Source organism: Pseudomonas sp. McL0111, assembly GCF_052567255.1.
Window position 1 is genome coordinate 3,833,249 of sequence record NZ_CP199585.1, and the last position, 115,343, is coordinate 3,948,591.

Here is a 115,343-nt window from a genome sequence, read left to right on the forward strand (position 1 = left end):
CATTCCATTTCGGCGCCCACCTCACGTTATGCCTGGCTATTTTCGCCGAAGTCCTCTGTCCGCTACTGATCGTCGGCGGGGTGCTGGCGCGATTGGCGTGCTTGCCTATTCTGTTTGTGCTGCTGGTGGCGCTATTGGTCGTGCATCCGCAATGGACGGTGGCCGAAGGGCAGTTCGGCTGGCTGCTGTTGATCCTCTTTACCAGCATCCTCATCGCCGGGCCGGGACGGCTGGCGCTCAATGTCCGTCTACCCGGAGTGTTGCGTTATGTCTGAAGCCCAAACCTTAAAAGCGCCGGGGTTCGATGAGATCGTCACGCTGATCGTCAAACACCAGGTCAAGGCCGGTTTTGAAAAAGACTATGAAGCCTGGCTGCGCAACATTGTCAGCGTAGCGGGGCAGCGTGAAGGGCATCTGGGCGTGGACGTGGTGCGCGGCAAGCGTGGCGGGCTCGACACCTACACCTGCGTGCTGCGCTTTTGCTCCACCGACGCCATGCAGCAATGGCTGGAGTCGCCCGAGCGCCAAGCCCTGGTCGACAAGGCCACGCCGATGCTCGCTGACGGCGACCAGACCGAGGTCGCCCCGGTCAACGAATTCTGGTTCGCGCCACTGGCCGATGCAGCCAAGCCGCCGCCGCGCTGGAAGCAAGCAGTCATCACGCTGCTGGTGATTCTGCCGCACACCTTGCTGGTGCCGCTGATCTGGGGGCCGCTGCTGAAACTGCATCCACTGCTTTCCAACTACGTGGTCGCCACGTTCCTGATCACCCTGACCATCGTTGTATCGGTGGTGTACGTGTTCATGCCCCGCGTGACGCGCTTGTTCGCGCCGTGGCTGGAGGCCGGTCAGGCCCATGAACACGTCGAACCCAAACAAACACCGTCACGCTGAACCCCATTCACTTATGTCGAAGGAACTGCGATGAACGCCGATCTGATTCTGTTCAATGGCCAATTTCATACCGTAGACCGCAGCAAACCGCTGGCCAGTGCGGTCGCGATCAAGGACGGCCGCTTCGTGGTCGTCGGCAACGATACCCAGGCGATGGCGCTGCGCGACTCGTCCACGCAAGTGGTCGACATGAAGGGCCGCTGCGTCATCCCCGGCCTCAACGACTCGCACTTGCACCTGATTCGTGGTGGTTTGAACTACAACCTCGAACTGCGCTGGGAAGGCGTGCCGTCGCTGGCCGATGCGCTGCGCATGCTCAAGGAACAGGCCGACCGTACACCGACCCCGCAATGGGTGCGCGTGGTCGGTGGCTGGAACGAATTCCAGTTCGCTGAAAAGCGTATGCCGACCCTCGAAGAACTCAATCAGGCCGCGCCGGACACCCCGGTATTCGTCCTGCATTTGTACGATCGCGCGCTGCTCAACCGCGCCGCATTGCGCGTGGCCGGTTACACCCGTGACACGCCGAACCCGCCGGGTGGCGAGATTGTCCGTGATGCCAATGGCAACCCGACCGGCATGCTGGTCGCACGGCCGAACGCGATGATCCTCTACTCGACGCTGGCCAAAGGGCCGAAGCTGCCGCTGGAATATCAGGTCAACTCGACGCGCCAATTCATGCGTGAACTCAACCGCCTCGGCCTGACCAGCGCCATCGATGCCGGCGGTGGTTTCCAGAACTACCCGGACGATTATCAGGTGATCGAACAGTTGGCCAAGGATGAGCAACTGACCATCCGCATCGCCTACAACCTGTTCACACAGAAGCCGAAAGAAGAACTCAGCGACTTCCAGAACTGGACTGGCAGCGTCAAATTGCACCAGGGCGATGACTACCTGCGGCACAACGGCGCCGGGGAGATGCTGGTGTTCTCCGCCGCCGACTTCGAAGACTTCCTCGAACCGCGCCCGGACCTGCCGCAAACCATGGAGCAGGAACTGGAGCCGGTGGTTCGTCACCTGGTCGAGCAGCGCTGGCCGTTCCGTTTGCACGCGACTTACAACGAATCGATCAGCCGCATGCTCGACGTGTTCGAGAAGGTCAATCGCGATATTCCGTTCAACGGTTTGCCGTGGTTCTTCGACCATGCCGAAACCATCACCCCGCAGAACATCGAGCGGGTGAAAGCGCTGGGCGGCGGTATCGCGATTCAGGATCGCATGGCGTTCCAGGGTGAGTATTTCGTCGACCGCTACGGCAAGCAGGCTGCTGAAGCCACGCCGCCAATCAAACGCATGCTTGCCGAAGGAGTGCCGGTTGGCGCCGGCACCGATGCGACGCGGGTTTCCAGCTACAACCCGTGGACCTCGCTGTACTGGATGGTCAGCGGCCGCACCGTCGGTGGTCTGGCCTTGTACGAAGAAGGTCTGCCGCGCACCACCGCTCTGGAATTGTTCACCCACGGCAGTGCCTGGTTCTCGTCCGAGCAAGGCAAGAAAGGCCAGATCAAGGTCGGGCAACTGGCGGATCTGGCAGCGCTGAGCGCGGATTTCTTCCACGTCGAGGAAGAAGCGATCAAGTGGATCGAGTCGGTCCTGACCGTGGTCGGCGGCAAGATTGTCTACGCCGCCGACGACTTCGAAAAACTCGGCCCGGCCAGCGTGCCGGTGCTGCCGGACTGGTCGCCGGTGGTGAAAGTCCCGGGCCACTGGCGGCCGAACTCGCCATTGCAAGCGCAAGTGCATCAGTGCAGCGGCCCATGCGCAGTGCACACCCACAGCCATGAAAAGGCGCGGATGTCGAACGCACCGGTCAGCGACTTCGCCGGTTTCTGGGGCGCGTTCGGCTGTTCCTGCTTCGCCTTCTGATCAATACCAAAAAGCGCCGGCCACTTGGTACGGCGCTACGTGCAACATCCACCCAAGGAGTTTCCCATGAGCAACGTTCCTTACAAGCGTCTGAACAAAGATGACGCGGTTGTACTGCTGGTCGATCACCAGACCGGCCTGATCTCGCTGGTGCAGGACTTCTCGCCGAACGAGTTCAAGAACAACGTGCTGGCGCTGGGCGACATCGCCAAGTTCTTCAAACTCCCGACCATCCTCACCACCAGTTTCGACGCCGGCCCGAACGGCCCGATCGTGCCAGAACTGCGCGAGCAATTCCCGGACGCTCCATTCATTCAGCGTCCAGGCCAGATCAACGCCTGGGACAACGAAGACTTCGTCAAAGCGATCAAGGCGACTGGGCGCAAGCAACTGATCATCGCTGGCGTGGTGACTGACGTATGCGTGGCGTTCCCGACCCTGTCGGCGCTGGCTGAAGGTTTTGAAGTGTTTGTGGTGACTGACTCGTCGGGTACTTTCAACGAGACCGTGCAAAAAGCAGCGTGGGCGCGCATGTCGGCGGCTGGTGCGCAACTGATGAACTGGTTCTCGGTGGCTTGCGAGCTGCAAGGTGACTGGCGCAACGATATGGAAGGCTTGGCGAATCTGCTGTCGAACCGTCTGCCGAACTATCGCAACCTGATCGGTAGCTACACCAAGTTCACTGCCAAGTAAGAAGATCAAAAGATCGCAGCGTTCCGCAGCTCCTACAGGGAAAATGCATTCCAACTGTAGGAGCTGCGGAACGCTGCGATCTTTCGCTTTTAACGCTTCTGCAACCACCCGAGAAACCCACCTTTCCTGATTGGCGCGGGCACCGCCATCAACGCCAGCCGACTGTTCTGCTGCCGCACTGCCTGCAACTTGTTCAACGCCTGCCCGACCTCGCTGCGCTGTTCCATGCACTGGCGGGTCAGGGTCTTGTCGAGGCGATAGATGATGCTCGACGTCAACGCCGTAAACGTCGCCTGCGATGGCGTGTCGGCAAGAATGCTCTGTTCGCCCATGACCTCGCTCGGCCCCATGCGTCCGGCCTCGGTCTGGTTGTTGCCATCGGGCACGGTTGCGCTGACCACGCCGGTCGCGATCACAAACAGGCTGTCCGGCACCTCGTCGAGATTCAACACCACCTGTCCCGCCGTGTACTGCTGCGCGACCATCGATTCGGCAAGGCGATCGCGTTCTTCATGGCTCAGCGAACGGAAGATTTTCACCTCATCAAGCAACGCCCGGGCGCGGGTCGACGGCTGGATCGTACCGTCCGGGTGCCGCGAAATGCCAGCCGCTTCGAGATGACGGTGGGCGAGGTCGAACAGTTGATTGCGCACTTCGCTTTTCTTGCCCAGTTCGGCAATAAAACCACTGGCAACGTACTCGGACATTTCTTCGCCAGCCTCTTTCAACACGGCTTTCGGCGGCGGGTTCAACAGCAGACTGCTGCTGCCTTGCAGCGTGCGGTCGAGCGCATCCAGCACCCGGCGCGGACGAATGTGGTTCGGCACCTTGATGCTGATCGACACGCCGTGCAGGTTGTTCGGGCGGCTGAGGTTGACGATTTTCGCCTTGGCCGCCACCGAGTTCGGCACCACGGCGAGCGTGCCGTTACTGGTCAGCAAGTGCGTGGCGCGCCAGTCGATGTCGAGCACTTTGCCTTCGACGCCGTCGATCACCACAAAATCGTCCACCTGATACGGCTTGGTGGTGTTGAGCACGATGCCGGAAAACACGTCGCTCAAAGTGCTTTGCAGTGCCAGACCGACGACGATGGCTACCACCCCGGACGTCGCCAGCAAGCCTTTTACAGGCAACTCCAGCACGTAACCGGCGGCGGCAACGATGGCCACCAGAAACACCAGCGCACCGATCACGTCCTGCAACAAGCGACCGCTGTGACCGATGCGGCGCATCAGGATCAGCCCGATCACTTCGGTGAGCACGCGGGCGGCGTACAGCCACCAGACAATCCCCAGCGCCGTCGCGCTCAGTTGCATCACTTGATCATCGGCAAACAGCGGCGCCTGCATCGGGCTGACGCCGGCGTTGATGATCAGCGTACTGAACGCCAGAAACAGCACCAACCGCACCCCGACCCGCAGCGCACGGTGACTGAACGGCGCGAAATGCCAGAGCGCAGCGTCGAGCAACAGCAGGGCCGCGCTCCAGGACAATGGGTGGTTGAGAAGGAACATGGCGGACTCCGGATGCAGGTGAACTTGTGTGGAACAGGTTTTTTTTGTGGAGCGGGGGCTTTTGTGGCGAGGGGATTTATCCCCGTTGGACTGCGCAGCAGGCCCTTTTCCGGGGTCGCTACGCAACCCAACGGGGATAAATCCCCTCACCACAAAAACGGCATTGCCACACTTGGCTGTGTGGCAATGCTTGGGGACTCAGTTCAGATGAGTCTTCAACTCAGCCGCCGCCTGGCGCACCGCAGCCTTCACCTCAGGAATCTGACTCAGCGGATTCAACAGCCCAAAGTCATGAATCATCCCGTTGTAACGCACCGCCGTCACCGGCACCCCGGCCGCATCCAGGTGGCGTGCATAGCCTTCACCTTCGTCACGCAGCACGTCGAATTCGGCGGTCTGCACCAATGCGGCAGGCAAGCCTTTGAGCTGTTGGGTGCTGGCGTTGAGCGGCGAAGCGTGGATCTGCGCGCGCTCGGTCGGGTTGGTGGTGTAGCTGTCCCAGAACCACTGCATCATGCCTTTGGTGAGGAAATGGCCCTCGGCAAACTGCTGGTACGAACCATCGTCAAACTGTGCGTTGGTGACCGGCCACATCAGCAACTGGAAGCGCAGGGCCGGGGTTTTCTGTTCCTTGGCCATCAGCGCCACGACCGCTGCCATGTTGCCGCCGACGCTATTACCTGCCACCGCCAGACGCTTGCCGTCAACACCGATCTGCTTGCCGTTTTCCGCTACCCACTTCGTCGCGGCGTAAGCCTGATTGATCGCGGTCGGGTACTGCGCTTCCGGCGAAGGCGTGTAATCGACGTACACCGCAACCGCGCCAGAGCCCACCACCAGATCACGAATCAGACGCTGGTGCGTCGGGAAATCGCCCAGCACCCAACCGCCCCCGTGGAAGAACATGAACACCGGCAACTCGCCTTTGACCTTGGCCGGACGCACCACTTTCAGGTTGATGGTCTGGCCATCGACCTCGATCACCTTGTCGCTGACTTCAATCCCGGACAGATCAACTTTCACCGAAGCCTGCGCGCCGGTCAGCACCGCACGGGCGTCTTTCGGGCTGAGTTGTTCAAGCGGTTTGCCACCGCCAGCGGCGAGGGCTTCGAGGAAGGCCTGGGTGTTGTGTTCGACACCCGGGCTGCCAGCGGCGAATGCATTGCCGATGGACAGGGCGAGGAGGGAAGCGGTCAGGGTTTGTTTGATGTTCATGCTCAATTCCTTTTTCGATCAGTTTTTTGTGTGGGCTTGTTTTCAAACCGTGAGCACAGATTAATGAGCTGTCGAAAAGTGAAAAAGCGGCTATAAAGCGTTTAACTGTCCACCAGAGAGTGACAATGAACCCGTTCGAAGACATGCGTATTTTTTGTCAGGTCATGGACTCCGGCAGCTTCACCGCTGCCGCCGATCAATTGGGCCTGTCCAAGCAGTTCGTCAGCCGCCGTTTGATGCAACTGGAAGAGCGTCTCGGCGTGCGATTGCTCAATCGCTCGACGCGCCGCCTCGACGTGACGCCGCTGGGCCAGAGCTATTACGAGTCGGCGCTGCGTCTACTGAGCGAAGTCGAGCACGTCGAACAAAGCATCGCCGGCCAGACTGCCGAACCACGCGGGACCATTCGCGTGAGTGCGCCGTTGTCGTTCGCGCTGGCGCATCTGGGCTGTCTGCTGCCGTTGTTCTTGCAGCGCTATCGCGAGGTCACCGTCGAAGTCGATCTCAGCGACCGGCCAGTGGATCTGCTCGGCGAAGGTTATGACCTGGCGCTGCGTATCGGCGTGCTGGAAGATTCGACGCTGATCGCCCGGCGCATTGCATCCATCGAACGGGTGTACTGCGCCAGCCCCGCGTATCTGGCCGAACGTGGCACGCCGCAGAAACCGGAAGATTTGCTCAGCCATGACTGCTTGCCTTACGGCCATGGCCGTTCGGTGCAATGGCGCTTCAATGCGGGGCAGGGCAAGCCGCTGCTGGTGAATGTCAGCGGGCGCATGCGGGTCAACAACGGCGAATTGCTGCGCGATGCTGCGGTGGCGGGGATGGGGATTACTTATCTGCCGACGTTCATCGTCGGCGCAGCGCTGAAGGACGGACGACTGCTGCCGGTGCTCGAAGACTTCCGCCCGGAGCCCCTGACGTTGTCGGCGGTGTACCCGCAACATCGGCAGGCATCACGACCGGTGCAGGCGTTGATTGAGTTCCTGCGCGAACGCCTCAACCAGACCGATATCAGCCTCTGACAGGTGCGTGTTTCAATTCAGGATGTTTAAAACCTGTTTGGGAAATGCGGAACCTTCCCACAGTGTTTTCAGGTTGTCCGTCGGACGTGCAGTCTCTAGCCTGTGCTCGTCGCTGCCAAATCAGCGATCGGGCATGGAAACCCGAGTAACAACAGAGCGCACAAGCGCAATTCATAACGTATCCTGCGCACCTTCATGGTGTGCACTCTGTTATGGCGGCTGTGCGTGGGAGACCTTCGGGTCTGCCGGGTTGCTCTGTCCCGGGTTTCCAGCCTGCGTACAGCTGCCACCTATTCGCTTGGAAACCGAATGGGCCAGCTTTAACCGTCATACAGGGTAAATATTCATGAAAAAGCCAACCCCGAATCCCCCCGAAACCGTTGCCGAAACAGAAGGCGATCCAACGTCCCCATACGCTTCTGTCGATAGCAAAAGACTCCATGATGCCGCCGAGCGCGCGCTCGATTTCTACCTCAATCCCGCGGCCGGAATCATGGCCAGACCCTACACCCCCAACGGGATGTTCTTCGCCAATCCCAAGGCCGACACCGAGTCACTGCTGGCCAACGCCTACGAATCCTTGGCCTCTGCCACCGTCATGCTCGGCGACTTTGCCGCGCTGCTCGAAGCCACGCACCGCAAGACCCTGCTGGGTATCGCGCAAGTAGTCATGCTTGGCGAACTGGCCGTGAATCAGGCACTGGATAACGTCGACATTCCTGCCTGATCAACACTGCCCCTGTGGCGAGGGAGCAAGCTCCCTCGCCACAATGTTCTGTGCCTTCACTTACAAGTTCACAACATTCAGAATCCACGCGCTGATCTAGACTCGGGGCCGCTCAATCACGAGCAGTACCCGGAGTGCGCCATGGAAGTGCCCAACAATAAAAACGCCATCGAGAGCAATCGTCAGGCGTGGAATGACTCAGCTCGCCACCACCAGGATTCGCCCGATTGGCAGGCCTTGTTGAATGAAGTCACGCAGGCGGATTTTTCCTGCCTCGACGACACGTTGCATGGACTGCTGGAACAGGTCGGCATCGACGGCAAAGACGTCGTGCAACTGGGCTGCAATAACGGTCGCGAGAGTCTGTCACTGTTCAGCCTCGGTGCGCGGACGGTGGTCGGTGTCGATCAGTCCACCGGTTTCCTCGAACAGGCTCGCGAGCTGAACAACCGTTCGCCGCACAATGCCGAGTTCATCGAGACCGATATCCATCACCTGCCGGCCTCGTTGCAGAACCGCTTCGACGTCGCGCTGATCACCATCGGCGTGCTGAACTGGATGCCCGACATCGGCGAATTCTTCCGCCACGTCGCCTCGACCCTCAAACCGGGTGGGCGGCTGGTGATCTACGAAACCCATCCGTTTCTGGAAATGTTCGATCCCGAGGCCGAAGACCCGTATCGCCTCGACAGCTCATACTTCCGCGAAACGCCATTCGTGCAGGAAGAACCGATTGTCTATGTCGGTAAAGTCGAACAGCAGGCAGCGAAATCCTATTGGTTCGTGCACACCCTCGGCGCGATTTTCAACGGCGCGATTGAAGCAGGGCTGAACATCGCCCACTTCAAGGAATACCCGCATTCGAATCGCGAAGAACTGTACGACCAGTACCTCAACCAATCAGCACAACTACCGATGTGTTTCACCTTGGTCGCAAACAAAAACTAAACCACAGGCCCCGTGTCGTACATCTAACCAGTGTGGGAGTGAGCCTGCTCGCGATGATGTCGCCACGGATCCACTTATGTTAAGCATCGGGAACCACTGAGATTTCCTTTTTTCCGAGCGTTTTGCAGACCTGCGCTACGTACCGGATCGCCCGAAGCAACTCCTTCTCATCACCCTCGGTCACCACTTGGCCTAGATACTCTCGAATAGCCACGAAGTCGACGAGCAACGAAGTCATCTCAAAGTCAGTCAGAGTTTGGGTCATACATTTTCACCTCATGGTTGTGCGTGAATTTAATCAATCACACAGCCGGGCGCAGTCAGCTGAAGCCTTGAGTACAGAAGGGCATTTCTCTTGGTTGTGTGGGCAAAGTCATACAAAGCAGTTCAATGCGGGCGGAACGGCAACTGGCCCCATCGCTGTCAAGCCAGGCTCCCACAGGATTTTGTGTCGTACACAAGTGCTGTGTACACCGAAGATCCTGTGAGAGCCTGGCTTGCCAGCGATGGCGGCTTCAGCGCCGCCACACTCACCACTCCCACAGGGTTTTGTGTCGTACACAAATGCTGTGTACACCGAAGATCCTGTGGGAGCCTGGCTTGCCAGCGATGGCGGCTTCAGCGCCGCCGCAAATGCTGGGAATGTATCAAGCCTGCGCCGCCGCACTCACCACTGGCCGTCCCGGTTTGCGCAGTGGTTCCAGGCGTGAGCCGCTGTAGCGGGTTTCGCGGTAGAAGCGCCAGCGGCCGAACAGGCCGTAGACGTGGGTGACGCGGCCCTGTTCGTGGTAGCCCATGCGGATGTGCAGTTTCAGTGCGGGGATGTTGTGGGTTTCGCAGACGTCCACCACTTTGTCGCAGCCCTGTGCGGCCATGGCTTCCCAGAGTGCGACTTGCACGTCCACCGACAGGCTTGTGCCGAAATACGGCCGGGCCATTTCGCCGCCGAATTCGAAAAACTCGCCGGGTTTGACCGGGAACCAGCAGCCGTAATAGTGACGGTCATGGTAGTCGCGAATACTGCCCCAGATGAACGCCACCGCGTGGCCATCGGCGTCCAGGTACATGTGCCCGGTATGACCTTCGGCGGCGAGTTCGGCCATGGTCTCGACCCGGTCACCGAAGTGTTTGCCGAACGCGCTGGCGTTGTCCGGGGTGATGTCGACTCTGCGCAAACCGTCATAGGGGCGCAGCTTGTGCGGCGGCACCGGGCTGACCAGATCGCGCTCCATCCACAGCAGTTCCCAGTGGAAGAACACGTAGCGTTTCCATAGCGTGCCGAAGGTGCGACCGAGACCTTTTTGACGGATGCGTTCTTGTAGTTTTTCGATGACGCTCATGTTGCCCTCCGTGGCCGGGGCCCGGTGTTGTGGATGATGCTTTGATGGGTATAGATCAAGCCCGCAAGTACATTTCTAAGTGCCAGCTTCGAAAGTATTGCAAGTTATGTAAGTCAATCGAGTGCTGCGGCACCGCGTAGAAAATCCTTGTTCAAGTCGGCATAGGAAACCCGTGGAACGCCCGCCAACCGCTGCTCTAGCACGCGGCTCAGGGACTCTCCCGGTTCGAGATAGGCATCACCGAAATCAGCCCCAAGCTGATTCGGATGAGCGACAACTTCCAGCACGCCGTCGGTCGGCGCGACGTCGTTGCGCAGGTCTACCGGGGTGCACACGTAATCTGCCGTGGCGCCGGCCAGACCTTGCAGGCGCCGATTGAGCAAACCCTTGAACAAGCGCTTGGGCAAACTGAGGTTTTGTCCGAGGTTGCGCGCCAATCGAATCGGTACGCCTTGATGCGCCGCGAAGCGTGCCACGATCTCGCCAATCGGCCAGATGTTGTGTACGTGTTGGTGCGAATCGAAGTGACTCGGGCGCACGCCATGATCGACACAGCGTTGCCACTGCGCCTGCAATTCTTCCTGCACCGCGTCGCGATCCTCACGGCTGAGCCACAGGCTGTGGCGGGCCAGACTGAGGTCGAACACACCGTGGCTGTCGCAGAAGGTCCTCCGCCCCAGAATTGCCTGACTCAGCGGTTTGCCGTAGGTCAGATTGAAGTGCAGGCCGATCCGCCCTTCGAGCATTGGATGGCGGGCCATGGCGCAGGCAGCCACGAACTCTGGCATGTTGGCCATGATCGTCGCGGAGCTGATCAGCCCGGCCTGAAACGCTGAAAAGATCACCGCGTTTTCGCTTGGGCTGAGGCCGAAATCGTCAGCGTTGACTATGACTTGCCGAGGCATGTTCGCCCTCCGTGGGAATCGCGACAGGTTTGACCGGGGTGGCTGGCGCGGCCGTAGTCGCACGCTGCGCACGCCATTGCAGCACCCTCGGTTTGAGCCGATGCCAGAGGCGCAAGCCCAACCCCAATATCAGGCCACTGGGGCGCCAGGAATAGAAACTCCAGCGCCAGTGTTCCAGTTGTCCGGTCATGCGTTCGTGCAGTTGATGGCTGGAGTTTTCCAGACTCACCCGCGAGGCATCGATCCAGTGCCAGTTCTCTTCGAGCCCCCAGCGAATCCACTCATCCAGCAGCACGCGACCGCTGCCCAGATCGGCGTATTGCGGCAGGAACGCGAGGTTGTAATCGTAGAGTCGACCCTGTTCCAGCAAGCCGAGTCGATAGCTGATGCAACGTCCGTTCAGTTCCAGCGTCACCACCCGCACCAGCCCTTGGGCGGCGAGGGCGGTGAAAGCATTTTCGATGCATTGCCGGCTGCGTCCGGAGGCAAAAATGCCGACGCCTTCGTCGCCTTTCCAGCTCACTGCTTCGACTTCGCTGATGGCCTGCAACAGCGGGCCCATGCTCATTGCATCAGGGACAATCCGCCGTACCTGTGCGCCACACGCGGCAATCCGTTTGCGTGCCCGGCGCAGTTTGTAGCGCGGGTCGCCGCCGACTTCCTGATGATCCGTCTCGCTGATCAGATGCACCGGCACTCGACAGCTCAAGCGCCGTTCGCCTGTGGAACTGTGGGTCATCCATCCGGTGAGGAGGCTTTCTTCACCGGCAGGCTCGGACAATTCGTTGAGTTGCAGCAACGCATGAGGCAGGCGCCGACGGGTCTGCACCAAAGCTTCGCGCATGTCTTCAACTGACAACAGCGACAACAACGCCAGACGATCCGCCAGCGGATAACCCAAATGATGCAGCACCCGAAACGACAAGCCGCCAAAGCGCTCGCGCCCCGCCACCAGCGGCAGACACAGGCGCAATTCATCCGCCTCCCAACCGAGCAGGATGTGCAGACGCTTATCGCTGCCAAGGGTCAGTTCTGCCGCACGCAACCAGCCGAGGCTGTTGAACGGCGTGTGATCTGGCACCCGCAAGCGCAGCGTTTCATACGCCGCAGCCGGGAAGTCGGCGGCGCACAGCGAAGTGCGCCATTCGAATCGTGCAGTCATAGGCTCAGGTCGCCACAGCTGTGACAGGTGGACGGGAAGGTTTGCGCAACGCATCCAGACGCGAGCCGCTGTAGCGGGTTTCGCGGTAGAAGCGCCAGCGGTCGAACAGCGTGTAGACGTTCATGATCCGCCCTTGCTCGGTGTAACCCATGCGCAAGTGCAGCTTGAGTGCCGGGATGTTGTGGAACTCGCAGACGTCCACCACTTTGTCGCAGCCCTGATCGGCCATGGCTTTCCACAGTTCCAGTTGCAGATCCACCGACAGTTCCGAGCCCCAATAGGCGCGGGTCAGTTCGCCACCGAATTCGAAAAACTCACCGGATTTCACCGGGAACATGCAGCCGTAGTAATGCCGGTCGAAATAGTCGCGGGCGCTGCCCCAGATGAAGGCCACGGCGTCACCCTGATCGTCCAGATGCATGTGTCCGGTATAACCCTCGTTGGCCAGTTCAGCCATGGTGCCGACGCGGTCGCCGAAGTAGCGGGCGAAGGCGCTGGCGTTGTCGGCGGAGATCTTCACCACCCGCAGCGGCGGATAGGGTTTGAGGTTGTGTGGCGGCACCGGGCTGACCAGATCGCGCTCCATCCACAGCAGTTCCTGATGGGAAAACACGTAGTGCTTCCACACTTTACTGACGGTCGCCCGCAGGCCTTTTTGCCGGATGTTTTCACTGAGTTTGCTGAAAATACTCATCTCGTTGACTCCTGAACCTTGGCCAGGTGAACACCAAAGATTGTGTGTTTGCCAGGCCATTTCTCTAATCGGAATAAGGGTTCATGACGCGATCCAGCTCAGGGCGAACAGGGTTTCCCCTGGCAAATCAAAGCTGACGCGACCGTCGCGGCAGGCAAATGGCGCGTCGCGGCTGCGGTTGTCGGCGCCGAAGTAGCGCAATGCGCCGTTGTTCAGCGGGCACTTGGCGCCGCTCAAATCGACACGCTGCATGCGCGTGCCTTTATTCACCCCGAGCAGGCCATGCTGCTTGTCGTCGGCCATCGCCAGCACATCGACTTCAAACGCATCGTTCTCCAGCCACAGCACCTGATGCAGCCAGTGCTGCGCGATGAACTGTTGCGCCAGACCGACCGGTTTCAGCTCGAAACGATCATCCCCCAGCACCCGCAACATGCCTTTGGGATACTGCGGCTCGTCGGCGGCCTGAAACCAGCTGAGCATGCTCAGCAAGCCATCCTGCGAGGCGTTGATCACCACCGAGGCCCACCACAGCGAGGCGTAATGGGTTTCCTGATCGTAGGGGCTCAGGCTTGAGCCGCTGGACATATTGGTCTGATCCAGCAGCAGCGCTTTGCGCGGTTGACCCTTGGCGTCGAGGCCGACCAGTTCGGCGGCGCGGCGCACGCTGTCGCGATAAACCCGAGTGGCGAGCAGGTCGCGGATCATCCATTCGTGCCAGGCCAAGGCATCGATCTGAGTGCCGGATTCGGCCAGCAGACGCCGCGCCCAGTCGATGCCGCGCTTGTCCGCCGCGTTGTCGGCAAACGGTCCGTTGACCAGTCGCGAGCTGGCGGGCATGGCGATGCGCACGCCAGCCTTGGCATTCGCCGGATCGCTGCGCACTTGCCGCGCCATGCTGGTGAAAATCGCCTGATACTGCGCGTAGCTCGAATAGTTGAGATTCGGCTCGTCGGCAAAACCGATGTAGTGCGTGCCTTTGCCGCCCAGTGCGCGGGTGCCGGCGAGCCACGCATCGAGGCCGCTGCTGCTTTGCGCATCGGCGCGCAAATCGGCCTGGCGCTGACTGCCAGCGAGCAAGGTGATGTCCTGCTTGATGCCGAAACGATCTTGATAAACCTTGCGGAACGCGTCTTCGAAATGTGGGTTTCTCGCCATCACATCGACAAAGCTGTAGTAACTCGCCGCCGTCGGTTTCAACGCATCGAGCGCAGCATGGCTGGCCGGTGGCGGCAGCACGTAGGGCAGGGCGATGCCCAGATCCGGCGTGCGCCCGAGCACTTTGTCGTGCAGGGTCAAACGGATCTGTCCGGCATCTTCACGCAGAGGCCGGAGCTGCTGTGGGTTCTGTGCGAACAGATTGGCCGTGCCGTCGAGCCAGAACGCCGCTTTGCCGTTGCCTTGCAGACACAGGCGCCAGACTTGCTCGCGCTCGCTGACCGGTAATGCGACTTGATCGAACTGCCAGTAGGCGCGGTAGGGTTTGAGTGCCAGCGTCAACGCTTGCCCGTCACCCACGCGTTGCGCCTGCAAAGCGCTGACACCGCCGTGGAATTTGCCGGCAAGTACTGCGTGTTCCCCCGGCGCGACTTTGAAGTACAACTCGTCGCCGTTGTGGGTTTGCGCACTGAAATGCACCTTGGCCGGGGCGAACAGCGCTACGGTGTTTTCGTCGTGCTCGACGCGATAATTGCGAAAGCTGTAGCCGGGGATTTCCAGTCGATAACTGGCCGCATTCGGCGCGAGAGGCCAACTCTGACTGCCACGGATTTCACTGGCCTTTATGAAGCGGTCACCCTGCAATTTGCCTTGGCCGTCGATCAGGTACAGATGCTCTTCATTGGCATCGGCCTGCCACGCTGGAGTCCAGCGCACGGTCACGGTGTCGGGGCCACTGGCTTGCAGATACAGACTGCCGTCACGAATCTCGCCCCAGCGCATCGACGCCGCCGTCGCGTCCAGCGACAGGCCGAGGCCGATTAGCAGGAACAGGCCTTTCATGCAGCCTTCCGGCGTTGCAGCATCAACCACATCGGCGCGAAGTCGCTGGGCAGAATGATCAGGGTTTGCCAGAACGGTACGTGGCTCAGGCGGCAATAAAGCACCAGCATGGCGATGGTGACTGCGAGATAGGCAATCGACGACGCCGCCGCTGCGCCGACGATGCCGTAGGCCGGGATCATCACCAGATTCAGCGCCAGATTGAGCAGGGCGCCAAGACCCATCAGCAGCGACACCGCTCCGGGGCGATTCTTGCCCAGCAAGTCCAGACGCAGAATGCTTGCGTAGCACAAGCCCAGCAGCCCCGGCAGCAACGCGAGCAGCGCCGGATAGGCCGGTTGATAAGCCACGCCGAACAAGGTGACGATCAGCCAGTTACCGATCAGCGCCATGCTCAGACAGGCGCCGAGCATCACCGTGGCGGTCAGGCGCAGCGCCAGTGGCGTGACCTTGTCCATGCCTTCGTCCTGTTGCAGCAGGCGTTTCATCAACGGCGTGGTCACCGCTTCCGGGACGATCAGCAACAGTTCGGCGGCAGCGCTGGCCATCGCGTAATGACCGAGCGCGGTGCTGCCGAGCAGGGCACCGATGAACAGGTAATCCGAGCGCAGAATCACTTGTTGAAACAGCAAGTCCGGATGGCTGCGGGCGCTGTAGCGCAGCAGCTCTTTCTGTCCGGCACGATCCCATTGCAGGTGCAACGGTTGTGCGCGCTTGAGCCAGACCCAACCGGCCAGCACCACCAGGCTGATTCCGGCCAGCCAACTGATCAGCGCCGCTTCGAGGGCGGCGCTTTTCCACATCCAGAACAACGCCAGAAACAGCAGCAGCGGCGCCAGCGATTCGACCAGACGCAAGGCATTGAATGCGACCACGCCGCCCGAGGCGTTGTGTAAGGTCAGCAAGCCACTTTTCAGCACGGTCAGCGGCACCGCCAGCAGCAACAGCCAGGCGAGCAAACCGAGTTGCACGGTGACGTCCAGTTCACTGCCGAACTCGCGCACCAGCGCCACCACCAGCAAGGTCAACAACGCCGCCAGCAAACAACCAAACACCAGCACCTGACTGAGCAGCAAACCCATCGGCCGCTGCTTGGCCGCCTGATAACCGACCGCCGAATTCAACCCGCCGCTGGTGGCGGCGCTGATCAAGTCCGGCAGGGTACTGAGTAACGCAAACAGCCCACGTTCGCTCGGCCCGAGAATGCGCGCCAGCAGCACGTTGCGCAGCAAACGCAGGGCGATCATCGCCAGTTTGGTGCCCATGCTCAGCGCCAGGTGTTTCAGGTAACTGCTGCGACTCATGGCCGCGCGCCGCGAAAAATCCGCCACGACAGCAGTTCCGGATTGCGCGCCGTGCGCTGGCTGACACCGAAGCGCGGCAGGTTCAGCGGATCGCCTTCACCGCGATAAATCCCGGTGCCGGTGCCCAGCGCAAACGGGTAGTCATGCTCGGCGATCTGCTTGCGCACGCGTTCGTCGTTGTCACCGTTGGGATAGCAATACACCGGCAGCGGCCGGTTGCAGCCGTTGTACAGCGCATCGCGGCTGCGGCTGATTTCTTCGTGCAGGCGCACGTCATCAAGCCCCGTGAGAATCGCGTGACTGGCGCCATGCGGGCCGAACCGCACCAGCCCGGACGATTCCAGCGAGCGCACCTGATGCCAGTCCAGCGCTTGCGGTTGCGACTCCGGCGGGCATTCGTCGGTCAGGCGGTCGAGCATCGCCGGTTCAAGCTCTTTCAACGATTGCAGGTAATGCAGCAGCGACAGGCTGCGCCGATCGGTATCGATATCGTCGAGCAGCACCGGCAGTGGATGACCGATGGCGTGCAGGCATTCGATCAAATGCATCCGCGCTTTTTCGCCGTGGCTGCCCCACAGGGTTTCGCCGAGGCTTTCCCACCAGAAGCGCTGGCGACTGCCAATGAAATCGGTAGAAAGGAAAATGCTCGCCGGCACCTGATGTTTTTGCAGCAGCGGGAAGGCGTTTTCCGCGTTATCGCGCCAGCCGTCATCGAAGGTCAACGCGACCTGAGGACGTTCGCTGCGCAGCGAGTTCGGCTGGAGGATTTCCATCAGCGGCACGCAATCGAAATGCCGGCGCAACCACACCAGCAAATGCTCGAAAGCCTTGGGCCCGACGCACAGTTCATTGCGATGCGGCAGGTCGGCAGCGCGGTCATTGGCCAGCACCCGGTGCAGCATCAGAATCACCCCGGCGCCTTGCAATTGATTTCGGCCTACGGGCGAGTTGAGGTAAAGCCAGCCACTGGTGCGTTTTATCAGTTGTTTGATCGCCATGGCATGTGTCCTCTCAACGGTTCTGTTCAGGATTCCACTGGGCATATCGATGACCGCGCAGAAACTGCCACAGGCCGACACTCATCCCGGCAAGGGTGACCAGCAGAAATGCAGCGAAGCGGAACGGTTTGGGCAAGCGGTGTTGCGAATCCAGCAGCCCGACAATTGCCACGGCGTAACCGAACAATTGCGCGATCAGACTGAGTCGATAGAAACCATGCTCGTTCCACAGCCAGAAGTTGCTCAGCAGCAACGGCAGCAGCAGGATCGGCGCCAGACGCCGGATCAGCTTGTGGCTGATCAGCGCCAGCGAATACAGGCCATGTTTCAGCGGGTTGAGCAGCTCGCTGCGCTGGGCGAGGCTTTGCAGACCACCGACGGTGACGCGCTGGCGGCGACGGAACTGTTTGTCGGCCTCATCGACGCCGTGGTCGATGACTTGCGCCTCGGGCACATAGACGATGCGTTTGTGAGCTATCGGCGCACAGGTGCTGAGAAAGAAGTCGTCGTTGACCTCTGCCGGCACGTTCTGGAACAACTCGCGGCGCAGGGCGAGCAAGGCGCCGTCAGCGGAGACCATGCAGCCGGTGCGATTCTCCACCCGGCGCAGCCAGCCTTCGTAATGCCGATACAGACTGTCGCCGACGCTCAAGCCACCGCCAGTCACCGGGATCACCATGTGCCCGGCACACGCGCCGACCTGCGGGTCGCTCAGCGGCGCGAGCAGGTAACCGAGGGTGTCGCGCGACCATTGGTTGTCGGCGTCGGTGAACACCAGAATGTCGCCAGTGCTCAGCGCTGTCCCGGCATTCAATGTCGCGGCTTTGCCCTGGCGCGGCAGGTCGAGCACGGTGATGCGCGGGTCGATGACTTTGTGCGCGCAAGCCACGGTGTCGTCAGTCGAACCGTCGCTGGCGAGGATGATCTGCAAGGTGGCGGCCTGATAATCCTGGGCCAGCAGCGTGCGCAGCTTGTGCTCGATGTGCCGCGCCTCGTTGTGCGCGGCGATCACGATGCTGATGTTCAGCGGCGGTGCCGGCGTGTGCCGCCAGGCCGGGAACAGCGGCGCCAGCAATGTCAGCAGCAGCGGGTAGCCAAGATAGGCGTACACCGGCAGCAACAGGCAGGTCCAGAAAATGAATTCAGCCACGGGCAGGCCTCCTGGCGTTCCAATGACACAGACTGAGAATGAACGCGGCCCCGGCCAGGTGCAGGCGTATCCAGTGCAGGCCCCACAGTTGCAGGGTCAGGGCGAGATTATGGTGACGCGAACTCTGACGCACGCTGAGCACCAGCGCCGGGATCAGGGTCAGTGACACCATAATCGCCGCGTGATGCGGGAAACCGTTGAGCAGTGCGGAAATCGCCATCAGGTCCAGCAGCCATGCCGCCAGCGACAACATCGGAAAGCGCAGCAGGCGCAGGCTGAAACCGTGGGTACGGAGCAATTGCAGATGGCTGCCCTGACGCCACATTTCCTTGCCCATCCACTCGCGCCAGTTCATTTCGTAGCCCCAGTGCAGGGCGACGTTGTTATTGATCGACAGCAAGCGCGCACCTTGTTCATGCAGGCGCAGGGTGAACTCTTTGTCCTCGCCGGTACGCAGGGTTTCGTTGAAACCACCGACTTTGTCGAACCAGGTGCGGCGCATCAGCAGATTGGCGCTTGGCAACCAGTCCACTGCGTGTGAGGTCTGCGAGGACACACGCAACGTGCGGCGCTGCCAGGCGCTGGCGAACCACGGCGCTTCGGCCGGGGTGTGCAAGTCCAGCGCGAACACATCGGCCTTGCCACTGGCCTCCAGATCGAACAGCGGTTGCAGCCAGTCTTCCGGCATTTCGACATCGGCATCGATGAACGCCAGCCAGTCACCACTCGCCAGCAGACTGCCGCGATTGCGCAGGGCACCGATCAGCAATCCCGGCAACACCAGCACTTGCGCACCGAACTGCCGGGCGATGTACGGGCCATCGTCGGTCGAGCCATTGTCGACCACGATCAGTTCGCACTCGACGTTGGCGGCGTACGCGGCTTTTTGCGCAGCCAGCAAGGTACGGCCAATGTGCCGGGCTTCGTTGTACATCGGGATGACAATGCTGATGCGGCTCATGCTCTGACCTCCAGCTTCGGCGCTTGCTCAGCCTTCAGACGCAGGACGCTGGTCAGCGCGAGCATGATCCACACGTATTTCTGGTTCGGTGCGCTGAGGAACATCAGGAACAGCGTCAGCGACAGGAAGCTCACGCCGAGGTGGGTCATCAGGTCGGCCTGATGCCAGTCGCGGCGCTGCATCCACTCGCGGCGGGCGCGGATCAGGTTGTACAGGCCCAGCGTCAGCATGCCGACAAACATCAGGCCGGCCGGAATCCCCAGTTCGCTGAAGATTTCCAGATAGGTGTTGTGGGCGCGGCGGTACAGGTCACCGATCTTGCGGTTGGCGGAAAACGCCTTGGCGTAACCGGTGGTCGCGTAGTGCAGCGGGAAGGTGCCGGGGCCGGAACCGAGCAACGGGTTCTCGCGGATCATCTGGCTGCCGACCACGATGTACGAGGCGCGGCGACCGAGAGATTCGTCATCGTGGCCCTTGGCGCCGGCGCTCAATACGCTCAACGACTGGATACGGGCGATGTAACCGGCGGGCATCGCGTAGATCGCCAGCGGGATGACGATGGCAGCGCCGAGCATGGCGAAACCCAGATGCCGTGGCCGAATGTGCGCAAGCTGCGTCCGATAATGCCAGCAACCGATCAACAGACTCAGCGCCAGCACCACCAGCCCGGAGCGCGATTCGGTTTTGGTCATGCCGCCGAGCAGCAGCAGGCAGCAACCGCCCCAGAACAACCGGTGCAACAGGTTCGGGCTGCGAATCACCAGCAACAGGCCCATCGGCACGGCAAAAGCGATCAGCAGGGCGAAGGCGTTAGGGTCTTCGAGCAGGCCGGCGGCGCGCCCCTGATCCTGGAATTTGGTCGAGAACATCGCCATGGCGCAGGTGGCGCTGACGCTCAGGGTCACCAGCCGGGTGAATAGATCGAGGTTGAGATCGCGGCCGATCAACAGCGTGATGACGAACAGGATCAGGCCGACGCTGAGTTCACGCAAATGCCCCAGCGACATGCCCATGTCATCGGTGTTGAGCAGGCTGAGAAAGTACAGGGTCATGAAGACGATCAGATAACGCCAGATATTGCTGCGCAGACGCTCGGACGGAATCTGATGCAGCGCCAGTTGTAGCATCAGGATGACTGCCAGCGAGGCGCCGAGCAGCTTGCTGCCCGACAGCGAACTGTCTTTGAAAAACCCCTCGAACGGCACCAGCGCAGCGATCCCGAGCAGGCCCCAGGTCGGTTTGCGGTAAAGCACTGCGACACCCACCAGCCCGAGCACCGCGCCCGGCGCCAGATACGGATAAGGGCTGGCCAGCAAACCGACGCAGACCAGAGCGAGCAGACTGACGATCGAGAGCGGGAAAATCATGCGCGTGCCTCCCGTGCCGTGCGGATGTACAGCTGCGACCAGCGTTCGGCCAGGGCCTTGAGGTCGTAGCGATCCAGTTGCGTGCGTTTTGCGTTGTCGCGCAGTTGCCGGGCCAGGTTCGGCTCGGTCAGCAGAGTCGTCAGTTGGCGGGCGAGGGCGGCGCTGTCTGCCGGAGTCGCGAGCAGACCGCTTTGCCGGTGTTGCAGCACATCGGGAATCCCGCCGACACCAAACGCCACGACCGGCACGCCGGCCTGCATTGCTTCCAGCAGAATCATCGGTGTGCCTTCGGTGCGCGAGCTGATCACCAGCGCATCCAGTTGCCGCCACCAGGGCTGCATGTCGGTCTGATAACCCGGCAGACGAATCCGTTGTTGCAGACCTGCGGCGTTGATCCGCGCCTGCAATGCCTCGTGTTCAGGGCCATCGCCGAGCATCACCGCATCCAGTTGCGGGTGCTGATGACACAGCGGGATCAGTGCATCGAGAAACAGATCCGGGCCTTTTTCGCTGCTTAGGCGTCCGACGTAACCGGCGAGCCAGCGTTGCCGGTCAAGGTCAGGAATCATCGCTGCGGCAGCCGGTAAACCGTTGGGAATCACTTGCAGCTTTTCCGCCCGCACACTGGCCTGACGGTGCAGCACGGCGATGCTCTCGGCCACGCACACCACTCGATCCACTGAAGCGGTGCGGCACAGTTGCAGGCTGAGCCAGGTGTAGAACTTCTGCTTGCGGCTGCGCGGGGTGAACCCGTGTTGGGTGATGACCAGCGGCAGGCGCAACAACGTCGCGCCAACCCAGCCGAACAGCAGCCCTTTGAAATTGTGGGTGTTGATCAGCGGATGCTCGCTGCGGCGTTGACGCAAGTGCCGCAGCAAGCCCCCCAGACCTGCACAACCGTGAGCGTCCACCCCGGCGTCGCGAAAGCGCGCGATCAGTTCGGCTGGCGCGTCGAGAAACAGCACCTGATGCTGCCCCGGCGTCGCCAGACAATGATCCAGCAACATCCGCTCGGCCCCATAGAAACCGCCGCTGCTGAGCAAATGAATGATCGGCAGCGCGGCGTTCGGGGAGGACGCGGTGTTCAATTGCGCACCCAGTGCACGAAGCTCGGCACGGTCCAGTTTTTGTGCGGATTACCCGGTTGCGCGTTCTGATCGTTGATCACCAGCAATACCGGCAGGCCCAGTTCATGGGTGATTTGCGCCGGATGTTTGAAGCGGTGATCGAAGAACTCACGCACGTAGACAAAGGCAATCGCCAACAACAGACCGGTGAACAACCCGAACGGAATGATCAACATTGGTTTGGGGAACGCCGGCTCGGTTGGTTCGAACGGCGGGCTGAGCACCCGGGCGTTCGACAGGTCGTCGTTCAGCGCGCCAGTGGTGCTGCTTTCGGCGAAACGCTGGGCGTAGGTCGAGAACGCTGCATGCATCGCATCGATCTCGGTGTCCATCTGCCGCAGCTTGCTTTGAGTTTGCTGCAAGGTGTGGATGCGGTTTTTGAAGTCGGTGATGCGTGCGGTTTTCTGATCGATCACCTGTTGCACCACGGCCAGGTCGTTGGTGCGTTCCTGAATGCGGTTGGCTACCACTTTGAGGAATTGCTGGCGGGTGCGGGAGATTTGCTCGCGGGTCAGCAGCATCGGTTCACTGCCAGGCTGGAACACCGCCAGATCGTTCATGTAGCGGCTGACCTGAGTGGTCAGTTGCTCACCGAGCTGTTTGATCTCCCGATCTTCGAACGCCACGTTGTCGACGGTGGTGGTGAAGGTGTAGGGGAAGGTGTAGTCGTTGAGCTTGTTACTGCTCGCGGCAGCGAGACTGGTTTTCAGGTATTCGAGCCAGCGCTGGCTCTGCAACAGGCGATCCTGATACAGGTTCAGTGCTTGTTCTTCGGTGTTGATCGCGTTCAGGCGGAAGGTGATTTCCTCCTTCGGATCGGACGACGCGACACTTTCCAGCAGCGCCTGGCGGTTGCCTTCCAGACCATCGAGGCGCACCTGATACAGGTGTTTTTTCGATTCGTAGAACGACTGCGGCAGGTCGATCGATTGCAGCGCCTGACGGCTGAACAGATAGTTCTGCAGCAGGGCGGCGACAAACGTCGTGCCTTGATGCGGGTCGGGGAAGCTGTAGACGATCGAGATCACGTTGGAGCCCGGCAAGGTCTCGATTTTCAGGCTGTCGATGGCCTGTTGGGTCAAGGCGTCGAGCGCGGTGTCACGCACCGGATCGGTTTGCAGCCCCAAGGCGTTACGCACTGGATTGATCACGTATTGGCGCAGCGGCGAAGTGACGTAGCGCTTGAACGGATCGCCGACCAGTCGGGCGAACATTCCGGCAGGCGGGCTGTACTCGCCCTTGTCGCGCAGTTCGCTGATGGTCTGGCGGATCAGTGCTGGCGAACGGAGGATATTGCTCTCGGTTTCCATGTCCGCCAGTGACGGCGGAATGAACGTGGCGTTGTCCACCGTGAGTGACGTGGTGGCGTCACCCTGGGAGAGTTTTTTCGACTGCACGATCACCTGCGCGGTGATATCGAAGCTCTGCTTCAGCACCAATGGCAGCAACAGCGCGATGACTGCAAAGATCAGGAAGACACGCTTCACCAGTTGCTTGTTGGCGAAGAAGATCCTGAAGAACTCATGCAGGTAGTTTTCCTTTGGGTTCATGGTCGGTCACCTGAGAGTTAATTGTTGTTGCTGCCTTTGTTGTCGACGCGGTAGCCGAAGCTGAACCCCACGCCCTGGAACAGCACCACGTCGGCCAGTTGCCGGGCGAGTTCGCCGGCGCTGGCCAGTTTGGTTTTCGGTACGAAAAGCATGTCGTCCGGTTGCAGGTAAGCGATTTGCGACGCGTCACCGGCCAGGGCTTTTTCGACGTCGTAGTGCACGGCCTGCACCTGATTGCCGTTGCGGCGCATGATCACCACCGAATCCAGGCGCGCCTTGACGTTGGTGCCACGGGCCAGGGTCAGCGCCTCAAGTACCGAGACCGGGCGGCGGATCGGGTAGGAGCCCGGCTGACCGACTTCGCCCAGCACATAGATTTCGTTGCCGGCGGTGGACTTGAGCAGCACGTCGACGCTCATCCGCCCCGGCAGTGCCGCGTATTTGCTGTTGAGGAAGGTTTCGAGTTGATTGACGGTCATGCCTTGCAGCGGCACGGCGCCGATTTCCGGAAAGCTCGCATAGCCGTCGGTGCCGACCGTAATCTCGCGGCTCATGCCGGTGGCCGGGTGGTTCAGCGCACTTTTCAGGTTCTGTTCATTGGTCAGCGGGCTGATGATTTGCACCGTCAGCTGATTGCGGTTGGGCTGGAACAGCTGTTTGCGCTGATAGGCACGCTGGATTTCGTCGCGTGCCTCGTCACTGGTCAGCCCGGCGATTTTCACCGAGGTGTTGGCGCCCGGCAGATTGATGGTGCCGTCCGGCAGCACCAATTGATTACCGTTGAGCTGGCTGGCAGCGGTGAAGTTCAGGCCGATCTGGTCACCCGACTGCACGCGATAAGCATCCGAACCGCTGGTGCTGATGTGGAAGATCACGTCCAGCACATCCTGCGGGCGCAGGGTCTGCTCGATCTTCGGCATGTCGGTGGCTTGAGCGTTGGCCGGGGCGGCGGTGAGGATATTCACCGGCATCGTCTGGGTTTCGGAATTGCTGGAGCAACCTGCAAGCGGCAGCATCAGCAGAACCAGTATCTTGGCGTTCATGGCGTCGTCCCTCGCGTTTGCTTACAGGTTTTTGTAGAGCCATTTCGGCATGTAGTACTTGCGCCGGTTGAACACGCTGCCGACCACTTTTGCCCCGGCCTGAGTCAGCCGTTGCACGGCGGCCTGGGCGACTTCCCAGCGGGTGTCTTCGGCGCGAACCACAAACACCACGCCATCGACCTGAGTGCTCAGAACCAAGGTGTCGGCGGCGGAATACACCGCATCGCCGTCGATCACCACGAAGCGGTACTGGCTGCCCAACTGGTCGAGCAACGGGCTCAGGCGCTCGGCGGTCAGGTGTTCGGTGGTGCGAATCGGCCGGCCGTTGGGCAGTACGTGGAAGGGCAGGCTCGACACCTGCACCACGCAGTCCTGTAACAGCGGCGGGCTGTCCGGGTTGAACAGCAAATCACGCAGGCCGCGCTCTTTGCTCAGGTTCAACTGTTGGGTGAGGTTGTTCGCCGACTGGCTGGCGTCCACCAGCAGCACTTGGCCGCTGCTCATTTGCGCCAGTTGGCTGGCCAGCGCCAGAGCGCTGGTGGTGGTGCCGGCGCCAGGGTTGGCGGCGGTCAGAAACAGAATCCGCAGATCCAGATCCAGCACGGTCGAGGTCAGGTTCGACTCGCTGGGGCTAGCGATGCTCAGACTTTTGTTGGTTGAACCGTCCATTAGCTTGCTCCGTGGCCGCTGAATACTTTGAAAGGGGTTTTCAACAGGATCTTCAGATCAAGCAAAAGGCTTTGCTCGGCGATGTAGCTGAGGTCCAACTCAACGCGCTGGTCGAAGTCGATATTGCTGCGCCCGGATATCTGCCAGAGGCCGGTCATGCCGGGGTAGATGCTCAGACGTGCAAGGTGGTTGTCCTTGTAGCGATAGGCGTTGAACGAGGTCGGACGCGGGCCGACCAGGCGCATGTCGCCGGTCACTACGTTGAACAGATTGGGCAATTCATCGAGGCTGGTACGCCGCAGAAAACCACCGATACCGGTGATGCGCGGGTCTTTGTCGATCTTGAAATCGATGGCGTCGGCCCCGTGCTTGTTGAGGTGACGCAGCGACTCCTTGAGTTCTTCGGCGTTGCTGACCATGGTGCGGAACTTGAACATGCCGAACTTGCGACCGCGATAGCCGGTGCGTTTCTGCACGAACATCACCGGGCCCTGGCTGGTGAACTTGATCGCCAGTGCCAAGCCCAGCAACAGCGGCGAAAACACCAGCAGAATCAGCAATGCACCGATGCAGGCTACGACTCGGTTGGTGCGCGACAGTGTCCATGGTCGACCACCGTCGCGACCGGTGAACCAGCCACGACCCTGACGATGGATCGCTGCGTCCAGACGCATGCGCTGTTCCGGGTCCATGCGCTTGTCGCGCTGCAAGTGTTGGATCGGTACACCTTTCTCATGTCCAGTCATGGAGTCCTCCGCTGATAGTCAGCCGCGAGCGGCGCGTGGGCGATAGGCAGTGGGGTAGTAATCGCGGAACCAGGCGATGAAGCGCCCGAGTCCCTCGTCCAGTTCGATTCGCGGTTCGAATCCGGTGGCCTGGGCCAGATCGTCGGTCTCGGCACAGGTGTTGAGCACATCGCCCGGTTGCATCGGCAGCAGCTCGACAATGGCTTTCTGACCGAGGTGTTTTTCCATCAGCGCCAGATAGCTTTTCAGCGCCACCGGATGGTGACCGCCAATGTTGAACAGGCACCACGGGGCCATGCTGGTGCCGGCGTCGGGATGCTCGCGATCCCATTCCGGGTGCGCGTGTGGCGGATGGTTTGTGAGGCGGGCGATGCTCTCGACGATGTCGTCGATGTAGGTGAAATCACGCTGGTGTTCGCCATAGTTGAACAGCTTCAACGGCGTGCCATCGGTGATCGCCCGGGCAAACTGGATCGGCGACATGTCCGGCCGGCCCCACGGCCCGTACACGGTAAAAAAACGCAGACCGGTGCTGGGAATGCCGAACAGATGGCTGTAGCTGTGGGCCATCAGCTCGTTGGCTTTTTTGGTTGCGGCGTACAGCGACAGCGGATGGTTGACCCCGTCATGTACCGAGTACGGTATGTGCTGGTTGGCGCCGTACACCGAACTCGACGAGGCGTAGATCAAGTGCTCGACCGGGTGATGCCGGCAGCTTTCAAGAATGTTCAGGAAACCGCTGAGATTACTGTCCAGATAGGCCCGAGGATTTTCCAGCGAATAACGCACCCCGGCCTGCGCCGCGAGGTGGATCACCACTTGTGGTTGTTCGCGGACAAACAGTGCATCGATGGCCGGCGCGTCGGCCAGATCGATGTTGGCGAGGTGAAAGTCACCGACCTGATCACGCACCCAGTCCACACGATCACGTTTGAGCTGCGGGTCGTAGTAGGCGTTGAAATTATCCAGACCGACCACCGTGTGTCCCTCACGCATCAGCCGCAACACGCAATGTGCGCCAATGAATCCGGCCGCGCCGGTGACCAGGATTTTCATGGCCGCAACCCTTCAGGAGCAATGTGGCGCAGCCCGATACCGGTGTAATGCAGGCCGGCGGCAGCCACGTGTTCAGGGTTGTAGAGGTTGCGACCGTCGACGATCACCTTCGAGCGCAGCTTGCTCGCCAGCAACTCGAAATCGACCACGCGGAAATTTTTCCACTCGGTGCAGATCACCAGTGCGTCGGCGTCTTCCAGCGTGTCATCGCGGGTTGCGCACAGGTGCAGATCGTTGCGGTAGCCATAAATACGCCGGCATTCGGACATCGCTTCCGGGTCGTAAGCCTGGACGCTGGCGCCTTCGGCCCACAGCGCATCCATCAGGTAACGGCTTGGGGCTTCGCGCATGTCGTCGGTGTTGGGTTTGAACGCCAGACCCCACACGGCAATCGATTTGCCGGCCAGACCCTTGGGGAATTGCGCTTTGAGTTTGCTGAACAGAATGTGCCGTTGCGTGTCGTTGACCTCAGTGACGCTGCGCAGCAGTTTCAGCGGCATGCCGTTGTGTTCGGCGGTGTGCAGCAGGGCACGCAGATCCTTGGGGAAGCACGAACCACCAAAGCCGCAACCGGGATAGATAAAGTGATAACCGATGCGCGGATCGGAGCCGATGCCTTTACGCACCGCTTCGATGTCGGCACCGAGCAATTCGGTGAGGTTGGCCAGTTCATTCATGAAGCTGATGCGCGTGGCGAGCATCGCGTTCGCGGCGTACTTGGTCAGTTCGGCGCTGCGGTTGTCCATGAACATCAGCTTTTCATGGTTGCGGCAGAACGGCGCGTAGAGCTCGCTCATCTGCTCGCGGGCCTCGTCGTCAAGGGTGCCGACGATAATTCGGTCCGGACGCATGCAGTCGGCGAGGGCGCTGCCCTCCTTGAGAAACTCGGGGTTGGAGACCATCCGCACCTTCAGCGCGCTTTTGCCACGCCGTTGCAGTTCTTCATTGGCGGTGGCGGCGACTTGATCGGCGGTGCCGACCGGTACGGTGGACTTGATGATCAGCGTGCGATCGGCCTCCATGTGCGAGGCGATTTGCCGCGCCACATTCAGCACATGGCTGAGGTCAGCGGAGCCGTCCTCATCGGCCGGTGTGCCCACGGCGATGAAAATCAGCTCGGCGTGCTCAACGGCATCGCTGGCCTGGGTGCTGAACAACAAGCGACCGGCCTTGATGTTTTCTTCCAAAGTGGCGGACAAACCGGGTTCGCTGATTGGCGGTACAGCTTGTTGTAGTTGTTTAATCTTGTTCGAATCAATATCGACACACAAAACGCGATGTCCGACATCGGCAAGTGCCGCTGCTTGTATCAGGCCAACATAGCCCGTACCAAATACGCTCACGTCCATATTGGCGTGCCTCGTAAGACGGTGAAAAAGAATTAAAATCGAACTGTCAAAAGGGGTATAGCGCAGGGTGAGAAAAGCGTGTCAGCAAAATGACATGTTGCACCTGTATAACACCTCGAATTTTTCGGGCGATTGGCCATCAAGTGCTTGCTACGTCTCGATTTGTCCCGTGCTTGACGCTTTTTTCACATTTAGAAGAATGCGATAGACGGTCACAGGCCGCGAAATTAAAGGCTTGTAGCGGCTGGAGTGTGTCAGATTTGAGTCAACGTTTTTTTGACGCTTTCGATAAAAACCAGCCATTTCTTGCGCTTTGATGGCCGGGTGCTAGTGTCAGATTTTCACCGACAAATGATTGACCAAAAGCCGTTTCGAGCGACCGGAATTGCCATGTTTCGATATTCGAAAGAACTGCTTCTAGTTATTTACCTGCTGCTTTATTCCGAATATTACGTAGATCGGTTAAATGCTATCGGCATGGGCCCGGCTGTACTTCTTTTTGGCGCGATGTTTTTGGCGCTGACGATAGCGTTATATCTAACGGCCTATATCCGCCAGACACTCATTCGGCATTTATTCGCATTGGCGATGTTTGTTTCGGCGGTGTTTTTCGATGTATATACCCGGGTTACTGCCGATTACCTGAGTTACAGCAGCTTTGTTTCGCTGGTGTACTCCGGTGGCTTTATTCAGGAAGCCGCGTATCAGTACCGCGATGCGATCATTCATGGAGCGCTCACGGGCCTGTTGCTGTTGTTCGGCATCGGTCTGAAACCGCGTCATGCGCTTGTTGTGCCGAATGCGTTACGTGTGGCGGCGCCGCTGTGTGGCGTGTTGTTACTCAGCGCGGTGTTGTTTCTGCGGGCGGGTGAGGGCGCGCGCGGCTTGCCGATCATGTATACGCCGCTGGCCTATCTGAACCTGTTTGCCTATGAAGCGCTGCACAACACCGTCGGCCCGCGTGAGCCGGTGACGCTGGCGCGCAACGGGCAAGCGGTCGGCCATGACATCGTGCTGATCATCGATGAAAGCATTTCCGGCAATTACCTGGACATCAACGCGCCGTTCGGTGTGCACAGCAATCTCAAAGAGGCGCACCCCGGCGTCGATATTTTCAATTACGGCTATGCCGCCTCCGTCGCCAATTGCAGCGCCGACACCAACGTCACCCTGCGCTACGGCGGCACCCGCACTGACTACATGCGCATCAACAGCACGCTACCGTCGATCTGGCAGTACGCGAAACAGGCTGGGTTGCGCACGGTGTATATCGACGCGCAGCGCACCGGCGGCAATCTGCAGAACCTGATGACCGATACCGAGAAGAAGGACATCGACGAGTTCGTCCAGTTTGATCAGACCAGCGTCCGTGACCGCGACATGGCGGCAGCGGCGAAGCTGATCGAGTTGCTCAACGACGACAAACCGGAGCTGGTGGTGATCAACAAGGTCGGCGCGCATTTTCCAGTACACGACAAATACCCCGATGCCTTCATGGCCTACCGTCCGACCCTGCCACGCGGGCAGTTCACAGAGGTCGCGGATACCGGCAAGCGCGACGGTTTCAACGGGCAGCCGGATGACTGGGTGCTGTATCGCAATGCCTACAAGAACACCGTGCTATGGAATGTCGGCGAGTTCTTTGCGCGGGTGTTTGCCCAGGCCAATCTGAACAATGCGCTGCTGATCTACACCTCCGACCATGGCCAGGACCTGCATGAACGCGGTAATCCCGGGCTCAATACGCATTGTGGCGGTGATCCGGTGGAAGAGGAGGGGTTGGTGCCGCTGGTGGTGATTTCCGGCAGTGAGCTGAAAACCCTCGACTGGCAGGCGCAACTGGCGACCAACAAGAACCGCTCCAGCCACTACAACATCTTCCCGACGCTGTTGCAGTTGATGGGCTATGACCTGACGGGGATCGAGGCGGTGTATGGCAAACCGTTGACGGTGCCGACGGCTGACGACTTCACCTTCAACTACCGCTTCAATGCGCGGCTGGGGGCCAAGCCGGAGTGGAAGCATATTGATTTGAATACCATCGTTACGCCGGGTGAGGCGGGGTCCAATGTGGCGGTGGGGGAGTGAGGTTTGTAGTGGGCTCACTGGCCTTATCGCTTGCAGGCAAGCTCCCACAGGGATTGGCGTCGTACCCGCTTCAACTGTAGGAGCTTGCCTGCAAGCGATGAGGCCCGCTCAATCACCGCAACTTCTAAACCTTGATCCACCGAGCCCGATAAACCCCCGGCGCACACCCCAGCCACCGCAGACACGCCCGGTTGAAACTCTGCACATCGCTATAACCCAGCCGATCAGAAATCTGCACCAATTCCAGCTCCGCCGCCTGCAGCAAATCCTCCGCACGATAGCGCCGATACTCATCCAGCAACTCTGAAAAACTCCAGCCCAGCGCTTTAAGCCGCCGCGCTGCCGTGCGTTCCACCAGATGTCGATCAGCGCAAAACTGCTTCCAGTCGGCACTCGCCAGATCCTCGATCAAGTAATCGCTGAGTTGCTCCAGCAGCGTCGATTCGCAGTGGCTGCGGGTCTGTTCCAGCAACTCGACCAAGGTCTGTTCCAGCCCCTGATTGCCCGGAGTCAGTGGCGCAGTGAACAACTGCGGATCAAGTTGAATCGCCGGGTACTCCTGCGAGCCATGCACCGGCGCCCGAAAGGCCTTTTCATGTTCTTCACTGCTCGGCGAAACCAGCGTCACCGCCAATACCGGATCACGCTCAAGACCACTGGCGAGCAACTTGCGTCGCAGCATGCTGCACAGGCTGACGAGGATGTAATCGGCAATCGGCGCGCACGCTTGCAAGCTGCCGGCGTCGAGCAGACGCAGTTCGATTGCATCGCCGTCACGCACGATCTGCGCCCGGTAATGGCCGTTGAAAAACGGGAAAAAACGCACGAAGTAATCGCAGGCGCTTTCCAGCGAAACAGCCACGTCGAACAGATAGGTCAAGCCATTGGTGGCGGTGGAAACGAAGCGCCGGCCCGCTGCCAGACCGATCAACGGGTCGTCGGTCTGTTCTAGCGCAAACGCCCAGAAGCGCCGCGACAGCACCAGCGGAATGCGCATGAACGGCGTGCGCAAGTCGAACAGGCTGCGGTGGAATTGCGCTTCGATGGCTTCGCGGCTGATACCTCGGGCGAGCAGTTCTTCGATGGCCGGCAGCAGGGTCGGCGCGTAAAAGGCGTTGGCGGGTAGCTGATCGCTTTTTGTCATTTGGGGCTCACCGCTTGTTCCGGGACACTGGTTAGGCTGGCCGACGTTAAGCGATTTGCCGGAGCAAGACCATGCTTGATTTACGCCAGCTCGACCTGAACCTGTTGCTTGCCTTCGATGCGATCTACCAGCAACGCAGCGTCACCCGTGCCGCGCAGGTGATGAGCCTGTCGCAACCGGCGATGAGCAATGCATTGCGGCGGCTGCGCGATTTGTGCGGCGATCCGCTGTTTATCAAGAGCCGGCTCGGAGTGACGCCGACGCTGGTGGCGCATCGGCTGGCCGACTATGTGCGCAACGCGCTGGAGTCGTTGCGTGAGGGTTTGCGCATGATCCCGGCAGCGCGGCAGAGCAATCCGTTGTTGCGCATCAGTTGTCTGGATTGCCTGCAACCGGTGCTGCTCGACGCACTGCTGGAGTCGCCGCATGCCGACTGGCAGGTGCGCTACTTTCAGCCACGTCGGCGCGACGCCTTGCAGGATCTGGCCAGCGGCAAACTCGACATCCTCATCGACATCGATCAGCCCTTGGCCGGACTCAATGGTTTGCACAAACGCAGTCTGCCGGCGGATCACTATGTGTTCGCCTATGGCGAAGCTTTGCAGGAACCACCGCGTACGTTGCAGGCGTATTTGCAGCAGCCGCAGATTCAGGTGTCGAGCCGGCGTGACGGCTTGAGTCCGGTGGATCTGCATCTGGGCTTGAAAGGCTTGCGCCGGACGATTGCGGTGAGCACGCAAAGCACGCTGGCGGCCAAAGTGATTGCCGACCGCCAGCCGTTTGGTCTGAGCCTGCCGAGCCGGGTCGCCAGTGCGCTGGGTATGCGCCAGGCACCGTTGCCATTGGAAGACGCGGTGGAACTGAAACTGGCGCTGTACATCGAGGCCCGCTATCGCTTCGAACGCAGTCGCGAAGAGGCGATGCACTGCCTGCTGCGCGCCCTTGGTGACCCACAAATTCCAGCCGCTACACCCGCGCAGTGGGAGCGAACTGCTTCGCGATAGCGGTGTGTCAGCCGTTGCGATTTCGGATCCACCGACGCTTTCGCGAGCAAGCTCGCTCCCACAGGGAGTGTGGTGCGTTGACTTTTCGGATCGAGCGCAAAACCCGTGGGAGCGAGCTTGCTCGCGAAGAGGCCGGCACAGAGGTTATGTGCTGGCCAACAGGCGTTGGTCGACTTTGCGGATCGCATCGACCATCGCCAATGCCGCCGGGGTCATGGAGTAGCCGGCGCGGCTGACGATGCCGTAATGCAGTTGCAGGCCGGGATCGTTGCGCGGGACGTCGACGAAGTCGAGCAGGCGGATCAGTCCCAGGTCGACCAGTTCGGTCACGGCTTCCAGCGTGGCGATTCCCACAGCATCGGAGTTCATCACCACGCGGCGGATCGCGTCGAATTGTGCGCATTCGACGCTGGGGTTGAAGTCCGGTTCGCCCTGCACATCGGCGAGGATCTTGCGGATCATCGGCGGAATCCGTGTGCCGACCACGGCGTAATCGAGCAGGGCGCGCAACGGCATATCCTCACGTCCGGCCAGCGGATGATCGATACGGCAGAAAAACCGTCCCTGACGCGGGCGCAGCAGTTGCACCTGATATTGCGGATCACCCGTGAAGTAGCGCGCATCGGCCACCAGAAATTCAATCTGCTGCTCACGCAACCACAGCGCCAGTTGTTCCCAGTCACCAAGGTGGAAGCGCGTACGAATCGCCGGATGTGCCTGAATAAACTCGGCCAGCGCTTCCGGCACCAGCAGTTGCGCCGGATACGGTCCGCTGCCGAATTGCAGTTCGCCACCGGTCAAACCGTTGTACTGCGTGAGTTCGTTATGCAGCGCCTGACTGCCGGCGAGCAGGCGTCGGGCATGTTGCAGCACCAGTTCGCCCTGGCCGGTCAGACGAAATTCGCGGCTGCTGCGTTCGACCAGCGCGCAATCCAGGTCACGCTCCAGCGTCTGGATGCTGCGGCTGAACGCCGGTTGGCTGAGATTGATCGCTTCGGCAGCGCGGCCAAAGCTGCGGTAATCGGCGAGGGCCACTAAGTGGCGAAGCTGTCGCAAATCCATCATGCGTCTCCTGCATTCTGCGGATACTTTTAATGCATTTGATCGATATCACGCCGACTGGCATAAGTACACGCCTGTCTTTCAGTAGTCGCCGCCATGTCCACCCCCACATTCGCCTCCAGCGCTTTCACCCGGACGATTCTCAGCCACGCCGAGCAATCCGGTTTGTGCCCGCAAAACCTGCTCTTGTTGGCCGGCATCAACCCGACGGCGCTGATCGATCAGGATCGGCAGATCCCTGCGCATCAGGTCGAACAATTGTGGCGTGAATGCGAACAGGCCGGCGCTGCGCCAACCTTCGGCTGTGAGCTGGTGAACAGTCTGGCGACCACTTGTCTGCAAGGGCTGAACATTTTGCTGGATTCGGCACCGAGCCTGCGCGCGAGCCTCGAATGCTTCGTCAACTTTGTACCGAGGGTGACCAATTACGTGGTCGCCGAGCTTGAGGAAGTCGGAGAGGTCGCGCACTTGCACCTGCGTCCGGTGCAAGGCCAGCCGCATCATTTCGGCCTCGACGCCGGGACGATTACGCTGGTGCGTAACATCGCCCGACGGCTTGGCAAGACGCCGGCGGAAGTCTTCGCCAGCGTCAGTTTATGTCCGCCGCAAGCCGCTGGAGACTGGCTGCGTAGCGTCGGCATTCACGTCGAAGAGGGCGCACATCCACGTCTGACACTGCATCGCTCTAGCCTCGATGAGGCGTTGCTTGGTGCCAATCCGTTTCTGCACCAGAGCATGTTGCGCCATTGGCAGACGGAGGTTTCGCCGGCCAATCGCAGCGACAGTCTGGAGTTGGCGCGGCACTGGCTGACCGCTGGCGATCAGCCGATCGAACGCATCGCCGAGCGCCTCGGTTATCGCCAGCCGAGCAACTTCATTCGCGCGTTCCGCAAGCAGTTCGGTATCACTCCGAAGCAGTTCAGGCTCAATCCGCTGTAAGTACGCTGATGATTGTTTTTTGTCGGTCATCGCTTGTGTGTGCCGGTCGCAGGTTGGGCACCGTGTCAGTGCTGAGCAAACCTGACCGGAGCCCAATAATGATAAAAAAAAGCTCGGTCGCGCCCACAGTCCTCAAGAGACTGAACCGGCGTGGCCACACCCGTACGCAACCCCTGACTCTGGCGATTCTCGCCGCACTGTCGAGCCCCGGCTATGCCACCAGTTTCGACCTCAACGAAGACTGGAGCCTGTCGACCAAAACCACCCTGACGCTGGGCAGCAGTTGGTCGACGCAAAACCCCGACAAAAGCCTGATGACCCGCGCCAACGCCTTGCAAGCCCAGGGCGTGCACGCCAACGGCAGCAGCGTCAGCGCCGATGACAACCGGCTGAATTTCGAGAAGGGCGATCCGATCTCGCAGAACTTCAAGGGCCTCACTGATTTTAGTCTCGACGGCCAGGGGCAGGGCGCGTTCATGCGCTTCAAATACTGGTACGACGCCGCCTATGAAGACGGCAACGGACGCTTCAAGAAATTCGACGATTCGGGCTGGGATGACCTGTCGAAATTCAAGGGCTTCAAGATGCTCGACGCCTATGTCTGGAAGGACTTCCAGATCGACGATCATCCGCTCAACGTCAAGGTCGGCAATCAGGTGTTGTCGTGGGGCGAGTCGCTGTTGATCCAGAACGGCATCAACGTGATCAACCCGCTGGACATCTCCGCGTTCAACCGTCCTGGTGTGGAGATCAAGGAAGGGCAGTTGCCGGTGGAAATGGTCTCGTTCAGCTTCGGGATTTCCGACACGCTGAACCTTGAAGGTTTCTATCAGTACAACTGGCGCCCGAGCGTGCTCGATGGTTGCGGCACCTTTTTCGCCAGCAGTGACGCGATCCAGAAAGGTTGCGGGCCGTTGTACCTCAGCCAAGTGCAGACCGATCAGCAGATGCAGGCTGCCGGACTGTATGCGTCGCCAAGGGGCAACGAGTCGCCGTCGGATAACGGCCAGTTCGGTTTCGCCCTGCGCAACATGATCCCGGCCCTCAACGATGCCGAGGCGGCGATCTACTACATCAACTATCACTCGCGGCTGCCGTATTTCACCCTCGACGCGAGGAATGCCTCACTGCCCGGGACCTTTCCCGGTGGCATTCAGGCGCCGACTTACGCGGCGGCGTTTCCGGAAAACATCCACCTCTACGGGATCAGCCTCAACGGCGTCGAGCCTATCAGTGGGATCTCGCTGGCGGGCGAGTTGAGCTATCGGCCGAACATGCCGCTGGCGATTAACGCGCCGGACATCAACGTCGCGGTGATATCCGGGGCGGGCGGCAGTTCGTGGGTCGATCTGCCACCGGGCTTCAACACCAATGGCGGCAGTCGCTATGACGGCTGGGTGCGCAAAGGTGTGTGGCAGATGACCGGGTCGGCGACTCAGGCGTTCGACAACATCCTCGGCGCCACCCGTTTGAGTCTGTTTGGCGAGGCCGGCGTGGTGCACATCGACGACCTTGGCGACGAGCGTCTCGGCCGCAACGCCGCGTTCGGTCGCAGTGCGCCAAGCAATGGCACGGCGTGCAACACCGTCGCCTCCGGGGTCACCAATCAGTACTGCACCGACAAGGGTTTCGCCACCGACTGGTCGTGGGGGTATCGCCTGCGCGCCAGCCTCGAATACAGCGACGTGCTGCCGGGGATCAACCTGATTCCGGCAGTCAACTGGCGGCACGACGTGTCGGGTTATTCCTACGATCCGCAAGGCCCGTTCCAGGAAGGCCAGCAAGCCCTCGGCCTGAGCCTGACCGGCGTCTACATGAACGATTACAGCGTGGAACTGGCTTACAACGCGTTCTTCGGTTCCAACGATTACAGCACTCTCGACGACCGCGATTTTGCGTCCGTCAGCTTCAAGGCAGACTTCTAAGGAGAACCATCATGCGTATGCAATTGTGTGTGCTCGCGCTGGCTTGCAGCGTCGGCCTGGCTCAGGCTAAAGGTAACGATCCGGCGCCGCTGGGCAAGACCCTGACGCCGATGGGCTCGGAAATGGCGGCCAACGCCGATGGCAGCATTCCGACGTGGAGCGGCGGACTGACGAGCAGCGCCGGCACAGTCGACAGCAAGGGCAGTTACAGCGATCCGTATGCGGCGGAGAAGCCGCTGTTCACCGTCACCGCGAAGAACGTCGAGCAGTATCAGAAGTTTCTCAGCCCCGGGCAAATCGCTTTGTTCAAGCGTTATCCGGACAGCTACAAGATGAACATTTATCCGACGCACCGCAGCGCCAATCTGCCCAAGGACGTGCTCGAACAGAGCCGCGCAAACGTCGCCAAGACCACGATGGCGGACGGCGGCAACGGTATGCACGACTACGTGCGGGGGATTCCGTTTCCACTGCCTACCGAAGGTCTTGAGGTGATGTGGAACCACATGACCCGCTATCGCGGCGGCAGTTACGAGCGCATCAGCAGTTCGGCGCTGGTGCGGGAAAACGGTGCGACCAGCTATGTGCGCAACCAGTCGCTGATCAACTTCGCCGACACCGTGTCGGGCCTCGAACCGAACGCCAATACGTTGTTCCTGTTCAAGAGCCGGGTGCTGGAGCCGGCACGCTTGTCCGGCGAAGCGGTGCTGGTGCATGAACCAATCGATCAGGTGGCCGAACCGCGTTCCGCCTGGCAGTACCTGCCGGGGCAACGCCGAGTGCGGCGTGCGCCGATGATCGCCTATGACAACAGTGCGCGTTACAGCAACGGTCTGATCACCGCCGACAACATCGACGGCTACAACGGTGCGCCGGATCGCTTCGACTGGAAACTGATCGGCAAGCAGGAGCTGTTCATTCCCTACAACAGCTACAAGATCGGCAGCCATGCGCTGAAGTACGACGAGGTGATCAAGCCGAACCATATCAATCAGGATCTGGCGCGCTATGAGAAGCACCGGGTGTGGGTGGTCGAAGCCACGCTCAAGCCCAGCGCCCGGCACATCTACGCCAAGCGCCGGTTCTATGTGGACGAGGACAGCTGGCAGATCGCTCAGTCGGACCAGTACGACAGCCGTGGCGAACTGTGGCGCAGCGGCGAGTTGCACGCGATTCAGCAATACGATCATGGCTTCACCTACAACGTGCTGGAAACCTCGTACGACCTGATCGCCGGACGTTATTACGCCGGTGGCCTGGCCAACGAAGAAACCCAGCCGATGCGCGTCGGATTCGCGGCGAAGACCGACGACTACACCCCGTCGGACCTGCGCCGCTGGGCCAAATAACGCGGTTTTGAGTATCACTGCAGAACCCTGTGGGAGCGGGCTTGCCCGCGAAGGCGGCGTGTCAGGCGACAAGGATGCTGGATGTACCGGCCCCTTCGCGGGCAAGCCCGCTCCCACAGGTTTTGTGGTGGATGCAAAGTCTTTTATTGCAGGAGAACTGCCATGCACCACTGGATTTCCGCTGCACTTTACCCGCCGTCGGACCTGCGCCGCTGGGCCAAATAACGCGGTTTTGAGCATCACTGCAGAACCCTGTGGGAGCGGGCTTGCCCGCGAAGGCGGCGTGTCAGGCGACAAGGATGCTGGATGTACCGGCCCCTTCGCGGGCAAGCCCGCTCCCACAGGGTTCTGTGGTGGATGCAAAGTTTTTTATTGCAGGAGAACTGCCATGCACCACTGGATTTCCGCTGCACTTTACCCGCCGTCGGACCTGCGCCGCTGGGCCAAATAACGCAGCTTTGAGCATCACTGCAGAACCCTGTGGGAGCGGGCAAGCCCGCTCCCACAGGGTTCTGTGGTGGATGCAAAGTTTTTTATTGCAGGAGAACTGCCATGCGCCACTGGATTTCCGCTGCACTTTACCCGCCGTCGGACCTGCGCCGTTGGGCCAAATAACGCAGTTTTGAGCATCACTGCAGAACCCTGTGGGAGCGGGCTTGCCCGCGAACGCGGCGTGTCAGGCGACAAGGATGCTGGATGTGCCGGCCCCTTCGCGGGCAAGCCCGCTCCCACAGGTTCTGTGGTGGATACAGTTTTTTATTGCAGGAGAACTGCCATGCGCCACTGGATTTCCGCTATTGCTCTCGGCGTCAGCCTGGGCACCGTACACGCCGCCGACCTCGACCCGACCCAGGCCAAAGCCCTGGCGCAAGAGGCCTATGTTTTTGCCTATGCCACTGTTGAACACGACAAAGTGCTGACTGCCATCGCCGCGAAACTGCCGTTCAACCGGCTCTATAGCGAACCGCGGCTGCTCGGCCCGCAAGACAACAAAGTGGTCTCGCCAAACAACGACACCTTCTATTCCCGCGCCTTGCTCGATTTGCGCGCCGAGCCGGTGGTGCTCGACGTGCCCACCGTCGATGAACGCTATTACAGCTTCCAGTTGGTCGACCTGCGCACCGACAACCTCGACTATATTGGCACCCGCGCCACCGGCAATCAGGCCGGGCGTTACCTGATCGCCGGGCCGGACTGGAAGGGCGAGGTACCGTCCGGGTTCAACGGTGTGATCCGCTCGCCAAGTCGTCTGGTGTTTCTGCTCGGCCGTACCGAAGTCAAAGGTGAGAGCGATCAGAAAGAAGCTGCGCGAGTCTTGATGGGCTACGCCTTGCAACCGCTGTCACGAGTAATCAACAGTCCGGCACCGGTCGCACTGCCAGCGTTGCAGCTGCCGGCCTATCTGGATACCAAACAAGGTTCGGCGCAGGCGCTGTTCAGCACCTTCAATGCCTTGGCGCCGTTGCATCAGTGGACGGCCAGCGAACAGGCGAAGCTCGCCCGATTCGCTGCCATCGGCGTCCAGCCCGGCGCACCATTCGCACCTGCCGAACCTTTGCGTGAGGCGGTTGCGGCGGGTGCCGAGGCCGGGCGCGAACAGGTGCGTGCTGCGTCCAGTCATTTGTCGGTAGAACAGGGGGGCTGGTTCAAGTCTCCGGGTAATCTCGGTAAATACGGCGACGATGACCTAACCCGTGCCGCCGCAGCCTGGCGCTATATCTACGTCAACGATCCGGCCGAAGCGGTGTATCCGTTGGCCCTGCACGATGTCGAAGGGCAAGTGCTCGATGGCCGCCAGGCTTATCGCCTGCATTTCCCGGCCGGGCAGTTGCCACCGGTCAACGCGTTCTGGTCGCTGACGCTATACGACAGCAAGACCCAGTTGCTGGCGAGCAATCCGATCCAGCGCTATGCCCTGGGTGATCGCAGTGCCAACCTGAGTTACGACGCCGACGGTGGTTTGACCCTGCTGTTGCAACCGGACGCCCCGTCCCAGGCGCAACAAGGCAACTGGCTGCCGACGCCGCAAGGTTCGTTCAATCTGCTGCTGCGCATGTACATGCCGAAAGCGGCGGCTCTGGATGGCAGTTATTCGATGCCGACTATTGCGAGAATCGAGCCATGAACCTGACGTTCAGTCGCCGCCGGGTGTTAGGCGGCATGGGAGTAGTGGGCGGCAGTCTGGTGTTTCCGCGCTGGTTGCTGGCGGGCGATGCCGATGAGTTTCAGGCCATTGCGCAGGAGGCGTGGATCTACGCCTACCCGATGCTCATGCACTACCAGACCATGGAAAAGCAGGTACTCAATCCCGCCGCGCCGGAGTACGTCGGCGGCTTCAATCGCTTCCGGCATTACAGCCGGCTCTACACCCCGGCCAACCGCGAAATCGTCACGCCTAACAACGACACGCCGTACTCCTGGGCATGGCTGGACCTGCGCAGCGAACCGCAGGTTTTGAGCGTTCCGGCGGTGGATACTGATCGGTATTACGTGCATCAACTGGTCGATCAGTACACGCACAATTTCGGCTATGTCGGCGTGCTCAGTACCGGGCGCGAGGCCGGTGATTACCTGATCGCCGGTCCGCACTGGCAGGGCAGCGTGCCGAGCGGCATCAAAGCGGTGCTGCGCAGTGAAACCGAGATCGTCATGATCCTCGGCCGTACCGGTTTGAAAGGCCCGGATGACATGCCGGCAGTACGGGCATTGCAGGCGCAATACCGTTTGCAGGGTTTGCATGAATACACCGCCAGTGCCGCGCCAGCAGCTGCGCCAGCGATTGCCTGGCCGATGTGGGACAGCAAGACCGGTTTGGGGCCTGCGTTCATTAGTGTGCTCAATCAGATACTCGCGTTGTGCCCGACGCAACCAGCAGAGCAGGCGTTGCGCGAGCGGTTTGCGCGGATCGGCATCGTGCCGGGACAGGCGTTTGATGTTGCGGCGCTGACGACTGAACAGCGTCAGTCTCTGATCGCCGGGATTCAACAGGCGCAGGCGCAACTGCAAGCAGCAGTGGGCCAGACCAAGACTACTCTCGGCTTGTTCGGCAATCGTCAAGCGATGCATGGCAACTACCTCAATCGTGCGGTTGCTGCACTCATGGGGATCTATGGCAACAGTGTCGAGGAGGCGTTTTACACCGGCGCGCGTCTCGACAATCAGGGCCAGCCTTTGCAAGGCGGTCGAAGCTACCGTCTGCGTTTTGCACCGGGGCAATTACCGCCGGCCAGTGAGTTCTGGTCGCTGACGCTGTATGACTTGCCGGACCGGCAGTTGGTGGCAAATTCGATTGATCGGTATCGCTTGAGCAGCCGCGATCAGTTGCACTTGGATGCTGATGGCGGGCTTATCTTGTTGATGCAGTCGATGGCGCCCGAAGGCGAGCAAAGCAACTGGCTGCCGACGCCACAGGGCGGAGTGTTTACCGTGATTCTGCGGCTGTACGGGCCGGGGCGTGAGGTGGTTGAGCAGCGCTGGGAAATGCCGCGGGTTGAAGTGATTGCTTGAGGTAAATTGATGACCGGGACATCCATCCCCTCACCCGAATCCTCACCCGGATAAAGAGCGGACAGACTGGAGAATGCTCAGGCAATACGCCGACGTGAAAGTGATGCTGTGAATCCATAATCGACTCGGTATTTCAGGTCGATGGATAACGTCGGATCAGATACCTCGGTCGGCTCCCGCTACGGGCGAGAGAGGGCCGGGGTGAGTGCCGTCATCAAAACCAAAGCTTGTTGTTGCATTTGGTGGTCGCGTAAGTCTTGATGTCAGGCGCAGCCAGCACCGGCTGCGGCGCGGGCAGCGGGAAGCTGTTCGGCGACGATCATGAAATGGAGTCACCATGGCCAATCACTATCGCGAACTTCTAACCACCCCCGGTGCCACGGGGTTAGCACTCGCGAGCTCTATTGCCCGACTGCCGCAGGCAATGATCGGCATTGGCATCATTACCATGCTGGTGCAGAAAACCGGTGTTTATTGGCTGGCCGGCGCAGTCGCCGGTACGTTTACCCTGGCCAATGCGTTAATCGGCCCGCACATATCGAAACTCGTCGATCAGCGCGGCCAGAGTCGAGTGCTGCCTGTCGTGACCGCTTTCAGCATTGTCATGTTGCTGGCGCTGATTATCGCCGTCTACCTGGAGGCTCCCGCCGCATGGCTTTTCGTTCTTGCTGCATTGGCGGGGACAATGCCGAGCATGCCCTCGATGATCAGAGCGCGCTGGACGCAGCTTTTCCGTGGCAAGCCGCAATTGCACACGGCGTTCTCTCTGGACACCGTTCTGACCGAACTCGCCTACATTGTCGGTCCGCCACTGGCCATCGGTTTGAGCGTCAGTTTTTTCGCCGAGGCCGGGCCTCTGGTAGCCGTCGCATTGCTGGCGGTCGGGGTGACGGCGTTTCTTCTACAACGCCAGACAGAGCCGAAAGTACACGTTGGCAACAAAACCGGCACATCTTCCACCTTGCTGATCCCCGGCGTTCGCACCATCGTGTTCGCGCTGCTGGCGATGGGCGTGATTGGCGGATCAATCGATGTCGCCGTGGTTGCCTTCGCCAGCGCAGAAGGCTGGCCGGCGTCCGCCAGTTTTATCCTCGCAGCCTATGCGTTCGGCTCCATGGTCGCGGGTCTGACATTCGGCGCACTGAGGGTTTCGTTACCAATAGAAAAGCAGTTCTTTATCGGCATATTGGTGACGGCAGTCACAGCCGTATTGCCGATTTTTTCACCGGACATCTACATCCTTTCCGGGCTGCTGTTTATTGCAGGCATGTCATTTGCGCCAACGATGGTGGTGGTGATGAATCTCGGTACGATCATTCTGCCACCGTCGAGAATCACCGAAGGACTGACGTGGATGACCACGGGCATCAGCATTGGCGTAGCGCTCGGCGGCATGCTCGCTGGCCTGATCATCGATGCATACGGCGCCCGAGCGGGTTTTGCGGTCGGGATTTTTGCGGGGCTGGTGATGGTGATTGTTGTGCTGTTCGGGCTGCGCGCATTGGGGGTCGCCTCAAACACAAGTGTTTATCAGGTTTAGCTCAACAGCCCGGTACTGACCGCCACAATCAGGAAAATCCCCAGCACGGCGCGGTAGATGACAAACGGCCAGGTGGAGAACTTCTCCAGAAAACGCATCAGGCCCCAGATGGCGAAGAACGCCGAGATGCTGGCGATCACCAGACCGAAAATCAGATGCGCCCAGGCTTGCGCCGGCAGTTGCGCATGGAACAACACCCACAGCTCTTTCAGCCCGGCCAGTGCGATAGCCGGCAGCCCCAACAGGAAAGAAAAACGCGCTGCTTCTTCACGTTTGAAATTGAGGAACAGCGCTGCCGTCAGCGTTGAACCGGAGCGCGAAACCCCGGGAATCAGTGCGCCGATCTGCGCAATGCCGACGATCAGCGCATCACGCAGACGCATTTCGCCGACGGTGCGGCGATGGCGGCAACTCAGCTCGGCGGCGGCCAGCAAAACCGCCATCACCACGCAGGAAATCCCGATCACCATCAGGCCGCGCAACGGTGAGTTGCAGGCGTTGAGCGTTGAAGATAAGGCTAAACCGGCGATACCAATCGGGATGGTCGCCAATACGATCGCCACCGCCAATATGAACCACTGATTGTTGAAGTCACGTTGGCGCACCGCATCGATACTGCCGCCGACAACCTGCCTGACGTCGCGCCAAAAGTAGCTGATCACCGCCGCCAGTGCAGCCAACTGCATCGCCGCGGAAAACGCCGAGCCGGGATCTGGCCAGCCAAGCAGGGCGGGGACGATGCGCATATGCGCCGTGGAGGAAACCGGGAGCAACTCGGTAATGCCTTGAATGATGCCGAGGATGCCGATTTGCAGGTAATCCAGAGAGGCAAAACCGATATCAAGGCCGGTCGAACAGATGTTGGTCAAAGCGCTTATACCGTGAGAATGAAGAGGCGGGAGTTGTGGGGCAACGAAGTGCGGTGAAAACGTGAAACATTTCGTCACATTCTAGTCGGTTCGGTCAATGGGGACGTCAGAGGTTTTTGCGGTGCCTGGACTGGCGCCTTCGCGAGCAAGCTCGCTCCCACAGTATCTGTGTCGCACACAAGAGCTATGCAACCACTGAACCTGTGGGAGCGAGCTTGCTCGCGAATTGACTGCGCAGCAGTCAACTTTCCGATTGCCGCAAGCGCTTATAAAGGGTGTTACGACTAACCCCCAACCGCCGCGCCAGATGCGAAATATTCCCCCCGGCCAACTGCAACTCCCGGTTCAACGCCTCACCATCATTCAGATCAACCGCCAACGGCTCAGCCGTCTCAACCGGTTCCATTTCCAGATCGACAAAAAAATCATCCGGCAAATGCTCCGGCCGTACCGGTTGTTCCTCAGCCATCGCCAGCGCCACCTGCATCACGCTGCTGACCTGCCGCAAGTTCCCCGGCCAAGGATGGCGGTCGAACAATTCCAGCACCTCGCGACTCAACCCGGCCCATTGCGCAGGCTCGCGATGCTGTTCCCACAGCCGCTTGAACAACGCCTCTTTATCCGTTCGTTCCCGCAGTGGGGGCAACTCCAGGGTCAACCCGCCAATGCGGTAGTACAGATCCTCACGAAACCGCCCCAGTTGTACCTGCTCCCTTAAAGAACGGTTGGTAGCGGAGATAATCCGCAGATCCACCGCAAACAATTCGCTGCTGCCCACCGGTTGCACACAACGCTCCTGCAATACCCGCAACAACCGCGCCTGAGTCGGCAGCGGCATGTCGCCGATTTCGTCGAGGAACAGCGTGCCTTTGTCCGCCTTGCGGATCAGGCCGATGCTGCCTTTCTGGTTGGCGCCGGTAAATGCGCCTTTCTCGTAGCCGAACAGTTCTGATTCAACCAGTTCGGCGGGGATCGCCGCGCAGTTGACGGCGATGAACGCCTGTTTGCTGCGCGAACTGGCCTGATGCAGTGCTTTGACGAAGACTTCCTTGCCGACCCCGGTTTCGCCGTGGATCAGCAGTGGAATGTCTTTTTCCAATAGGCGCTCGGCCTGACGCACGGCTTTTTCCACGCGACTGTCGCCGAAGTGCAGGGTGTTAAGGCTGATGGCGCTCGAAGTTGCAATCTTCGGCGGTTCAACGACTTTGCTTTCGTCGATAAACATCCTGGGCTGAATCGGTGCCTGTTTAGGCCGCTTCAACACGCATTGAAAACGGTTGCGCCCTGAAGTCTGCAAGGCAAACGGCAATCCGTCGGGTTGATTGAGCAGTTCCAGTAGCGACACTTGGAACAGGCTCTCAACGCTGACACGCGACAACCGCACACCTAGTAGATTGTCAGCGCGGCGATTGGCCGACAGCACCTGACCGCTCTCATCGAAGATCAACAACCCGGCCCATTGACTGTCGAGGTTGCTCAACCCGGTGTTGAACGTCAGTTGAAAATGCTGGCCATGAAACAGATTGAGGATCAGCCGGTTTTCCACGGTCTGGCTCATCATCTTGACCATGCCCAGCGTGTGCGACGGCGGCAGATAGCTGTCGCTGGACACATCAAGCACCGCGATCACTTTGCGCTCGGCGTCGAAGATCGGCGCAGCGGAACCGGTCATGAAGCGGTTGGCTTTGAGGAAGTGTTCATCGTGCTCGATGTGTACCGCTTGCTCGCAGGCCAGCGCAGTGCCGATGGCATTGGTGCCGCTGCAGCGCTCCATCCAGCTTGCGCCAGCACTGAACCCCCGGGCCAGACTCGGATCGATAAAGCGCTGGGTGCCCCACGAAGTCAGCACTTGGCCTTGATTGTCGGCCAGCATGATCAGGCAATTGGAGTTGCTGAGGATGTTTTCGTAGTAGGGCAGCACTTCCTGATGCGTGGTCTGCACCAGCGAATGATGGCTGTTGAGCAAGTGCGCGATGCTTGAGGCCGGCAACTGATCGAACGCCGGAGCGCTTTGATGATTGAGTCCAAACGCCCGACAACGTGACCAGGAACTCTGCACGAGGGCGTCATGGGAAAGCGGCGGGGCAGGTGCGGCCATGGCAGTGGGCCTCTGATGCAGCGATTTTTATTGTTGTTATGAACCCAAATCCTGAACACAACACAGATCGACTGTGGGAGCGAGCTTGCTCGCGAAAGCGGAGTACCCGTCACCGAATCGGCTGAATGGCACACCGCATTCGCGAGCAAGCTCGCTCTCACAGAATCTCCGGTGTTCACCGAAATGAGTCGATAGAGTGTTGTTCACTATTGTTCATTGTCAATCGTCGAACTGTTCAAATGTGTTCAGCAATGAACGCCTGTTACCCGCCGTTTCGGCGATTTTCAACACAAATCAACCACTTGCCATTTCTGGCACGAATGTCGCTCCAGTGCACAGGTCGCTTGACTCCAATAATAAAAAGGCCGAGCCATGTCACTCACCCTGGAGCACGTCAGTCGTACCGTCGAGGGCCAGACCTGGATCGACGATGCGAGCCTGAAATTCGAAGCCGGATCTTTCAACGTTTTGCTCGGCCGCACGCTGTCCGGCAAGACCAGCCTCATGCGTTTAATGGCCGGTCTGGACAAGCCCGACACTGGCCGCATCCTGATGAACGGCGTTGATGTCACCCAGCGCCCGGTGCGTCTGCGCAACGTGTCGATGGTCTATCAGCAGTTCATCAATTACCCGACCATGACCGTGTTCGAGAACATCGCCTCGCCGCTGCGTCAGGCGGGTGTGTCGAAAGACATCATTCACAGCAAAGTGCTGGAAACCGCGAAGATGCTGCGCATCGAGAAGTTCTTGCAGCGTCATCCGCTGGAGCTTTCCGGTGGTCAGCAGCAACGCACCGCCATGGCCCGGGCGCTGGTCAAGGATGCCGAACTGATTCTGTTCGACGAGCCGCTGGTCAACCTCGACTACAAGCTACGCGAAGAGCTGCGCCAGGAAATGCGCGAACTGTTCAAGGCGCGCCACACCATCGCGATTTATGCCACCACCGAACCCAACGAAGCGCTGGCGCTGGGCGGCACCACAACCATTCTTCACGAAGGCCGGGTGATCCAGAGCGGCGTTTCGACTTCGGTTTACCACCAGCCACAAAGCGTGCTGGCGGCGGAATTGTTCTCCGAGCCGCCGATCAACCTGATGCCCGGACGTATCGCCGGCAACGAAGTCAGCTTCGCCAATTTTGTGCACTTCCCGTTGAACGTCGATCTGCGTCCGGTGGGCGAGGGCGAGTTCCGTTTCGGTGTGCGTCCCAGTCATATCTCGCTGGTGCCGAGCAACGATGATGATCTGGAACTGGCGGTAACCGTTGAAGTGGCCGAGATCAGCGGTTCGGAAACCTTCCTGCATGTGCGCAACGAGCATTTCCTGCTGGTGCTGCACCTGCCCGGAGTTCACGAGTACGACGTCGATGCGCCGATCCGCATCTACATCCCGACCCACAAATTATTCGTTTTCGATGCGCAGGGCCGACTGGTGCAAGCACCGGGCCGGCGTGTCGCGAGGGTTGCCTGATGGCCGAAATCCGCTTGCAGCACCTCGCCCACAGCTACAGCAAAACCCCGAGCGGGCCTGATGATTATGCGATCCGCGAGATGGATCACATCTGGGAACAGGGCGGTGCTTACGCGTTGCTCGGGCCTTCGGGTTGCGGCAAATCGACTTTGCTTAACATCATTTCCGGGCTGCTCAGCCCCTCGCAAGGCCATGTGCTGTTCGATGGCAAAGCGGTCAACGACCTGACGCCGGAGAAGCGCAACATCGCCCAGGTTTTCCAGTTTCCGGTGGTCTACGACACGATGACCGTGTTCGACAACCTCGCGTTCCCCCTGCGCAATCAGGGCATGGCCGAGGCGAAAGTCCACAGCAAGGTTCAGGAAATCGCCGAAGTCCTCGACCTGCAAAGCCTGCTGAGCAAGAAGGCGCGCAACCTCACCGCCGACGAAAAACAGAAAGTCTCGATGGGCCGTGGCCTGGTGCGCGACGACGTCTCGGCGATCCTCTTCGACGAGCCGCTGACGGTGATCGACCCGCACCTGAAGTGGAAACTGCGGCGCAAGCTCAAACAGATCCACGAGCAGTTCAACATCACCATGGTCTACGTCACCCACGATCAACTGGAAGCCTCGACCTTCGCCGACAAGATCGCGGTGATGTACGGCGGGCAGATCGTGCAGTTCGGCACGCCACGGGAATTGTTCGAGCGACCGAGCCACACCTTTGTCGGCTATTTCATCGGCAGCCCGGGGATGAATCTGATTGAGGTGCAGTTGCAACCCGGTGGCGTCGGTTTCGCTTCGACGCACCTGCCGTTGTCCGACGCCTTGCAGCGCCATATCGAACACGGTCAGTGGAAAAATCTGAAGGTCGGCATCCGTCCGGAGTTCATTCATGTCTGGGACGAGCCGTTTGATGACGCGATGCAGGCACGGGTCGTACACGTCGAAGACCTCGGCACCTACAAGATCATGACCCTCGACCTCGACGGCGCGCCGTTGAAAGTGCGGCTCGCCGAAGATAAACCGGTGCCGCAGGGCACGGCGTACATCAGTTTTCCGGCGCAATGGCTGATGGTCTACGCCGATGAGTTTCTACTCGAAGCCAGCGAAGAGGTGCAGCCATGAACAAGGTGCAGAACAACAAGGCCTGGTGGCTGGTGTTGCCGGTGTTTCTGCTGGTGGCGTTCAGTGCGGTGATCCCGATGATGACCGTGGTCAATTACTCGGTGCAGGACATCTTCGACCAGTCCAGCCGCTACTTCGTCGGCGCCGACTGGTACAAGCAGGTGCTGCTCGACCCGCGTCTGCATGACTCGTTGTTGCGGCAGTTCATCTACTCGGCTTGCGTGTTGCTGATCGAGATTCCGCTGGGTATCGCCGTCGCCCTGACCATGCCGACCAAGGGCCGCTGGTCGTCGGTGGTGTTGATCATTCTGGCGATTCCATTGCTGATCCCGTGGAACGTGGTCGGCACGATCTGGCAGATTTTTGGCCGCGCCGACATTGGTTTGCTCGGGTCGAGCCTTAATGCGATGGGCATCAGTTACAACTACGCGGCCAACACCATGGACGCCTGGGTCACGGTGCTGGTGATGGACGTCTGGCACTGGACTTCGCTGGTGGCGCTGCTGTGTTTCTCCGGGTTGCGCGCCATTCCTGACGTGTATTACCAGGCGGCGCGGATTGACCGGGCCTCGGCGTGGGCGGTGTTCCGCCACATTCAATTGCCCAAACTGAAAAGCGTGCTGCTGATCGCGGTGATGCTGCGCTTCATGGACAGTTTCATGATTTACACCGAGCCGTTCGTGCTCACCGGTGGCGGGCCGGGCAACGCCACGACCTTCCTCAGTCAGACGTTGACCCAGATGGCTGTAGGCCAATTCGACCTCGGTCCGGCAGCGGCGTTTTCGCTGGTGTACTTCCTGATCATCCTGTTGGTGTCCTGGCTGTTCTACACCGCCATGACTCACTCCGACGCCAACCGCTGAGGCCCGGCCATGAGCAAAAGAAAGCTTATCCCGTTGCTGATCTACATCCTGTTCTTGCTGGTGCCGATTTACTGGCTGCTGAACATGTCCTTCAAGAGCAACACCGAAATCCTCGGCGGCCTGACACTTTTCCCACAGGACTTCACGCTGGCGAACTACAAGGTGATCTTCACCGATCCGAGTTGGTACAACGGTTACATCAACTCGCTGTGGTACGTCAGCCTGAACACGGTGATTTCCCTGAGCGTGGCGTTGCCAGCAGCGTATGCGTTCTCGCGTTACCGCTTTCTCGGTGACAAGCACCTGTTCTTCTGGCTGCTGACCAACCGCATGGCGCCACCGGCAGTGTTTTTGCTGCCGTTCTTCCAGTTGTATTCGTCGATTGGTCTGTTCGATACGCACATTGCGGTGGCGTTGGCGCATTGCCTGTTCAACGTGCCGCTGGCGGTGTGGATTCTGGAGGGTTTCATGTCCGGCGTGCCCAAGGAAATCGACGAAACCGCCTACATCGATGGTTACAGCTTTCCCAAGTTCTTCGTGAAGATCTTCATCCCGCTGATCGGTTCCGGCATCGGCGTCACGGCGTTTTTCTGCTTCATGTTTTCCTGGGTCGAACTGCTGCTCGCGCGCACGTTGACCTCGGTCAACGCCAAGCCGATTGCCGCCGTAATGACCCGCACGGTCTCGGCTTCCGGTATCGATTGGGGTGTGCTGGCAGCAGCGGGGGTGTTGACCATTCTGCCGGGCATGCTGGTGATCTGGTTTGTTCGCAACCACGTGGCCAAGGGCTTTGCCCTCGGTCGGGTCTGAGGAACTGATGATGGAATGGATGAGCTGGACCACACCCACCGCGATTTTCTTCATCGTCATCGGCCTGCTGCTGGTGGGCATGACCACTTGGGAACTGCGTTCGCCGAGCATCCTGCGGCGAGGTTTTCTGCCGATTGCCACCACCCGTGGCGATCGCTTGTTTATCGGTCTTCTCGGCAGCGCCTACCTGCATTTGCTGGTAATCGGCGCCACCGACTGGAGCATCTGGGTCGCGTCCGCGATTTCCCTGGTGTGGCTGTTGGCTGTGATGCGTTGGGGCTAGTCGAATCGCTCGGCAAAACTGCTCCGAAATCTTAAACAGGAGGTCTCTATGTTCGATAACAACAATAAGCTGCGACATAGCATTTCTTTGGCAGCCATGCTCGCACTCAGCGGTTTGAGCGCGTCTGCCTGGGCCGATGCCTACGAAGATGCCGCAAAAAAATGGATCGGCAGTGAGTTCAAGCCATCGACCCTGACGGCTGAACAGCAGCTCGAAGAATTGAAGTGGTTCATCAAGGCCGCCGAGCCGTTTCGGGGGATGGAAATCAAGGTCGTTTCGGAAACCCTGACCACTCACGAATACGAGTCCAAGGTGCTGGCCAAGGCCTTCACCGAAATCACCGGGATCAAGCTCACCCACGACTTGCTGCAGGAAGGCGACGTGGTGGAAAAAATGCAGACGGTGATGCAGTCGGACAAGAATATTTATGACGGCTGGGTCAACGACTCGGACCTGATCGGCACGCACTTCCGGTACGGCAAGACTGAATCGATCACCGACCTGATGGCCAACGAAGGCAAGAACTTCACTTCGCCGACCCTCGACATCAAGGATTTCATCGGCATCTCGTTCACCACCGCGCCGGACGGCAAGATTTATCAGTTGCCCGATCAGCAATTCGCCAACCTTTACTGGTTCCGCGCCGACTGGTTCGAGCGTGCGGATCTGAAAGCCAAATTCAAGGAAAAGTACGGCTACGAATTGGGCGTGCCGGTGAACTGGTCGGCCTATGAAGACATCGCCAAATTCTTCAGCGAAGACGTCAAGGAAATCGACGGCAAGCGCGTTTACGGGCACATGGACTACGGCAAGAAAGACCCGTCGCTGGGCTGGCGCTTCACCGATGCCTGGTTCTCCATGGCCGGTGGCGGCGACAAAGGCCTGCCGAACGGCTTGCCGGTGGACGAGTGGGGCATTCGTGTCGAGGATTGCCATCCGGTCGGCTCCAGCGTGACGCGCGGCGGCGATACCAACGGCCCGGCGGCGGTGTTTGCTACGCAGAAATACGTCGATTGGCTCAAGGCCTACGCGCCACCGGAAGCGGCGGGCATGACCTTTTCCGAATCCGGCCCGGTGCCGTCGCAGGGCAACATCGCCCAGCAGATCTTCTGGTACACCGCGTTTACGGCCGACATGACCAAGGCAGGTCTGCCGGTAATGAACGCCGATGGCACGCCGAAATGGCGGATGGCGCCGTCGCCGCGTGGGCCGTACTGGGAAGAGGGCATGAAGCTCGGTTATCAGGACGTGGGCTCGTGGACGTTCATGAAATCCACGCCTGAGAAACAGAAACTGGCGGCATGGTTGTATGCGCAATTCGTGACCTCGAAAACCGTATCACTGAAGAAAACCATCGTCGGCCTGACGCCGATCCGCGAGTCGGACATCAACTCGCAGGCGATGACCGATCTGGCGCCGAAGCTCGGTGGTCTGGTCGAGTTCTACCGCAGCCCGGCCCGTGTGCAATGGACCCCGACCGGGACCAACGTGCCGGACTATCCTCGTCTGGCACAACTGTGGTGGAGCCACATTGCCGAAGCGGCGAGCGGCGAGAAAACTCCGCAACAGGCGCTGGATGGTCTGGCAAAGGATCAGGACGCGATCATGACTCGCCTCGAACGCTCCAAGGCTCAGGCGGTTTGCGCACCGAAAATGAACCCGGAACGCGACGCGCAATACTGGTTTGATCAACCGGGTGCGCCGAAACCGAAACTGGCGAACGAGAAGCCGCAGGGCGAGACTGTGAGCTACAACGAACTGCTCAAGTCGTGGGCGGATGCGCGTAAGTAAAAGCTGAGTCGGGAAATGCAAACGGCACCGTAAGGTGCCGTTTTTTTTGCTGACTGATCCACCGCATTCGCTGGCAAGCCAGCTCCCACAGGTTTCTGTGGTGTTCACAAATCAGGTGTTCAATCTTGCTTCCACAAGACTTTGAGGTGCCCACAAAACCTGAATACACCAGAGATCACTGTGGGAGCTGGCTTGCCAGCGATGACGGTGGATCTGCCACCCGACAACTGCCTGATGTACTCAACTCCTACATAGCATTGTTCTATGCCAGCCTCATGCTTGAGTTCCATCAAAAGCATCAAGCATGGCATCGGGCAATGGCGAATCGAGATTTTCAGGTAACGCTAATTTGCCTTTCATTGCGCCAATTCGCGGTATGACGATTTTTCGCGTGTGAGCGAGGAGGCGCTGTGCGCGACCTTGGGCTGCCAAAGCATCGACGCCCCCAACCGACTTACAAAAGATATCTCGTTTCATTATTTGCCTCGTTTCGATATTCGATCTGCCAGTGCGCTTACCTTAGAGCTATCCACTTAAGGCTGGCTGTAGGACGAAACGGAGGTTAAAGCGAGAGGTTTCGGAATTTGGGTGCGGACGCAAGCGCATCGGTAGAAAAACGTACAAAACACTCGATTGCGCCCAGGCATTCAACATTGCTATCGACCTAACCGCCGCCATCGCTGGCAAGCCAGCTCCCACAGGTTTTTGTGGTGTTTATAAATTCCGTGCGCACCCGAAATCACTGTGGGAGCTGGCTTGCCAGCGATGGGGCCGTTGGTGTCGCCGCAGGAAAGCCCAGGCGGAATACGGTCATTGCGCCGGGCAGGCTTTTCACCTCGGTCACGCCTTGATGCAGGCTCATGATCGAGCGGACGATGGCCAGGCCCAACCCGGTGCTGCCCTGCGAGCGTGAGCGGCTGCTGTCCACTCGGTAGAAACGGTCAAACAGATACGGCAGATGCTGCGCTTCAATCCCCGCACCGGGATTGCTCACCAGCAAAGACGCCTGAGTCGCGCCTTGCTCGATCAACAACGTCACGGTTTTCCCGCTCGGGCAGTGGCGCAGCGCGTTGGACAACAGATTCGAAATCGCCCGTTGAATCATCAATCGATCACCCAATACCTGCGCGCTACCCAGCACCTTCAAACGGATCTGCCTGTCCTGTGCCGACAGTGAAAACATCTCGGCCACCTTCGACGCCTCTTCCTCCAGAGCAACCGACTCGAACGGCGCCAGTGCCGACGGATGACTGACTTGCGCGAGAAACAGCATGTCCGAAACAATCCGCGCCACCCGCTCCAGCTCTTCGGTACACGACACCAGAACGTCCTGATATTCCTCGGTCGTGCGCTCGCGGGACAAGGTCACCTGCGCCTTGCCCATCAGGTTGTTGATCGGTGTACGCAGTTCATGGGCCAGATCATCGGAGAACTGCGAAAGCTGCTGCACACCAGCATCCAGCCGATCCAGCATGAAGTTGATGCCCCGCGCCAGTTCGCTGAGTTCCTGCGGCATGTTCACTACTGACAGCCGATGGTCGAGGTCCTGGGTCGAGACCATCGCCGCCACTTTGCGAAACTCGCGTAACGGCGCGAGCCCACGTTGCACCGCGCCCCAAGCGGTCAGGCCGATGAACATCAGCAACAGCGGCAAGGCAATCAGCGTCGAGCGCAGATAGGCGCTGAGCAGGGCCTGATCGTGAGCGTTGTCCATCGACAGCAATACCGGCACGCTGCTGCCGTCCTTGAGGCGGATCAGTTTGGACAGCGTGAGGAATTTCGCGTCATCCGCGTCGAAGCTTTCCGAGTAGTTCAGTTGATCGGTGGCGGCCCGCACGGCTTTCAGTTCAACCCGTGGATCGCTCAGACCCGAGCCGGATTTCAGCAGCGGCGAGCGCAGATTCGACGGGGCATAAATCGTCAGCGTGAGGTTGTCATGGCCCATCACCTGATCGAGCAGAATGTGCGGTTTGCCACTGACTTCATTGGCATCGACGTACAGCGACAGGCTGTGCTCGACCTGGGCCATCTTCTTTTCCAGGCTATCGCGGGACAACGCATTCAGCTCATGGGTCAGGGCGAAATACGCGAGGATCGCCAGAAACACCACCAACAGCGCGCCGAGAATACTCACCGTCAAACCGAGGCGCATCGACAGACTGGCCGGCTTCATTCCCGCGCCTCCAGCACATAACCGACACCGCGCAGGGTATGGATCAACTTGTTGTCGAACGGGTCGTCGATTTTTGCCCGCAGGCGGCGGATCGATACTTCGACCACGTTGGTGTCGCAGTCGAAATTCATGTCCCACACCAGCGAGATAATCTGCGTGCGGGTCAACACCTCGCCGGACTGGCGCATCAACAGATGCAGCAGGGCGAATTCCTTGGTGGTCAGGTCGATACGCTGCTCGCCACGGAACGCGCGGTGACGGCCGGGATCAAGCTCCAGATCAGCGACTTTCAGCACCTGCGGCACCGGAATGTTTTCGCTGCGGCGCATCAGCGTACGCACTCGCGCCAACAATTCCGGGAACTCGAACGGCTTGACCAGATAGTCATCGGCGCCCAGATCGAGGCCGTGAATCTTGTCCGCCAGACGCCCGCGTGCGGTAAGCATCATCACCCGCGTTGAATGGGTTCGGCGCAGCTGTTCCAGTACCCCCCAACCGTCGAGTTCCGGCAGGTTCACATCGAGAATCACCAGGTCGTACGCTTGTTGTTGCGCCAGATGCAAACCATCGGCACCGGTGGCCGCGTGGTCAACGATATAACCACTTTCGGTTAAACCCTGATGCAAGTATTCGGCAGCTTTAAGCTCGTCCTCGACGACAAGGATTCGCATGATCTATCACCACTTTTATTTAATGGATATTTAATTAAGGTGGCCGGGAAAGTTGTTGTTTTTGTAGGGTCTTCCAGACGGAGTTCGATAACTGAGTGGCGTGCACGGTAAAGGCTGAAGTGGCTACAGAGTCAACGATTGAGGCCTTTAAATCGGACGTCTGCGACAGCCTGCCGCAGCAAAAATCTCAAAATCTCATGACTTCGATTTCGGCAAGTGCTGTTCGGCAGATAACTTCTGTGTATTTGTTTCCATGTATTGCGGCAATACCGTTGGCACTCAGCATCCTAGAGCAAAACAACTTCGGCAAACCGTGGATAACGGATTTGTAATGTTCCAGTCACCTTGTCGATAAGTTCAAAACCCTACCGTGGCGGCATCAAAGATTCTTGAATAAAGGAAGTCCCCCATTGCCCGGTTTAATACAACTGACGGCGCGATCACGCCTGAAAAAAGCAGCCAGCGGCATCCTGTTGTTGGCCAGTAGCAGTCTTGCCAGCGCATCGACCCTGACGCTGGATCAAGCCCTGCAAAGTGCCTTCGCCGGCAACCCGGAATTTGCCGCCGCGCAATGGGAAATCGGTATCGCCGAGGGCGACCTCAAACAGGCTGGCCTGATCCCCAACCCCGAAGTGTCGTGGGAGGCTGAAGACACCCGACGCAACTCGCGTACCACCACGGTGATGCTTAGCCAGCCGATAGAACTTGGCGGCAAGCGCGGCGCGCGGATTGCCGTCGCCAGCCGTGCGCAGGATGCCGCCGGGATCGAGCTGGAGCGCAAGCGCAATGCCTTGCGCGCCGACGTGATTCAAGCGTTCAACAATGCCCAGACCGCGCAACAACGCTTGCAGTTGTCCCGCCAATCCAGGGAACTGGCCGAGCACGGATTGCGTGTGGCCAAGGGGCGGATCGAGGCCGGTAAATCGTCGCCGGTCGAAGGCACGCGAGCGCAGGTGCAGCTCTCCGAAGTGCGCCTGGAACTGAGCCGCGCCGAGCGCGATCAGGCCAACGCCTGGCAACAATTGGCGCAGGTCATGGGCGCGCCGTTGCCGCCCTCGACCACGGTGCAATCGGCCACACCAAAACTTGCCAGCGTGCCGCCACCCACGCGTTTGCTTGAACGTTTGAACGAGACCGCCGAGCTGCGTCTGGCCAAGTTGCAGATCGATCAACGCGAAGCGTCGTTGGGGCTGGAAAAGTCGCAGCGGATTCCCGATCTGACCGTGAGCATCGGCAGCCAATACAGCGAAACCGAGCGCGAGCGGGTCAACGTGGTCGGGTTGTCGATGCCGATTCCGTTGTTCAACCGCAATCAGGGCAACGTGCTCGCGGCCGCACGTCGCAGCGATCAGGCGCGTGATCTGCGCAACGCCACCGAGTTGCGCTTGCGCACGGAAATCCAGACCAGTCTTGAGCAATGGCAGACCGCCAACGGCGAAGTCCAGGCGCTCGATCAGACCATCCTGCCCGCCGCGCAAAGTGCGGTGGACAGCGCCACACGCGGTTTCGAAATGGGCAAATTTGCCTTCCTTGATGTGCTCGACGCTCAGCGCACGCTGATCGCCGCTCGCAGCCAATACATCCAGGCCGTCAGCGAGGCGACCGACGCTCGTGTACGTATCGAACGGATTTTCGGCGACCTCGCCGGCACTCTCTGAATTTCATCATTTTGATCACTGCGCGATGGCACGGCGCAGAGGAGTTTCCATGGACAAAAAACTGGTTGTAGTCGCTGCGGCGACACTGGCGTTGGGCATCGGTATCGGTTCGATGTGGAGCGGCAATTCATCGACAGAAGCGCACGCGGATGAAGCCTCCGAGCATGCCGATCACGCGGAAGAGAGCAGCGCCAGCGAAGGTGAACACGACGAAGAAGGGCACATCGAATTGAGTGCCGAGCAGATCACCGCCGCCGGCATTCAACTGGCCGAAGCGCGGGCGCAAAATATCAGCCTCGGTTTGCCGTTTCCCGGTGAAGTGCGCTTCGACGAAGACCGCACTGCCCACGTAGTGCCGCGCGTACCGGGGGTGGTCGAGTCGGTGTCGGTCAACCTTGGGCAGACAGTGAAGAAAGGCCAGTTGCTGGCAGTGATCGCCAGTCAGCAGATCTCCGATCAGCGCAGTGAACAGGCTGCCGCGCAACGGCGCCTGACTCTGGCGCGGACCACCTACGAGCGCGAGAAAAAACTGTGGCAGGACAAGATCTCCGCCGAACAGGATTTCCTTCAGGCGCGTCAGGCTTTGGAAGAAGCTGAAATCGCCCTGACCAACGCCCGACAGAAGATCAGCGTACTCAGCGGCAGCGTGGTCGCCACCGGCGGCAATCGCTACGAACTGCGCGCACCGTTCGACGGCGTGGTGGTGGAAAAACACCTGACACCAGGAGAGGTGGTCGACGAAACCACGGCAGCGTTCACGCTTTCGGATTTGTCGCGGGTGTGGGTGACGTTCGGCGTTTCACCCAAGGATCTGACCAAGGTGCAAGTGGGCAAACCGGTCACCGTCAGTGCCCCGGAACTCAACGCGGAAGTCACCGGCAGCGTGGCTTACGTCGGCAGCTTGCTCGGCGAACAAACGCGCACCGCAACAGTTCGCGTGACGCTGGAAAACCCGCAAGGTTCGTGGCGCCCCGGCTTGTTCGTCACCGCGCTGGTCGCCACCGACAGTCGTCAGGCGAAAGTCGCCGTACCGGAAACCGCGATCCAGACCGTCGAGGACAAACCCACGGTATTCGTGCGCACCGATGACGGCTTCAAGGCGCAGGCGGTGGAGTTGGGCAGTCGCGCGGCAGGGCAGGTGGAAATCACCCAAGGGCTGGAAGCGGGCGTGCAAGTCGCCAGCGCCGGCAGCTTCGTCCTCAAGTCGGAGTTAGGCAAGGCCTCGGCCGAGCATTCCCACTGATTCGCCACTTTCGACGAGAAGACTCCCATGTTCGAACGCCTGATCCAGTTTGCCATCGAGCAGCGCATCATCGTGCTGCTCGCCGTTTTGCTCATGGCCGGCCTCGGCATCGCCAGTTACCAAAAACTGCCGATCGACGCCGTGCCCGACATCACCAACGTCCAGGTACAAATCAACACCGGCGCGGCCGGGTTTTCGCCGCTGGAAACCGAGCAGCGCATCACCTTCCCGATTGAAACCGCGATGGCCGGTTTACCGGCGCTGGAGCAGACCCGTTCGCTGTCGCGTTCGGGCCTGTCGCAAGTCACGGTGATCTTCAAGGACGGCACCGATCTGTTCTTTGCTCGCCAACTGGTCAACGAGCGGTTACAGATCGCCAAAGAGCAATTGCCCGAAGGTGCCGAAGCGGTCATGGGGCCGATTTCCACCGGCCTCGGCGAGATTTTCCTGTGGACCGTGGAGACCAAGGAGGGCGCACTCAAAGATGACGGCACACCCTACACGCCGACCGATCTGCGGGTGATTCAGGACTGGATCATCAAGCCGCAACTGCGCAACGTGCCGGGTGTCGCCGAGATCAACACCATCGGCGGTTTCGCCAAGGAATATCAGATTGCGCCGGACCCGAAACGGCTGGCGGCGTACAAGCTGACCCTCACCGATCTGATCACCGCGCTTGAGCGCAACAACGCCAACGTCGGCGCCGGTTACATCGAGCGCAGCGGTGAGCAATTGCTGATCCGCGCGCCGGGCCAAGTGGCAACCACCGAGGACATTGCCAACATCGTTATGGCCAATGTCGACGGTACGCCGATCCGGGTGAAGAACGTCGCCACCGTGGAAATCGGCCGCGAACTGCGCAGCGGTGCGGCCACCGAAAACGGTCGTGAAGTGGTGCTCGGCACGGTGTTCATGCTGATCGGCGAGAACAGCCGCACCGTCTCGCAAGCCGTCGCCAGCAAGCTTGAACAGATCAACAAATCCCTGCCGCAAGGTGTGATCGCGGTGCCGGTTTACGACCGCACGCACCTGGTCGACAAAGCCATCGCCACGGTGAAAAAGAACCTGGTGGAAGGCGCGATTCTGGTGATCGCGATTCTGTTTCTGTTCCTCGGCAACATCCGTGCGGCGTTGATTACCGCGATGGTGATTCCGCTGTCGATGCTGTTCACCTTCACCGGCATGTTCAGCAACAAGGTCAGCGCCAACCTGATGAGCCTCGGTGCGCTCGACTTCGGCATCATTGTCGATGGCGCGGTGGTGATCGTCGAAAACACCCTGCGCAGGCTGGCTCATGCGCAGCAGCATCACGGGCGGTTGCTGACGCGGGCCGAGCGTTTCAAGGAAGTGTTTGCGGCGGCGAAAGAGGCGCGGCGACCGCTGATTTTCGGCCAGTTGATCATCATGGTCGTGTACCTGCCGATCTTCGCGCTGAGTGGCGTTGAAGGGAAAATGTTCCACCCGATGGCGTTCACCGTAGTCATCGCGTTGCTGGGTGCGATGTTGCTTTCCGTGACCTTTGTACCTGCGGCGATTGCGCTGTTTGTGACTGGCAAGGTCAAGGAAGAAGAGGGCGTCGTCATGCGTGGCGCACGTCGCATCTATGCACCTGCGCTGGCCTGGGTTATGTCGCACAAGACGGTTGCCGTGGGCGCTGCGCTGGGTGTGATTGTGCTCAGCGGCGTGGTCACCAGTCGTATGGGCAGCGAGTTTGTGCCAAGTCTCAGTGAGGGCGATTTCGCCCTGCAAGCCCTGCGCGTGCCGGGCACCAGTCTGACGCAATCGGTGGACATGCAGCAGCGACTGGAGACGTTGATTCTCGCCAAGGTCCCGGAAGTCGAGCGCGTGTTCGCCCGTACCGGTACTGCCGAAATTGCTTCCGACCCGATGCCGCCGAACATCTCCGACAGCTACGTAATGCTCAAGCCCAAGGATCAATGGCCAGACCCGGGCAAGTCTCGCGAAACCCTGATGGCCGAACTGCAAGCCGCCGCCGCGTTGCTGCCGGGCAGCAACTATGAACTGTCGCAGCCGATCCAGTTGCGCTTCAACGAACTGATCTCCGGCGTGCGCAGCGATGTCGCGGTCAAGGTGTTTGGCGATGACATGGACGTGCTCAACGCCACCGCTGCGAAGATTGCTGCGGCGATGCAGAAGGTCAACGGCGCCTCGGAAGTGAAGGTCGAGCAAACCACCGGGCTGCCGGTGCTGACCATCAATATTGACCGAGACAAGGCTGCGCGTTATGGACTTAACGTCGGTGATGTGCAGGACACCATTGCCGTCGCTGTAGGTGGGCGTCAGGCCGGAACGTTGTACGAAGGTGATCGACGTTTCGACATGGTCGTGCGTTTGTCCGATGCCATGCGCAAGGACATCGACGGCTTGTCGGCACTGCTGATTCCAGTGCCGGCGCCGGTTAATGGCGACGCGGGACAGATCGGATTCATTGCCTTGAAAGACGTCGCCAGCCTCGATCTGGTGCTCGGGCCGAATCAGGTCAGCCGCGAAAACGGCAAGCGTCTGGTGATCGTCAGTGCCAACGTGCGCGGTCGCGATATCGGTTCGTTCGTCAGCGAGGCGGGTGAAATGATCGAGCGCGACGTGCAGGTGCCGGCCGGTTACTGGACCAGTTGGGGCGGGCAGTTCGAGCAGTTGCAATCAGCGGCCAAGCGCTTGCAGATTGTGGTGCCGGTGGCGTTGCTGCTGGTGTTCGGGTTGCTGTTCATGATGTTCAACAACCTCAAGGATGGTCTGCTGGTATTTACCGGGATTCCGTTTGCGTTGACTGGCGGGGTCATGGCGCTGTGGCTGCGCGATATTCCGTTGTCGATTTCGGCGGGTGTCGGGTTTATCGCGTTGTCGGGTGTGGCGGTGCTCAACGGCCTGGTGATGATCGCGTTTATCCGCAATCTGCGGGAGGAGGGACGCTCGCTGTCGGATGCGATCAACGAAGGTGCGCTGACACGGTTACGCCCGGTGTTGATGACGGCACTGGTGGCATCGCTGGGCTTCATCCCCATGGCCCTCGCGACCGGTACAGGCGCGGAAGTGCAACGGCCATTGGCGACGGTGGTGATCGGCGGAATCCTGTCGTCAACCATCCTCACACTGCTGATCTTGCCGGCCCTCTACCAACTTGCCCACCGCCGCGACGAGGACCCGATCCCCACCCAGTAATCTGCTTTCAGGCTCCTTACTCATCAGTGGTGAGGAGCCTCTGTGGCGAGGGGATTTATCCCCGTTGGACTGCGCAGCAGTCCCCTGTTTTTTCGGATGAAAAGCTGGGGCCGCTGCGCGACCCAACGGGGATAAATCCCCTCGCCACAGGGTATTTCTTCTGCCGGAAAAAATGCTGAGCGCAGGTCTGTTTCGCTAGATAACGGATATGTAATTTCCACGCCACCGTCACGAAAGGTTCGGCTTGTTACCTTGATCCCGTCAGCTACTTAAACGAGGAATCAAACATGAAACTTGCACAAATCGGCGCTTTTGCCGCAGCTCTGGTGATGTCTTCCCTGGTCATGGCCGAGGGCGGCGGCGACCGCACTTTCGAGCGGATGATGACCAACAACGACCGCTCCGTGGAGCTGTTCGTCGCCAAGGAAAAAGCCGCCACCAACCCAGTGGTCGTCAACGAAAAGAAAGACGAAAAAACCAAAGACCTGTGAGGACATGCAGATGAATATTTTCAGACTTCTCGCGTTCACCGGTGCCATGGTCGTCTCCCTGAATGCGCTGGCCGAAGGCGGCGGCGACCGCACCTTCGAGCGCGCATTCAGCGCCAACGCCAAAGCCATGGAGCAATACGCGGCCGAAAAAGGCAAAGCGGCGCCAGTGGTGAAGGACTATGAATACGGCATGAAGCTGGATGTGGTGAAAATAGTCAGCGTGGTGAAGCCGCAGGCAGCCTGTGCGGTCGTCCCTACGGCCATGACCTACGAAGATTCGAACGGACAGCTCAATACCCTGAAATACAGCGTGGCGGGCGTCTGCCGCAACAGCGGTGGCTGAGGCCCCGCAACCCACTGTAGGAGCTGCCGAAGGCTGCGATCTTTTGATCTGGTTTTTTAACAAGCCAAAGTCAAAAGATCGCAGCCTTCGGCAGCTCCAACAGTTCGTATTTCAATTCGGGATGTTTAAGGGTTGTTTAGGAATTGCGGAACCTTCCCACAATGTTTTCAGGTTGTCCGTCGGACGTCGGGTCTCTAGCCTGTGTGGGTCGCTGCCAATTCAGCGATCGGGTTTGGAACCCCGGAACCCCCCAAGGCGCATATCTGGCTTTCATGACGTATGCTGCGCACCTTCATGGTGTGCAATTCGTTATGGCGGCTGTGCGCAGGAGACTTCGAGTCTGTCGGGTTTCTTGGTGGCCCGGGTTCCAACCTGCGTACAGCTGCCACCTCTTCGATTGGAACCGGATGGGTCAGCTTTAACCATGACTCTTTAGAGTAAAACACCATGATTAAACCAACGCCCAACCCACCCGAAGCAACTGCTGAAGTCGATACCGACCCAACATCCCCTTACGCGTCCATCGACACCAAAAAGCTCCACGAAGCCGCCGAACGCGCACTCGATTTCTACCTCAACCCCGCCGCCCAGGTCATGGCCACGCCTTACACGCCAAACGACCTCTACTACGTCAATCCCAAGGCCGACACCGGAACCCTGCTGGTCAACGCCTGCGAATCCCTGGCCTCGGCCACCGTCATGCTCGGCGACTTCGCCGCGCTGCTGGAAGGCACGCACCGCAAGACGCTGCTCGGTATCGCGCAGGTGGTGATGCTGGGAGAGTTGGCGGTGAACAAGGCGCTGGATAACGTCGAGCCCGCTGGCTAATCGATGAGGTCGGGCAGGCACAAAAAAACGCGGCGCTAGAAGGGCCGCGTTTTTATTGAATCGTCGCTGAAGCTGTTTGCCGTTGTCACGCAAACACCCCGAAGAATTTTCCGCTTAGATAAACCACGCAATAACCAAGGAATGAATAGGCGAGCATCCGGGCAGGAATGAGGACCAGGCGTTGCAGGGATAATGGAAAGCAAGCAAGCTCATCCACTACAGCGGGATCAACGGTCGTCAGAAAATCATTGTCCAGCAAAAGCATGGCCGAAATGTGCGACAGGCGACAATAGCGGCCGTAAACGTTGTGCCCCATCACCCGACGATTACGAGCGACGAAATACGAACTTTTTAACGCCGCTTCCATCTCCGCTAATTTGAAATAGCTTGTCCATATCTTCGCGAGTACCGCAATCAAGGCCAGCATGAGGCAAGCGATTAACACAGAGATGCAAAGCAGTTTCATGTCACTCACCGGTTTGGAAAGTGTCCTGCATAACCACTCGATACCCAGCCAGAGCATGAGTAAACCGGCACCAGTCAAAGCGAACCGGAAGAGGCGGCCTGGGGTGCAAGCCCATTTTTTCAAATGCTCCGGAAAAGTCTCTGCCTCCTTGACTGCTTGCGGGTTGAACATATGGATCGGTGAAAAACGACTGGTCAGCGCGCCTATCTGCCTGACTCTTTTCATTCTTCCCTGCGGGCCATTTCCCAGTACGCTCCGGTTTACGCTCACAAGATAAGAGGCAATGAAATGCGCCTCCATCTGATCCAGCCGAAAATAGGCCGCAAACAACGCGATTGCTTCGCTGAGGAAAAGAAGAAAGAGTACGACTGCCCATGAGGCAAGGTAGAGGTGCTCTATAGGAGCTGTATTCACAAAAAATCCTTAACGTTGATCCACACCAGAATTACGAAGCCCCACACGATACAAATTGCATTGATGTGACCTGGAATGACGACCCAAGGGCGGAGTGTTCTTGGGAAATTTTCTACCTCGTTTATCGCGCTTGGGTCCATGTTGCGAACGAATCTGAAAGTTAATAGTGCGTAAGCAACTTCGAGGTTTCGCACCTTGAATATTATTGGAGTGTTGTTGTCGCCTCGATGTGATGCGACGAGGCGAGAGCTGGCAAGGTGACTTTGAATTTCTTCCAGTTTGTGAGTCGCTATGTAGACTGAAAAGGCGTAATTCAAAAAAAACAACACGAATAGTGGTACTCCGGACAAAGCGATGAGTTGGTCGAAGGTCATTACGGGGCCGCCTGGTACAAATTTTCACCGATAAACTCACCTGCCAAGCTGCCGCCATCCCCCATCTGCGAAGCGAGCAAGCCGCTTACAACTAGCATGCAGGCGATTCCTCCTGCCCCAGCTGTTCCCACACCTATGGCTGCACATGTCATCGGAGCAATGGTTGGCGCCAGTTTGCCCGCGACTAGTCCGCCTAGAACATTTCCTGATAGTTTCGAGCCTTCCATAAACTTTGCTCGACGGCACTCTTCCTCGCGCCCGCTGCGACACGCTTCGTAGATTTTCGTCGCCGCAGAGCTTGCGCCTAGTCCTATTGCGATATAGCCACCGGCCTTCATATATTTTGAAGCTCGCGCTACACCGTCAATATTTGTCGCGTAACCCGGCAACTGAGTCGGTGCGCCAGCCTTGTTCCAGTTGTGCACGACTCTTCGTGTAGACAAGCCTAGTGCCCGTTTGAGTTTTGGGTGATCCGCAATCCCCGCCGTTTTGCGCACCAAAGGGCCCAAACTTGCGTCCAGTTTTGTCATCAACCGTTTGCGTTTAGCATAAAACTCCGGTGAGTTCAGGTTCCCGTGCTGGCGGTATTGCTCTGTGTGTAATCGTTCCAACTCTTTAAGAGTGTCTTTAAGCGTTTCCATATGCTGACCCACCATGAAAGAAGCCACACCCAGTGCTCCGGAAGACACCCCCAAAAACGGCTCAATCACCTCATGATGCTCAACCATGAACGATGCTTCTTCATCCGTCAGATCCTTCAGTGCTTCATCCACTTTTTCCGCTGCAACCATCATCTGTGCCTCTTCGCGGCGGCACATGTAGTTGCGTGAATCACTGAAGATCACCATTTGCCCCGGTTTTACCTGTTCACCCAAGTGTCGATTGAGCGAACGAAATTCACGGCGTAGCACATCGCTGGGGGTGATTTCGTACAGCGAGCGCTCCAGCGCATCGAGGCTTATGGGTTTCTGGACGATATGAAAACCCGATTCCGCTGGTTGGGGCAGGGTGAAGGCGTGTTCTTCCACCAGATGCTGCGCTGGTGGTGGTTCGGGTTTGGGTTTGAAGGCATTCCATGACGCGCCGCCGTTATCCGCTTTGACACGCGGCTTCACGATGACCCAGTCACCACTCGTGACGGCCTCAAGCAGTTTTCGCTGATGAGCGCTCTGCATGTAGTTGGCGCGGTTGGCACCGATAGCGTTCAGCAGGTCATCAAAACCCGGTAGATCACCGGGGTAATTCAGTGCCTGTCTGAACTCTTCAACGGCTTGATAGGTGTCGAGAACCTGGCCGGGCTGGTGATGGTGTTCGCTTTTGGGGATGAGTTTGCTCACGTCCGTGTCCCGTTTTGCAAACGGGGGACTTTGGCGAGTGGCCTCGGGTTTTAATGCCGGGAGATTCCGGTTTAGGCGTAGGGCAAATCCGATTTACCTTTGCGATTAAGCGGCTCCTCAAGGGAAGAGCCGCTACAGCGGCTCTACTTGACGGACACTTGCTCGGCGTTCACAACGGCCGAAACGGGCTGCGCTTCGTTCCTCAACTTGCGCTGGGCAATCTCTGCGCCGCGTTTGCGCAGTGGTGTTTCGATAAAGCGATAGTTCAGTTCGCTCAACACCAGCAATATCCCGATCGACGTCACCAGCAACTCAACGGTAAAGCTGCTATCCAGCGGCACGCCCTGGCTGGCGGCGACACGGGTCCAGATTTCGGTGCTCAGGTGATTGGTGAAAACGTGGATGACGTATAGCGCGTAAGACCTTGAGCCGAGCCATTGCATGAAGCCGCGCAAGAAGTTGGGGCAGTAGATGTAATTCTTCTGGTAACTCGCCAGCCAGACGATGATCACCGAGACGATGGCGACCATGCCGACGGCAATCGGCATCGCAATCAGCTGGATGGCAATCGCGCCGAGCATGTAGAGCAGGAACAATGTGCAGAGCAGGCGTTTGAGTACGCCTTGGCCGAGTCCGCTAGGTTCTATTTGTTGATAGAGGCGGGTGCGGGTGAACAGGCAGAGAAGAATCCCCCACAACATCGCATCCAGCCGGAAAGACGTGAGCATGCTGCTTGTCGGGTTGCCGAACGGGTTTCGGTCCAGGCCGAACTGCAACGCAATCAGCGCGATCAAGGCAATCACGCGCCAGCGCGGAGCGGTGATGAACAGCAGGAAAAACGGGAAGATAAAGTAGAACTGCTCTTCAAGCGCCAGGCTCCAGTATTGCGGGCTCGGGCCAAGCAGCGAGTTGTATTGGTTCGCCAGGTTGCCGCTGAAAGTCGCTACGGCGGTGAAGCTGCGCACATTGTCGAACCACGAACCGAAGGCGTTGGACTGGTTGAAAACGATGGAAAACACCAGTGGGATCAGTATCCAAAGCCAGGCGGTCGGCAACAAACGATAGGCGCGACGCAGCCAGAAAGACACGGCGGCCAAGCCAAACTGGCCTTGTTCGCGATGTTTGTCGAAGTAGTCCAGATAGGCTTTGCTGACCACGTAACCGGAGATGCAAAAAAACAGATCGACCCCGGTCCAGGGCATGAAAATCGAGAAGATTCTTAGAAACGTGTCGACATGGAAGGGCAGCAACATCTTCAGGTGACTCAAGAGGGTCATGGCCACAGCAGCCCCTCGCAAGTACTCGATTTCCAGATTTTTGCGGTTACTCATCGGTCCCTCGTTATTATTATTAATTCGCGCCCGCGACGATGGCAGGTGGCCTGCGGGTTGGTCAAGAACACGATGGTAAATTTTGGACACGAAAAAAAGGCGCCCCGAAGGACGCCAAAAAGATTCACCTCTTACCAAAGGAGCAAGGAGCTTCTAAAGGTGAATTTGCATTGCTCGTGAAACTCAGAGAATCGCCAGCGGGTATTCGACAATCACCCGCACTTCATCCAGATCCGACTCGAATGCCGTGGCGCGAGTCGTGGCCTGACGCAGACGTAGCGACATGTCTTTCAGCGAACCGCTTTGCACCACGTATTTGACTTCGACATCACGCTCCCAGCGCTTCTGGTCGGTCAGCGGATTGCCCTCGGCATCGCGGCGCATGTAAACGGCGTTGGCGTTGGTGTAATCGGCGTCGGTGCCGCGCGCATAACGGGTCATGAACGACAGGCCTGGTACGCCGTAAGTGGTCATGTCGAGGTCGTAGCGCACCATCCAGGAACGTTCTTTTGGCGAGTTGAAGTCGCTGTACTGGATCGAGTTGTCGAGGAAGATCGAGTCGGACTGACGCAGGTAATCGAAGTCGTCATTGCCGTTGTTGCGTTGGTGCGACAGGGCTACGGAATGGGCGCCGAGTTTCACGCCGACGCGACTGCTCCAGATGTTGTTGTCGAACTCGCCGAGCAGTTGTTTGCCCTCATCGACGGCCTTGTAGTAGTTCAGGCCACCGAACAGCGAGAGGTCATCCGACAGCGGATATGTCCACGCAGTGCCGACGTAATACTGATTCCAGGCATCCTTGAGGCGGCTGGAGTAGAGGCTGAAGCTGAGGTTTTTGTTCAGCGCATAATCGCCACCACCGTAAGCGATCCACGGCGAATTGACCGGGCCGGCGTAGAACGTGGCGAAGTTCTCGCGCATGTCGCTGGACACCGGTTGGCTCATCGCATGCAAGCGCCCGCCCTGAACCGACAAGCCGTCGATGCTGGTGTTGGTCGCCGTCACACCGCGAAAGCTCTCGGGCAGCAATCGCGAGTCACCAGCCGCCACCACCGGGTTGGCCGGGAACACGTCGCCGACCTTGATCACCGTATCAAACGCCCGCACTTTGGCGGCGCCACCGACCTTGGTGTATTCGTCCCGCGCCTGGCCGTCACTGTTGACCGGCAGCAGGTCAAACGAACTACGGCCACCATTGCGCCCGTCACCGGTGTCGAGCTTCAGGCCGATCATCGCAAACGCATCAACACCGACCCCGACGGTGCCTTGGGTAAACCCGGATTCGAACTTGCTGATGACCGCATGCGCCCAAGCCTCGGAATAACCGTTGCCGGTCGGGCTGGACTGGCCGTTGCGATGATCACGATTGAAGTAGAAGTTACGGTTAAGCACCGTCAGGCTGCTGCCTTCGACAAAACCCTCAGGTTTGTCCTCCGCCAACACCATGGACGGCCCGGAGCCGACCACCACCGCTAAAGCGGCCATCGACATTTTAGAATTGTTAAGCATCAATCACTCCTTGGGTTCGGCAGAACGGGAACATGCTTCGGCGTGGGTTTTATTGTTCGACGGGCAAAGGCCCGCCGGCATTGGTCGCCGGGTCACATCGTTGCAAGCTGCGGATAACGCCAAGGTGATGGGGGAATTACAATTTCGTCATGTGGGTGGTTTGTGCCAAGTCGGTTCAGCTCAAGGCTGCGAGTTGTTCGATGGTTTGTGGAAAACGTTGTACGAGCCGAATCAGTGTTGTTGCTTGAGCATTGGGTTTGGCGCGTCCCTGCTCCCAGTTCTCGAGGGTTCGGGTATTTGTTCGCAGATACATGGCGAAAACCGATCGGGAGAGATTCAGTTGTTGGCGGATCGCTACAACCTCCTCGGCGGTGATAGGCACCAGCTTTGGTAACTGGACTTTGTGGGTGCGGAGCGTGATCTTGCCTTGGCGCTCGTCGGCCAAGGCGTCCAGACCCTCCATCAATTCAGAAAAAATGTCACGTTTCATATTTGGGTTCTCATGTTTAGTTCTCTAGCGAGCACTTGTCTGAATAGCTTTTTCTGGGCAGCGGACAGATCGTCTTGTTCATTTTTGCTGAAAACTGTGAAGAGCCAAAACTGATCGAAGCCCGACCACCAGTAATAAATAACCCGCAAGCCTCCACGTTTACCTTTGTGACGTCGGTGATCGTTAAAGCGAATTTTGCGAAGTCCGCCCGTTCCCTCTATTAGGTCACCCGCTTCAGGGTTTTTCAGCATCTCTAGCTGAAAGCTTCGAAATAAATCGTCGTCCAGATAATCCGCACGGTGTCTCTGAAATGCAGGTAATTCGATAAATAGAGCGTCCATGTTCTGTACGTCACCTGCGTATAGTGTTGTCTCGATAACCGAATCGGTCAAGGCCTCCAAGCCATCCTTTTCGTCCCTGTCCCAACGGTAGACCCAGGTCGTAAAAAGTACCTGTAGGACAGATCGGCGAGTGAGGTAGGTGTAATTCGATTCAGCAGAGAAGAAACTGCGTAATTGACGTGTCGGAACAATTCACATAACTATTGGATCATGAGTGTCCTACGTCGAATGATCGTGATGTACCCCTCTATGACCGCTTCCGATGGGCCATAAGGTGATGCATGTCTCGTAAATGACGTGTTATCCAAAGCCCCGCCAGATATGGTTGAGGCTTTTTCGTTCCTGTCCGCACATGGCTCATGGAGAGAGAAATGTTCGAAATCACAAGAGCCACCGCCAGCGACGCGCAGAGTGCGTTCGAGATCCGACGGTCAGCCATTCGGTATCAATGCATTGGCGCCTACAGTCAGCAGCAGATGCTCGATTGGACCAAGGGTTCGGCTAAAGACGGCTACGACACGCTCATGCAAAAGCATTTCTATCTGGGCTGCATCGAGGGCGAGCCAGTAGCGACCGGGATGCTCGATCTTGAGCACCGTGAAATCGGCGCGATCTTCATTCTTCCGGATTTCATGCAGCGTGGTCTGGGCCAGCGTGTTTTGTGCTTTCTCGAAGATCTGGCGCGGGAGCTTGGTTTGACCGAGGTGTGTCTGGACGCAACTTTGAATGCCGCCGACTTCTATCGGAGCTGCGGTTACATCGGGGAGGCGAGCGCGATTTACCAGTCACCTTCAGGTCTGCAACTGGCGTGCGTGCCTATGGTGAAGAATCTGTGGCGACACTGACATTGTGGCGAGGGAGCTTGCTCCCGCTGGACTGCGTAGCAGGCCCCGCTGTTTAGCTAAGAAGCGGGGCCGCTTAGCGTCCCGGCGGGAGCAAGCTCCCTCGCCACAGGTTATTTGTTGCTACATGATTTCCGCATAACAAAAAACGGCACCCGAAGGTGCCGTTTCCGTTTGTAGCCAGTCGAGCAATCAGCCCGCCAGACCCGCCTGCTGAACCAGTGTCAGCAATGGCTGCGGGTAAACACCCAGGAAGAACGCAACCAGGGCGATGGCCAGCAGCATCACGCCGCCGGCTTTCTGTTCCCAGTGTAATTGGGCGTCGTGGCGACGCAGGTTTGGTTCGATCAGGTAGAGGGTGACCATCACGCGCAGGTAGTAGAAGACGCCGATGGCGCTGCCCAGTACCAGCGAACCTACCAGCCACCATTGGTGCGATTCGACACCGGTAGCGATGATGTAGAACTTGCCGATGAAGCCAGCGGTCAGCGGGATACCGGCCAGCGACAGCATCATCACGGTCAGCACAGCGGTCAGGTACGGACGGCGCCAGAACAGGCCGCGGTACTCGTACAGCGCGTCTGCGTCACGGCCGTTGTACGGCGAGGACATCAGAGTGATCACGCCGAACGCGCCAAGGCTGGTGATCACGTAGGTGACCAGGTAAACGCCGATGGCTTCGACTGCCAGACCCTTGCTCGCCACCAGTGCGATCAGCAGGTAGCCGAAGTGCGCGATGGACGAGTAACCGAGCAGACGCTTGAGGTTGCTCTGGGTCAGGGCCAGCAGGTTACCGAACAGGATCGACGCGATGGCGATCACGGTCAGCACGTCGCTCAATACGCCACTGCTTGCGGCAGGGGAGATCTGGAACAGCCGCACCATCACCGCGAACACGGCAACCTTCGAAGCGGTGGCGAGGAACGCTGCAACCGGCGCCGGAGCACCTTCGTAAACGTCCGGCGTCCACAGGTGGAACGGTACCAGCGACAGCTTGAATGCCAGACCGATCAGCATCATGCCCAGGCCCATCTGCGCCAGCGAGCTTGGCAGGCCGGTGGCCGCCAGGGCTTGACCGATACCGGTGAAGCTCAGGCTGCCGGAGTCGGCGTAAAGCAGCGCCATACCGAACAACAGGAACGCGGAACCGGCTGCCGACAGCACCATGTACTTGATGCCGGCTTCCAGCGAACGCTTGTTGAAGAAGGCGTAAGCCACCAGACCGTAGACCGGTACCGAGAGCAGTTCCAGACCGATGAACAACCCGGCCAGGTGCTGCGCGCTGACCAGAACCAGACCACCGGCGGCGGCCATCAGGATCAGCAGGTACAGTTCTTCACGGTTGCCCGGGTAACCCGAACCGCCATCGCCCAGATAGGCGTGGGCGAGGGTGACGCAAGCAAGGGTGGCGACCAGGATCAGCGCCATGTACAGGCAGGCAAAGGAGTCGATCTGCAGCAATGGAGTCACGGCCAGAGGCGCGACTTTCAGGGCTGGCAGGATCGACAGCAAGGCCAGGTTCAGACCCGCCACCGAAATCAGGAAGGTCTGCGAGTGGTTGCGGCGCCAGGCGATTGCCAGCATCACCACGATAATGGTGAGGCTGGTGATCAACAGTGGCGCAAGCGCAATAAAGTGTTGAATCGTGAATTCCATAGCGCTCTTACCGGGCCGAAGCGAGTTGAGTGAAGGCGGTGCCGAGCCACTGCTGTACGCCATGCATCGTGGCGGCAGAAGTGTCGAGGAACGGTTGCGGGTACACGCCGAGGTAAATCAGCAGTACCGCAAGGCCCAGCACCATGATCAGTTCGCGAGCGTCCATGCCGTGCAGGACCGAATCCGATTTGGACGGACCGAAGTAAGCGCGGTGGATCATGATCAGCGAGTAGACCGAGCCGAACACCAGACCGGAAGTGGCAATCGCGGTGATCCATGGAGAAGCAGCGAAGCTGCCGATCAGGATCAGGAACTCGCCAACGAAGTTACCGGTACCCGGCAAGCCCAGCGAAGCGGCCGCGAAGAACAGGCTGATCGCCGGCAGGTAAGCGATGCGCGACCACAGACCGCCCATCTCACGCATGTCACGAGTGTGCAGACGCTCGTACAACTGACCGCTGAGGATAAACAGTGCCGCTGCCGATACACCGTGCGCCAGCATCTGGATCACTGCACCTTGCAGGGCCAGTTGGCTGCCGGAGTAGATGCCGATCAGTACGAAGCCCATGTGGGAAACGGACGAGAAGGCGATCAGACGCTTGATGTCGGTTTGTGCGAACGCCAGGAACGCGCCGTAGAAGATCCCGATCAGACCGAGGGTCATGGCGATCGGCGCAAATTCGGCCGAAGCATTCGGGAACAGCGGCAGGGCGAAACGCAGCAGACCGTAAGCTGCGGTTTTCAGCAAGATACCGGCGAGGTCGACGGAACCCGCAGTCGGCGCCTGGGCGTGAGCATCAGGCAGCCAGGAGTGGAACGGAACCACTGGCAGCTTGACCGCGAAGGCGATGAAGAAGCCGAGCATCAGAATGTACTCGGTGGTCATCGACATCTTGGTTTTCAACAGGTCGGCGTAGTTGAAGGTAATCACGCCAGTGTTGTTGAAGTTGACCAGCACCAGACCGAGGATCGCCACCAGCATGATCAGGCCGGAAGCCTGAGTGAAGATGAAGAACTTGGTCGCTGCGTAGATCCGGGTTTTCTTGCCGTCCGAAGAACTGTGACCCCAGAGCGCGATGAGGAAATACATCGGCACCAGCATCATTTCCCAGAAGAAGAAGAACATGAACAGGTCGAGGGCGAGGAACACGCCGACAACGCCGCCCAGAATCCACATCAGGTTCAGGTGGAAGAAGCCAACGTGACGTTGAATCTCTTTCCACGAGCAGAGTACCGAGAGGATACCCAGCAGACCGGTCAGCAGGATCATCAACAGCGACAGGCCGTCGAGGGCCAGGTGCACGTTGATGCCGAAGCGCTGGATCCAGACATGCTTGAACTCAAGCGCCCAGGTCGGATCGGCGCCAGGCGCCGGAGCAAATGAATAGTCACCGTGGGCCCACAGCCAGAGGCCGAGAGCGAGTTCCAGGGTCATGGTCAACAGCGCAATCCAGCGGGGGAGGGTAGCGCCGAAGCGCTCACCCATCCAGCACAGCAGGCCGCCGATGAAGGGGATCAGGATTAGCCAAGGCAGAATCATGACGGGCTCGTTTCCTTTCGCAAATTCGCAAGGTTCATATCAGACCGCTACCAGCACGATGGCGCCAATTACCAGCACGGCACCAGCAGCCATCGAAGCAGCGTACCAACGCAGTTGACCGGTCTCGGTGCGGCTCAGGGCAGTGTGACCACCCTTGGCCATACGCGGGATCAGACCGATGGTCTGGTCGAGCGGGTCTTTGCGCAGCATGTGGCTGATCGCTAGGTACGGCTTGACGAACAGTTTGTCGTAGATCCAGTCGAAGCCCCAGGCAGCGAACCACCAGGCCGAAAGGAAACGGCCGATGCCGCTGTTGGCGATGGCAGTCACGAAGCGACGCTTGCCGAGGAACAGCAGCGCGGCCAGCAGGATACCGGCCAGGGCGATGGCGCCCGAAGCGATTTCCAGACTGTGCTTGGCTTCGCCGCCGGCATGCCCAACGCTTTCTGGCAGTACGCCGTGCAGCGGTGGAACGATCATCGCGCCGACGAAGGTCGACAGCACGATCAGCACCGACAGTGGCAGCCAGTGAGTGATGCCGTGACCTGCGTGGGCTTCGGTCTTGGCTTCACCGTGGAACGCGATGAAGATCAGGCGGAAGGTGTACAGCGAAGTCATGAACGCACCGACCAGACCTGCGTAGAGCAGACCGTGGTTGCCGCTGGCGAACGCTTCCCAGAGGATTTCGTCCTTGGAGTAGAAGCCTGCGGTGACCAGTGGCAGGGCAGACAGTGCCGCGCCGCCGACGATGAAGCTGGCGTAGGCCAGTGGCAGTTTTTTCCACAGACCGCCCATCTTGAAGATGTTCTGCTCGTGGTGGCAGGCAACGATCACCGCACCGGAAGCAAGGAACAACAGGGCCTTGAAGAAGGCGTGGGTCATCAGGTGGAAAATCGCGCCATCCCATGCACCAACACCCAGCGCCAGGAACATGTAGCCGATCTGGCTCATGGTCGAGTAGGCGAGGATACGTTTGATGTCGGTTTGTACCAGAGCGGCGAAACCTGCCAGCACCAGCGTCACACCACCAACGATGCCGACCAGGTGCAGGATGTCCGGCGCCAGGGCGAACAGACCGTGGGTGCGGGCGATCAGGTAGACACCGGCAGTAACCATGGTTGCGGCGTGGATCAGTGCCGAAACCGGGGTAGGGCCGGCCATCGCGTCCGCGAGCCAGGTTTGCAGCGGCAGTTGTGCCGATTTACCGACCGCGCCGCCCAGCAGCATCAGGGTTGCCAGAACGATCCAGAAATCGCCTGCCTGGAAGTGCTGAGGCGCCTTCACCAGCAGTTCCTGGACGTTCAGCGTGCCCAGTTGCTGGAACAGGATGAACAGGCCGATGGCCATGAACACGTCGCCGATACGGGTCACGATGAAGGCTTTGAGTGCGGCGTTACCGTTGTTGCGGTTGCTGTAGTAGAAACCGATCAACAGGTACGAGCACAGGCCTACGCCTTCCCAACCGAAGTAGATGAACAGCAGGTTATCGCCGAGGATCAGGAACAGCATGCTCGCGATAAACAGGTTGGTGTAGGCGAAGAAGCGCGAGTAACCGGCTTCACCGCGCATGTACCAGGAGGCGAACATGTGGATCAGGAAGCCGACACCGACGACCACACCGAGCATGGTCACAGCCAGACCATCCAGGTACAGCGCGAAGTCAGGCTGGAAGCCTTCCACCGACATCCAGCGCCACAGCACCTGGACATAGGCGCCACCTTCCGGTGGCGCGACGTTGAATTGCCAGATCACGTAAGCCGCGACGATGGCAGACAAGCCGATGGAGCCGACACCGATCAGCGCCGAGAGGTTTTCCGAGAAGCGGCCGCGAGAAAACGACAGCAGCAGGAACCCGATCAGAGGGAATACGAAAGTCAGAAAGAGTAGGTTCATCCGCGCATCTCACTGGCAGCGTCGATATCGAGCGTGTGGAAGCGGCGATACAGTTGCAGCAGGATCGCCAGACCAATACTGGCCTCGGCGGCTGCCAGACTGATCACCAGGATGAACATGATCTGTCCATCCGGCTGGCCCCAACGGGCGCCCGCAACGATGAAGGCCAGTGCAGAGGCGTTCATCATCACTTCCAGACTCATCAACACGAACAAAATGTTACGGCGAACCATCAGGCCAACGAGGCCGAGGCAGAACAGGATGCCGGCAACCGCCAGACCATGTTCGAGAGGGATAGCAGGCATGAATTACTCCTTCGCCTCGTTGCGGCCCAAATGGAACGCCGTGACGGCTGCGGCGAGCAGCAACATCGAGGCGAGTTCGACCACCAGCAGGTACGGACCGAACAGGCTGATGCCCACGGCTTTCGCGTCCACAGTGGTTTGACCAATGGCGGCGCCACTGGAATGGCTGAACAGCACATACAGCAGTTCAGCCAGCAGCAGCGCTGCGAGCACGACCGGGCCGATCCAGATGCCCGGTTTGAGCCACACGCGTTCTTGCTGAACCGAGGCAGGCCCCAGGTTCAGCATCATCACCACGAACACGAACAGCACCATGATGGCGCCGGCGTAGGCGATCACTTCCAGCACACCGGCGAACGGCGCGCCGAGTGCGAAGAAGGTCATGGCCACGGCGATCAACGAGATGATCAGGTAGAGCAGGGCGTGCACGGGGTTGGTGTTGGTGATCACACGTAGCGTGGCCACAACAGCGATACCCGATGCGAAATAGAAAGCGAATTCCATCGTTCTTCCTTAAGGCAGCAAGCTCTTCACGTTGATCGGTTCGGCTTCGTTCTGGGCGGCGCCTTTCGGCTTGCCAGCGATTGCCATACCTGCAACACGATAGAAGTTGTAATCAGGGTTTTTGCCGGGGCCGGAGATCAAAAGATCTTCTTTCTCGTACACCAGGTCCTGACGTTTGAACTCGGCCATCTCGAAATCCGGAGTCAACTGGATTGCGGTGGTCGGACAGGCTTCCTCGCAGAGACCGCAGAAAATGCAGCGCGAGAAGTTGATACGGAAGAAGTCCGGGTACCAGCGACCGTCTTCGGTTTCAGCTTTCTGCAGCGAGATGCAACCTACCGGGCAAGCCACGGCGCACAGGTTGCAGGCTACGCAACGCTCTTCGCCATCGGGGTCGCGGGTCAGAACGATGCGGCCACGGTAACGCGGTGGCAGGTAGACCGCTTCTTCCGGGTATTGCAGGGTGTCACGCTTGCGAAAGCCATGGCCGAAGACCATGACCAGGCTGCGCAACTGGGTACCAGTACCCTTAATGATGTCGCCAATATATTTGAACATGGGTCAAATCCTCACTGAACCGCGACCGCAGGCGTGTTCAACAACACGACTGCAGCGGTCACCAGCAAATTGATCAGGGTCAGTGGCAGGCAGAATTTCCAGCTGAAATCCATCACCTGGTCATAACGCGGACGCGGGATAGAAGCGCGCAGCAGGATGAACAGCATGATGAAGAACGCGGTCTTCAGTGCGAACCAGAGGAAAGCCAGTTGCGGCAAGATGCCGAACGGACCGTGCCAGCCACCGAAGAACAGGGTGACCAGCAGCGCCGAGATCAGGATGATGCCGATGTATTCACCGACGAAGAACATGCCCCATTTCATACCGGCGTATTCAATGTGGTAACCGTCGGCCAGTTCCTGTTCCGCTTCCGGCTGGTCGAACGGGTGACGGTGAGTCACGGCGACGCCAGCGATGAAGAAGGTACAGAAGCCGAAGAACTGCGGAATGATGAACCACAGGTTCTGCGCCTGGTATTCAACGATGTCGCGCATGTTGAACGAGCCGACCTGCACCACGATGCCCATCAGGGCCAGGCCCATGAACACTTCGTAGGACACGGTCTGCGCCGAAGCACGCAACGCACCGAGCAGGGCGAACTTGTTGTTACTCGACCAGCCGGCGAACAACACCGCGTAGACCGACAGACCGGCCATGGCGAAGAAGAACAGCAAGCCGATGTTCAGATCCGCCACGCCCCAGGTCGGAGTGATCGGGATGATGGAGAAAGCGATCAGCAGGGCGGACATGGCCACGACCGGTGCCAGGGTAAAAATCACCTTGTCGGCAAACGGTGGCGTCCAGTCTTCCTTGAAGAACATTTTCAGCATGTCGGCAGCGATCTGGAACATACCGAACGGGCCAACGCGGTTCGGACCGTAACGGTCCTGCCACCAGCCCAGCAGGCGACGTTCGACAAAGCTGAGCAACGCACCTGCGACCACGACGGCCAGCAGGATGACGATGGCTTTGACGACCGAGAGGATCACATCGATCACTTCAGGGGTGAACCAGGTCATTGCGCTGCCTCCTGCAGACCGTCGACGGATACGCCGGCAAATGCCGGTGGAATGCCGGCGATGCCCGCAGGCAATGCCACCAGACCTGCGCTCAGTTCTTCATTGATGCGCAGCGGCAGACGCAGGGTCTGACCGGCCACGTTCAGGCTCAGCAGTGCACCGTCGTTGACGCCCAGACGATCGGCTTCGGACTTGGCCAGAGCCACGTAGGCGGCCGGAATGCGTTCCTGAACCGGAGCGGCTTTCGAAGAGTTTTCTTCGCTGCCGAACAGGTGGAAGAACGGCACGGCTTGCCAGGTACCCGGCGCCGGGTTGAACGCACGCGGAGCAGCAGCGAACCAGTTCAGCGAATCACCAGTGCTTTCGATCAGGCGGGTGCCCGGATCGCCAGCACGGATGTGACCACCGACTTCGTCCTGGAACTTGTTCCACGCTTGTGGCGAGTTCCAGCCCGGCGACCATGCAAATGGAACTTGCTGACGCGGTTCTGCGGAGCCCGAGTAACCTTCCATGGAGAAGGCGAACGCGGTGTCTTTGTCTTGCGGGGTGCGTGGTTCGTGAACGCTGATGTCGGCGCGCATTGCGGTGCGACCGGAGTAACGCAGCGGCTCACGTGCCAGTTTCATACCCTTGATGCGGAACGCGGCGGACGGTGCAGCATCGACAATACGTGCCAGTTGCGCGGTGCTCGAAGCAACGGCAGCGGTGACGTGGTCGAGTTGCGTCCAGTCGATCGGCTGGTTCAGCAGGGTGGCGCGCAGGGCGTGCAGCCAGCGCCAGCCTTCGTGAACCAGAATGCTCGCGTCGAGGTATTGCGGATCGAAAACCTGGAAGAAGCGCTGGGCGCGACCTTCCTGGCTGACCAGCGTACCGTCGCCTTCGGCGAAGCTCGCCGCTGGCAGAACCAGGTGGGCGCGGTCGCTGGTAGCGGTCTTCTGATGATCAGCAACGATCACTACTTTCGCGGCGTTCAGGGCAGCTTCGACCTTGGCGCTGTCGGTGCGGGTGAACAGATCGTTTTCCAGCACGACGATGGCGTCAGCCTTGCCGTCGATGACGGCTTGCAGCGCGGCATCAACCGATTCGCCACCGAGCATGGCCAGGCCGAGGCTGTTGGCTTCCGGCACGATCAGGCTGATGGAACCGTTCTTCTCGCGCAGCTTGAGGGCCTTGGCGATGTTCGCGGCGGCTTCGATCAGTGCTTTCGAACCGAGGGAAGTACCGGCGATGATCAGCGGGCGCTTGGCAGCGAGCAGGGCGTCGGCGATACGCTTGGCCAGTTGCAGGGCTTCGGCGTCCAGACCTTCGACGGCCGGGGCGCTGGCATCCAGTGCGTGAGCAACAGCGAAACCGATGCGCGCCAGGTCGTCCGGAGCGGCGTGAACGCATTCTTCGGCGATGTCGTCGAGCTTGGTTTCAGCCAGGCTGGCGATGAACAACGGGTTCAGCGCGTGCTGACCGATGTTCTTCACAGCGGCGTCGAGCCATGGCTGAACGCGCATGGCGTCGGCCATTTCTTCGGCCTTGCCTTTGACCGACTGACGCAGCGACAGCGCCATACGGGCGGCGGTCTGGGTCAGGTCTTCACCGAGAACGAACACGGCGTCGTGGTCTTCGATGTCGCGCATGTTCGGCACTGGCAGCGGGCTGTCGTTGAGCACTTGCAGAACCAGACGGATACGTTCCAGTTCAGACGCTTCGATACCGCTGTAGAAGTGCTCGGCGCCCACCAGTTCACGCAACGCGTAGTTGCTTTCGAGGCTGGCACGCGGCGAACCGATACCGACGATATTGCGGCCGCGCAGCAGGTCGGCGGCTTTATCCAGCGCGTCGTCGAGGCTCAGCTTGGTGCCGTCGGCCAGCAGTGGCTGACGTGGACGGTCGGTGCGGTTGACGTAGCCATAACCGAAACGGCCACGGTCGCACAGGAAGTACTGGTTCACCGAACCGTTGAAACGGTTTTCGATGCGACGCAGTTCGCCGTAACGCTCACCCGGAGAGATGTTGCAACCGCTGGAGCAGCCATGGCAGATGCTCGGCGAGAACTGCATGTCCCATTTACGGTTGTAGCGCTCGGAGTGAGTCTTGTCGGTGAACACACCGGTCGGGCAGACCTCGGTGAGGTTGCCGGAGAACTCGCTTTCAAGGGTGCCGTCTTCAACGCGACCGAAGTACACGTTGTCGTGGGCGCCGAATACACCGAGGTCGGTGCCGCCAGCGTAATCCTTGTAGAAACGCACGCAGCGGTAGCAAGCGATGCAGCGGTTCATTTCGTGGGAAATGAACGGGCCCAGTTGCTGGTTCTGGTGGGTACGTTTGGTGAAGCGATAACGGCGCTCGTTGTGGCCGGTCATCACGGTCATGTCTTGCAGGTGGCAGTGACCGCCTTCTTCGCACACAGGGCAGTCGTGCGGGTGGTTGGTCATCAGCCATTCGACAACACTGGCGCGGAACGCCTTGGATTCTTCATCTTCGATGGAGATCCAGGTGTTGTCGGTGGCTGGGGTCATGCAGGACATGACGATACGACCACGGGTGTCGTTCTCGTCGGTGTACTGCTTGACCGCACACTGGCGGCAAGCCCCGACGCTACCAAGCGCGGGGTGCCAGCAGAAATATGGAATGTCGAGGCCCAGCGACAGACATGCCTGTAACAGGTTGTCTGCCCCGTCGACTTCGAGCGCTTTGCCGTCTACGTGGATAGTGGCCATGGTTCAAAGTTCTTCGTTGGCCCGGTGTCAGCGGGCGTGGCTAATGGAATCTTGTTATTCGTCCGAATCCAAACAGCCCATAAAGGCGTCATCGGACGAAAGGCGAAGGGCACGGACCCTTCGCCTTTTAAGCGTTTACGCGCCGACTACGATCGGCCTTGCCAGAGGCGGGACGGCTGCGCTTACAGGCGCGATACCGGCTTCGAACTCTGGACGGAAGTATTTGATGGCGCTGCCCAACGGCTCCACGGCACCCGGTGCGTGAGCACAGAAGGTCTTGCCAGGGCCGAGGAAACCGACCAGACCCAGCAGGGTCTCGATGTCGCCCGGTTGGCCTTCGCCTTTCTCGATGGCCATCAGCAGCTTGACGCTCCATGGCAAGCCATCGCGGCAAGGGGTGCAGAAACCGCACGACTCACGGGAGAAGAACTGCTCCATGTTGCGCAGCAGCGAGACCATGTTGACGCTGTCGTCCACCGCCATTGCCAGGCCGGTACCCATACGGGTGCCCACTTTGGCGATGCCGCCGGCATACATTTGTGCGTCAAGGTGCTCAGGCAAGAGGAAACCGGTACCGGCGCCACCTGGCTGCCAGGCCTTGAGCTTGAAGCCGTCGCGCATGCCGCCAGCGTAGTCTTCGAACAACTCGCGACCGGTCACGCCGAATGGCAGTTCCCACAGGCCAGGATTCTTGACCTTGCCGGAGAAGCCCATGAGCTTGGTGCCCATGTCTTCGCTGCCTTCGCGGGCCAACGATTTGTACCAGTCAACGCCGTCGGCAATGATCGCCGGCACGTTGCACAGGGTTTCAACGTTGTTCACGCAAGTCGGCTTGCCCCACACGCCAACGGCGGCAGGGAAGGGTGGCTTGGAACGCGGGTTGGCGCGGCGACCTTCGAGGGAGTTGATCAGTGCGGTTTCTTCACCGCAGATGTAACGCCCGGCGCCGGTGTGGACGAACAGTTCGAAATCGAAGCCGCTGCCCAGAATGTTTTTACCCAGCAGACCTGCTGCCTTGGCTTCTTCCACGGCACGGTTGAGGTGCTTGGCGGCGGTGGTGTATTCGCCACGCAGGAAGATGTAGCCACGGTAGGTTTTCAGTGCGCGGGCACTGATCAGCATGCCTTCGATCAGCAGATGGGGCAGTTGCTCCATCAGCATGCGGTCTTTCCAGGTGTTCGGCTCCATTTCATCCGCGTTGCATAGCAGGTAGCGGATGTTGATGGATTCGTCTTTTGGCATCAGGCCCCACTTGACTCCAGTGGGGAAGCCTGCACCGCCGCGACCTTTCAGGCCTGCGTCCTTCACGGTCTGGACGATGTCGTCCTGAGCCATGTCGGCGAAGGCTTTGCGCGCAGCGGCGTAGCCGTTTTTGGCCTGGTATTCGTCGAGCCATACCGCTTCGCCGTCGTCACGCAGACGCCAGGTCAACGGGTGAGTCTCTGGCGAACGCTTGATCAGGTTGGCCGGGCCGAAAGATGTCAGGGTCATACGTAGCCCTCGAGCAGTTTGGCGACGCCAGCAGGCTGCACATCACCAAAGGTGTCGTCGTCGATCATCAGTGCCGGTGCCTTGTCGCAGTTGCCGAGGCAGCAGACAGGCAGCAGAGTGAAACGACCGTCTTCGGTGGTCTGACCCAGGCCGATGCCCAGATTGTTCTGGATTTCGCTGACGACCGACTCATGGCCGCCGATGTAGCAGACCATGCTGTCGCACACGCGGATGATGTGACGGCCGACCGGCTGACGGAAGATCTGGCTGTAGAACGTCGCCACACCTTCAACGTCGCTCGCCGGGATGCCGAGGATCTCCCCGATCGCGTAGAGGGCGCCGTCCGGCACCCAGCCGCGTTCTTTCTGAACGATCTTCAGGGCTTCGATCGACGCCGCGCGCGGGTCTTCGTAGTGATGCAGCTCGTGCTCGATGGCCGAGCGCTCGGTTTCACTCAGGGTGAAACGGTCTGTCTGGATAAGCGTGCTGTTCATGCTTAGCGGTCCACGTCGGCCATAACGAAGTCGATACTACCCAGGTACGCAATCAAGTCCGCGACCATGCTGCCTTTGATCACCGAAGGGATCTGCTGCAGATGCGGGAAGCTTGGAGTACGAATCCGGGTACGGTAGCTCATGGTGCCGCCGTCGCTCGTCAGGTAATAACTGTTGATGCCCTTGGTCGCTTCGATCATCTGGAAGGATTCGTTGGCCGGCATGACCGGGCCCCACGAAACTTGCAGGAAGTGCGTGATCAGGGTTTCGATGTGCTGCAACGTGCGCTCTTTCGGCGGCGGCGTGGTCAGCGGGTGATCCGCCTTGTACGGGCCTTCCGGCATGTTGCGCATGCACTGGTCGATGATCTTGATGCTCTGGCGCATTTCTTCGACGCGAACCATGCAGCGGTCGTAGGCATCGCCGTTGGCGGCCAGCGGTACTTCGAACTCGAAGTTCTCGTAGCCGGAGTACGGGCGCGCTTTACGCAGGTCGAAATCGCAACCGGTCGAACGCAGGCCGGCACCCGTGACGCCCCATTCCAGGGCCTCTTTGGTGTTGTAGGCGGCAACGCCGATGGTACGACCCTTGAGGATGCTGTTCTGCAGGGCAGCCTTGGTGTATTCGTCGAGGCGTTTTGGCAGCCATTCAACGAAGTCTTTCACCAGTTTTTCCCAGCCGCGCGGCAGGTCGTGCGCGACGCCGCCGATGCGGTACCAGGCCGGGTGCAGACGGAAACCGGTAATGGCTTCGATCACCGTGTACGCCTTCTGGCGGTCGGTGAAGGTGAAGAACACCGGGGTCATGGCGCCGACGTCCTGGATGTAAGTACCCAGGAACAGCAGGTGGCTGGTGATCCGGAAGAACTCGGCCATCATGATGCGGATGACGTCGACCTTCTCAGGCACCTTGATGCCGGCCAGCTTCTCGACCGAGAGCACGTACGGCAGGTTGTTCATCACGCCGCCGAGGTAGTCGATACGGTCGGTGTACGGGATGAAGGAGTGCCAGGACTGACGTTCGGCCATTTTTTCGGCGCCACGGTGGTGGTAACCGACGTCAGGCACGCAGTCGACGATCTCTTCGCCGTCCAGTTGCAGAATGATACGGAACGCACCGTGAGCCGAAGGGTGGTTCGGGCCCAGGTTGAGGAACATGTAGTCCTCGTTCGTGCCGGAACGTTTCATGCCCCAGTCTTCAGGACGGAAGCGTGCGGCTTCTTCCTCAAGCTGTTGCTTGGCCAGGTTCAGGCTGAACGGGTCGAACTCGGTCGCACGCGCCGGGAAATCCTTGCGCAGCGGGTGACCTTCCCAGGTCGGCGGCATCATGATGCGCGACAGGTGCGGGTGGCCTTTGAAGTCGATGCCGAACATGTCCCAGACTTCACGCTCGTACCAGTTGGCGTTCGGCCAGATACCGGTGACGGTCGGCAAGCTCAGGTCGCTCTCGGACAAGGCAACCTTGATCATCACGTCACTATTACGTTCCAGCGACATGAGGTGGTAGAACACGGTGAACTCGGCGTCACTCGGCAGCCCTTGACGCTTGGTGCGCAGACGCTCGTCCACGCCGTGCAGGTCATAGAGCATGACGTACGGCTTGGGCAGGTTACGCAGGAAGGTCAGGACTTCGACGAGTCTGGCGCGGGCAACCCAAAGCACCGGCATGCCGGTGCGAGTGGATTGCGCAGTGAATGCTTCGGCGCCAAAACGGTTGTTCAGTTCGACGACCACATCCTGGTCGTCTGCCTTGTAAGGCGGGATGTACAGAGCGCTGCCTGTAGTCATGGTTATTTTTTCGCTTTCGGTCAACGTAAAGAATGAAGCCAGCTTCTCGTCTTTATTAAGGACAGATCTGGATCAGACTTCGTCAGGGCTGCGCAGGTTAGTGACTGCGATTCGCTGTTCGCGGCGCTGTTCCTTTTGCGATGGCATGTCGGCACGATAAACGCCTTGATCACCAACGACCCAGGACAGTGGGCGACGCTCCTGGCCAATCGATTCCTGCAACAGCATCAAGCCTTGCAGAAATGCTTCTGGACGGGGCGGGCAGCCAGGCACGTAGACGTCAACGGGCAGGAACTTGTCCACCCCCTGAACCACAGAGTAGATGTCGTACATGCCACCGGAGTTGGCGCACGAGCCCATGGAAATAACCCACTTCGGCTCGAGCATTTGCTCGTAGAGACGCTGAATGATCGGCGCCATCTTGATGAAGCAGGTACCGGCGATAACCATGAAGTCGGCCTGACGCGGTGATGCCCGGATGACTTCGGCGCCGAAGCGCGCGATGTCGTGGGGCGCCGTGAAGGCAGTGGTCATTTCCACGTAGCAGCAGGACAGGCCGAAGTTGTACGGCCACAGGGAGTTTTTACGCCCCCAGTTGACCGCGCCGTTCAGCACGTCTTCCAGCTTGCCCATGAAGATGTTTTTGTGGACTTGATCTTCTAACGGATCGGAAACGGTTTCCCGTTCGCCAATCGGATATTGCTCGTTAGGAGCATCGGGGTCGATCCTGGTGAGATTGTATTGCATTGCCAAAGCCTCATTGTTTCAGCTTCGCCTGCCGCTTGCGACGAGCTTCCGGAGCCCAGTCAAGGGCGCCCACTCGGAACAGGTAGACAAGACCTGCCAACAGAATTGCTATGAAAACGAGAGCTTCGACGAATCCGGTCCAGCCGCTTTCGCGGACGGACACAGACCATGCAAAGAGAAAGAGGGCTTCGATATCGAAGATCACGAACAGCATCGCGACCAGATAGAATTTGGCTGAGAGCCGCAAGCGGGCGCCACCGGTAGGTAGCATGCCCGACTCGAACGGTTCGTTTTTGCTGCGGCCCCAGGCTTTTGACCCGAGGAGGCTGGAGACACCAAGCATGAAGGCGCAGAGGCCGACAACGCCGAGAAGGAAAATGGCAAAGCCCCAGTTGTGGGCCATGAGTCCTGTCGCTTCGGGCATGCTGGTAATCCTTAACAGAGAGCAAAGGTCTCTGAGCTTGATAAAGAAATAAAGCAGTGACGATATGTCGCAGCAATCAATCGCGGTGATTTTATGGCTAAACACCCAGCAAGTAAAATTCCTATAGCGAAATTATTTATTGGAATAAGGACATAGCGCACCTCGCATGCCCTGTAGCCCATGCTGTGCGGGCATTAGGCCGGTTTCAGCGAATTATGTTTTGTAGGGAATGTAACGAACATAGTTGTCGCTAAATGATAATTAATATCGTTTGGAGTGGTTTTGTAACTGTTTAACGAGGCAATAGTCGGGAAGTTGTCTTATATGCACGTTACTGCAAGTAGCGGCGGCGCACGTTTTAGCTGATTTTTGTGACGCAGATGCCGCGCTGGATCAATGTTTTGCTCCATGAGCGCCTCCGATCTCTGTGGGAGCGGGCTTGCCCGCGATAGCGGTGTATCTGTCGATGCATTTGCTGAAGCTGAAGCCATCATCGCGGGCAAGCCCGCTCCCACAGGTTTTTGTGGTGTTTGGGGGATTTTGGGCAAAAAAACGCCCCGAACCAGTCGGGGCGTCAGTCTTGCGGCTTTGCGGTTAGCTTTCTATACGATCCGCAAAGGCCGTTTGCTCAGGCGAAGCAGAATCAGTGGAACTGTTCTTCTTCGGTCGAACCGGTCAGCGCGGTTACCGAGGACGAGCCACCCTGAATCACGGTGGTCATGTCGTCGAAGTAGCCGGTGCCCACTTCCTGCTGGTGAGCCACGAAGGTGTAACCCTTGGAGGCGTCAGCGAATTCCTGCTCTTGCAGCTTCACGTAGGCAGTCATGTCGTTGCGGGCGTAGTCGTGCGCCAGGTTGAACATGCTGTGCCACATGTTGTGAATGCCGGCCAGGGTGATGAACTGGTGCTTGTAACCCATGGCGGACAGTTCGCGCTGGAACTTGGCGATGGTCGCGTCGTCCAGGTTTTTCTTCCAGTTGAAGGAAGGCGAGCAGTTGTACGACAGCAGTTGGTCCGGGTATTCCTTTTTGATCGCTTCAGCGAAGCGACGTGCTTCGTCCAGATCCGGCTTGGCGGTTTCGCACCAGATCAGGTCGGCATACGGAGCGTAAGCCAGGCCACGGGCGATTGCCTGGTCGAGACCGGCACGAACCTTGTAGAAACCTTCCTGGGTGCGCTCGCCAGTCACGAATGGCTGGTCGTACGGGTCGCAGTCGGAAGTCAGCAGGTCAGCGGCGTTAGCGTCGGTACGCGCCAGAATGATGGTCGGAGTACCGGCAACGTCAGCAGCCAGACGTGCAGCAGTCAGCTTCTGTACGGCTTCCTGGGTTGGCACCAGAACCTTGCCGCCCATGTGGCCGCATTTTTTCACGGAAGCCAGTTGGTCTTCGAAGTGAACGCCGGCGGCGCCTGCTTCGATCATGCTTTTCATCAGCTCGTAGGCGTTCAGTACGCCGCCGAAACCGGCTTCAGCGTCAGCCACGATCGGTGCGAAGTAGTCGATGTAGCCATCGTCGCCCGGGTTCTTGCCGGCTTTCCACTGGATCTGGTCAGCACGACGGAACGAGTTGTTGATGCGCTTGACCACGGTTGGAACCGAGTCCACCGGGTACAGCGACTGATCCGGGTACATCGATTCGGCGGAGTTGTTGTCCGCAGCAACCTGCCAGCCAGACAGGTAGATCGCCTGGATACCGGCTTTAACCTGCTGAACAGCCTGGCCGCCGGTCAGGGCGCCCATGCAGTTGACGAAGTCTTTCTCTGGACGGAAGGACGGCTTGGCACCCTGGGTAACCAGGTTCCACAGCTTCTCGGCGCCCATTTTTGCAAGGGTGTGCTCAGGTTGAACCGAGCCACGCAGGCGGACGACGTCAGCAGCGGAGTAAGCGCGTGTAACGCCTTTCCAGCGCGGGTTTTCAGCCCAGTCTTTTTCGAGGGCTGCAATTTGCTGTTCGCGTGTCAGTGCCATGGAGATAAACCTCGTCGCGTCTTTATGAAAAGTTGTTCTGCGGTGGAAAATTCCTGCGCTCGCTGACCAGAAGCTTAGGTGGTCAAGTCGGATTCGGCGGGGTAGGCGACGGGATGAACGATGGGCTCGAGGGGAAGTGAGCAGGTAAGGGCGAACTGGCGGGCGTACTCCGGGCATCGTGGGCCTTTCATACGAACTACAGTGTGATGCCGGGTTACCTAGTTACGCTTCCGTCCCTCGGGACAACTTCGTTCCAGTCGACAACCTCGTCAAACACACCTTGTGGGCGGTACAGACACGAAGCGGTTCGCGGGGTAGGTGCGAACATCGCTTCGAAGGCCCTTGCCAGGGCCTCTGATTAGCGGGAGCGAGGCCATCATGCCTTCGCTTTTTTGCCTCGTCAAACGTTTTGTAGTGCTTTTTTTCAAGCACTACATCTTTCGTCTAATACGACTAATCAGTCAGTTTTCGGTGCTTTAGTCCATTGTCTCGACTTTGACCCGCAAGGTCATGTCATCCCGGCCCTGAGTAGAGTAGCTGCGGGTCTGGCTCTGTTTATCGGCCTGGGTTTCGCGATTCACACCGGCCAGGGTGATCCACTCGCCGAGACGCCCCGTGACAGTTGTGTCGGTGCTTTGCACGTTCACTACATCGGGACGTTCCTGGCTCATGCGGTCACGGTTGGTACTGATCGCCAAGTGAACGGTTTCACCGGTAACGCTGGCCGTGACGTAGAAACCCTGGGTGACGTTTCGGTATTGAGTCTGGCTGCTGTAATCGCCGTAGGAATTGCTCTGGCTGCTGGTGATCGGCACGCTCTGGCCGACCTGAATCAGCGCGGGCGCGCCTTCGCTGGCCTGGATCTGCTGAATGCCGCCATCGCGGCTGGCGGTGCTGTAATTGATGATTCTGGTTTGTTGATCGCCGGTGTTCTGCTGATTGTTTTCGTTGGTGTCGACGGTGATCAGCAGGCGTTTCGGCGCAGTATCCAGTTGCGACAGCAGGGCTTTGAGTTCCTGGATCTTGTCCGGCTCGGCCTTGACGATCAGTTGATTGCCATAGGCGCTGACCTGGCCGTCTCTGCCGATGAAGTCTTGCGCCATCGGCAGCATGTCGGCGCTGGTGCGGTACTTGAGGGGCACGATTTCTGTGGCTGCCATCACCGAAAGGCTGCAACCGAGCAGCAGGGTGGTGAGCAGGGTGCGTAGGGACATGTCCGTTATCTCCGCGTTCTAAAGGCTTGATATTGCCAGTTTGTCGGCCTCGGGTGGGGCAAGTTGAATCGTAGACAGCAAAACGCCCCGACATCGTTTGATGTCGGGGCGTTTTGTGTTGTGCTTTCGGGCCCCTTCGCGAGCAGGCTCGCTCCCACAGTTGGAATGCATTTCCCTGTGGGAGCGAGCCTGCTCGCGAAAGCCGCGCCGCGGGTTCAGGCCGAATGCCGAACCATATCCACATGCGGTATCCCTGCTTCCAGGAATTCCTCGCTGACCAGGCTGAAACCCAAACGCTCATAGAACGCAGTGGCCTGCACCTGGGCGCTGAGCATTTGCTGTTGCAAACCACGCGCTTCAGCTTCGGCGATCACCGCTTGCATCAGTGCATCACCGACCTTCATGCCGCGCCAGTCCTTCAGTACCGAAACCCGGCCGATGTGCCCATCGGGCAGCAGGCGAGCGGTACCAATCGGAAAGTCGCCTTCGAATGCCAGAAAATGCACCGCTGTAGCGTCGTCGGCATCCCACTCAAGCTCAGGCGGAACCGATTGCTCGGCGATGAACACCGTTTCACGAATGCGCCGGATCTCGGCGTTGTCCTTTTGCCAGTCTGCGACACGTACGCGAATCTTATTCATCGGCGAACCCCAGGCTCCCTTGCTTGACCAGTTCGCACAGCAGGCCGCGACCGTCTTCGTCGTTCAGCCACTCGCCGAGGTTATCGGTGTGCAAAGCGTCGGCGGCGCAGATCATTTTCAGCAGCTCGCGCAGTTTGCCCGGCAGATAACGGCTCTGGCCGCTGGCGAACAGCAGCAGGTCGTCATCGACTTCCGACCAGGCGAGGCGAGCGCTTGGGTTGCGAACCAGGATCGCGCCTTGCTCCAGTGCGCTGAGCACGTCGTCTTCGGCGAGGTCGTCCGGGCCGGTAACCAGTTCCGGGTAGCGCGGTTCGGTCATGTACTGGCCGAACCAGGTCAGCAGCAGGCGCTCGTCGCTCATGTGTTCGGCGAGCAGGCTTTTCAGGCGATCCAGCGCATCGTGTTGAATCTGATGCGGATCGGCTGCCGGCTGCGCATCGGCGTCGGTGTAGCGCTCTTCGTCAGTCAGGAACTGGCTGAGGAAGTCGGTGAAGTGGGTCAGCACTTCAGAGGCGCTCGGTGCGCGGAAGCCGACCGAGTAGGTCATGCATTCATCCACGGCCACGCCGCAGTGCGCCAGGCGTGGTGGCAGGTAGAGCATGTCGCCCGGTTCCAGCACCCATTCAGCGGTCTCTTCGAATTCGGCGAGGATGCGCAGGTCTGCGTGTTGCAGCAGCGGGCTCTCGGAATCGCACATCTGGCCGATTTTCCAGTTGCGCTTGCCGTGGCCTTGCAGCAGGAACACGTCGTAGTTGTCGAAGTGCGGACCAACGCTGCCACCTGGGGCGGCGTAGCTGATCATCACGTCGTCGACGCGCCAGCTCGGCAGGAAACGGAAGTTTTCCAGCAGTTCACTGACTTCCGGCACGAACTGGTCGACCGCTTGCACCAGCAGGGTCCACTCGGTTTCCGGCAATTTGCTGAATTCGTCTTCGGCGAATGGGCCACGGCGCAGTTCCCACGGACGCTCGCCGTGTTCGATCACCAGGCGCGATTCGATTTCTTCTTCCAGAGCTAGGCCGGCCAGCTCGTCGGCGTCGATCGGGCTTTCGAAGTCAGGAATCGCCTGACGAATCAGCAGCGGTTTTTTCTGCCAGTAGTCGCGCAGGAATTCGCGCGCCGTGAGACCGCCCAGAAGTTGAAGAGGAATATCGGAATTCATATGTAACCTATTGAAAAAAAGCACTTTTCAGACGGGAATAAAAACGCCCGGCGCGGCCGGGCGTCTCAAACGGTTCAAGCGGTCGATCAGATGCGTTTGGCTTGCGCTACAGCGTTGCCGATGTAGTTGGCCGGGGTCAGCAATTTCAGCTCGGCTTTCGCTTCGGCTGGCATGTCCAGGCCGTCGATGAAAGTCTGCAGCGCTTCAGGGCTGATGCCCTTGCCGCGCGTCAGTTCTTTCAGCTTCTCGTACGGGTTTTCAATGTTGTAGCGGCGCATCACGGTCTGGATCGGCTCGGCCAATACTTCCCAGCAAGCGTCGAGGTCCGCGGCAATCTTCTGCGCGTTCAGCTCAAGCTTGCTGATGCCTTTGAGGCTGGCTTCGTACGCGATCACGCTGTGGGCGAAGCCGACACCGAGGTTGCGCAGTACGGTGGAGTCGGTCAGGTCGCGCTGCCAGCGGGAGATTGGCAGTTTGCTCGCCAGGTGCTGGAACAGTGCGTTGGCGATGCCCAGATTGCCTTCGGAGTTTTCGAAGTCGATCGGGTTGACCTTGTGCGGCATGGTCGACGAACCGATTTCACCAGCGATGGTGCGCTGCTTGAAGTAACCCAGGGAGATGTAGCCCCAGATGTCGCGGTCGAAGTCGATCAGGATGGTGTTGAAGCGCGCAATGGCGTCGAACAGCTCGGCGATGTAGTCGTGCGGCTCGATCTGCGTGGTGTACGGGTTGAAACCCAGACCCAGTTCGTCTTCGATGAAGGCGCGGGCGTTTTCTTCCCAGTCGATCTGCGGGTAGGCCGACAGGTGGGCGTTGTAGTTGCCGACAGCGCCGTTAATCTTGCCCAGCAGCGGAACGGCAGCGACCTGAGCGATCTGACGCTCCAGACGGTAAACCACGTTTGCCAGCTCTTTACCCAGAGTGGTCGGCGAAGCCGGTTGACCGTGGGTGCGCGACAGCATTGGCACGTCAGCGAAACGGATGGCCAGTTCGCGGATGGCGTTGGCAGTCTGGCGCATCAGCGGCAGCATCACGTCGTCACGGCCTTCGCGCAGCATCAGGGCGTGGGACAGGTTGTTGATGTCTTCGCTGGTGCAGGCAAAGTGGATGAACTCACTGACCTTGGCCAGTTCCGGCAGCTTGGCCGCCTGCTCTTTGAGCAGGTATTCAATCGCCTTGACGTCGTGGTTGGTGGTGCGCTCGATCTCTTTGACGCGCTCGGCGTGCTCCAGAGCGAAATTTTCTGCCAGCTCGTTCAGGACAGCGTTGGCTTCGGCGGAGAACGCCGGCACTTCGCTGATGCCTGGGTGGGCGGCCAGGCGCTGGAGCCAGCGCACTTCAACCAGAACGCGGGCACGGATCAGGCCGTACTCGCTGAAAATCGGGCGCAGGGCCTGGGTTTTGCCGGCGTAGCGGCCGTCAACAGGGGAAACCGCAGTGAGCGAAGAAAGCTGCATGGGGTGTTCTCGGACAGTCGGGCAACGAAATGGGGCGCGTATCATACATGAAAAAATCCGCCGGTCCGTTGCCAACTGACCGGCGTATTACGCGTTACAGACTACAAAGCATTTATTGCGGGGCGATTTACTCGCTGCGCATCAGCGGATACAGCTCTTTGAGCAATTTGCGGCGGCTGATCACCAATTGCCAGCGATGTCCGCCGAGCTGTCGCCACAGGCGTGCCGAACGGATGCCGGCCAGCAGCAGGGCGCGAATTTTCGAGGCGTTGCTCGGTTGCTGCAGATTGCGCATGTCGCCGTGTACTTGAATGCGTTGGCGCAGGGTGCTCAGGGTGTCCTGATACAGCGCACCGCAGGCGGCAACCACGTTTTCGTGGGCCGGGCCGAAATGCTCGACCTGCGACTGGATCTGCGGCAGACGCTTGCCGATGGTGTCGAGCATGTCGTCGCGCTTGGCCAGTTGGCGTTCGAGGCCGAGCATCGACAGCGCATAACGCAAAGGTTCGCGCTGCAAAGTGCTAGGGTCACGTTCAAGGGCGCCGATCAGCGCGCGGTAACCCTCGCGCAGATTGAGGTCGTCGCCGCCATACACATCCAGCGTGTCTTTCGGGTCGCGCACCAGCAGGCTGCCGAGCATGCAGGTCAGGCCGGCTTCGCTGGTCTGGCCGGTCTTGGCGATCCGGTCGACCAGCACGGCGGCGAGAAACACGCCGCCCAATGCCGTCAGTTGCTCCTGAGTCGGGCTCATGCCTGGCCGCTCCACGGCTCGGCGACTTCGATCACGCCGCCACCGAGGCAGATCTCACCGTCATAGAACACCACGGATTGACCCGGGGTAACGGCGCGCTGCGGTTCGTCGAACACGGCGCGGTAGCCGGTGGCGGTTTGTTCCAGGATGCAGGCTTGATCGCTTTGGCGATAACGCACTTTGGCAGTCAAACGCAGTGGCTGGCTCAGATCGATCGGGTTGACCCAATAGATTTCCGAGGCGAGCAGGGCGCTGGAGAACAGCCACGGATGGTTGTTGCCCTGACCGACGATCAGCTCGTTGGTGTCCAGATCCTTGCGCAGCACGTACCAAGGCTCATCGCCAGCATCTTTCAAGCCGCCAATGCCCAGGCCCTGACGCTGACCGATGGTGTGATACATCAAGCCGTGGTGACGGCCGATGACTTCGCCTTCGGTGGTCTTGATCTCGCCCGGTTGTGCCGGCAGGTATTGCTTGAGGAAGTCGCTGAAACGACGCTCGCCGATGAAGCAGATCCCGGTGGAATCCTTCTTCTTGGCGGTCGCCAGTTCGTATTTCTCGGCAATTGCGCGGACTGCGGGCTTTTCCAGCTCACCGACCGGGAACAGGGTCTTGGCGATCTGTTCGCCGCCGACGGCGTGCAGGAAATAGCTCTGATCCTTGTTCGGATCGAGGCCCTTGAGCAGTTCGGTGCGGCCGTCGATGTCGCGGCGACGCACGTAGTGACCGGTGGCGATCAGGTCGGCGCCGAGCACCATGGCGTAATCAAGGAACGCCTTGAACTTGATTTCGCGGTTGCACAGGATGTCCGGGTTCGGCGTGCGACCGGCCTTGTATTCAGCGAGGAAGTGCTCGAACACGTTGTCCCAGTACTCGGCGGCGAAGTTGGCGGTGTGCAGCTTGATGCCGATCTTGTCGCAAACGGCCTGGGCATCGGCCAGGTCGTCCATGGCGGTGCAGTATTCCGTTCCGTCGTCTTCTTCCCAGTTCTTCATGAACAGGCCTTCCACTTCATAGCCCTGCTCGATCAGCAGAAGAGCGGAAACGGAAGAGTCCACGCCGCCGGACATGCCGACAATGACGCGCTTCTTGGATGTATCAGAAGGGGCTGGATCACGCATAGGGATTCAATGAGTGTCTTGAAAAAGGACGCGATTCTATCAGGCTCACGGCCTCAAGGCTAAAGAGAAGGGCGGATCAGTTCGAGGCTGAAGTGATTGCCGGCCAGATAGTCGTCAATGCAACGGATGATCAGCTCGCTGCGCCAGTTGTCGCGCTGGGCGATTAATTCCTCGCGGGTCAGCCACTTGGCGCCGACGATGCCGTCGTCCAGTTGATAATCCGGGTGGTGTTTCAGGGCTTTGGCGCTGAAGCACACGCGCTGGTAAGTCACGCCGTTGCTCGGGGCGGTGTACAGGTAAATGCCGACCACGCCGGTGGCTTCGACGTCCCAGCCGGTTTCTTCGAGGGTTTCGCGTACGGCGGCTTCGATCAGGGTTTCATTCGGGTCGAGATGGCCGGCGGGCTGGTTGAGCACATTGCGCCCGCCCTTGTGCTCTTCGACCATCAGGAAGCGGCCGTTGTCTTCGACGATGGTGGCGACGGTGATGTGGGGGAGCCAATCCATAAAACCTTCCTCAAATTTTGAATATTGAAATCCGATCCCTGTGGGAGCTGGCTTGCCAGCGATAGCGGTGGGTCAGTCGCCATTGATGTTGAATGATATGCCGCCATCGCTGGCAAGCCAGCTCCCACAGGGTTCTGTGGTGATTATAAATCCCGGAAACACAAACCCCGGCGCATTGGCCGGGGTTTGTGATGTTCCCTTTACAACCTTAAACCAGCGCAGCAATCGCCGCGTTGAGGGTTGCGCTTGGGCGCATGGCCTTGCTGATCAGCTCGGCGTCGGCGTGGTAGTAACCGCCGATGTCGACTGGCTTGCCCTGAACGGCGTTGAGCTCCGCAACGATGGTTGCTTCGTTCTCGGTCAGAGTCTTGGCCAGAGTCGTGAACTGCGCTTGCAGTGCAGCGTCTTCGGTCTGGGCAGCCAGGGCCTGAGCCCAGTACATCGCCAGATAGAAGTGGCTGCCGCGGTTGTCGATGTTGCCGACTTTGCGCGATGGCGACTTGTTGTTGTCGAGGAACTGGCCGGTAGCCTGGTCCAGAGTCTTGGACAGAACCAGTGCTTTCGGGTTGTTGTAGTTCACACCCAAATGCTCGAGGGACGCTGCCAGTGCGAGGAACTCGCCCAGCGAATCCCAGCGCAGGAAGTTCTCTTCAACCAGTTGCTGCACGTGCTTCGGAGCCGAACCGCCGGCGCCGGTTTCGAACAGGCCACCGCCGTTCATCAGCGGCACGATCGACAGCATCTTGGCGCTGGTGCCCAGTTCCATGATCGGGAACAGGTCGGTCAGGTAGTCGCGCAGTACGTTGCCGGTCACCGAGATGGTGTCCTTGCCGTCGCGGGTGCGCTGCAGGGTGAACTTCATTGCATCGACCGGCGCCATGATCTGGATGTCCAGACCGGCAGTGTCGTGATCCTTCAGGTAAGCCTGAACTTTCTCGATCACTACGCCGTCGTGAGCGCGCATCGGGTCGAGCCAGAAGATCGCCGGAGTGCTGCTGGCGCGAGCACGGTTGACGGCCAGTTTGACCCAGTCCTGGATCGGCGCGTCTTTGGTCTGGCACATGCGGAAGATGTCGCCGGCTTCAACAGCCTGTTCCATCAGCAGGGTGCCTTTGCTGTCGGTCACGCGAACCACGCCGTCAGCCTTGATCTGGAAGGTCTTGTCGTGCGAGCCGTACTCTTCGGCTTTCTTCGCCATCAGACCAACGTTTGGCACGCTGCCCATGGTGGTCGGATCGAAAGCACCGTTGGCTTTGCAATCTTCGATCACAGCCTGATAGATGGTCGCGTAGCAACGATCCGGGATCACAGCCTTGGTGTCGTGCAGCTGGCCGTCGGTGCCCCACATTTTGCCGGAGTCACGGATCATGGCCGGCATCGAGGCGTCGACGATAACGTCGCTCGGCACGTGCAGGTTGGTGATGCCTTTGTCGGAGTTGACCATCGCCAGCGACGGACGAGCGGCGTAGACCGCTTGAATGTCAGCTTCGATCTGCGCTTGCTGCTCGGCCGGCAGGGCCTTGATGCGAGCGTACAGATCACCGATGCCGTTGTTCAGGTTGAAGCCGATCTGAGCCAGCACATCAGCGTGCTTGGTCAGTGCGTCTTTATAGAACTCGGCAACGATCTGGCCGAACATGATCGGGTCGGAGACCTTCATCATGGTGGCTTTCAAGTGAACCGACAGCAGCACGCCTTGAGCCTTGGCGCTTTCGATTTCAGTGGCGATGAACGAACGCAGGGCGTTCTTGCTCATCACGGCGCAGTCGAGGATCTCGCCAGCTTGTACGCTGGTTTTTTCTTTCAGAACGGTAGCGGTACCGTCCTTGGCGATCAGCTCGATTTTCACAGCGTCAGCGGCGTCGATCAGGGCAGCTTTTTCGCTACCGTAGAAATCGCCGGTGCTCATGTGCGCAACGTGGGATTTGGAATCTGTGGCCCAGGCGCCCATTTTGTGCGGGTGCTTGCGCGCATAGTTCTTGACCGACAGCGGAGCACGACGGTCGGAGTTGCCTTCGCGCAGAACCGGGTTCACGGCGCTGCCCTTGACCTTGTCGTAGCGTGCCTTGACGTCTTTGTCGGCGTCGCTGGTCACGGTTTCCGGGTAGTCCGGCAGGTTGAAGCCCTGGGCTTGCAGCTCTTTGATCGCGGCTTGCAGCTGTGGAGCCGAAGCGCTGATGTTCGGCAGCTTGATGATGTTGGCTTCAGGCGTAACGGCCAGGTCGCCCAGTTCGGCGAGGTGGTCGGCTACGGCTTTGTCACCCAGTTGCTCGGGGAAGCTGGCCAGAATGCGCGCTGCAAGAGAGATATCGCGGGTTTCCACGGCGATATCGGCCGAGGCGGTGTAAGCCTCGATGATCGGCAGCAGGGAATAGGTGGCGAGGGCTGGGGCTTCGTCGGTGAAGGTATAGATGATCTTCGAGCGGGTGGGCATATTCGGATTAACTCTCTCTTCTTTGCTAAAGCGTGCGCAGAAACTCGAGGGGCGCCGGGTAAGCGCGTTCGTTCAAAGTCATCCATGAACCGAATGTCGAGATTCTTCGCGGTGATGTTGGGTGCATCAGTAGAGCGTCAAGCAGTCAGGCTGCGGTAACAACCTTACCAATCAGGCGGAAAGTCTCTGTCTAGAGAGGTCGGCCGTTGTGACCCTGTGGTCAGCGGCGGGCATTATACATAGGTGGCTGGCAATCTGCCGATGGTTCATATGCAACGATTCTCGTCCATTGGTCTAAAGGTCGCAGGGCAGGGTGGGGCGTAGAGTCGTTGCGAATGCTTGAGTTTGGCGCTTTTCCCTTTGCTTTCAGGCTTGTAGGAATCGAGTTGTGCGCGGCGCCCGAACATGGGGTTTGCGTGTCCAATTAACTGGGTTACGCTCGAAGCAAGCCAGATGTTCAATCCAATCAATGGAGTTCAGCATGGGTTACAAGAAGATTCAGGTTCCAGCCGTCGGCGACAAAATCACCGTCAATGCAGACCATTCTCTCAATGTTCCTAATAACCCGATCATCCCTTTCATCGAAGGTGACGGGATTGGTGTCGATATCAGTCCGGTCATGATCAAGGTTGTCGATGCTGCTGTGAAGAAGGCTTACGGCGGCGAGCGCAAGATTTCCTGGATGGAGGTGTATGCCGGGGAGAAAGCGACTCAGGTTTACGATCAGGACACCTGGCTGCCTCAGGAAACCCTGGACGCAGTCAAGGATTACGTGGTTTCCATCAAGGGCCCGCTGACCACCCCGGTCGGTGGCGGCATCCGCTCGCTGAACGTGGCCCTGCGTCAACAACTCGACCTGTACGTCTGCCTGCGCCCGGTGCGCTGGTTCGAAGGCGTGCCGAGCCCGGTGAAAAAGCCTGGCGACGTCGACATGACAATCTTCCGCGAGAACTCCGAAGACATCTACGCCGGCATCGAGTGGAAGGCCGGTTCGCCGGAAGCCACCAAAGTCATCAAATTCCTTAAAGAAGAAATGGGCGTCACCAAGATCCGTTTCGACCAGAACTGCGGTATCGGCGTCAAGCCGGTGTCCCTCGAAGGCACCAAGCGTCTGGCGCGCAAGGCCCTGCAATACGTGGTCGATAACGACCGCGATTCGCTGACCATCGTGCACAAAGGCAACATCATGAAGTTCACCGAAGGTGCCTTCAAGGAATGGGCCTATGAAGTGGCGGCCGAAGAGTTCGGCGCGACGCTGCTCGACGGCGGTCCGTGGATGCAGTTCAAAAACCCGAAAACCGGCAAGAATGTCGTCGTCAAAGATGCCATCGCCGACGCCATGCTCCAGCAGATCCTGCTGCGCCCGGCCGAATACGATGTGATCGCGACCCTCAACCTCAATGGCGACTACCTCTCCGATGCTCTGGCGGCAGAAGTGGGCGGTATCGGTATTGCGCCGGGCGCCAACCTGTCCGACACCGTGGCGATGTTCGAAGCCACCCACGGTACCGCGCCGAAGTACGCCGGCAAGGACCAGGTCAACCCGGGTTCGCTGATTCTGTCGGCGGAAATGATGTTGCGTCACATGGGCTGGACCGAAGCGGCCGACCTGATCATCAAGGGCACCAACGGCGCGATTTCGGCCAAGACCGTGACCTATGACTTCGAACGTCTGATGGACGGCGCGAAGCTGGTCTCGTCGTCAGGTTTCGGCGATGCGCTGATCTCGCACATGTAAGTGAAATCGGCTGTAACAAAAGCGCCCGGCTCGAGTGATCGAGCCGGGCGCTTTTTTATGTCTGGTTAGTGCGGGTGGATCAGTTGGTAACCGTTTCTGAGCGGACAGAGGTCGCCGTGTGATCTTTCGCGGCCTCGGCAGCCTGAATTTTCACGGCATGCAGGCCTTTGGGGCCCTGAACTATGTCGAAACTGACCAGTTGTCCGGCCTTGAGGGTTTTGTAGCCCTCCATTTCGATCGCCGAGAAATGAGCGAAGAAATCAATCTCTTTGCCGTCCTCGCCGCGACCTTCGTGGGTGTCGGTATTGATGAAACCGAACCCCTTGGCGTTGTTGAACCACTTAACCTTGCCGACAGCCATGCTCAAATCCCTCTGCAACAGACTCCATCGCTGGAGTATCATCCAGGACATCCGCAATCTAATCCGTTAAAAGGATTGACTCCGCGGATCTTTTTTACCCACCGTGGGCTCTATTGTTTGTAACACCGTTTTCCCGATAGTCAAGGTGACCGGGCAGTCGGAGTTGAAAACGTGTGTAGCCGCCCCCACCACTGTATTTGCACAACTGACGAACCTTTCTTTCCATGCATGCAATCAGCCAGATTCGACTAACATTCAATCAGGATCGCCCGGTTCTCCAAAAGGAACATCCGGAGCACCACGACGACGATTCGGCGGGCGTTGCTGTTCAGGAAGCAAAGCCTGCGTTACAGGCGCCGCCGATGTACAAGGTGGTTTTGTTCAATGATGACTACACACCGATGGATTTCGTCGTCGAAGTGCTCGAGGTGTTTTTTAACCTGAATCGCGAGCTGGCGACCAAGGTCATGCTGGCCGTCCACACAGAAGGACGGGCAGTATGTGGAGTGTTTACCCGCGACATCGCCGAGACAAAGGCCATGCAGGTCAACCAGTACGCCAGGGAAAGCCAGCATCCGCTACTCTGTGAAATCGAGAAGGACGGTTAATCGCCGACCACTTGGGTATGAGGTGAAGCTATGTTAAACCGCGAGCTCGAAGTCACCCTCAATCTTGCCTTCAAGGAGGCTCGTTCGAAACGTCATGAATTCATGACCGTCGAACACCTGCTGCTGGCCCTATTGGACAATGAGGCTGCCGCCACCGTTTTGCGTGCCTGCGGCGCAAACCTCGACAAACTCAAGCACGACCTGCAGGAGTTCATCGACTCCACCACGCCATTGATCCCCGTCCATGACGAAGATCGCGAAACCCAGCCAACCCTGGGCTTTCAGCGTGTACTGCAACGTGCTGTCTTTCATGTACAGAGCTCGGGCAAACGCGAAGTAACCGGCGCCAACGTGCTGGTTGCAATCTTCAGTGAGCAAGAGAGTCAGGCAGTGTTTCTGCTGAAACAGCAGAGCGTTGCGCGCATCGATGTCGTCAACTACATCGCTCATGGCATCTCCAAGGTGCCGGGGCATGGCGATCACTCTGAAGGTGAACAAGATATGCAGGACGACGAGGGCGGTGAGTCTTCTTCTTCAGGCAATCCTCTGGATGCTTATGCCAGCAACCTCAACGAACTCGCACGCCAGGGTCGTATTGACCCGCTGGTCGGTCGCGAAATGGAAGTCGAGCGTGTCGCGCAGATTCTGGCGCGTCGTCGCAAGAACAATCCGTTGCTGGTAGGCGAGGCAGGCGTGGGTAAAACCGCGATTGCCGAAGGTCTGGCCAAGCGCATTGTCGACAACCAGGTGCCTGACCTGCTGGCCGGCAGCGTTGTGTATTCCCTTGATCTCGGCGCTCTGCTCGCGGGCACCAAGTATCGCGGTGATTTCGAGAAGCGCTTCAAGGCGCTGCTCAATGAACTGAAAAAACGTCCGCAAGCGATCCTGTTCATCGACGAAATCCACACCATTATTGGTGCCGGTGCTGCGTCTGGTGGCGTTATGGACGCTTCGAACCTGCTCAAGCCGCTGCTGTCGTCTGGCGACATTCGCTGCATCGGCTCGACCACGTTCCAGGAATTTCGCGGCATCTTCGAGAAGGATCGTGCGCTTGCACGGCGCTTCCAGAAGGTCGATGTCGTCGAGCCGTCGGTGGAAGACACCATCGGCATCCTGCGCGGCCTGAAAGGGCGTTTCGAACAGCATCACAACATCGAATACAGCGATGAGGCGTTGCGTGCGGCTGCTGAACTGGCCTCGCGTTACATCAATGACCGGCATATGCCGGACAAGGCCATCGACGTAATCGACGAGGCGGGTGCCTATCAGCGTCTGCAACCGGTCGAGAAGCGCGCCAAGCGCATCGAAGTGCCGCACGTTGAAGACATCGTGGCGAAGATTGCGCGGATTCCGCCGAAGCACGTCACCAGTTCCGACAAGGAGCTGCTGCGTAACCTTGAGCGCGATCTGAAGCTGACGGTGTTTGGTCAGGACGCGGCGATCGATTCGCTGTCGACTGCGATCAAGCTGTCTCGTGCCGGGCTGAAATCGCCTGACAAGCCTGTCGGTTCGTTCCTGTTCGCAGGGCCTACCGGTGTCGGTAAAACCGAGGCGGCGCGGCAACTGGCCAAGGCGTTGGGTATCGAACTGGTTCGCTTCGACATGTCCGAGTACATGGAGCGTCACACCGTATCGCGTCTGATCGGTGCGCCTCCAGGTTATGTCGGCTTTGATCAGGGCGGTCTGCTGACCGAGGCGATCACCAAGCAGCCACATTGCGTATTGCTGCTCGATGAAATCGAGAAGGCGCATCCGGAAGTCTTCAACCTGCTGTTGCAGGTGATGGACCATGGCACGCTGACCGACAACAACGGGCGCAAGGCGGATTTCCGCAATGTGATCGTGATCATGACCACCAACGCCGGTGCCGAAACGGCAGCTCGTGCTTCGATCGGTTTCACTCATCAGGATCACTCGTCTGATGCGATGGAAGTGATCAAGAAGAGCTTCACGCCGGAATTCCGTAACCGTCTGGACACCATTATCCAGTTTGGTCGCCTCAGTCATGAGGTTATCAAAAGTGTGGTGGACAAGTTCCTCACCGAACTTCAGGCGCAGCTGGAAGACAAGCGTGTGCTGCTTGAGGTGACTGACGCGGCGCGTAGCTGGCTGGCGGCCGGTGGTTACGATTCGGCGATGGGTGCGCGTCCGATGGCTCGTCTGATTCAGGACAAGATCAAGCGTCCGTTGGCGGAGGAAATTCTGTTTGGCGAGCTGGCCGAGCATGGCGGTGTGGTTCACATCGACATCAAGGATGGTGAGCTGACGTTTGACTTCGAGACTACCGCTGAGATGGCCTGACGGTCGGTTGTAAGCTCTAAAGGCGCCTTCGGGCGCCTTTTTTGTTGGCTGCGGTTTGGGGGTTTATCCGTTGCTGCGGTGATGGCGGCTTAGGGTTCCGCCCTTACGGCGGGTCACCTTTTCCAAACGCCGAAAAGGTAACCCAAAAGGCTTTACCCTGACGTTCGGCCCGCTCGCTGGAGCTCGGGGTTCCTTCGCTCCGGGTTTCATCCGGGGGCATCGCCTACGGTTTGCTTCGCTGCACCTCCTCTCGATGCATTTGGCTGCGCCAAACGGCGCTACGCGCCCACCCCCGGATAAATCCCTCCACTCAGCCTGCCGACGGGCCCTCAGATCAAAAGCTGCTGCCGAGCTAACGCTCATCCTGTTGAGTGGTGGTGGAGCGAAGCGGAATTTGGTGTTTGCTCAGTCCCTGTGGGAGCTGGCTTGCCAGCGATGGCGGCCTGACAGCCGACCAATTTCTAATTGAATGCACCCAATCCCCATGTAGGTGCTGCGGCACGCTGCGATCTTTTGATCCGGCTCTGGCTCTTGATGTGGTTTTTGATCTTCAGCCCCATCGGCAGGCCGAGCGTAGGTGTTCATCAGGGGCAGGCGCGCAGCGCCGTGCGGCGAAGCCGCATACATCGAGAGGAGGTGCAGCGCAGCAAACCGTAGGCGATGCCCCCTGATGGACGCCGTAGCGAGGGAACACTGAGCCTCAGCGAAGTGCCGTACGCCGGGGCCAAGCCTTTTGGGTTACCTTTTCGGCGTTTGGAAAAGGTGACTCGCTGTAAGAGCGAAACCGCCAGCGGCCGCTACCAAAAAAACGGATATACCCCCAAACCCCGAGAACCCAAAAAGCCCAAATCGCAGACAAACAAAAACGCCCGGCATAAGCCGGGCGTCTTGTATTGACTTGATTAACGAGCGCGGTAAGTAATGCGCCCTTTGCTCAAGTCATAGGGCGTCAGCTCGACGCGCACTTTGTCACCGGTAAGAATACGAATGTAGTTCTTGCGCATCTTGCCGGAAATATGCGCGGTTACGACGTGCCCATTTTCCAACTCCACACGAAACATGGTGTTGGGCAGGGTGTCGACGACAGTGCCTTCCATTTCGAAGCTGTCTTCTTTCGACATGCAGTAAAGCCCTCGGTATCCAATGAATGGCCCGGTGCAACTGCGCCAGGCAAAAGCGGCGTGCATTGTGCCCGAAAAATGGGGTTTAAGCCAAGGGGTTTACGGTTTGCGTTCAGTTCAGGACAACCCAGCGCTGATTAATCAGCAATTCGATGGGCCGATATTGCGTCTTGTAGTTCATCTTTTTGCAGTTCTTGATCCAGTAGCCGAGATACACGGCCTCCAGCCCCAGCCGCTGGGCCTCGCCGATCTGCCAGAGAATCGCGTAACGCCCAAGGCTGCGACGCTCTTCCTCGGGTTCATAGAAGGTGTAAACCGCCGATAAGCCGTTGGGCAGTAAATCCGTCACGGCGATGGCCAGCAACCGTCCGTCGAGACGGAATTCGTAGAAGCGCGAGAAGGGCAGATCGCGTACCAGAAACGTCGAGAATTGATCGCGGCTAGGAGGGTACATGTCGCCGTCGGCGTGGCGCTGTTCGATGTAGCGCTGGTACAGGTCGAAATATTCTTCGCTGAACGCCGGTTTGGTCGGGCGTACCTGCAAATCGGCATTGCGCTTGAAAATGCGTTTCTGCTGACGGTTGGGCAGGAACTGCGCCACCGGAATGCGCGCAGGCACGCACGCATTGCAATTCTGGCAATGAGGTCGATACAGATGATCGCCGCTGCGACGAAAGCCCATTTCCGACAGGTCTGCGTAGACATGCACATCCATGGGCTGGCTCGGGTCGAGAAACAGGGTCGTGGCCTGCTCCTCGGGCAGATAACTGCAGGAATGTGGCTGAGTGGCATAGAACTTCAAGCGCGCCAACTCGGTCATGATCAACCCTCGGGATAAGCTGGTGAATTAAGTGTAAGCCACGCGCGCAAAAGTCGCTCAGCAAACCCAGGTGGCGCGACCGGGTTGGTCCAGGTGCCGGGCCAGATAGCCTGCGAAATCGTCGCGGGAGATGGCGCGGGCGCCGAGACTGTGCAGATGATCGGTCGGCATCTGGCAGTCGATCAGCACAAAACCCGAGTCTTTCAGGTGTTGTACCAGCGTGGCGAAGCCGTATTTCGAGGCGTTGTCGGCGCGGCTGAACATCGACTCACCGAAAAACAGTTGCCCCATCGCCAACCCATACAGGCCGCCGACCAGTTCACCTTGATCCCAAACCTCGACGGAATGCGCGAAGCCGCGCCGATGCAGTTCGAGGTAGGCGTTCTGCATGGCTTCGGTGATCCACGTTCCGTCAGCGTAATCCCGTGGTGCGGCGCAGGCGCGAATGACCGCTTCGAAATCCTGATCGAAGGTCACCTGATAGCGTTCCTTGCGCAGCAACTTGCCGAGGCTGCGCGAGACGTGCAGTTCGTCGGGAAGTAACACGGTGCGCGGATCGGGCGACCACCAGAGGATCGGCTGGCCTTCGGAAAACCATGGGAAGCAGCCGTGACGATAAGCCTGAATCAAGCGATCGGCCGACAGGTCGCCGCCGGCAGCCAGCAATCCATTGGGCTCGCGCATGGCCTTTTCCAAAGGCGGGAAAGTCAGGGAATTACGTTGTAACCAAGTCAGCATGGCGTCCGGGCTTGCGAGAGGGGAGGGTAGTGGGCTGCAAAGCCCTGCGCCAAGTGTGCCGTTAAACGGCGCCGATGTCCTGCGTGGCGGTGGTGTCGTTGCAACTTGGGGTCGTTCGCGCGGTCGTAAGCGGGCTTCATGTTCAGGCGTGCGTCTGCTCCATTCAGCGCTTTTTCCGCGTTCATGGCGATGTTCATCAAATAGCCCTCATAAGCCTTTGTAACAAAACATAATGCATGCTCAAATTGAGCCGCAGCTTTTGCCCGGTTGACTATGCTGTGAAGCATGGCGTCAGATACGCAAACCCGTACAATGCCGGGCTGTAGCAGAATATTCGCCGTGCGCCGTGTTTATAAAAACCGGGGCGCAGTGTTAAAAGTAGTCTCAGTTGTGTCGTTCAACTTTTTTACCTGCCTGGATTGGGCAGTTTTTTATCGTCATTCAATAGATGGACGCGCCCCCGGCGCAGGAAAAGAAGCGTTTTGAAGAAATCCACCGCAGCACCAAAAACAGTCGTTCCGCTCTGGCGCCAACAGTTGCACTACCGGCTCAAGGAAGGTGCATTGATCGCCATTGGCGCCCTGTGCCTGTTCCTGATGATGGCCTTGCTGACCTATGGCAAGGACGACCCGGGCTGGAGCCACAACAGCAAGATCGACGACGTGCAGAACTTCGGCGGCCCGGCGGGCTCGTACAGCGCCGATATCCTGTTCATGGTGCTCGGTTATTTTGCGTACATCTTCCCGTTGCTGCTGGCGATCAAGGCCTATCAGATCTTCCGTCAACGCCACGAACCGTGGCAGTGGAGCGGCTGGCTGTTTTCCTGGCGCCTGATCGGGCTGGTGTTTCTGGTGCTGTCCGGCGCGGCGCTGGCGCATATCCATTTCCACGCAGCCACCGGTCTGCCGGCGGGTGCTGGCGGTGCGCTGGGCGAGAGCCTTGGCGATCTGGCGCGTAATGCGCTGAACATTCAGGGCAGCACGTTGCTGTTCATCGCGCTGTTCCTGTTCGGCCTGACGGTATTCACCGACCTGTCGTGGTTCAAGGTGATGGATGTCACCGGCAAGATCACGCTCGATCTGTTCGAATTGTTTCAGGGCGCACTCAACCGCTGGTGGTCGGCACGTACCGAGCGCAAGCAACTGGTCGCGCAACTGCGTGAAGTCGATGACCGCGTGCATGACGTGGTTGCTCCGACGGTCACGGACAAGCGTGAGCAGGCCAAGGTCAAGGAGCGTCTTATCGAGCGCGAACAGGCCCTGAGCAAGCACATGTCGGACCGCGAGAAGCAGGTACCGCCAGTGATTGCCCCGGCCCCGATCAAGGCGCCCGAGCCAAGCAAGCGCGTGCAGAAAGAGAAACAGGCGCCGTTGTTCGTCGACAGCGCGGTCGAAGGCACCTTGCCGCCGATCTCGATTCTCGATCCTGCGGAAAAGAAACAACTCAATTATTCGCCGGAATCCCTGGCTGCGGTCGGCCACTTGCTGGAGATCAAGCTCAAGGAATTCGGTGTCGAGGTCACGGTGGATTCGATCCATCCGGGCCCGGTGATTACCCGTTACGAAATCCAGCCAGCCGCTGGCGTCAAAGTCAGCCGTATCTCCAACCTTGCGAAGGATTTGGCACGTTCGCTGGCCGTGACCAGCGTGCGTGTGGTTGAAGTGATTCCGGGCAAGACCACCGTCGGTATCGAGATTCCCAACGAAGACCGGCAGATCGTGCGCTTCTCCGAAGTGCTGTCGACGCCCGAATACGACAACTTCAAGTCGCCGGTTACCCTGGCACTGGGTCACGACATCGGCGGTAAACCGGTCATCACTGACCTGGCGAAGATGCCGCACCTGTTGGTGGCGGGTACCACCGGTTCCGGTAAGTCGGTCGGTGTGAACGCGATGATCCTGTCTATCCTGTTCAAGTCCGGCCCGGAAGACGCCAAGCTGATCATGATCGACCCGAAGATGCTGGAACTGTCGATCTACGAAGGCATTCCGCACCTGCTGTGCCCGGTGGTTACCGACATGAAGGACGCCGCCAACGCCCTGCGCTGGAGCGTCGCCGAGATGGAGCGCCGCTACAAACTGATGGCGAAGATGGGCGTGCGTAACCTGTCCGGCTTCAACGCCAAGGTCAAGGAAGCCCAGGATGCCGGCGAGCCACTGAGCGATCCGCTGTACAAGCGCGAAAGCATTCACGACGAAGCGCCGCTGCTGACCAAGCTGCCGACCATCGTCGTGGTGGTGGATGAGTTCGCCGACATGATGATGATCGTCGGCAAGAAGGTTGAAGAACTGATCGCCCGTATCGCGCAGAAGGCGCGTGCGGCGGGTATTCACTTGATCCTCGCAACCCAGCGGCCATCGGTGGACGTGATCACCGGTCTGATCAAGGCCAACATCCCGACGCGTATGGCGTTCCAGGTATCGAGCAAGATCGACTCCCGGACCATCATCGATCAGGGCGGCGCTGAACAACTGCTTGGCCACGGTGACATGCTCTACATGCCACCGGGCACCAGCCTGCCGATCCGGGTCCACGGCGCGTTCGTCTCCGACGAGGAAGTACACCGCGTGGTCGAGGCATGGAAACTGCGCGGTGCGCCGGAATACAACGACGACATCCTCAACGGTGTCGAAGAGGCGGGCAGCGGTTTTGAAGGCAGCAGTGGCGGCGACGGCGATGATGCCGAAACTGACGCGCTGTATGACGAAGCCGTGCAGTTCGTGCTCGAAAGCCGTCGTGCATCGATTTCCGCTGTGCAGCGCAAGCTGAAGATCGGTTACAACCGCGCTGCACGGATGATCGAGTCCATGGAAATGGCCGGGGTCGTCACATCAATGAACACCAACGGTTCGCGTGAAGTTCTGGCCCCGGGCCCGGTACGCGACTGACACGAATGCTCCGGACGGTGCAATGACGCGCCGTCCGTTCTCCCCATGGATATTCAAGAGGACTCCCATGCGTCTTATCCGCATGCTGTTGCCGGTTCTGGCACTGACCACTTTTACTGCTCACGCCGATGACAAGGACGTGGCTCGTCTGACCCAATTGCTTGAAACGTCCAAGACCCTGACCGCGAATTTTTCGCAGTTGACCCTCGACGGCAGCGGCACCCAGTTGCAGGAGACCCGTGGTGAAATGGCGCTGCAGCGTCCGGGCCTGTTCTACTGGCACACCGAAGCACCGAACGAACAGACCATGGTTTCCGACGGCAAGAAAGTCACGCTGTGGGACCCGGATCTGGAGCAGGCAACCATCAAGAACCTTGATGTACGTCTGACTCAAACCCCGGCTCTGCTGTTGTCCGGCGACGTATCGAAGATCAACCAGAGCTTCGATATCTCGGCAAAAGAGGCGGGCGGGGTGATCGATTTCACGCTCAAGCCAAAGACCAAAGACACCCTGTTCGACAGCCTGCGCCTGTCGTTCCGCAACGGTCTGGTCAATGACATGCAACTGATCGACAGCGTCGGCCAGCGCACCAACATCCTGTTCACCGGGGTGAAGGCCAACGAAGCAGTCCCGGCTTCGAAGTTCAAGTTCGACATCCCCAAGGGGGCGGACGTGATCCAGGAATAAACTGTATCGCCCTTTGGTCGGGGGAGCTTTTGTGGCGAGGGGATTTATCCCCGTTGGGCTGCGAAGCGGCCCCGTAAGCGGCGACTGCTTCGCAGTCGAACGGGGATAAATCCCCTCGCCACAAGGGTTCCACCGGGGTTCAGAAAATCAGAGGTTTCAACGGTACGTGATGGATCTGTTTCGCAGTGCACCGATTGCCCAGCCACTGGCCGCGCGTTTGCGCGCAGCCAATCTGGACGAGTACGTCGGTCAGGAGCATCTGCTCGCTCGCGGCAAACCTCTGCGTGAGGCGCTGGAGCAGGGCGCGCTGCATTCGATGATCTTCTGGGGGCCACCGGGCGTCGGCAAAACCACACTGGCGCGGTTGCTGGCGGAAGTCTCTGATGCGCACTTCGAAACAGTTTCGGCGGTACTCGCCGGGGTCAAAGAGATCCGTCAGGCCGTTGAGATCGCTAAGCAGCAAGCCGGCCAGTACGGCAAACGCACCATTCTGTTCGTCGATGAAGTGCACCGCTTCAACAAGTCGCAGCAGGATGCATTTCTGCCGTACGTTGAAGACGGCACGCTGATCTTTATCGGCGCAACCACCGAAAACCCTTCGTTTGAACTGAACAACGCCCTGTTGTCGAGGGCCCGCGTCTACGTGCTGAAAAGCCTCGACGAAGTGGCGCTGCGCAAACTGGTGCATCGCGCGCTCACCGAAGAGCGCGGGCTGGGCAAACGCAATCTGACCCTCAGCGATGAAGGTTTTCAGATGCTGTTGTCCGCCGCTGACGGTGATGGTCGGCGCCTGCTCAATCTGCTGGAAAACGCCTCGGATCTGGCCGAAGACAACAGCGAAATCGGCACCGACCTGCTGCAAAGCTTGCTCGGTGACACCCGTCGGCGTTTCGACAAGGGCGGCGAAGCGTTCTACGACCAGATATCGGCGCTGCACAAATCGGTGCGTGGCTCCAATCCCGATGGCGCGTTGTACTGGTTTGCACGAATGATCGACGGTGGCTGCGATCCGCTGTACCTGGCTCGGCGTGTGGTGCGCATGGCCAGCGAAGACATCGGTAACGCCGATCCTCGCGCACTCAGCCTGTGCCTGGCCGCATGGGAAGTGCAGGAACGCCTCGGCAGCCCGGAAGGTGAGTTGGCGGTGGCCCAGGCCATCACTTATCTGGCTTGCGCGCCGAAAAGCAACGCGGTGTACATGGGCTTCAAAACCGCTTTGCGCGCCGCAGCCGAACATGGCTCGCTGGAAGTGCCGCTGCACCTGCGCAATGCGCCAACGAAACTGATGAAGCAGTTGGGTTACGGCGACGAATACCGTTACGCCCACGACGAACCGGACGCTTATGCCGCTGGCGAAGACTATTTCCCGGAAGAGCTCGACCCGATCCCGTTCTATCAACCGGTGCCGCGAGGCCTGGAGTTGAAGATCGGCGAGAAGCTCAATCACCTCGCTCAACTCGATCGTTTGAGCCCTCGGCAGCGGAGAAAATAGTGCTTCCATTGATACTTGCAGTCTCCGCAGGCGGGGTTGCCGGCACATTGTTGCGCTTCGGCACGGCCAATTGGGTCAACGCCAATTGGCCGCGGCACTTCTATACCGCGACGCTGGCCGTTAATATCGTGGGCTGTCTGTTGATTGGCGTGTTGTACGGCCTGTTTTTGATACGCCCGGAGGTGCCACTTGAGGTGCGTGCCGGGTTGATGGTTGGCTTCCTCGGGGGGCTGACGACTTTTTCATCCTTTTCACTGGATACGGTGCGCTTGCTGGAAAGCGGGCAAGTGCCGCTGGCCCTGGGCTATGCGGCGATCAGCGTATTCGGCGGGCTGCTCGCGACGTGGGCTGGCCTGTCTTTGACCAAACTTTGATAACGAGAAACCGACATGCTCGATTCCAAACTGTTACGTAGCAACCTTCAGGACGTAGCGGACCGCCTGGCTTCCCGTGGCTATGCCCTGGATGTTGCGCGCATCGAAGCGCTGGAAGAACAGCGCAAGACCGTCCAGACCCGCACCGAAGCACTGCAGGCTGAGCGTAATGCGCGTTCCAAATCCATCGGCCAGGCCAAGCAGCGCGGCGAAGACATCGCGCCGCTGATGGCGGACGTCGAGCGCATGGCGGGCGAGCTGAGTGCCGGTAAAGTCGAGCTGGACGCGATCCAGACCGATCTGGATTCGATCCTGCTCGGCATCCCGAACCTGCCGCACGAGTCGGTACCGGTCGGTAAAGACGAAGACGATAACGTCGAAGTGCGCCGCTGGGGCACGCCGACTGCTTTCGATTTCGAAGTGAAAGACCACGTAGCCCTGGGCGAGAAGTTCGGCTGGCTGGACTTTGAAACCGCCGCCAAGCTGTCCGGTGCACGTTTCGCCCTGTTGCGTGGCCCGATTGCCCGTCTGCACCGCGCTCTGGCGCAGTTCATGATCAACCTGCACGTCAACGAGCATGGCTACGAAGAGGCTTATACGCCTTATCTGGTTCAGGCCCCGGCGCTGCAAGGCACCGGTCAACTGCCGAAGTTCGAAGAGGACCTGTTCAAAATCGCTCGCGAAGGCGAAGCGGATCTGTACCTGATCCCGACCGCTGAAGTGTCGCTGACCAACATTGTTGCTGGCGAAATCGTCGATTCGAAACTGCTGCCGATCAAGTTCGTTGCTCACACCCCGTGCTTCCGCAGCGAAGCCGGCGCGTCAGGTCGTGACACTCGCGGCATGATCCGTCAGCACCAGTTCGACAAGGTTGAAATGGTCCAGATCGTTGAGCCGTCGACCTCGATGGAAGCGCTGGAAGGCCTGACCGCCAACGCTGAAAAAGTCCTGCAACTGCTTGGTCTGCCTTACCGCACCCTGGCACTGTGCACTGGCGATATGGGCTTCAGCGCGGTCAAGACTTACGACCTTGAAGTGTGGATTCCGAGCCAGGACAAGTACCGCGAAATCTCGTCGTGCTCCAACTGTGGCGACTTCCAGTCCCGCCGTATGCAAGCGCGTTTCCGCAATCCGGAAACCGGCAAGCCTGAACTGGTGCATACCTTGAATGGCTCTGGCCTGGCGGTCGGTCGTACCCTCGTTGCCGTGCTGGAAAACTACCAGCAGGCCGACGGTTCGATTCGCGTGCCGGACGTGCTGAAGCCGTACATGGGTGGCCTTGAGGTCATCGGCTAAATGAAATATCTGCCGCTGTTTCACAACCTGCGCGGCAGTCGTGTGTTGGTCGTCGGAGGGGGGGAAATTGCCTTGCGCAAATCCCGCCTGCTGGCCGATGCCGGTGCGCTGCTGCGGGTAGTCGCACCCGAGATCGAACCGCAACTGCGCGAACTGGTCGATGCCAGCGGCGGCGAGTGCCTGCTGCGCGGGTACGCCGAAACGGATCTGGACGGTTGCGGGCTGATCATTGCCGCGACTGATGACGAACAGTTGAACGCGCAAGTCTCCAGCGATGCCCATCGGCGTTGCGTGCCGGTCAACGTGGTCGATGCGCCTGCGCTGTGCAGCGTGATCTTCCCGGCGATTGTCGATCGTTCGCCGTTGATCATTGCGGTGTCCAGCGGCGGCGATGCGCCGGTGCTGGCACGCTTGATTCGCGCCAAGATCGAAACCTGGATTCCGTCGACTTACGGTCAACTGGCGGGTCTGGCCGCACGTTTCCGCGATCAGGTCAAAGGCTTGTTCCCGGATGTGCAGCAGCGGCGCGGTTTCTGGGAAGACGTTTTCCAGGGCCCGATTGCCGACCGGCAACTGGCCGGGCAGGGCGCCGAGGCTGAACGCCTGTTACAGGCGAAAATCGACGGCGAAGCGACCGTGACTACTGGCGAGGTTTATCTTGTAGGTGCGGGGCCGGGCGATCCTGATCTGCTGACCTTCAAAGCCTTGCGTCTGATGCAACAGGCTGACGTGGTGCTCTACGACCGTCTGGTCGCGCCGGCAATTCTCGAATTGTGCCGTCGTGATGCCGAGCGCGTTTATGTCGGCAAGCGTCGCGCAGATCATGCGGTGCCGCAGGATCAGATCAACCAGCAACTGGTCGATCTGGCCAAGGCCGGCAAACGTGTGGTGCGCCTGAAGGGCGGTGATCCGTTCATCTTCGGCCGTGGTGGCGAAGAGATCGAAGAGCTGGCAGCACACGGGATTCCGTTCCAGGTGGTGCCGGGTATCACGGCGGCCAGTGGTTGCGCGGCGTACGCCGGGATTCCGCTGACCCATCGCGATTACGCGCAGTCAGTACGCTTTGTCACCGGGCATTTGAAGGACGGTTCCACCGATCTGCCTTGGGCCGACCTCGTCGCCCCGGCGCAGACGCTGGTGTTCTACATGGGCCTGGTGGGCCTGCCGATCATCTGTGAACAGTTGATCAAACACGGTCGCGGTGCTGATACCCCGGCGGCGTTGATCCAGCAGGGCACCACGGTCAATCAGCGAGTCTTTACTGGCACGCTGGCTGACTTGCCAAAAATGGTCGCGGAGCATGAAGTGCATGCGCCGACACTGGTTATCGTTGGTGAAGTGGTGCAACTGCGCGAGAAACTGGCGTGGTTCGAAGGGGCTCAGGCGCAGGTCTGAGACCGAGTCGCCTCATTCGCGAGCAAGCTCGCTCCCACACTGGATCTGCGTCGTTCACAAATCCAATGTGGGAGCGAGCTTGCTCGCGAAGAGGCCCTCAAAGCACCGTACTCTTCGGATCAGCCCCGGCGCCAAACCCCTTTCCCGCTCAACCGCGCACGGTCATGCACCACGGTGAAATCCTGCTCCGGCCCCTTGGGCACAATCCCCGTCGGATTGATGGTCTTGTGGCTGCCATAGTAATGGTGCTTGATGTGTTGAAAGTCCACCGTCTCGCCAATCCCCGGCCACTGATACAACTCGCGTAGCCAGTTCGACAGGTTCGGGTAATCGGCAATCCTCCGCAGGTTGCACTTGAAGTGCCCGTGATACACCGCGTCGAAACGAATGATCGTGGTGAACAACCGGATGTCCGCTTCCGTCAGGTATTCCCCGGTCAGATAACGATTGGCGCCCAGCACCCGTTCAAGGTGATCCAGTTCGGCAAACACCTCATCGAACGCTTCTTCGTAAGCCTGTTGCGACGTGGCAAAGCCTGCGCGGTAGACACCGTTGTTCACGGCCGGATAGATCCGCTCGTTCAGCGCATCGATCTCACCGCGCAGCGGTGCCGGGTAGAAGTCCAGATCATTGCCGGTCAGTGCATCGAAGGCGCTGTTGAACATGCGGATGATCTCCGCCGATTCGTTGCTGACGATGCGATTTTGCTGTTTGTCCCAGAGCACCGGCACGGTGACGCGGCCGGTGTAGTCGGCGGTATCGGCGGTGTAGCGCTGATGCATGAATTCAAAATTATCGAGTTTGTCGCCGGTCGAGCCGAAGGCCTTGTCGAACGTCCAGCCGTTTTCCTGCATCAGCCAACTGACCACGGAAACATCGATCAGGCTTTCCAGTCCCTTGAGTTTGCGCAGGATCAGCGTGCGGTGCGCCCATGGACAGGCGAGGGACACGTAGAGGTGATAGCGCCCGGCCTCGGCAGCAAAACCGCCTTCACCGCTCGGCCCGGGTTGGCCGTCAGCGGTGACCCAGTTGCGTCGTTTTGCCTGTTCGCGCTCGAACGCACCGTCCTTGCTGCTTTCGTACCACTTGTCCTGCCAGCGGCCATCGACTAATAAACCCATGATCAAGACTCCAGAAACCAATAAGCGTTGGAGTCGAGTCTATTCCGCTGAGTTCGAACAAAAAGCGCAAAGATCGGGCGTGAATGATCGGCTAAATCGATTTGTTCCGTGCTGCCCAGTAGTTTTCGGCGGTGGTGAAGGCTTGAACCCGATCTTGACCGAGACCGCGCAGCGCCAGCGCCATGGTCGAAATCAGCGCCATTTGTGGATAGCTGTCGACCACGTCGCCACGCCACACCGCTTTGAGGTGTTCAACGTCCAGCGAGGCCGGTTTTACGTGGCGTTGCGCCGACAGTTGCGGCCATTCCTCGTCCCAGCTTTCGCCACCCGTGGTGCCATACAAATGGCTGTCGGCATCCGGGTTGATCTCGATTTCGCCGCCGTCGCCCTTGACTACAATCGCCGTGTCGCCGAGCAAGCCGCTGGCATCGCGATGCACTGCCTGATAACCCGGGTGGAAAATACTTTGCAGTCCGCAACGAGCGCCCAATGGATTGAGAATCCGCGCCAGCGAGTGAATCGGCGAGCGCAGGCCGAGGGTGTTGCGCAGGTCGATCATCTTTTGCAGTTGCGGCGCCCAGTCCATCAGCGGCATGAACGCCAGACCACCGTTGTCCAGTGCGCTACCGACCTGCTGCCAGTTGCGGCACAACGGAATATTCAATTCGCCAAGCAATTGCTCGCTGTACAGACGCCCGGCGGTGTGAGCGCCGCCGCCGTGCATGAAGATGCGCACGCCGTTCTGCGCCAGGCATTTGGCCGCCAGCAGATACCACGGCAGATGGCGCTTTTTGCCGGCGTAAGTTGGCCAGTCCAGATCGACATTCAATGGCGGCGCTTGCAAGCGTTCGCGCAGCGCTTCGGTGAAACCGGCCATTTCCTCGGCGCTTTCTTCCTTGTGCCGCAGCAACATCAGGAATGCGCCGAGCTGGGTCTCTTCGACTTTATCGTCGAGCACCATGCCCATCGCCTCGCGAGCTTCTTCACGGGTCAAGTCGCGGGCGCCGCGCTTGCCTTTGCCGAGGATTCGCACGAATTGGGCGAACGGGTGTTCGGCAGGCGTTTCGAGGGTCAGCGCTGGATAGTCGGTCATAAGCAATTCGTCGGTTTGGGCAGGCCCGCCAGTTTCGCGGCGAGTTTGGCGGGGGTGCCTTTGAACAGTCGGTTCAGGTGCAGGCTGTTGCCTTTGTCCGGGCCAAGTTTCAGCGCGGTGTATTTGATCAGCGGGCGCGTAGCCGGGGACAGCTGGAACTCAGCGTAGAAGCTGCGCAGCAGTTCGAGGATTTCCCAGTGTTCGGGACTCAACTCGATTTCTTCGGCGGCGGCGAGGGCGCTGGCGACGTCGTGCGACCAGTCGCTCAAGTCAACCAGAAAGCCATCCTTGTCCAGTTCGATGGTGCGTGCGCCGACGGTGATGGAATTCATAGCCAGCTGTTGACCTTGTCATGGTGGATCGACAGTTCGACGAAGGCCGGGTAATCGATGGCTTCGGCCCAGTCCGGAACATCGATGGCGCGGGCCTGCGCGTCTTCGGCGAGGGCGAACAGTTTCACCCGGCGCTGGTTCAGCGTATCGAACGGCGCAGTGCCCGGTTGCAAGGCGTACACGGCGTCGCCGGATAACAGCAAGGCGTCGGCGGCGCCGATCAAGCGCAGGCAACTGCTCAGGCGATCATCGCCAAACGGGGAATGAGACAACACATGCAAAGTCGACATCAGAGGGTCATCACCTGGTCGTAACGGTCAATAAGGGCGGTGATTTGTTCGGCGTCGAGCGCCTGCGCTTCGTCCAGCGAAACATCGTGCAGGCCACGCAAGCCGGCGCTGTCGGCGCAATAGAACAGCTCTTCAACGCCAAACATCGGCAGCGCTTGCAGGTTGGCGCTGAGATCTTTCTGTTGCACAGCATTGGCGTTTTGCCCGGCAGCCAATTGCAGCACGCCGTCGTCGAGAAACAGCAGGCCAATCGGCAGATCGAAGGCACCACCGGCCAGCACGATGTCCAGCGCTTCACGGGCGCCGGGGCCAGACCATGGTGATTGGCGACTGATGATCAACAAGGATTTGGCCATGTCATGCGCCTCCAAAACAGATCAGACGGTCGGCGTCTTGTACCGCGTCATGCAATTGCCCCAGACCGGACAACTCCCACGGCGCGCTGACAGCAACCGCG

Annotated in this window: 103 protein-coding genes (2 of these 103 running past the window's edge); 37 read left to right on the forward strand and 66 right to left on the reverse strand. The window is 59.3% G+C overall.

The window, feature by feature from the left end; genetic code table 11:
- From ACTWLJ_RS17625 to ycaC, 4 genes are all read left to right on the forward strand, one after another.
- A protein-coding gene (locus ACTWLJ_RS17625) for a DoxX family protein (RefSeq protein ID WP_445177750.1) crosses the window boundary here: on the forward strand, positions 1-275 show its 3' portion. 142 nt of this gene lie to the left of the window's left edge; only the last 275 of its 417 coding nucleotides appear in the window; its start codon lies off the left edge, out of view; its stop codon occupies positions 273-275.
- Complete coding sequence (locus ACTWLJ_RS17630; protein ID WP_445177751.1) at positions 268-894, forward strand: antibiotic biosynthesis monooxygenase; 627 nt, start codon at positions 268-270, stop codon at positions 892-894. Before ACTWLJ_RS17625 ends, ACTWLJ_RS17630 begins: the two co-directional genes overlap by 8 nt.
- Positions 895-924: 30 nt before the next feature.
- Positions 925-2,763: an amidohydrolase gene (locus tag ACTWLJ_RS17635; RefSeq protein WP_401211635.1), complete on the forward strand. Its 1,839-nt coding sequence runs from the start codon at positions 925-927 to the stop codon at positions 2,761-2,763.
- Positions 2,764-2,829: 66 nt separating this feature from the next.
- Positions 2,830-3,456: an isochorismate family cysteine hydrolase YcaC gene (gene ycaC, locus ACTWLJ_RS17640; RefSeq protein WP_445177752.1), complete on the forward strand. Its 627-nt coding sequence runs from the start codon at positions 2,830-2,832 to the stop codon at positions 3,454-3,456.
- Positions 3,457-3,545: 89 nt separating this feature from the next.
- Here ycaC and ACTWLJ_RS17645 read toward each other — a convergent pair whose 3' ends face one another.
- Positions 3,546-4,970, reverse strand: coding sequence for a mechanosensitive ion channel family protein (locus ACTWLJ_RS17645; protein ID WP_445177753.1), 1,425 nt, complete (start codon positions 4,968-4,970; stop codon positions 3,546-3,548).
- Between the two features lie 198 nt (positions 4,971-5,168).
- On the reverse strand, positions 5,169-6,185 hold the full coding sequence (locus ACTWLJ_RS17650) for an alpha/beta hydrolase (protein WP_445177754.1): 1,017 nt from the start codon (positions 6,183-6,185) through the stop codon (positions 5,169-5,171).
- Positions 6,186-6,310: 125 nt separating this feature from the next.
- On the opposite strand from ACTWLJ_RS17650, the gene ACTWLJ_RS17655 reads away from it, so the two are divergent.
- From ACTWLJ_RS17655 to ACTWLJ_RS17665, 3 genes are all read left to right on the forward strand, one after another.
- Complete coding sequence (locus ACTWLJ_RS17655; RefSeq protein ID WP_445177755.1) at positions 6,311-7,210, forward strand: LysR family transcriptional regulator; 900 nt, start codon at positions 6,311-6,313, stop codon at positions 7,208-7,210.
- Between the two features lie 346 nt (positions 7,211-7,556).
- Positions 7,557-7,937 (forward strand): DUF6124 family protein, encoded by a 381-nt coding sequence (locus ACTWLJ_RS17660; RefSeq protein WP_445177756.1) that lies wholly within the window; start codon positions 7,557-7,559, stop codon positions 7,935-7,937.
- A gap of 141 nt (positions 7,938-8,078) precedes the next feature.
- Positions 8,079-8,885 carry a class I SAM-dependent methyltransferase gene (locus tag ACTWLJ_RS17665; protein WP_445177757.1) on the forward strand — a complete coding sequence of 269 codons (807 nt, stop codon included), beginning with the start codon at positions 8,079-8,081 and terminating at the stop codon, positions 8,883-8,885.
- Between the two features lie 79 nt (positions 8,886-8,964).
- Here ACTWLJ_RS17665 and ACTWLJ_RS17670 read toward each other — a convergent pair whose 3' ends face one another.
- The 18 genes from ACTWLJ_RS17670 to ACTWLJ_RS17755 all read right to left on the reverse strand — a co-directional run bounded on the left by ACTWLJ_RS17670 (position 8,965) and on the right by ACTWLJ_RS17755 (position 28,307).
- Complete coding sequence (locus tag ACTWLJ_RS17670) at positions 8,965-9,150, reverse strand: hypothetical protein (RefSeq protein WP_445177758.1); 186 nt, start codon at positions 9,148-9,150, stop codon at positions 8,965-8,967.
- A gap of 382 nt (positions 9,151-9,532) precedes the next feature.
- Positions 9,533-10,225 carry a GNAT family N-acetyltransferase gene (locus tag ACTWLJ_RS17675; RefSeq protein WP_401211621.1) on the reverse strand — a complete coding sequence of 231 codons (693 nt, stop codon included), beginning with the start codon at positions 10,223-10,225 and terminating at the stop codon, positions 9,533-9,535.
- A 113-nt stretch (positions 10,226-10,338) separates the two neighbouring features.
- On the reverse strand, positions 10,339-11,130 hold the full coding sequence (locus tag ACTWLJ_RS17680; RefSeq protein WP_445177759.1) for a ChbG/HpnK family deacetylase: 792 nt from the start codon (positions 11,128-11,130) through the stop codon (positions 10,339-10,341).
- Positions 11,102-12,292, reverse strand: coding sequence for a GNAT family N-acetyltransferase (locus tag ACTWLJ_RS17685; RefSeq protein ID WP_445177760.1), 1,191 nt, complete (start codon positions 12,290-12,292; stop codon positions 11,102-11,104). Before ACTWLJ_RS17685 ends, ACTWLJ_RS17680 begins: the two co-directional genes overlap by 29 nt.
- A 4-nt stretch (positions 12,293-12,296) precedes the next feature.
- Entirely contained in the window at positions 12,297-12,986 is a 690-nt protein-coding gene (locus ACTWLJ_RS17690; RefSeq protein ID WP_445177761.1) for an N-acetyltransferase, read from the reverse strand.
- A gap of 81 nt (positions 12,987-13,067) precedes the next feature.
- On the reverse strand, positions 13,068-14,987 hold the full coding sequence (locus tag ACTWLJ_RS17695; protein ID WP_445177762.1) for a hypothetical protein: 1,920 nt from the start codon (positions 14,985-14,987) through the stop codon (positions 13,068-13,070).
- The gene (locus tag ACTWLJ_RS17700; protein ID WP_401211607.1) at positions 14,984-16,291 is read right to left on the reverse strand and encodes a lipopolysaccharide biosynthesis protein; all 1,308 of its coding nucleotides are present in this window, start codon (positions 16,289-16,291) and stop codon (positions 14,984-14,986) included. Before ACTWLJ_RS17700 ends, ACTWLJ_RS17695 begins: the two co-directional genes overlap by 4 nt.
- Entirely contained in the window at positions 16,288-17,289 is a 1,002-nt protein-coding gene (locus tag ACTWLJ_RS17705; protein WP_445177763.1) for a polysaccharide deacetylase family protein, read from the reverse strand. The genes ACTWLJ_RS17700 and ACTWLJ_RS17705 overlap by 4 nt, the downstream gene beginning before the upstream one ends.
- A gap of 13 nt (positions 17,290-17,302) precedes the next feature.
- Complete coding sequence (locus ACTWLJ_RS17710) at positions 17,303-18,439, reverse strand: glycosyltransferase (RefSeq protein WP_445177764.1); 1,137 nt, start codon at positions 18,437-18,439, stop codon at positions 17,303-17,305.
- Complete coding sequence (locus ACTWLJ_RS17715) at positions 18,432-19,400, reverse strand: glycosyltransferase (protein WP_445177765.1); 969 nt, start codon at positions 19,398-19,400, stop codon at positions 18,432-18,434. The genes ACTWLJ_RS17710 and ACTWLJ_RS17715 overlap by 8 nt, the downstream gene beginning before the upstream one ends.
- The gene (locus tag ACTWLJ_RS17720) at positions 19,397-20,767 is read right to left on the reverse strand and encodes an O-antigen ligase family protein (protein WP_445177766.1); all 1,371 of its coding nucleotides are present in this window, start codon (positions 20,765-20,767) and stop codon (positions 19,397-19,399) included. Before ACTWLJ_RS17720 ends, ACTWLJ_RS17715 begins: the two co-directional genes overlap by 4 nt.
- Entirely contained in the window at positions 20,764-21,855 is a 1,092-nt protein-coding gene (locus ACTWLJ_RS17725) for a glycosyltransferase family 4 protein (protein WP_401211595.1), read from the reverse strand. The genes ACTWLJ_RS17720 and ACTWLJ_RS17725 overlap by 4 nt, the downstream gene beginning before the upstream one ends.
- Entirely contained in the window at positions 21,852-23,444 is a 1,593-nt protein-coding gene (locus ACTWLJ_RS17730; protein WP_445177767.1) for a GumC family protein, read from the reverse strand. The genes ACTWLJ_RS17725 and ACTWLJ_RS17730 overlap by 4 nt, the downstream gene beginning before the upstream one ends.
- 17 nt (positions 23,445-23,461) lie before the next feature.
- A complete protein-coding gene (locus tag ACTWLJ_RS17735; RefSeq protein WP_445177768.1) occupies positions 23,462-24,487 on the reverse strand; it encodes a polysaccharide biosynthesis/export family protein in 1,026 nt (341 codons plus the stop codon).
- A gap of 21 nt (positions 24,488-24,508) precedes the next feature.
- Positions 24,509-25,156, reverse strand: coding sequence for a CpsD/CapB family tyrosine-protein kinase (locus ACTWLJ_RS17740; RefSeq protein WP_445177769.1), 648 nt, complete (start codon positions 25,154-25,156; stop codon positions 24,509-24,511).
- On the reverse strand, positions 25,156-25,902 hold the full coding sequence (locus tag ACTWLJ_RS17745; RefSeq protein ID WP_401211583.1) for a sugar transferase: 747 nt from the start codon (positions 25,900-25,902) through the stop codon (positions 25,156-25,158). The genes ACTWLJ_RS17740 and ACTWLJ_RS17745 overlap by 1 nt, the downstream gene beginning before the upstream one ends.
- 18 nt (positions 25,903-25,920) lie before the next feature.
- A complete protein-coding gene (locus ACTWLJ_RS17750; RefSeq protein ID WP_445177770.1) occupies positions 25,921-26,958 on the reverse strand; it encodes an NAD-dependent epimerase in 1,038 nt (345 codons plus the stop codon).
- Positions 26,955-28,307: a UDP-glucose dehydrogenase family protein gene (locus ACTWLJ_RS17755; RefSeq protein WP_445177771.1), complete on the reverse strand. Its 1,353-nt coding sequence runs from the start codon at positions 28,305-28,307 to the stop codon at positions 26,955-26,957. Before ACTWLJ_RS17755 ends, ACTWLJ_RS17750 begins: the two co-directional genes overlap by 4 nt.
- A 390-nt stretch (positions 28,308-28,697) precedes the next feature.
- Here ACTWLJ_RS17755 and ACTWLJ_RS17760 point away from each other — a divergent pair, with 390 nt between their 5' ends.
- Complete coding sequence (locus ACTWLJ_RS17760; protein WP_445177772.1) at positions 28,698-30,395, forward strand: sulfatase-like hydrolase/transferase; 1,698 nt, start codon at positions 28,698-28,700, stop codon at positions 30,393-30,395.
- Positions 30,396-30,519: 124 nt separating this feature from the next.
- On the opposite strand, the gene ACTWLJ_RS17765 is transcribed toward ACTWLJ_RS17760, so the two are convergent.
- A complete protein-coding gene (locus ACTWLJ_RS17765) occupies positions 30,520-31,539 on the reverse strand; it encodes a helix-turn-helix domain-containing protein (RefSeq protein ID WP_445177773.1) in 1,020 nt (339 codons plus the stop codon).
- 71 nt (positions 31,540-31,610) lie between these two features.
- Between ACTWLJ_RS17765 and ACTWLJ_RS17770 the strand changes: the two genes are divergently transcribed.
- Positions 31,611-32,543: a LysR family transcriptional regulator gene (locus ACTWLJ_RS17770; protein ID WP_445177774.1), complete on the forward strand. Its 933-nt coding sequence runs from the start codon at positions 31,611-31,613 to the stop codon at positions 32,541-32,543.
- Positions 32,544-32,687: 144 nt separating this feature from the next.
- Here ACTWLJ_RS17770 and ACTWLJ_RS17775 read toward each other — a convergent pair whose 3' ends face one another.
- Positions 32,688-33,608, reverse strand: coding sequence for a LysR family transcriptional regulator (locus tag ACTWLJ_RS17775; protein ID WP_445177775.1), 921 nt, complete (start codon positions 33,606-33,608; stop codon positions 32,688-32,690).
- A 93-nt stretch (positions 33,609-33,701) separates the two neighbouring features.
- Here ACTWLJ_RS17775 and ACTWLJ_RS17780 point away from each other — a divergent pair, with 93 nt between their 5' ends.
- The 6 genes from ACTWLJ_RS17780 to ACTWLJ_RS17805 all read left to right on the forward strand — a co-directional run bounded on the left by ACTWLJ_RS17780 (position 33,702) and on the right by ACTWLJ_RS17805 (position 42,865).
- Positions 33,702-34,544: a helix-turn-helix domain-containing protein gene (locus tag ACTWLJ_RS17780; protein WP_445177776.1), complete on the forward strand. Its 843-nt coding sequence runs from the start codon at positions 33,702-33,704 to the stop codon at positions 34,542-34,544.
- A 98-nt stretch (positions 34,545-34,642) separates the two neighbouring features.
- Positions 34,643-36,469, forward strand: a complete 1,827-nt coding sequence (locus ACTWLJ_RS17785; RefSeq protein ID WP_445177777.1) for a DUF1302 domain-containing protein — start codon at positions 34,643-34,645, stop codon at positions 36,467-36,469.
- A gap of 11 nt (positions 36,470-36,480) precedes the next feature.
- Positions 36,481-37,818, forward strand: coding sequence for a DUF1329 domain-containing protein (locus tag ACTWLJ_RS17790; RefSeq protein WP_445177778.1), 1,338 nt, complete (start codon positions 36,481-36,483; stop codon positions 37,816-37,818).
- 775 nt (positions 37,819-38,593) lie between these two features.
- On the forward strand, positions 38,594-39,943 hold the full coding sequence (locus ACTWLJ_RS17795; RefSeq protein ID WP_445177779.1) for a DUF1254 domain-containing protein: 1,350 nt from the start codon (positions 38,594-38,596) through the stop codon (positions 39,941-39,943).
- Positions 39,940-41,325 (forward strand): DUF1254 domain-containing protein, encoded by a 1,386-nt coding sequence (locus ACTWLJ_RS17800; protein WP_445177780.1) that lies wholly within the window; start codon positions 39,940-39,942, stop codon positions 41,323-41,325. The genes ACTWLJ_RS17795 and ACTWLJ_RS17800 overlap by 4 nt, the downstream gene beginning before the upstream one ends.
- Before the next feature lie 337 nt (positions 41,326-41,662).
- On the forward strand, positions 41,663-42,865 hold the full coding sequence (locus ACTWLJ_RS17805; protein ID WP_445177781.1) for an MFS transporter: 1,203 nt from the start codon (positions 41,663-41,665) through the stop codon (positions 42,863-42,865).
- Here ACTWLJ_RS17805 and ACTWLJ_RS17810 read toward each other — a convergent pair.
- Entirely contained in the window at positions 42,862-43,734 is an 873-nt protein-coding gene (locus tag ACTWLJ_RS17810; RefSeq protein WP_445177782.1) for an undecaprenyl-diphosphate phosphatase, read from the reverse strand. The two genes, ACTWLJ_RS17805 and ACTWLJ_RS17810, sit on opposite strands and share 4 nt — an antisense overlap.
- 241 nt (positions 43,735-43,975) lie before the next feature.
- Positions 43,976-45,832: a sigma-54-dependent Fis family transcriptional regulator gene (locus tag ACTWLJ_RS17815; RefSeq protein WP_445177783.1), complete on the reverse strand. Its 1,857-nt coding sequence runs from the start codon at positions 45,830-45,832 to the stop codon at positions 43,976-43,978.
- Positions 45,833-46,204: 372 nt separating this feature from the next.
- Here ACTWLJ_RS17815 and ACTWLJ_RS17820 point away from each other — a divergent pair, with 372 nt between their 5' ends.
- Genes ACTWLJ_RS17820 through ACTWLJ_RS17845 form a run of 6 tightly spaced genes read left to right on the forward strand, consistent with a single transcriptional unit; the run spans position 46,205 to position 52,155 of the window.
- Positions 46,205-47,299, forward strand: coding sequence for an ABC transporter ATP-binding protein (locus tag ACTWLJ_RS17820; RefSeq protein ID WP_401218991.1), 1,095 nt, complete (start codon positions 46,205-46,207; stop codon positions 47,297-47,299).
- Positions 47,299-48,408, forward strand: a complete 1,110-nt coding sequence (locus tag ACTWLJ_RS17825) for an ABC transporter ATP-binding protein (protein ID WP_445177784.1) — start codon at positions 47,299-47,301, stop codon at positions 48,406-48,408. Before ACTWLJ_RS17820 ends, ACTWLJ_RS17825 begins: the two co-directional genes overlap by 1 nt.
- Entirely contained in the window at positions 48,405-49,271 is an 867-nt protein-coding gene (locus tag ACTWLJ_RS17830) for a carbohydrate ABC transporter permease (RefSeq protein WP_007912484.1), read from the forward strand. The genes ACTWLJ_RS17825 and ACTWLJ_RS17830 overlap by 4 nt, the downstream gene beginning before the upstream one ends.
- A 9-nt stretch (positions 49,272-49,280) precedes the next feature.
- Entirely contained in the window at positions 49,281-50,081 is an 801-nt protein-coding gene (locus tag ACTWLJ_RS17835) for a carbohydrate ABC transporter permease (RefSeq protein ID WP_401218996.1), read from the forward strand.
- 10 nt (positions 50,082-50,091) lie between these two features.
- Positions 50,092-50,364, forward strand: coding sequence for a DUF2160 domain-containing protein (locus ACTWLJ_RS17840; RefSeq protein ID WP_401218999.1), 273 nt, complete (start codon positions 50,092-50,094; stop codon positions 50,362-50,364).
- Positions 50,365-50,412: 48 nt separating this feature from the next.
- Entirely contained in the window at positions 50,413-52,155 is a 1,743-nt protein-coding gene (locus tag ACTWLJ_RS17845) for an ABC transporter substrate-binding protein (RefSeq protein WP_445177785.1), read from the forward strand.
- A gap of 273 nt (positions 52,156-52,428) precedes the next feature.
- On the opposite strand, the gene ACTWLJ_RS17850 is transcribed toward ACTWLJ_RS17845, so the two are convergent.
- The 3 genes from ACTWLJ_RS17850 to ACTWLJ_RS17860 form a co-directional block, all read right to left on the reverse strand.
- Complete coding sequence (locus ACTWLJ_RS17850; RefSeq protein WP_445177786.1) at positions 52,429-52,632, reverse strand: type II toxin-antitoxin system prevent-host-death family antitoxin; 204 nt, start codon at positions 52,630-52,632, stop codon at positions 52,429-52,431.
- A 262-nt stretch (positions 52,633-52,894) separates the two neighbouring features.
- Positions 52,895-54,328 (reverse strand): heavy metal sensor histidine kinase, encoded by a 1,434-nt coding sequence (locus tag ACTWLJ_RS17855; protein ID WP_445177787.1) that lies wholly within the window; start codon positions 54,326-54,328, stop codon positions 52,895-52,897.
- Positions 54,325-54,999 carry a heavy metal response regulator transcription factor gene (locus tag ACTWLJ_RS17860; RefSeq protein ID WP_445177788.1) on the reverse strand — a complete coding sequence of 225 codons (675 nt, stop codon included), beginning with the start codon at positions 54,997-54,999 and terminating at the stop codon, positions 54,325-54,327. The genes ACTWLJ_RS17855 and ACTWLJ_RS17860 overlap by 4 nt, the downstream gene beginning before the upstream one ends.
- 410 nt (positions 55,000-55,409) lie before the next feature.
- On the opposite strand from ACTWLJ_RS17860, the gene ACTWLJ_RS17865 reads away from it, so the two are divergent.
- The 6 genes from ACTWLJ_RS17865 (at position 55,410) to ACTWLJ_RS17890 (ending at position 62,742) form a co-directional block, all read left to right on the forward strand.
- Positions 55,410-56,657: a TolC family protein gene (locus ACTWLJ_RS17865; RefSeq protein WP_445177789.1), complete on the forward strand. Its 1,248-nt coding sequence runs from the start codon at positions 55,410-55,412 to the stop codon at positions 56,655-56,657.
- A gap of 49 nt (positions 56,658-56,706) precedes the next feature.
- A complete protein-coding gene (locus ACTWLJ_RS17870; protein ID WP_445177790.1) occupies positions 56,707-57,900 on the forward strand; it encodes an efflux RND transporter periplasmic adaptor subunit in 1,194 nt (397 codons plus the stop codon).
- Positions 57,901-57,927: 27 nt separating this feature from the next.
- Complete coding sequence (locus ACTWLJ_RS17875) at positions 57,928-61,080, forward strand: CusA/CzcA family heavy metal efflux RND transporter (protein ID WP_445177791.1); 3,153 nt, start codon at positions 57,928-57,930, stop codon at positions 61,078-61,080.
- 287 nt (positions 61,081-61,367) lie between these two features.
- Positions 61,368-61,571, forward strand: coding sequence for a co-regulatory protein PtrA N-terminal domain-containing protein (locus tag ACTWLJ_RS17880; protein ID WP_445177792.1), 204 nt, complete (start codon positions 61,368-61,370; stop codon positions 61,569-61,571).
- Between the two features lie 10 nt (positions 61,572-61,581).
- Positions 61,582-61,914: a DUF2790 domain-containing protein gene (locus ACTWLJ_RS17885; protein ID WP_445177793.1), complete on the forward strand. Its 333-nt coding sequence runs from the start codon at positions 61,582-61,584 to the stop codon at positions 61,912-61,914.
- 447 nt (positions 61,915-62,361) lie between these two features.
- Positions 62,362-62,742 (forward strand): DUF6124 family protein, encoded by a 381-nt coding sequence (locus ACTWLJ_RS17890; RefSeq protein WP_445177794.1) that lies wholly within the window; start codon positions 62,362-62,364, stop codon positions 62,740-62,742.
- Between the two features lie 85 nt (positions 62,743-62,827).
- On the opposite strand, the gene ACTWLJ_RS17895 is transcribed toward ACTWLJ_RS17890, so the two are convergent.
- The 7 genes from ACTWLJ_RS17895 to ACTWLJ_RS17925 all read right to left on the reverse strand — a co-directional run bounded on the left by ACTWLJ_RS17895 (position 62,828) and on the right by ACTWLJ_RS17925 (position 69,004).
- Positions 62,828-63,622, reverse strand: a complete 795-nt coding sequence (locus ACTWLJ_RS17895; protein ID WP_445177795.1) for a hypothetical protein — start codon at positions 63,620-63,622, stop codon at positions 62,828-62,830.
- Positions 63,619-63,996 (reverse strand): hypothetical protein, encoded by a 378-nt coding sequence (locus tag ACTWLJ_RS17900; protein WP_445177796.1) that lies wholly within the window; start codon positions 63,994-63,996, stop codon positions 63,619-63,621. The genes ACTWLJ_RS17895 and ACTWLJ_RS17900 overlap by 4 nt, the downstream gene beginning before the upstream one ends.
- Positions 63,996-65,333, reverse strand: coding sequence for a hypothetical protein (locus tag ACTWLJ_RS17905; RefSeq protein WP_445177797.1), 1,338 nt, complete (start codon positions 65,331-65,333; stop codon positions 63,996-63,998). The genes ACTWLJ_RS17900 and ACTWLJ_RS17905 overlap by 1 nt, the downstream gene beginning before the upstream one ends.
- A gap of 143 nt (positions 65,334-65,476) precedes the next feature.
- A complete protein-coding gene (locus ACTWLJ_RS17910; protein WP_445177798.1) occupies positions 65,477-66,664 on the reverse strand; it encodes an acyltransferase family protein in 1,188 nt (395 codons plus the stop codon).
- Positions 66,665-66,847: 183 nt separating this feature from the next.
- Entirely contained in the window at positions 66,848-68,173 is a 1,326-nt protein-coding gene (locus ACTWLJ_RS17915; protein ID WP_445177799.1) for an OprD family porin, read from the reverse strand.
- A 175-nt stretch (positions 68,174-68,348) separates the two neighbouring features.
- Positions 68,349-68,663: a helix-turn-helix domain-containing protein gene (locus tag ACTWLJ_RS17920; protein ID WP_445177800.1), complete on the reverse strand. Its 315-nt coding sequence runs from the start codon at positions 68,661-68,663 to the stop codon at positions 68,349-68,351.
- Entirely contained in the window at positions 68,660-69,004 is a 345-nt protein-coding gene (locus ACTWLJ_RS17925; RefSeq protein ID WP_401219043.1) for a toxin, read from the reverse strand. Before ACTWLJ_RS17925 ends, ACTWLJ_RS17920 begins: the two co-directional genes overlap by 4 nt.
- A 371-nt stretch (positions 69,005-69,375) precedes the next feature.
- Between ACTWLJ_RS17925 and ACTWLJ_RS17930 the strand changes: the two genes are divergently transcribed.
- On the forward strand, positions 69,376-69,849 hold the full coding sequence (locus ACTWLJ_RS17930; RefSeq protein WP_445177801.1) for a GNAT family N-acetyltransferase: 474 nt from the start codon (positions 69,376-69,378) through the stop codon (positions 69,847-69,849).
- A 189-nt stretch (positions 69,850-70,038) separates the two neighbouring features.
- Here ACTWLJ_RS17930 and nuoN read toward each other — a convergent pair whose 3' ends face one another.
- The 22 genes from nuoN to ACTWLJ_RS18040 form a co-directional block, all read right to left on the reverse strand.
- Positions 70,039-71,502, reverse strand: coding sequence for an NADH-quinone oxidoreductase subunit NuoN (gene nuoN, locus ACTWLJ_RS17935; RefSeq protein ID WP_445177802.1), 1,464 nt, complete (start codon positions 71,500-71,502; stop codon positions 70,039-70,041).
- 7 nt (positions 71,503-71,509) lie between these two features.
- Complete coding sequence (gene nuoM / locus ACTWLJ_RS17940) at positions 71,510-73,042, reverse strand: NADH-quinone oxidoreductase subunit M (RefSeq protein WP_445177803.1); 1,533 nt, start codon at positions 73,040-73,042, stop codon at positions 71,510-71,512.
- A gap of 39 nt (positions 73,043-73,081) precedes the next feature.
- Positions 73,082-74,935, reverse strand: coding sequence for an NADH-quinone oxidoreductase subunit L (gene nuoL / locus ACTWLJ_RS17945; protein WP_445177804.1), 1,854 nt, complete (start codon positions 74,933-74,935; stop codon positions 73,082-73,084).
- Positions 74,932-75,240 carry an NADH-quinone oxidoreductase subunit NuoK gene (gene nuoK / locus ACTWLJ_RS17950; RefSeq protein WP_003223790.1) on the reverse strand — a complete coding sequence of 103 codons (309 nt, stop codon included), beginning with the start codon at positions 75,238-75,240 and terminating at the stop codon, positions 74,932-74,934. Before nuoK ends, nuoL begins: the two co-directional genes overlap by 4 nt.
- A 3-nt stretch (positions 75,241-75,243) precedes the next feature.
- On the reverse strand, positions 75,244-75,744 hold the full coding sequence (gene nuoJ / locus ACTWLJ_RS17955) for an NADH-quinone oxidoreductase subunit J (RefSeq protein ID WP_401221539.1): 501 nt from the start codon (positions 75,742-75,744) through the stop codon (positions 75,244-75,246).
- 9 nt (positions 75,745-75,753) lie between these two features.
- Positions 75,754-76,302 carry an NADH-quinone oxidoreductase subunit NuoI gene (gene nuoI / locus ACTWLJ_RS17960; protein ID WP_129394527.1) on the reverse strand — a complete coding sequence of 183 codons (549 nt, stop codon included), beginning with the start codon at positions 76,300-76,302 and terminating at the stop codon, positions 75,754-75,756.
- A gap of 11 nt (positions 76,303-76,313) precedes the next feature.
- A complete protein-coding gene (nuoH, locus tag ACTWLJ_RS17965; RefSeq protein ID WP_445177805.1) occupies positions 76,314-77,321 on the reverse strand; it encodes an NADH-quinone oxidoreductase subunit NuoH in 1,008 nt (335 codons plus the stop codon).
- Entirely contained in the window at positions 77,318-80,032 is a 2,715-nt protein-coding gene (gene nuoG, locus ACTWLJ_RS17970; protein ID WP_445177806.1) for an NADH-quinone oxidoreductase subunit NuoG, read from the reverse strand. Before nuoG ends, nuoH begins: the two co-directional genes overlap by 4 nt.
- Before the next feature lie 135 nt (positions 80,033-80,167).
- Positions 80,168-81,523, reverse strand: a complete 1,356-nt coding sequence (gene nuoF, locus ACTWLJ_RS17975; protein ID WP_445177807.1) for an NADH-quinone oxidoreductase subunit NuoF — start codon at positions 81,521-81,523, stop codon at positions 80,168-80,170.
- Positions 81,520-82,017, reverse strand: a complete 498-nt coding sequence (gene nuoE / locus ACTWLJ_RS17980) for an NADH-quinone oxidoreductase subunit NuoE (RefSeq protein WP_445177808.1) — start codon at positions 82,015-82,017, stop codon at positions 81,520-81,522. The genes nuoF and nuoE overlap by 4 nt, the downstream gene beginning before the upstream one ends.
- A 2-nt stretch (positions 82,018-82,019) precedes the next feature.
- A complete protein-coding gene (nuoC, locus tag ACTWLJ_RS17985) occupies positions 82,020-83,804 on the reverse strand; it encodes an NADH-quinone oxidoreductase subunit C/D (protein ID WP_445177809.1) in 1,785 nt (594 codons plus the stop codon).
- Positions 83,805-83,876: 72 nt separating this feature from the next.
- The gene (locus tag ACTWLJ_RS17990) at positions 83,877-84,551 is read right to left on the reverse strand and encodes a NuoB/complex I 20 kDa subunit family protein (protein ID WP_103306792.1); all 675 of its coding nucleotides are present in this window, start codon (positions 84,549-84,551) and stop codon (positions 83,877-83,879) included.
- Positions 84,552-84,561: 10 nt separating this feature from the next.
- Positions 84,562-84,975: an NADH-quinone oxidoreductase subunit A gene (locus ACTWLJ_RS17995; RefSeq protein ID WP_003223812.1), complete on the reverse strand. Its 414-nt coding sequence runs from the start codon at positions 84,973-84,975 to the stop codon at positions 84,562-84,564.
- Between the two features lie 643 nt (positions 84,976-85,618).
- On the reverse strand, positions 85,619-86,944 hold the full coding sequence (aceA, locus tag ACTWLJ_RS18000) for an isocitrate lyase (RefSeq protein WP_445177810.1): 1,326 nt from the start codon (positions 86,942-86,944) through the stop codon (positions 85,619-85,621).
- 476 nt (positions 86,945-87,420) lie between these two features.
- On the reverse strand, positions 87,421-88,158 hold the full coding sequence (locus ACTWLJ_RS18005) for a secretin N-terminal domain-containing protein (RefSeq protein WP_445177811.1): 738 nt from the start codon (positions 88,156-88,158) through the stop codon (positions 87,421-87,423).
- Between the two features lie 215 nt (positions 88,159-88,373).
- Entirely contained in the window at positions 88,374-88,799 is a 426-nt protein-coding gene (locus ACTWLJ_RS18010; RefSeq protein WP_003223818.1) for a GNAT family N-acetyltransferase, read from the reverse strand.
- On the reverse strand, positions 88,792-89,961 hold the full coding sequence (locus ACTWLJ_RS18015) for a ribosomal protein uL16 3-hydroxylase (protein ID WP_445177812.1): 1,170 nt from the start codon (positions 89,959-89,961) through the stop codon (positions 88,792-88,794). Before ACTWLJ_RS18015 ends, ACTWLJ_RS18010 begins: the two co-directional genes overlap by 8 nt.
- Before the next feature lie 86 nt (positions 89,962-90,047).
- Positions 90,048-91,418: an adenylosuccinate lyase gene (gene purB / locus ACTWLJ_RS18020; RefSeq protein WP_445177813.1), complete on the reverse strand. Its 1,371-nt coding sequence runs from the start codon at positions 91,416-91,418 to the stop codon at positions 90,048-90,050.
- Positions 91,419-91,545: 127 nt separating this feature from the next.
- On the reverse strand, positions 91,546-92,169 hold the full coding sequence (gene hflD / locus ACTWLJ_RS18025; protein ID WP_007920199.1) for a high frequency lysogenization protein HflD: 624 nt from the start codon (positions 92,167-92,169) through the stop codon (positions 91,546-91,548).
- Positions 92,166-93,290 (reverse strand): tRNA 2-thiouridine(34) synthase MnmA, encoded by a 1,125-nt coding sequence (gene mnmA, locus ACTWLJ_RS18030; protein WP_445177814.1) that lies wholly within the window; start codon positions 93,288-93,290, stop codon positions 92,166-92,168. Before mnmA ends, hflD begins: the two co-directional genes overlap by 4 nt.
- A gap of 59 nt (positions 93,291-93,349) precedes the next feature.
- Positions 93,350-93,796 (reverse strand): NUDIX hydrolase, encoded by a 447-nt coding sequence (locus ACTWLJ_RS18035; protein WP_445177815.1) that lies wholly within the window; start codon positions 93,794-93,796, stop codon positions 93,350-93,352.
- A 208-nt stretch (positions 93,797-94,004) separates the two neighbouring features.
- Positions 94,005-96,230, reverse strand: coding sequence for an NADP-dependent isocitrate dehydrogenase (locus ACTWLJ_RS18040; protein ID WP_445177816.1), 2,226 nt, complete (start codon positions 96,228-96,230; stop codon positions 94,005-94,007).
- A gap of 481 nt (positions 96,231-96,711) precedes the next feature.
- Between ACTWLJ_RS18040 and icd the strand changes: the two genes are divergently transcribed.
- Positions 96,712-97,968 carry an NADP-dependent isocitrate dehydrogenase gene (icd, locus tag ACTWLJ_RS18045; RefSeq protein ID WP_445177817.1) on the forward strand — a complete coding sequence of 419 codons (1,257 nt, stop codon included), beginning with the start codon at positions 96,712-96,714 and terminating at the stop codon, positions 97,966-97,968.
- Positions 97,969-98,047: 79 nt separating this feature from the next.
- On the opposite strand, the gene ACTWLJ_RS18050 is transcribed toward icd, so the two are convergent.
- Positions 98,048-98,329: a cold shock domain-containing protein gene (locus ACTWLJ_RS18050; protein ID WP_445177818.1), complete on the reverse strand. Its 282-nt coding sequence runs from the start codon at positions 98,327-98,329 to the stop codon at positions 98,048-98,050.
- 224 nt (positions 98,330-98,553) lie between these two features.
- Here ACTWLJ_RS18050 and clpS point away from each other — a divergent pair, with 224 nt between their 5' ends.
- Both clpS and clpA read left to right on the forward strand, forming a co-directional pair.
- Complete coding sequence (gene clpS, locus ACTWLJ_RS18055) at positions 98,554-98,937, forward strand: ATP-dependent Clp protease adapter ClpS (RefSeq protein ID WP_445177819.1); 384 nt, start codon at positions 98,554-98,556, stop codon at positions 98,935-98,937.
- A 30-nt stretch (positions 98,938-98,967) separates the two neighbouring features.
- Positions 98,968-101,238: an ATP-dependent Clp protease ATP-binding subunit ClpA gene (gene clpA, locus ACTWLJ_RS18060; RefSeq protein ID WP_445177820.1), complete on the forward strand. Its 2,271-nt coding sequence runs from the start codon at positions 98,968-98,970 to the stop codon at positions 101,236-101,238.
- A gap of 902 nt (positions 101,239-102,140) precedes the next feature.
- Here the strand turns inward: clpA and infA are convergent.
- From infA to aat, 3 genes are all read right to left on the reverse strand, one after another.
- Entirely contained in the window at positions 102,141-102,359 is a 219-nt protein-coding gene (infA, locus tag ACTWLJ_RS18065) for a translation initiation factor IF-1 (protein ID WP_002553999.1), read from the reverse strand.
- 112 nt (positions 102,360-102,471) lie between these two features.
- Positions 102,472-103,179 (reverse strand): arginyltransferase, encoded by a 708-nt coding sequence (locus tag ACTWLJ_RS18070; RefSeq protein WP_401211945.1) that lies wholly within the window; start codon positions 103,177-103,179, stop codon positions 102,472-102,474.
- 57 nt (positions 103,180-103,236) lie between these two features.
- Entirely contained in the window at positions 103,237-103,917 is a 681-nt protein-coding gene (gene aat / locus ACTWLJ_RS18075) for a leucyl/phenylalanyl-tRNA--protein transferase (protein ID WP_445177821.1), read from the reverse strand.
- Positions 103,918-104,399: 482 nt separating this feature from the next.
- Here aat and ACTWLJ_RS18080 point away from each other — a divergent pair, with 482 nt between their 5' ends.
- The 6 genes from ACTWLJ_RS18080 to cysG all read left to right on the forward strand — a co-directional run bounded on the left by ACTWLJ_RS18080 (position 104,400) and on the right by cysG (position 112,050).
- Positions 104,400-106,805 carry a DNA translocase FtsK gene (locus ACTWLJ_RS18080; RefSeq protein ID WP_445177822.1) on the forward strand — a complete coding sequence of 802 codons (2,406 nt, stop codon included), beginning with the start codon at positions 104,400-104,402 and terminating at the stop codon, positions 106,803-106,805.
- A 67-nt stretch (positions 106,806-106,872) separates the two neighbouring features.
- On the forward strand, positions 106,873-107,493 hold the full coding sequence (gene lolA, locus ACTWLJ_RS18085; protein ID WP_445177823.1) for an outer membrane lipoprotein chaperone LolA: 621 nt from the start codon (positions 106,873-106,875) through the stop codon (positions 107,491-107,493).
- A gap of 169 nt (positions 107,494-107,662) precedes the next feature.
- Complete coding sequence (locus ACTWLJ_RS18090; RefSeq protein WP_445177824.1) at positions 107,663-108,985, forward strand: replication-associated recombination protein A; 1,323 nt, start codon at positions 107,663-107,665, stop codon at positions 108,983-108,985.
- Entirely contained in the window at positions 108,985-109,359 is a 375-nt protein-coding gene (crcB, locus tag ACTWLJ_RS18095) for a fluoride efflux transporter CrcB (RefSeq protein ID WP_445177825.1), read from the forward strand. Before ACTWLJ_RS18090 ends, crcB begins: the two co-directional genes overlap by 1 nt.
- A gap of 15 nt (positions 109,360-109,374) precedes the next feature.
- A complete protein-coding gene (gene serS, locus ACTWLJ_RS18100) occupies positions 109,375-110,655 on the forward strand; it encodes a serine--tRNA ligase (protein ID WP_445177826.1) in 1,281 nt (426 codons plus the stop codon).
- Positions 110,656-112,050 carry a siroheme synthase CysG gene (gene cysG, locus ACTWLJ_RS18105; protein WP_445177827.1) on the forward strand — a complete coding sequence of 465 codons (1,395 nt, stop codon included), beginning with the start codon at positions 110,656-110,658 and terminating at the stop codon, positions 112,048-112,050. It abuts the gene before it with no gap.
- Between the two features lie 119 nt (positions 112,051-112,169).
- Here cysG and ACTWLJ_RS18110 read toward each other — a convergent pair whose 3' ends face one another.
- The 6 genes from ACTWLJ_RS18110 to tusD form a co-directional block, all read right to left on the reverse strand.
- Entirely contained in the window at positions 112,170-113,171 is a 1,002-nt protein-coding gene (locus ACTWLJ_RS18110; protein ID WP_445177828.1) for a glutathione S-transferase family protein, read from the reverse strand.
- 91 nt (positions 113,172-113,262) lie between these two features.
- Positions 113,263-114,264, reverse strand: coding sequence for a glycosyl transferase family protein (locus ACTWLJ_RS18115; protein ID WP_445177829.1), 1,002 nt, complete (start codon positions 114,262-114,264; stop codon positions 113,263-113,265).
- Positions 114,261-114,596, reverse strand: coding sequence for a TusE/DsrC/DsvC family sulfur relay protein (locus ACTWLJ_RS18120; protein ID WP_445177830.1), 336 nt, complete (start codon positions 114,594-114,596; stop codon positions 114,261-114,263). Before ACTWLJ_RS18120 ends, ACTWLJ_RS18115 begins: the two co-directional genes overlap by 4 nt.
- Positions 114,593-114,886 (reverse strand): sulfurtransferase complex subunit TusB, encoded by a 294-nt coding sequence (gene tusB / locus ACTWLJ_RS18125; RefSeq protein ID WP_445177831.1) that lies wholly within the window; start codon positions 114,884-114,886, stop codon positions 114,593-114,595. The genes ACTWLJ_RS18120 and tusB overlap by 4 nt, the downstream gene beginning before the upstream one ends.
- Positions 114,886-115,242: a sulfurtransferase complex subunit TusC gene (gene tusC / locus ACTWLJ_RS18130; RefSeq protein WP_445177832.1), complete on the reverse strand. Its 357-nt coding sequence runs from the start codon at positions 115,240-115,242 to the stop codon at positions 114,886-114,888. Before tusC ends, tusB begins: the two co-directional genes overlap by 1 nt.
- A gap of 1 nt (position 115,243) precedes the next feature.
- Positions 115,244-115,343: the 3' portion of a sulfurtransferase complex subunit TusD gene (gene tusD, locus ACTWLJ_RS18135; protein ID WP_445181369.1), read on the reverse strand. Its footprint extends 293 nt past the window's final position; the window shows 100 of its 393 coding nt (coding positions 294-393); its start codon lies off the right edge, out of view — the gene reads right to left on this strand; it ends in the stop codon at positions 115,244-115,246.

Coding starts and splice junctions, on each gene's coding strand:
- hflD (WP_007920199.1), bottom strand. CDS start 92,169: ATGAGCCCGACTCAGGAGCAACTGACGGCATTGGGCGGCGTGTTTCTC.
- ACTWLJ_RS17925 (WP_401219043.1), bottom strand. CDS start 69,004: ATGGACGCTCTATTTATCGAATTACCTGCATTTCAGAGACACCGTGCG.
- nuoF (WP_445177807.1), bottom strand. CDS start 81,523: ATGACCCTGACATCTTTCGGCCCGGCCAACCTGATCAAGCGTTCGCCA.
- ACTWLJ_RS17775 (WP_445177775.1), bottom strand. CDS start 33,608: ATGATGGATTTGCGACAGCTTCGCCACTTAGTGGCCCTCGCCGATTAC.
- ACTWLJ_RS18005 (WP_445177811.1), bottom strand. CDS start 88,158: ATGTCCCTACGCACCCTGCTCACCACCCTGCTGCTCGGTTGCAGCCTT.
- nuoC (WP_445177809.1), bottom strand. CDS start 83,804: ATGACTACAGGCAGCGCTCTGTACATCCCGCCTTACAAGGCAGACGAC.
- ACTWLJ_RS17790 (WP_445177778.1), top strand. CDS start 36,481: ATGCGTATGCAATTGTGTGTGCTCGCGCTGGCTTGCAGCGTCGGCCTG.
- ACTWLJ_RS18090 (WP_445177824.1), top strand. CDS start 107,663: ATGGATCTGTTTCGCAGTGCACCGATTGCCCAGCCACTGGCCGCGCGT.
- ACTWLJ_RS17800 (WP_445177780.1), top strand. CDS start 39,940: ATGAACCTGACGTTCAGTCGCCGCCGGGTGTTAGGCGGCATGGGAGTA.
- ACTWLJ_RS17750 (WP_445177770.1), bottom strand. CDS start 26,958: ATGAAAATCCTGGTCACCGGCGCGGCCGGATTCATTGGCGCACATTGC.
- nuoG (WP_445177806.1), bottom strand. CDS start 80,032: ATGGCCACTATCCACGTAGACGGCAAAGCGCTCGAAGTCGACGGGGCA.
- ACTWLJ_RS17760 (WP_445177772.1), top strand. CDS start 28,698: ATGTTTCGATATTCGAAAGAACTGCTTCTAGTTATTTACCTGCTGCTT.
- ACTWLJ_RS17765 (WP_445177773.1), bottom strand. CDS start 31,539: ATGACAAAAAGCGATCAGCTACCCGCCAACGCCTTTTACGCGCCGACC.
- ACTWLJ_RS17695 (WP_445177762.1), bottom strand. CDS start 14,987: ATGAAAGGCCTGTTCCTGCTAATCGGCCTCGGCCTGTCGCTGGACGCG.
- ACTWLJ_RS18040 (WP_445177816.1), bottom strand. CDS start 96,230: ATGCCCACCCGCTCGAAGATCATCTATACCTTCACCGACGAAGCCCCA.
- ACTWLJ_RS18110 (WP_445177828.1), bottom strand. CDS start 113,171: ATGGGTTTATTAGTCGATGGCCGCTGGCAGGACAAGTGGTACGAAAGC.
- ACTWLJ_RS18070 (WP_401211945.1), bottom strand. CDS start 103,179: ATGACCGAGTTGGCGCGCTTGAAGTTCTATGCCACTCAGCCACATTCC.
- ACTWLJ_RS17635 (WP_401211635.1), top strand. CDS start 925: ATGAACGCCGATCTGATTCTGTTCAATGGCCAATTTCATACCGTAGAC.
- ACTWLJ_RS17870 (WP_445177790.1), top strand. CDS start 56,707: ATGGACAAAAAACTGGTTGTAGTCGCTGCGGCGACACTGGCGTTGGGC.
- ycaC (WP_445177752.1), top strand. CDS start 2,830: ATGAGCAACGTTCCTTACAAGCGTCTGAACAAAGATGACGCGGTTGTA.
- purB (WP_445177813.1), bottom strand. CDS start 91,418: ATGCAGCTTTCTTCGCTCACTGCGGTTTCCCCTGTTGACGGCCGCTAC.
- ACTWLJ_RS18050 (WP_445177818.1), bottom strand. CDS start 98,329: ATGGCTGTCGGCAAGGTTAAGTGGTTCAACAACGCCAAGGGGTTCGGT.
- ACTWLJ_RS17755 (WP_445177771.1), bottom strand. CDS start 28,307: ATGGACGTGAGCGTATTTGGTACGGGCTATGTTGGCCTGATACAAGCA.
- ACTWLJ_RS17730 (WP_445177767.1), bottom strand. CDS start 23,444: ATGAACCCAAAGGAAAACTACCTGCATGAGTTCTTCAGGATCTTCTTC.
- ACTWLJ_RS17850 (WP_445177786.1), bottom strand. CDS start 52,632: ATGAAACGAGATATCTTTTGTAAGTCGGTTGGGGGCGTCGATGCTTTG.
- ACTWLJ_RS17715 (WP_445177765.1), bottom strand. CDS start 19,400: ATGAGCCGCATCAGCATTGTCATCCCGATGTACAACGAAGCCCGGCAC.
- ACTWLJ_RS17990 (WP_103306792.1), bottom strand. CDS start 84,551: ATGCAATACAATCTCACCAGGATCGACCCCGATGCTCCTAACGAGCAA.
- tusB (WP_445177831.1), bottom strand. CDS start 114,886: ATGTCGACTTTGCATGTGTTGTCTCATTCCCCGTTTGGCGATGATCGC.
- ACTWLJ_RS17805 (WP_445177781.1), top strand. CDS start 41,663: ATGGCCAATCACTATCGCGAACTTCTAACCACCCCCGGTGCCACGGGG.
- clpA (WP_445177820.1), top strand. CDS start 98,968: ATGTTAAACCGCGAGCTCGAAGTCACCCTCAATCTTGCCTTCAAGGAG.
- ACTWLJ_RS17705 (WP_445177763.1), bottom strand. CDS start 17,289: ATGGCGATCAAACAACTGATAAAACGCACCAGTGGCTGGCTTTACCTC.
- ACTWLJ_RS17835 (WP_401218996.1), top strand. CDS start 49,281: ATGAGCAAAAGAAAGCTTATCCCGTTGCTGATCTACATCCTGTTCTTG.
- ACTWLJ_RS17780 (WP_445177776.1), top strand. CDS start 33,702: ATGTCCACCCCCACATTCGCCTCCAGCGCTTTCACCCGGACGATTCTC.
- aat (WP_445177821.1), bottom strand. CDS start 103,917: ATGCTGACTTGGTTACAACGTAATTCCCTGACTTTCCCGCCTTTGGAA.
- icd (WP_445177817.1), top strand. CDS start 96,712: ATGGGTTACAAGAAGATTCAGGTTCCAGCCGTCGGCGACAAAATCACC.
- ACTWLJ_RS17675 (WP_401211621.1), bottom strand. CDS start 10,225: ATGAGCGTCATCGAAAAACTACAAGAACGCATCCGTCAAAAAGGTCTC.
- infA (WP_002553999.1), bottom strand. CDS start 102,359: ATGTCGAAAGAAGACAGCTTCGAAATGGAAGGCACTGTCGTCGACACC.
- ACTWLJ_RS17645 (WP_445177753.1), bottom strand. CDS start 4,970: ATGTTCCTTCTCAACCACCCATTGTCCTGGAGCGCGGCCCTGCTGTTG.
- ACTWLJ_RS17665 (WP_445177757.1), top strand. CDS start 8,079: ATGGAAGTGCCCAACAATAAAAACGCCATCGAGAGCAATCGTCAGGCG.
- ACTWLJ_RS17830 (WP_007912484.1), top strand. CDS start 48,405: ATGAACAAGGTGCAGAACAACAAGGCCTGGTGGCTGGTGTTGCCGGTG.
- ACTWLJ_RS17815 (WP_445177783.1), bottom strand. CDS start 45,832: ATGGCCGCACCTGCCCCGCCGCTTTCCCATGACGCCCTCGTGCAGAGT.
- ACTWLJ_RS18015 (WP_445177812.1), bottom strand. CDS start 89,961: ATGAATTCCGATATTCCTCTTCAACTTCTGGGCGGTCTCACGGCGCGC.
- ACTWLJ_RS17660 (WP_445177756.1), top strand. CDS start 7,557: ATGAAAAAGCCAACCCCGAATCCCCCCGAAACCGTTGCCGAAACAGAA.
- nuoL (WP_445177804.1), bottom strand. CDS start 74,935: ATGAACCTACTCTTTCTGACTTTCGTATTCCCTCTGATCGGGTTCCTG.
- ACTWLJ_RS17670 (WP_445177758.1), bottom strand. CDS start 9,150: ATGACCCAAACTCTGACTGACTTTGAGATGACTTCGTTGCTCGTCGAC.
- ACTWLJ_RS18120 (WP_445177830.1), bottom strand. CDS start 114,596: ATGAATTCCATCACCGTCGGCGCACGCACCATCGAACTGGACAAGGAT.
- ACTWLJ_RS17885 (WP_445177793.1), top strand. CDS start 61,582: ATGAATATTTTCAGACTTCTCGCGTTCACCGGTGCCATGGTCGTCTCC.
- ACTWLJ_RS17770 (WP_445177774.1), top strand. CDS start 31,611: ATGCTTGATTTACGCCAGCTCGACCTGAACCTGTTGCTTGCCTTCGAT.
- ACTWLJ_RS17650 (WP_445177754.1), bottom strand. CDS start 6,185: ATGAACATCAAACAAACCCTGACCGCTTCCCTCCTCGCCCTGTCCATC.
- ACTWLJ_RS17890 (WP_445177794.1), top strand. CDS start 62,362: ATGATTAAACCAACGCCCAACCCACCCGAAGCAACTGCTGAAGTCGAT.
- ACTWLJ_RS17915 (WP_445177799.1), bottom strand. CDS start 68,173: ATGCTTAACAATTCTAAAATGTCGATGGCCGCTTTAGCGGTGGTGGTC.
- ACTWLJ_RS17910 (WP_445177798.1), bottom strand. CDS start 66,664: ATGAGTAACCGCAAAAATCTGGAAATCGAGTACTTGCGAGGGGCTGCT.
- ACTWLJ_RS17840 (WP_401218999.1), top strand. CDS start 50,092: ATGGAATGGATGAGCTGGACCACACCCACCGCGATTTTCTTCATCGTC.
- nuoI (WP_129394527.1), bottom strand. CDS start 76,302: ATGTTCAAATATATTGGCGACATCATTAAGGGTACTGGTACCCAGTTG.
- aceA (WP_445177810.1), bottom strand. CDS start 86,944: ATGGCACTGACACGCGAACAGCAAATTGCAGCCCTCGAAAAAGACTGG.
- serS (WP_445177826.1), top strand. CDS start 109,375: ATGCTCGATTCCAAACTGTTACGTAGCAACCTTCAGGACGTAGCGGAC.
- ACTWLJ_RS17825 (WP_445177784.1), top strand. CDS start 47,299: ATGGCCGAAATCCGCTTGCAGCACCTCGCCCACAGCTACAGCAAAACC.
- tusC (WP_445177832.1), bottom strand. CDS start 115,242: ATGGCCAAATCCTTGTTGATCATCAGTCGCCAATCACCATGGTCTGGC.
- ACTWLJ_RS17630 (WP_445177751.1), top strand. CDS start 268: ATGTCTGAAGCCCAAACCTTAAAAGCGCCGGGGTTCGATGAGATCGTC.
- ACTWLJ_RS17860 (WP_445177788.1), bottom strand. CDS start 54,999: ATGCGAATCCTTGTCGTCGAGGACGAGCTTAAAGCTGCCGAATACTTG.
- ACTWLJ_RS17680 (WP_445177759.1), bottom strand. CDS start 11,130: ATGCCTCGGCAAGTCATAGTCAACGCTGACGATTTCGGCCTCAGCCCA.
- ACTWLJ_RS17795 (WP_445177779.1), top strand. CDS start 38,594: ATGCGCCACTGGATTTCCGCTATTGCTCTCGGCGTCAGCCTGGGCACC.
- ACTWLJ_RS18010 (WP_003223818.1), bottom strand. CDS start 88,799: ATGAATAAGATTCGCGTACGTGTCGCAGACTGGCAAAAGGACAACGCC.
- mnmA (WP_445177814.1), bottom strand. CDS start 93,290: ATGCGTGATCCAGCCCCTTCTGATACATCCAAGAAGCGCGTCATTGTC.
- nuoK (WP_003223790.1), bottom strand. CDS start 75,240: ATGCCTGCTATCCCTCTCGAACATGGTCTGGCGGTTGCCGGCATCCTG.
- ACTWLJ_RS17920 (WP_445177800.1), bottom strand. CDS start 68,663: ATGAAACGTGACATTTTTTCTGAATTGATGGAGGGTCTGGACGCCTTG.
- ACTWLJ_RS17880 (WP_445177792.1), top strand. CDS start 61,368: ATGAAACTTGCACAAATCGGCGCTTTTGCCGCAGCTCTGGTGATGTCT.
- ACTWLJ_RS17930 (WP_445177801.1), top strand. CDS start 69,376: ATGTTCGAAATCACAAGAGCCACCGCCAGCGACGCGCAGAGTGCGTTC.
- ACTWLJ_RS17785 (WP_445177777.1), top strand. CDS start 34,643: ATGATAAAAAAAAGCTCGGTCGCGCCCACAGTCCTCAAGAGACTGAAC.
- ACTWLJ_RS17875 (WP_445177791.1), top strand. CDS start 57,928: ATGTTCGAACGCCTGATCCAGTTTGCCATCGAGCAGCGCATCATCGTG.
- ACTWLJ_RS17845 (WP_445177785.1), top strand. CDS start 50,413: ATGTTCGATAACAACAATAAGCTGCGACATAGCATTTCTTTGGCAGCC.
- nuoN (WP_445177802.1), bottom strand. CDS start 71,502: ATGGAATTCACGATTCAACACTTTATTGCGCTTGCGCCACTGTTGATC.
- ACTWLJ_RS18035 (WP_445177815.1), bottom strand. CDS start 93,796: ATGGATTGGCTCCCCCACATCACCGTCGCCACCATCGTCGAAGACAAC.
- lolA (WP_445177823.1), top strand. CDS start 106,873: ATGCGTCTTATCCGCATGCTGTTGCCGGTTCTGGCACTGACCACTTTT.
- ACTWLJ_RS17900 (WP_445177796.1), bottom strand. CDS start 63,996: ATGACCTTCGACCAACTCATCGCTTTGTCCGGAGTACCACTATTCGTG.
- nuoJ (WP_401221539.1), bottom strand. CDS start 75,744: ATGGAATTCGCTTTCTATTTCGCATCGGGTATCGCTGTTGTGGCCACG.
- clpS (WP_445177819.1), top strand. CDS start 98,554: ATGCATGCAATCAGCCAGATTCGACTAACATTCAATCAGGATCGCCCG.
- ACTWLJ_RS17735 (WP_445177768.1), bottom strand. CDS start 24,487: ATGAACGCCAAGATACTGGTTCTGCTGATGCTGCCGCTTGCAGGTTGC.
- ACTWLJ_RS17720 (WP_445177766.1), bottom strand. CDS start 20,767: ATGATTTTCCCGCTCTCGATCGTCAGTCTGCTCGCTCTGGTCTGCGTC.
- ACTWLJ_RS18115 (WP_445177829.1), bottom strand. CDS start 114,264: ATGACCGACTATCCAGCGCTGACCCTCGAAACGCCTGCCGAACACCCG.
- nuoE (WP_445177808.1), bottom strand. CDS start 82,017: ATGAACAGCACGCTTATCCAGACAGACCGTTTCACCCTGAGTGAAACC.
- ACTWLJ_RS17855 (WP_445177787.1), bottom strand. CDS start 54,328: ATGAAGCCGGCCAGTCTGTCGATGCGCCTCGGTTTGACGGTGAGTATT.
- nuoH (WP_445177805.1), bottom strand. CDS start 77,321: ATGACCTGGTTCACCCCTGAAGTGATCGATGTGATCCTCTCGGTCGTC.
- nuoM (WP_445177803.1), bottom strand. CDS start 73,042: ATGATTCTGCCTTGGCTAATCCTGATCCCCTTCATCGGCGGCCTGCTG.
- cysG (WP_445177827.1), top strand. CDS start 110,656: ATGAAATATCTGCCGCTGTTTCACAACCTGCGCGGCAGTCGTGTGTTG.
- ACTWLJ_RS17700 (WP_401211607.1), bottom strand. CDS start 16,291: ATGAGTCGCAGCAGTTACCTGAAACACCTGGCGCTGAGCATGGGCACC.
- ACTWLJ_RS17655 (WP_445177755.1), top strand. CDS start 6,311: ATGAACCCGTTCGAAGACATGCGTATTTTTTGTCAGGTCATGGACTCC.
- ACTWLJ_RS17745 (WP_401211583.1), bottom strand. CDS start 25,902: ATGACTGGACATGAGAAAGGTGTACCGATCCAACACTTGCAGCGCGAC.
- ACTWLJ_RS17685 (WP_445177760.1), bottom strand. CDS start 12,292: ATGACTGCACGATTCGAATGGCGCACTTCGCTGTGCGCCGCCGACTTC.
- ACTWLJ_RS17690 (WP_445177761.1), bottom strand. CDS start 12,986: ATGAGTATTTTCAGCAAACTCAGTGAAAACATCCGGCAAAAAGGCCTG.
- ACTWLJ_RS17995 (WP_003223812.1), bottom strand. CDS start 84,975: ATGCCCGAAGCGACAGGACTCATGGCCCACAACTGGGGCTTTGCCATT.
- ACTWLJ_RS17740 (WP_445177769.1), bottom strand. CDS start 25,156: ATGGACGGTTCAACCAACAAAAGTCTGAGCATCGCTAGCCCCAGCGAG.
- ACTWLJ_RS17820 (WP_401218991.1), top strand. CDS start 46,205: ATGTCACTCACCCTGGAGCACGTCAGTCGTACCGTCGAGGGCCAGACC.